This is a genomic window from Marinobacter sp. NSM, from assembly GCF_052380025.1.
Classification (GTDB): Bacteria; Pseudomonadota; Gammaproteobacteria; order Pseudomonadales; family Oleiphilaceae; genus Marinobacter.
Map to the genome: position 1 here is coordinate 1 of NZ_JBQTCK010000006.1, position 115,343 is coordinate 115,343.

Annotated in this window: 95 protein-coding genes and 3 pseudogenes (1 of these 98 running past the window's edge); 21 read left to right on the forward strand and 77 right to left on the reverse strand. The window is 52.4% G+C overall.

All coding sequences use genetic code 11. The features are described from left to right. Positions 1 to 187 precede the first annotated feature (187 nt). The 6 genes from ACTZWX_RS13420 to ACTZWX_RS13445 form a co-directional block, all read right to left on the reverse strand. On the reverse strand, positions 188 to 1,399 hold the full coding sequence (locus tag ACTZWX_RS13420) for an argininosuccinate synthase (protein ID WP_061333619.1): 1,212 nt from the start codon (positions 1,397 to 1,399) through the stop codon (positions 188 to 190). A 75-nt stretch (positions 1,400 to 1,474) separates the two neighbouring features. Then, positions 1,475 to 2,242: a substrate-binding periplasmic protein gene (locus ACTZWX_RS13425; RefSeq protein ID WP_444714352.1), complete on the reverse strand. Its 768-nt coding sequence runs from the start codon at positions 2,240 to 2,242 to the stop codon at positions 1,475 to 1,477. Between the two features lie 20 nt (positions 2,243 to 2,262). Next, positions 2,263 to 2,661 (reverse strand): flagellar export chaperone FliS, encoded by a 399-nt coding sequence (gene fliS, locus ACTZWX_RS13430; protein ID WP_444714353.1) that lies wholly within the window; start codon positions 2,659 to 2,661, stop codon positions 2,263 to 2,265. A gap of 66 nt (positions 2,662 to 2,727) precedes the next feature. Continuing rightward, on the reverse strand, positions 2,728 to 4,695 hold the full coding sequence (fliD, locus tag ACTZWX_RS13435) for a flagellar filament capping protein FliD (protein ID WP_444714354.1): 1,968 nt from the start codon (positions 4,693 to 4,695) through the stop codon (positions 2,728 to 2,730). 193 nt (positions 4,696 to 4,888) lie between these two features. Further along, complete coding sequence (locus tag ACTZWX_RS13440) at positions 4,889 to 5,323, reverse strand: flagellar protein FlaG (RefSeq protein ID WP_444714355.1); 435 nt, start codon at positions 5,321 to 5,323, stop codon at positions 4,889 to 4,891. Between the two features lie 71 nt (positions 5,324 to 5,394). Beyond that, entirely contained in the window at positions 5,395 to 6,807 is a 1,413-nt protein-coding gene (locus ACTZWX_RS13445; RefSeq protein ID WP_444714356.1) for a flagellin, read from the reverse strand. Between the two features lie 449 nt (positions 6,808 to 7,256). On the opposite strand from ACTZWX_RS13445, the gene ACTZWX_RS13450 reads away from it, so the two are divergent. From ACTZWX_RS13450 to ACTZWX_RS13460, 3 genes are all read left to right on the forward strand, one after another. Next, entirely contained in the window at positions 7,257 to 8,753 is a 1,497-nt protein-coding gene (locus tag ACTZWX_RS13450; RefSeq protein ID WP_444714357.1) for a flagellin, read from the forward strand. Positions 8,754 to 8,956: 203 nt separating this feature from the next. Further along, on the forward strand, positions 8,957 to 9,196 hold the full coding sequence (locus ACTZWX_RS13455; protein WP_444714358.1) for a type II toxin-antitoxin system Phd/YefM family antitoxin: 240 nt from the start codon (positions 8,957 to 8,959) through the stop codon (positions 9,194 to 9,196). Position 9,197: 1 nt separating this feature from the next. Next, entirely contained in the window at positions 9,198 to 9,584 is a 387-nt protein-coding gene (locus ACTZWX_RS13460; protein WP_444714359.1) for a type II toxin-antitoxin system VapC family toxin, read from the forward strand. 59 nt (positions 9,585 to 9,643) lie between these two features. Here the strand turns inward: ACTZWX_RS13460 and ACTZWX_RS13465 are convergent, their stop codons facing one another. Both ACTZWX_RS13465 and ACTZWX_RS13470 read right to left on the reverse strand, forming a co-directional pair. Then, entirely contained in the window at positions 9,644 to 10,090 is a 447-nt protein-coding gene (locus tag ACTZWX_RS13465; RefSeq protein WP_444714360.1) for a hypothetical protein, read from the reverse strand. After that, positions 10,044 to 10,679 carry a plasmid pRiA4b ORF-3 family protein gene (locus tag ACTZWX_RS13470; protein ID WP_444714361.1) on the reverse strand — a complete coding sequence of 212 codons (636 nt, stop codon included), beginning with the start codon at positions 10,677 to 10,679 and terminating at the stop codon, positions 10,044 to 10,046. Before ACTZWX_RS13470 ends, ACTZWX_RS13465 begins: the two co-directional genes overlap by 47 nt. A 184-nt stretch (positions 10,680 to 10,863) precedes the next feature. Here ACTZWX_RS13470 and ACTZWX_RS13475 point away from each other — a divergent pair, with 184 nt between their 5' ends. After that, positions 10,864 to 12,867, forward strand: coding sequence for a hypothetical protein (locus tag ACTZWX_RS13475; protein ID WP_444714362.1), 2,004 nt, complete (start codon positions 10,864 to 10,866; stop codon positions 12,865 to 12,867). 70 nt (positions 12,868 to 12,937) lie between these two features. Here the strand turns inward: ACTZWX_RS13475 and sbcB are convergent, their stop codons facing one another. Both sbcB and ACTZWX_RS13485 read right to left on the reverse strand, forming a co-directional pair. Next, the gene (sbcB, locus tag ACTZWX_RS13480) at positions 12,938 to 14,386 is read right to left on the reverse strand and encodes an exodeoxyribonuclease I (RefSeq protein ID WP_444714363.1); all 1,449 of its coding nucleotides are present in this window, start codon (positions 14,384 to 14,386) and stop codon (positions 12,938 to 12,940) included. Positions 14,387 to 14,432: 46 nt separating this feature from the next. Then, positions 14,433 to 15,326 (reverse strand): DUF6160 family protein, encoded by an 894-nt coding sequence (locus ACTZWX_RS13485; protein WP_444714364.1) that lies wholly within the window; start codon positions 15,324 to 15,326, stop codon positions 14,433 to 14,435. Positions 15,327 to 15,696: 370 nt separating this feature from the next. Between ACTZWX_RS13485 and ACTZWX_RS13490 the strand changes: the two genes are divergently transcribed. Both ACTZWX_RS13490 and ACTZWX_RS13495 read left to right on the forward strand, forming a co-directional pair. Then, positions 15,697 to 16,725: a response regulator gene (locus ACTZWX_RS13490; protein WP_444714365.1), complete on the forward strand. Its 1,029-nt coding sequence runs from the start codon at positions 15,697 to 15,699 to the stop codon at positions 16,723 to 16,725. Positions 16,726 to 16,727: 2 nt separating this feature from the next. Continuing rightward, complete coding sequence (locus ACTZWX_RS13495) at positions 16,728 to 17,687, forward strand: GGDEF domain-containing protein (RefSeq protein ID WP_444714366.1); 960 nt, start codon at positions 16,728 to 16,730, stop codon at positions 17,685 to 17,687. Between the two features lie 52 nt (positions 17,688 to 17,739). On the opposite strand, the gene ACTZWX_RS13500 is transcribed toward ACTZWX_RS13495, so the two are convergent. The 9 genes from ACTZWX_RS13500 to ACTZWX_RS13540 all read right to left on the reverse strand — a co-directional run bounded on the left by ACTZWX_RS13500 (position 17,740) and on the right by ACTZWX_RS13540 (position 28,419). Beyond that, a complete protein-coding gene (locus tag ACTZWX_RS13500; RefSeq protein ID WP_444714367.1) occupies positions 17,740 to 19,821 on the reverse strand; it encodes a metallophosphoesterase in 2,082 nt (693 codons plus the stop codon). Further along, positions 19,818 to 21,620 (reverse strand): alkaline phosphatase D family protein, encoded by a 1,803-nt coding sequence (locus ACTZWX_RS13505; RefSeq protein ID WP_444714368.1) that lies wholly within the window; start codon positions 21,618 to 21,620, stop codon positions 19,818 to 19,820. Before ACTZWX_RS13505 ends, ACTZWX_RS13500 begins: the two co-directional genes overlap by 4 nt. Before the next feature lie 115 nt (positions 21,621 to 21,735). Further along, positions 21,736 to 22,794: a protein-glutamate methylesterase/protein-glutamine glutaminase gene (locus ACTZWX_RS13510; RefSeq protein ID WP_444714369.1), complete on the reverse strand. Its 1,059-nt coding sequence runs from the start codon at positions 22,792 to 22,794 to the stop codon at positions 21,736 to 21,738. 19 nt (positions 22,795 to 22,813) lie between these two features. After that, complete coding sequence (locus ACTZWX_RS13515) at positions 22,814 to 23,617, reverse strand: CheR family methyltransferase (RefSeq protein WP_444714370.1); 804 nt, start codon at positions 23,615 to 23,617, stop codon at positions 22,814 to 22,816. A gap of 45 nt (positions 23,618 to 23,662) precedes the next feature. Further along, entirely contained in the window at positions 23,663 to 24,223 is a 561-nt protein-coding gene (locus ACTZWX_RS13520; RefSeq protein WP_444714371.1) for a chemotaxis protein CheW, read from the reverse strand. 26 nt (positions 24,224 to 24,249) lie between these two features. Then, positions 24,250 to 26,481, reverse strand: a complete 2,232-nt coding sequence (locus tag ACTZWX_RS13525; RefSeq protein WP_444714372.1) for a chemotaxis protein CheA — start codon at positions 26,479 to 26,481, stop codon at positions 24,250 to 24,252. Between the two features lie 42 nt (positions 26,482 to 26,523). Beyond that, positions 26,524 to 26,808, reverse strand: a complete 285-nt coding sequence (locus ACTZWX_RS13530; RefSeq protein ID WP_444714373.1) for an STAS domain-containing protein — start codon at positions 26,806 to 26,808, stop codon at positions 26,524 to 26,526. Between the two features lie 18 nt (positions 26,809 to 26,826). Beyond that, positions 26,827 to 27,195 (reverse strand): response regulator, encoded by a 369-nt coding sequence (locus tag ACTZWX_RS13535; protein ID WP_444714374.1) that lies wholly within the window; start codon positions 27,193 to 27,195, stop codon positions 26,827 to 26,829. Positions 27,196 to 27,216: 21 nt separating this feature from the next. Then, positions 27,217 to 28,419, reverse strand: a complete 1,203-nt coding sequence (locus ACTZWX_RS13540) for a methyl-accepting chemotaxis protein (RefSeq protein ID WP_444714375.1) — start codon at positions 28,417 to 28,419, stop codon at positions 27,217 to 27,219. Between the two features lie 929 nt (positions 28,420 to 29,348). Here ACTZWX_RS13540 and ACTZWX_RS13545 point away from each other — a divergent pair. From ACTZWX_RS13545 to ACTZWX_RS13555, 3 genes and pseudogenes are all read left to right on the forward strand, one after another. After that, positions 29,349 to 31,190, forward strand: a pseudogene (locus ACTZWX_RS13545) (hypothetical protein); the annotation flags it as partial. A 78-nt stretch (positions 31,191 to 31,268) separates the two neighbouring features. Then, entirely contained in the window at positions 31,269 to 32,519 is a 1,251-nt protein-coding gene (locus tag ACTZWX_RS13550; protein WP_444714554.1) for a methyl-accepting chemotaxis protein, read from the forward strand. A 164-nt stretch (positions 32,520 to 32,683) separates the two neighbouring features. Next, a complete protein-coding gene (locus tag ACTZWX_RS13555; protein WP_444714376.1) occupies positions 32,684 to 33,676 on the forward strand; it encodes a hypothetical protein in 993 nt (330 codons plus the stop codon). Here ACTZWX_RS13555 and ACTZWX_RS13560 read toward each other — a convergent pair. The 17 genes from ACTZWX_RS13560 to wecA all read right to left on the reverse strand — a co-directional run bounded on the left by ACTZWX_RS13560 (position 33,666) and on the right by wecA (position 52,542). Next, complete coding sequence (locus ACTZWX_RS13560; RefSeq protein ID WP_444714377.1) at positions 33,666 to 35,552, reverse strand: bifunctional diguanylate cyclase/phosphodiesterase; 1,887 nt, start codon at positions 35,550 to 35,552, stop codon at positions 33,666 to 33,668. The two genes, ACTZWX_RS13555 and ACTZWX_RS13560, sit on opposite strands and share 11 nt — an antisense overlap. 150 nt (positions 35,553 to 35,702) lie before the next feature. Then, positions 35,703 to 36,410 (reverse strand): hypothetical protein, encoded by a 708-nt coding sequence (locus ACTZWX_RS13565; RefSeq protein ID WP_444714378.1) that lies wholly within the window; start codon positions 36,408 to 36,410, stop codon positions 35,703 to 35,705. A gap of 4 nt (positions 36,411 to 36,414) precedes the next feature. Then, the gene (locus tag ACTZWX_RS13570; RefSeq protein WP_444714379.1) at positions 36,415 to 36,849 is read right to left on the reverse strand and encodes a DUF6316 family protein; all 435 of its coding nucleotides are present in this window, start codon (positions 36,847 to 36,849) and stop codon (positions 36,415 to 36,417) included. A gap of 245 nt (positions 36,850 to 37,094) precedes the next feature. Next, positions 37,095 to 37,463, reverse strand: a complete 369-nt coding sequence (locus ACTZWX_RS13575) for a histone-like nucleoid-structuring protein, MvaT/MvaU family (protein WP_444714380.1) — start codon at positions 37,461 to 37,463, stop codon at positions 37,095 to 37,097. Between the two features lie 209 nt (positions 37,464 to 37,672). Beyond that, a complete protein-coding gene (tviB, locus tag ACTZWX_RS13580) occupies positions 37,673 to 38,935 on the reverse strand; it encodes a Vi polysaccharide biosynthesis UDP-N-acetylglucosamine C-6 dehydrogenase TviB (protein WP_444714381.1) in 1,263 nt (420 codons plus the stop codon). Between the two features lie 69 nt (positions 38,936 to 39,004). Then, positions 39,005 to 40,288 carry a type II toxin-antitoxin system HipA family toxin gene (locus tag ACTZWX_RS13585; RefSeq protein ID WP_444714382.1) on the reverse strand — a complete coding sequence of 428 codons (1,284 nt, stop codon included), beginning with the start codon at positions 40,286 to 40,288 and terminating at the stop codon, positions 39,005 to 39,007. Beyond that, the gene (locus tag ACTZWX_RS13590; RefSeq protein ID WP_444714383.1) at positions 40,285 to 40,557 is read right to left on the reverse strand and encodes a transcriptional regulator; all 273 of its coding nucleotides are present in this window, start codon (positions 40,555 to 40,557) and stop codon (positions 40,285 to 40,287) included. The genes ACTZWX_RS13585 and ACTZWX_RS13590 overlap by 4 nt, the downstream gene beginning before the upstream one ends. Before the next feature lie 89 nt (positions 40,558 to 40,646). Next, positions 40,647 to 42,239 (reverse strand): MBL fold metallo-hydrolase RNA specificity domain-containing protein, encoded by a 1,593-nt coding sequence (locus tag ACTZWX_RS13595; RefSeq protein WP_444714384.1) that lies wholly within the window; start codon positions 42,237 to 42,239, stop codon positions 40,647 to 40,649. 22 nt (positions 42,240 to 42,261) lie between these two features. Continuing rightward, positions 42,262 to 44,196: a polysaccharide biosynthesis protein gene (locus tag ACTZWX_RS13600; RefSeq protein WP_444714385.1), complete on the reverse strand. Its 1,935-nt coding sequence runs from the start codon at positions 44,194 to 44,196 to the stop codon at positions 42,262 to 42,264. 82 nt (positions 44,197 to 44,278) lie between these two features. Further along, on the reverse strand, positions 44,279 to 45,436 hold the full coding sequence (locus ACTZWX_RS13605; protein WP_444714386.1) for a glycosyltransferase family 4 protein: 1,158 nt from the start codon (positions 45,434 to 45,436) through the stop codon (positions 44,279 to 44,281). After that, positions 45,433 to 46,527, reverse strand: coding sequence for a glycosyltransferase (locus ACTZWX_RS13610; protein ID WP_444714387.1), 1,095 nt, complete (start codon positions 46,525 to 46,527; stop codon positions 45,433 to 45,435). Before ACTZWX_RS13610 ends, ACTZWX_RS13605 begins: the two co-directional genes overlap by 4 nt. Then, positions 46,524 to 47,306: a glycosyltransferase family 2 protein gene (locus ACTZWX_RS13615; RefSeq protein ID WP_444714388.1), complete on the reverse strand. Its 783-nt coding sequence runs from the start codon at positions 47,304 to 47,306 to the stop codon at positions 46,524 to 46,526. The genes ACTZWX_RS13610 and ACTZWX_RS13615 overlap by 4 nt, the downstream gene beginning before the upstream one ends. After that, a complete protein-coding gene (locus ACTZWX_RS13620; protein WP_444714389.1) occupies positions 47,303 to 48,526 on the reverse strand; it encodes an oligosaccharide flippase family protein in 1,224 nt (407 codons plus the stop codon). The genes ACTZWX_RS13615 and ACTZWX_RS13620 overlap by 4 nt, the downstream gene beginning before the upstream one ends. Next, positions 48,523 to 49,836, reverse strand: a complete 1,314-nt coding sequence (locus ACTZWX_RS13625) for an O-antigen ligase family protein (RefSeq protein WP_444714390.1) — start codon at positions 49,834 to 49,836, stop codon at positions 48,523 to 48,525. Before ACTZWX_RS13625 ends, ACTZWX_RS13620 begins: the two co-directional genes overlap by 4 nt. Further along, complete coding sequence (locus ACTZWX_RS13630; protein WP_444714391.1) at positions 49,833 to 50,390, reverse strand: sugar transferase; 558 nt, start codon at positions 50,388 to 50,390, stop codon at positions 49,833 to 49,835. Before ACTZWX_RS13630 ends, ACTZWX_RS13625 begins: the two co-directional genes overlap by 4 nt. Next, complete coding sequence (locus ACTZWX_RS13635) at positions 50,387 to 51,334, reverse strand: UDP-glucose 4-epimerase family protein (protein WP_444714392.1); 948 nt, start codon at positions 51,332 to 51,334, stop codon at positions 50,387 to 50,389. The genes ACTZWX_RS13630 and ACTZWX_RS13635 overlap by 4 nt, the downstream gene beginning before the upstream one ends. Positions 51,335 to 51,480: 146 nt before the next feature. Then, positions 51,481 to 52,542 (reverse strand): UDP-N-acetylglucosamine--undecaprenyl-phosphate N-acetylglucosaminephosphotransferase, encoded by a 1,062-nt coding sequence (gene wecA / locus ACTZWX_RS13640; RefSeq protein ID WP_444714393.1) that lies wholly within the window; start codon positions 52,540 to 52,542, stop codon positions 51,481 to 51,483. A gap of 283 nt (positions 52,543 to 52,825) precedes the next feature. On the opposite strand from wecA, the gene ACTZWX_RS13645 reads away from it, so the two are divergent. Then, positions 52,826 to 53,770, forward strand: a complete 945-nt coding sequence (locus tag ACTZWX_RS13645; RefSeq protein ID WP_444714394.1) for an IS5 family transposase — start codon at positions 52,826 to 52,828, stop codon at positions 53,768 to 53,770. A 129-nt stretch (positions 53,771 to 53,899) separates the two neighbouring features. On the opposite strand, the gene ACTZWX_RS13650 is transcribed toward ACTZWX_RS13645, so the two are convergent. From ACTZWX_RS13650 to ACTZWX_RS13670, 5 genes are all read right to left on the reverse strand, one after another. Beyond that, positions 53,900 to 54,121 carry a type II toxin-antitoxin system RelB/DinJ family antitoxin gene (locus ACTZWX_RS13650; protein WP_444714395.1) on the reverse strand — a complete coding sequence of 74 codons (222 nt, stop codon included), beginning with the start codon at positions 54,119 to 54,121 and terminating at the stop codon, positions 53,900 to 53,902. Between the two features lie 108 nt (positions 54,122 to 54,229). Further along, entirely contained in the window at positions 54,230 to 55,321 is a 1,092-nt protein-coding gene (locus ACTZWX_RS13655; RefSeq protein WP_444714396.1) for a glycosyltransferase family 4 protein, read from the reverse strand. Next, on the reverse strand, positions 55,318 to 56,580 hold the full coding sequence (gene tviB, locus ACTZWX_RS13660; RefSeq protein ID WP_444714397.1) for a Vi polysaccharide biosynthesis UDP-N-acetylglucosamine C-6 dehydrogenase TviB: 1,263 nt from the start codon (positions 56,578 to 56,580) through the stop codon (positions 55,318 to 55,320). The genes ACTZWX_RS13655 and tviB (ACTZWX_RS13660) overlap by 4 nt, the downstream gene beginning before the upstream one ends. Before the next feature lie 101 nt (positions 56,581 to 56,681). Then, entirely contained in the window at positions 56,682 to 57,713 is a 1,032-nt protein-coding gene (locus ACTZWX_RS13665) for an NAD-dependent epimerase/dehydratase family protein (RefSeq protein WP_444714398.1), read from the reverse strand. A 68-nt stretch (positions 57,714 to 57,781) separates the two neighbouring features. Next, positions 57,782 to 58,531, reverse strand: coding sequence for a YdcF family protein (locus tag ACTZWX_RS13670; RefSeq protein ID WP_444714399.1), 750 nt, complete (start codon positions 58,529 to 58,531; stop codon positions 57,782 to 57,784). Between the two features lie 171 nt (positions 58,532 to 58,702). Between ACTZWX_RS13670 and ACTZWX_RS13675 the strand changes: the two are divergent. After that, a pseudogene (locus ACTZWX_RS13675) lies at positions 58,703 to 59,647 on the forward strand (IS5 family transposase). Between the two features lie 379 nt (positions 59,648 to 60,026). On the opposite strand, the gene ACTZWX_RS13680 reads toward ACTZWX_RS13675, so the two are convergent. The 8 genes and pseudogenes from ACTZWX_RS13680 to ACTZWX_RS13715 all read right to left on the reverse strand — a co-directional run bounded on the left by ACTZWX_RS13680 (position 60,027) and on the right by ACTZWX_RS13715 (position 69,315). Continuing rightward, positions 60,027 to 61,328: an IS1380 family transposase gene (locus tag ACTZWX_RS13680; RefSeq protein ID WP_444714400.1), complete on the reverse strand. Its 1,302-nt coding sequence runs from the start codon at positions 61,326 to 61,328 to the stop codon at positions 60,027 to 60,029. 162 nt (positions 61,329 to 61,490) lie between these two features. Further along, positions 61,491 to 62,543, reverse strand: coding sequence for an EpsG family protein (locus ACTZWX_RS13685; protein WP_444714401.1), 1,053 nt, complete (start codon positions 62,541 to 62,543; stop codon positions 61,491 to 61,493). 29 nt (positions 62,544 to 62,572) lie between these two features. Next, positions 62,573 to 63,658, reverse strand: coding sequence for a glycosyltransferase (locus tag ACTZWX_RS13690; RefSeq protein ID WP_444714402.1), 1,086 nt, complete (start codon positions 63,656 to 63,658; stop codon positions 62,573 to 62,575). 51 nt (positions 63,659 to 63,709) lie between these two features. Continuing rightward, a complete protein-coding gene (locus ACTZWX_RS13695; protein ID WP_444714403.1) occupies positions 63,710 to 64,903 on the reverse strand; it encodes a glycosyltransferase in 1,194 nt (397 codons plus the stop codon). 70 nt (positions 64,904 to 64,973) lie between these two features. Next, a pseudogene (locus tag ACTZWX_RS13700) lies at positions 64,974 to 65,896 on the reverse strand (IS5 family transposase). A 236-nt stretch (positions 65,897 to 66,132) separates the two neighbouring features. Continuing rightward, the gene (locus ACTZWX_RS13705; protein ID WP_444714400.1) at positions 66,133 to 67,434 is read right to left on the reverse strand and encodes an IS1380 family transposase; all 1,302 of its coding nucleotides are present in this window, start codon (positions 67,432 to 67,434) and stop codon (positions 66,133 to 66,135) included. Between the two features lie 149 nt (positions 67,435 to 67,583). Continuing rightward, positions 67,584 to 68,669, reverse strand: coding sequence for a glycosyltransferase (locus tag ACTZWX_RS13710; RefSeq protein ID WP_444714404.1), 1,086 nt, complete (start codon positions 68,667 to 68,669; stop codon positions 67,584 to 67,586). Between the two features lie 79 nt (positions 68,670 to 68,748). Beyond that, positions 68,749 to 69,315, reverse strand: coding sequence for an acyltransferase (locus ACTZWX_RS13715; RefSeq protein WP_444714405.1), 567 nt, complete (start codon positions 69,313 to 69,315; stop codon positions 68,749 to 68,751). Positions 69,316 to 69,402: 87 nt separating this feature from the next. Here ACTZWX_RS13715 and ACTZWX_RS13720 point away from each other — a divergent pair, with 87 nt between their 5' ends. Beyond that, on the forward strand, positions 69,403 to 70,347 hold the full coding sequence (locus ACTZWX_RS13720; RefSeq protein ID WP_444714406.1) for an IS5 family transposase: 945 nt from the start codon (positions 69,403 to 69,405) through the stop codon (positions 70,345 to 70,347). A 163-nt stretch (positions 70,348 to 70,510) separates the two neighbouring features. On the opposite strand, the gene ACTZWX_RS13725 is transcribed toward ACTZWX_RS13720, so the two are convergent. The 19 genes from ACTZWX_RS13725 to ACTZWX_RS13815 form a co-directional block, all read right to left on the reverse strand. Further along, on the reverse strand, positions 70,511 to 71,965 hold the full coding sequence (locus ACTZWX_RS13725; RefSeq protein WP_444714407.1) for a capsular polysaccharide export protein, LipB/KpsS family: 1,455 nt from the start codon (positions 71,963 to 71,965) through the stop codon (positions 70,511 to 70,513). Between the two features lie 15 nt (positions 71,966 to 71,980). Further along, positions 71,981 to 72,685, reverse strand: a complete 705-nt coding sequence (locus ACTZWX_RS13730) for an acylneuraminate cytidylyltransferase family protein (RefSeq protein ID WP_444714408.1) — start codon at positions 72,683 to 72,685, stop codon at positions 71,981 to 71,983. Beyond that, positions 72,678 to 73,733 (reverse strand): nucleotidyltransferase family protein, encoded by a 1,056-nt coding sequence (locus ACTZWX_RS13735; RefSeq protein ID WP_444714409.1) that lies wholly within the window; start codon positions 73,731 to 73,733, stop codon positions 72,678 to 72,680. Before ACTZWX_RS13735 ends, ACTZWX_RS13730 begins: the two co-directional genes overlap by 8 nt. A 15-nt stretch (positions 73,734 to 73,748) precedes the next feature. Further along, complete coding sequence (gene neuC / locus ACTZWX_RS13740; protein WP_444714410.1) at positions 73,749 to 74,924, reverse strand: UDP-N-acetylglucosamine 2-epimerase; 1,176 nt, start codon at positions 74,922 to 74,924, stop codon at positions 73,749 to 73,751. Continuing rightward, positions 74,921 to 75,925 carry an N-acetylneuraminate synthase gene (gene neuB / locus ACTZWX_RS13745; RefSeq protein WP_444714411.1) on the reverse strand — a complete coding sequence of 335 codons (1,005 nt, stop codon included), beginning with the start codon at positions 75,923 to 75,925 and terminating at the stop codon, positions 74,921 to 74,923. The genes neuC and neuB overlap by 4 nt, the downstream gene beginning before the upstream one ends. Continuing rightward, positions 75,922 to 76,566 (reverse strand): PglD-related sugar-binding protein, encoded by a 645-nt coding sequence (locus tag ACTZWX_RS13750; RefSeq protein WP_444714412.1) that lies wholly within the window; start codon positions 76,564 to 76,566, stop codon positions 75,922 to 75,924. Before ACTZWX_RS13750 ends, neuB begins: the two co-directional genes overlap by 4 nt. Continuing rightward, positions 76,563 to 77,729, reverse strand: coding sequence for a LegC family aminotransferase (locus tag ACTZWX_RS13755; RefSeq protein WP_444714413.1), 1,167 nt, complete (start codon positions 77,727 to 77,729; stop codon positions 76,563 to 76,565). The genes ACTZWX_RS13750 and ACTZWX_RS13755 overlap by 4 nt, the downstream gene beginning before the upstream one ends. Next, positions 77,713 to 78,903 (reverse strand): UDP-N-acetylglucosamine 4,6-dehydratase, encoded by a 1,191-nt coding sequence (locus ACTZWX_RS13760; protein ID WP_444714414.1) that lies wholly within the window; start codon positions 78,901 to 78,903, stop codon positions 77,713 to 77,715. The genes ACTZWX_RS13755 and ACTZWX_RS13760 overlap by 17 nt, the downstream gene beginning before the upstream one ends. A 53-nt stretch (positions 78,904 to 78,956) precedes the next feature. Then, entirely contained in the window at positions 78,957 to 80,762 is a 1,806-nt protein-coding gene (locus ACTZWX_RS13765) for an ABC transporter ATP-binding protein (protein WP_444714415.1), read from the reverse strand. Between the two features lie 195 nt (positions 80,763 to 80,957). After that, positions 80,958 to 81,107 (reverse strand): hypothetical protein, encoded by a 150-nt coding sequence (locus tag ACTZWX_RS13770; RefSeq protein ID WP_444714416.1) that lies wholly within the window; start codon positions 81,105 to 81,107, stop codon positions 80,958 to 80,960. An 89-nt stretch (positions 81,108 to 81,196) separates the two neighbouring features. Beyond that, entirely contained in the window at positions 81,197 to 81,694 is a 498-nt protein-coding gene (locus tag ACTZWX_RS13775) for a hypothetical protein (RefSeq protein ID WP_444714417.1), read from the reverse strand. A gap of 318 nt (positions 81,695 to 82,012) precedes the next feature. After that, entirely contained in the window at positions 82,013 to 84,211 is a 2,199-nt protein-coding gene (locus ACTZWX_RS13780) for a polysaccharide biosynthesis tyrosine autokinase (RefSeq protein WP_444714418.1), read from the reverse strand. Positions 84,212 to 84,226: 15 nt separating this feature from the next. Beyond that, positions 84,227 to 84,661: a low molecular weight protein-tyrosine-phosphatase gene (locus ACTZWX_RS13785; protein WP_444714419.1), complete on the reverse strand. Its 435-nt coding sequence runs from the start codon at positions 84,659 to 84,661 to the stop codon at positions 84,227 to 84,229. Positions 84,662 to 84,670: 9 nt separating this feature from the next. Next, positions 84,671 to 85,789, reverse strand: coding sequence for a polysaccharide export protein (locus tag ACTZWX_RS13790; RefSeq protein WP_444714420.1), 1,119 nt, complete (start codon positions 85,787 to 85,789; stop codon positions 84,671 to 84,673). 98 nt (positions 85,790 to 85,887) lie between these two features. Next, positions 85,888 to 87,228, reverse strand: a complete 1,341-nt coding sequence (locus ACTZWX_RS13795; RefSeq protein WP_444714421.1) for a capsule assembly Wzi family protein — start codon at positions 87,226 to 87,228, stop codon at positions 85,888 to 85,890. 510 nt (positions 87,229 to 87,738) lie between these two features. Beyond that, the gene (locus ACTZWX_RS13800; RefSeq protein ID WP_444714422.1) at positions 87,739 to 89,436 is read right to left on the reverse strand and encodes a S8 family peptidase; all 1,698 of its coding nucleotides are present in this window, start codon (positions 89,434 to 89,436) and stop codon (positions 87,739 to 87,741) included. Then, entirely contained in the window at positions 89,436 to 90,155 is a 720-nt protein-coding gene (locus ACTZWX_RS13805) for a hypothetical protein (RefSeq protein WP_444714423.1), read from the reverse strand. The genes ACTZWX_RS13800 and ACTZWX_RS13805 overlap by 1 nt, the downstream gene beginning before the upstream one ends. Before the next feature lie 95 nt (positions 90,156 to 90,250). Further along, positions 90,251 to 92,176, reverse strand: a complete 1,926-nt coding sequence (locus ACTZWX_RS13810) for a methyl-accepting chemotaxis protein (protein WP_444714424.1) — start codon at positions 92,174 to 92,176, stop codon at positions 90,251 to 90,253. Positions 92,177 to 92,240: 64 nt separating this feature from the next. Then, positions 92,241 to 94,010 carry a PAS domain S-box protein gene (locus ACTZWX_RS13815; protein ID WP_444714425.1) on the reverse strand — a complete coding sequence of 590 codons (1,770 nt, stop codon included), beginning with the start codon at positions 94,008 to 94,010 and terminating at the stop codon, positions 92,241 to 92,243. A gap of 561 nt (positions 94,011 to 94,571) precedes the next feature. On the opposite strand from ACTZWX_RS13815, the gene ACTZWX_RS13820 reads away from it, so the two are divergent. Together ACTZWX_RS13820 and ACTZWX_RS13825 are read left to right on the forward strand one after the other, a co-directional pair. Beyond that, on the forward strand, positions 94,572 to 94,694 hold the full coding sequence (locus tag ACTZWX_RS13820; RefSeq protein ID WP_444714426.1) for a hypothetical protein: 123 nt from the start codon (positions 94,572 to 94,574) through the stop codon (positions 94,692 to 94,694). Between the two features lie 14 nt (positions 94,695 to 94,708). Next, positions 94,709 to 96,691: an EAL domain-containing protein gene (locus tag ACTZWX_RS13825; protein ID WP_444714427.1), complete on the forward strand. Its 1,983-nt coding sequence runs from the start codon at positions 94,709 to 94,711 to the stop codon at positions 96,689 to 96,691. Here the strand turns inward: ACTZWX_RS13825 and ACTZWX_RS13830 are convergent, their stop codons facing one another. The 3 genes from ACTZWX_RS13830 to ACTZWX_RS13840 form a co-directional block, all read right to left on the reverse strand. Beyond that, positions 96,692 to 98,338, reverse strand: a complete 1,647-nt coding sequence (locus ACTZWX_RS13830) for an alpha/beta hydrolase family protein (RefSeq protein ID WP_444714428.1) — start codon at positions 98,336 to 98,338, stop codon at positions 96,692 to 96,694. It abuts the gene before it with no gap. A 276-nt stretch (positions 98,339 to 98,614) separates the two neighbouring features. After that, positions 98,615 to 99,961, reverse strand: a complete 1,347-nt coding sequence (locus ACTZWX_RS13835) for a S8 family serine peptidase (RefSeq protein ID WP_444714429.1) — start codon at positions 99,959 to 99,961, stop codon at positions 98,615 to 98,617. A gap of 120 nt (positions 99,962 to 100,081) precedes the next feature. Continuing rightward, complete coding sequence (locus ACTZWX_RS13840; protein ID WP_444714430.1) at positions 100,082 to 100,264, reverse strand: hypothetical protein; 183 nt, start codon at positions 100,262 to 100,264, stop codon at positions 100,082 to 100,084. Positions 100,265 to 100,681: 417 nt separating this feature from the next. Here ACTZWX_RS13840 and ACTZWX_RS13845 point away from each other — a divergent pair, with 417 nt between their 5' ends. Next, on the forward strand, positions 100,682 to 103,210 hold the full coding sequence (locus ACTZWX_RS13845; RefSeq protein WP_444714431.1) for a hypothetical protein: 2,529 nt from the start codon (positions 100,682 to 100,684) through the stop codon (positions 103,208 to 103,210). Then, entirely contained in the window at positions 103,210 to 104,304 is a 1,095-nt protein-coding gene (locus ACTZWX_RS13850) for a hypothetical protein (protein WP_444714432.1), read from the forward strand. The genes ACTZWX_RS13845 and ACTZWX_RS13850 overlap by 1 nt, the downstream gene beginning before the upstream one ends. Before the next feature lie 13 nt (positions 104,305 to 104,317). Here ACTZWX_RS13850 and ACTZWX_RS13855 read toward each other — a convergent pair whose 3' ends face one another. The 6 genes from ACTZWX_RS13855 to ACTZWX_RS13880 all read right to left on the reverse strand — a co-directional run bounded on the left by ACTZWX_RS13855 (position 104,318) and on the right by ACTZWX_RS13880 (position 111,841). After that, the gene (locus ACTZWX_RS13855) at positions 104,318 to 104,737 is read right to left on the reverse strand and encodes a hypothetical protein (protein WP_444714433.1); all 420 of its coding nucleotides are present in this window, start codon (positions 104,735 to 104,737) and stop codon (positions 104,318 to 104,320) included. An 84-nt stretch (positions 104,738 to 104,821) separates the two neighbouring features. Beyond that, on the reverse strand, positions 104,822 to 106,459 hold the full coding sequence (locus tag ACTZWX_RS13860; protein ID WP_444714434.1) for a S8 family peptidase: 1,638 nt from the start codon (positions 106,457 to 106,459) through the stop codon (positions 104,822 to 104,824). A 31-nt stretch (positions 106,460 to 106,490) separates the two neighbouring features. Continuing rightward, positions 106,491 to 107,420: a hypothetical protein gene (locus ACTZWX_RS13865; RefSeq protein WP_444714435.1), complete on the reverse strand. Its 930-nt coding sequence runs from the start codon at positions 107,418 to 107,420 to the stop codon at positions 106,491 to 106,493. A gap of 386 nt (positions 107,421 to 107,806) precedes the next feature. Next, positions 107,807 to 109,801, reverse strand: coding sequence for a CocE/NonD family hydrolase (locus tag ACTZWX_RS13870; RefSeq protein ID WP_444714436.1), 1,995 nt, complete (start codon positions 109,799 to 109,801; stop codon positions 107,807 to 107,809). Positions 109,802 to 109,934: 133 nt separating this feature from the next. Continuing rightward, positions 109,935 to 111,128: a peptidoglycan-binding domain-containing protein gene (locus ACTZWX_RS13875; RefSeq protein WP_444714437.1), complete on the reverse strand. Its 1,194-nt coding sequence runs from the start codon at positions 111,126 to 111,128 to the stop codon at positions 109,935 to 109,937. 8 nt (positions 111,129 to 111,136) lie between these two features. Beyond that, positions 111,137 to 111,841 carry a tetratricopeptide repeat protein gene (locus ACTZWX_RS13880; RefSeq protein WP_444714438.1) on the reverse strand — a complete coding sequence of 235 codons (705 nt, stop codon included), beginning with the start codon at positions 111,839 to 111,841 and terminating at the stop codon, positions 111,137 to 111,139. Positions 111,842 to 112,131: 290 nt separating this feature from the next. Here ACTZWX_RS13880 and ACTZWX_RS13885 point away from each other — a divergent pair, with 290 nt between their 5' ends. The 5 genes from ACTZWX_RS13885 to ACTZWX_RS13905 form a co-directional block, all read left to right on the forward strand. Then, positions 112,132 to 112,833: a hypothetical protein gene (locus tag ACTZWX_RS13885; RefSeq protein ID WP_444714439.1), complete on the forward strand. Its 702-nt coding sequence runs from the start codon at positions 112,132 to 112,134 to the stop codon at positions 112,831 to 112,833. 1 nt (position 112,834) lies between these two features. Continuing rightward, entirely contained in the window at positions 112,835 to 113,350 is a 516-nt protein-coding gene (locus tag ACTZWX_RS13890) for a hypothetical protein (RefSeq protein WP_444714440.1), read from the forward strand. Between the two features lie 28 nt (positions 113,351 to 113,378). Next, positions 113,379 to 114,110, forward strand: a complete 732-nt coding sequence (locus tag ACTZWX_RS13895) for a hypothetical protein (protein ID WP_444714441.1) — start codon at positions 113,379 to 113,381, stop codon at positions 114,108 to 114,110. A gap of 131 nt (positions 114,111 to 114,241) precedes the next feature. After that, complete coding sequence (locus tag ACTZWX_RS13900) at positions 114,242 to 115,120, forward strand: EAL domain-containing protein (RefSeq protein ID WP_444714442.1); 879 nt, start codon at positions 114,242 to 114,244, stop codon at positions 115,118 to 115,120. Between the two features lie 60 nt (positions 115,121 to 115,180). After that, positions 115,181 to 115,343 carry the start of a hypothetical protein gene (locus tag ACTZWX_RS13905; RefSeq protein WP_444714443.1) on the forward strand. 923 nt of this gene lie beyond the right edge of the window, so only the first 163 of its 1,086 coding nucleotides appear in the window; it begins with the start codon at positions 115,181 to 115,183; its stop codon lies off the right edge, out of view.

The following is a 115,343-nucleotide window of genomic DNA, read 5'->3' on the forward strand; positions in this document are numbered from 1 at the left end:
GGAACCAATGGGCTCTAGTTTCGGGGCAAGGACGGGCAAATGTGGGTCAGTCCCCTAAGGGTCTGTCCCCGCATGGGGACTGACCCATTTTGGAACCAATGGGCTCTAGTTTCGGGGCAAGGACGGGCAAATGTGGGTCAGTCCCCGTTCGGGGACAGACCCTGAGGACAGACCCTGAGGACAGACCCTACAGCTTCCGGCCTTTCCCAGCCGCAATCCGCAACCGCAGCGCGTTCAGCTTGATGAAACCTTCGGCGTCTTTCTGATCATACGCACCCTGGTCTTCTTCAAAGGTGGCGATCTTTTCGTCGAACAGGGAGTCGTCAGACTTCCGGCCGACTACGTCCACGTTGCCTTTGTACAGCTTCAGGCGAACCGTGCCGTTCACGTAGGTTTGGGTCTGGTCGATCAGTGCCTGCAGGGCTTCGCGCTCCGGAGACCACCAGTAGCCGTTGTAGATGACCTCGGCGTAGCGGGGCATCAGGCTGTCTTTCAGGTGCGCCACTTCGCGGTCCAGGGTGATGGACTCGATAGCACGGTGGGCGCGCAGCATGATGGTGCCGCCCGGGGTTTCGTAGCAGCCGCGGGACTTCATGCCCACGTAGCGGTTCTCTACGATGTCGAGGCGGCCTATACCGTTGGCACCAGCTACCTTGTTCAGGGTTTCCAGCACTTCGTGGGGCTTCATTTCTTGACCATCAACGGCAACAATATCGCCCTTCTTGTAGGTCAGCTCCACGTAAGTCGGCTTGTCTGGCGCGGCTTCCGGAGACACGCTCCAACGCCACATATCTTCCTCGGCTTCCGCCCAGGGGTCTTCCAGGTTCATGCCTTCGTAGGAAATGTGCAGCAGGTTGGCGTCCATGGAGTACGGGCTCTTGCCCTTCTTCATTTCTACCGGAATGTTGCGCTCTTCGCAGTATTTCAGCAGTTTTTCACGGGAGTTCAGGTCCCACTCACGCCAGGGGGCAATTACCTTCACCCCCGGCTTCAGCGCGTAGGCACCCAGCTCAAAACGCACCTGGTCGTTACCCTTACCGGTTGCACCGTGGGAAATCGCATCAGCGCCGGTTTCATTGGCAATGTCGATCAAACGCTTGGCAATCAGCGGGCGGGCGATGGAAGTGCCCAGCAGGTACTCGCCTTCGTAGATGGTATTGGCGCGGAACATCGGGAACACGTAGTCGCGCACAAACTCTTCGCGCAGGTCCTCAATGTAGATTTCCTTAACGCCCAACGCTTCCGCCTTGGCGCGCGCCGGCTCAACTTCCTCGCCCTGGCCGATGTCGGCGGTGAACGTCACCACCTCACAGTTATAGGTGTCCTGCAACCACCGAACAATAACGGAAGTATCGAGGCCACCGGAATAAGCCAGCACCACCTTTTTGATATCAGACATGCCCTTGCTCCAGACTGAACAGAATGGATGTATTGAAAAGAAGGTGCGTATTGTACGGGAGTGCGGGGGGAATGGCTATTGGGCGGAAGAAGTCTGGAAAATGCGCTGCAACTCGCCGTTGTCACGCATGTGTTGCAGCGCTTCTTTGAAAAGGCGTGCGTGTTCCGGGTTGCCGCTGATGGGGGACATATACAGCCTGGCCTTTTGGCCTTTCACATGCTCCTGCTCACGAAACTCTTCGGCGGGAAAGTCGTAGGCATCAATTGTCATTGCAATATTGTGGTCACTTGCCAGCACTGCCGAAATCCGACCCAGCAACAGCATATCGATGGCTTGCCGAATATTATAAACCGGGACTTTCAGCACCGCCTCATCCGATTTGAACGCCTCGCCGAGATAGGTACCCCGCACATAGCCGACCCGCTTGCCGGCCAGTTGCTCCAGGGTCAACGGAAAATCGGTGTTACGCATTGCCAACAGCAACAGATTGATCTGAAGTACGGTATCGACAGGAACAGTGTTCTCGTCCAGCTCTGGACTTTGGAACAGGAAGGCAAATTGCGCTCGGCCCCTGGTAACGTCGAGAATAACCCGCCTCAAGGGCAACAGCTGCGCCCGGATAGGCACACCGGAAAGTTCTGATAAACGATCGATCAACTCAATCAGACTACCCTGCATCTCTCCTTGGTCATCCTGAAATCCCCAGGGCCAGACATCAGGAATGGCAAAAAGGGCAGCGGTGTCAGCCGAGCTGCCCCGTACCGATGGAACCGCGTCGTCATCGGCCTTGGCATGGGCTGCCACAACCAACAGGGCCAGAATAAGGCCCCGTAAAATTACCATTAACTTAACCAACTCCGGGCTCAGACCGCCTGCTGTTGGCTAACCACCTCATCACGAATACCATCCCAGCCATCCTTCACAGAACGCAGCAGGTTCAGCACTTCATCCAGCTTGGCAACGTCATTCTTGGCGCTGGCTTCCAGCAAGGTGCGCTCCATGTAGTCGTACAGAGCCTCCAGCCGGGTGGCCAGTTCACCGCCCTTTTCGAAATCCAGGAACGCCCTCAGGCCACCGATAATCTCAATGGCTTTGTTGAGCAACTGCCCTTTGGCCGCATAATCCTTGGCCTGAATCCGGGATTTGGCCATGTTGATACGCTCGATGGCCCCGTTGTACAGCAGCTGAATCAGCTTGTGCGGGTCTGCATCGGTGATGCTGGTTTGGGTATTAACGCGCTGATACGCCTGTAAACCGTTCATAAATAACCTCGTTCCACCGTTATCCGGTATGCCATGGTTGGCGGGCCATACATCAGTATAGCCGAATTAATCGTTCTGCCTGTTCGGAGCCAGGGCCGCCAGCTGCTGGCTGACATAGTCCCGCGTGTTGTTGAGCTGGGAGATCAGGGAATCGGCGGCACTGAACTGCTTTACCAGCCGCTCCTGATAACTTTCAATCCTCAAATCCAGCTTGATCCGGTCTTCCTGGATGCGCTCTGAGTCCCGGTTCAGGGCATCAGTGCGGGAGCTCAACGCACCGTCTGCACCCAGAATGCTCGTAATGGCATCTACCGCGCGCTCACTCACGCCCTCGATAAACTTCACCGAGCCGCGATTGCCAACGTCACCGCCGGTAATGCGTACCTGCAGGCCGGCGGCATCGCCACCCGCACTGTTTGCCAGGAACAGCACCTGGCCGTCGCCTTGGGCAGTTTGGCCGTTGATAGTGCCCTGGACATCCTGGCCGGCGGTGCCGGTGGCGGTGTTTAGACCAGTCACATTATTCAGGCTAGTCAGGCTTACGTTTGAGTCACTGCCAAAGCGATTCGATGTGAAAGTCAGCCCTTCGGTAGCGTCATAGCCCACCTGGACCGATCGGCCCGCAGCACTCAATGCTGAATTATTACGCAGTGCGTCCTGAATGGCAGCCGCAAAGTCGGCACCGGAATAGTCACCGGCCGCGATTGAGACCGTAGCATTCGTTTCCCCGTCTAGCCGGAAGGTAAAGCTGTTGTCAGCCTGCACCTGAATTGCATCCGCAGTGTCGGGGATCGCATAATTCAGGGCACCGCGAGTCGCCATTTGAGTGACGTTAATATCGTAGTCACCGGGCCGGGTGTTAGAGCCACTGCGAACAAATTCCACCTGGGAGTCGCTGGCTCTGCCCTGCTCGGCGAACAGTGCCGTAACATCATCCGGGTTCTCCCGAAGCTGCTGTTGAAACCTCTGACTATTGAACTGCAGCTCGCCAGTACGAAAATCCGTGCTGATGCCCACATCCGCCAGGCTGCGCACACTGGCGTTTTCCAGACCGGGAATAATATCCGTCAACACCCGTTTCAGTTGGTTCTGGATGTTACGGACCGTGGAGTCACCGGTCAGAATGCTGCCCTGGCCGGTTTCGCTATCAAACGAAGACAGCTCACGGATGGTTCCCTGCAACTCGTTGAATTTGCCCACGAACGCCTGAACACGCTCGGCAACCGCCGCCGTATCCTGCTCCACTTTGATAGTGGACTTGCCCTCACCGGTAATGTTGAAGGTCAGGCCATCCACCACATTTTCAATGGTATTGGTGGCACGGCGTATTTCCACGCCGTTGATTTCCATTACCGCATCGCTCGCCGCAATGGTCTGACGCATGCCATCCACGTTATCGGGGTCTGCTGTGTCAAAAGCGAAACGGCTGAGGCCAGGGGCTGCACCATCTTCAGACACGGAGATATTGACCGCATTGGCCTCACCGGTTTCGTCCGCAGACAACACCAGCTGGAACCCATTGCCGGTATCGATCACACCGGCAGACACGCCCGCATTGGCCTCGTTAATGGCATTCGCCAGGCCCTGCAGGGTGTCGTTGGAGGAATCAATGGTGATGTTAGTGGTCTTGTCGCCCACCTGAAGCGTCATAGTCCCCCGGCCAACGCTGGTGGCATCCCGGTCGGCAAACACATCCCGGCTGGCCAGAGCCTGGGACTGCGCCAGACTTTTCACATCCAGGCTGTAAGAACCGCGGCTGGCCTTGCCGGCATCCACCGACACATCAATATTGCTACCCGAGGAAGTGGCCGAAAACGACTTCATCGCATCCGCAGAACCGAGCTGACGCATAGGCAGACGCAGCTCCGTTACGGCACTACGCAGCATGCCATAAGCGGAAATAAGCGACTCTGTACGCTGGGTTTTCTGATCCAGCCGAACCTCGGTGGGCCTGCGCTCCGCAGCCACCAATTGGTCGACAAGATCCGACGTCAAAACGCCGGAGCCGATACCTAATGATGAAATACTGGCCATAACTGTGCCTCCTCTGGAGGGCGAATCTCTGTACTGATCAGTGTATCGGCAGCAGGCGGCAAAACTTTGCCCTTTTTCGGAAAATTCCTATGCCAATTTGTAACAGTGCGTAAACGCAGAACACCGCCGGACCCTCTCAGGTGCGGCGGTGCTGAAATACCGTCGTTTTCATCCGCGCAAAAGCGGCAAGCTTTTACACCTTGATGTTAAACAACGTCAGCGGTTCATCCTGCTGCAATTTTTCTGCCAACCTCATTGCCACTTCGTCAGGGATCTGGCGAATCACTTCCTGGGTTTGCTGATCAACCACCCTCACGATGGTCTGGCCCATTTCATTATCCACTTCAAACTGAAGATCCCGCTGCACGGTTTGAACAAAGTCGTTCAACTGGCTAACCGCCTCATCCAGTTCCTTGCGCTGCTCTTCATTACGGGCCTGCAGCTTTTCAGCTTGCGAAGCCTGTTGAGCAACCTGGGGCACCTGAACCTGGCGGGTACCGGCAGCCGAAGCTGCAAGGTCAGGGGCGTTCTGGCCCTCGGCCTGAGATGACGACATTGCCTTGGCCGGAGCCTGGGCGCCAGAGCGCACCAGCTTCAGGTCCGGGCTGTTCAGGTTAACGTCATTCATAGCTTTACCTCGCTATCCTTCAACGGCGGAAGGCCGGAACCCGAGGGTTCCGGCCGTTACCGCTATGCCCCTTACTGCAGGAGGGACAGAACCTGCTGCGGACGGGCGTTCGCCTGAGCCAGGACGGAGATACCGGCCTGCTGCAGTACCTGGGATTTGGCCAGGTTGGCAGTTTCTGCCGCGAAGTCAGCGTCCAGGATACGGCTGTTGGAAGCGCTGAGGTTTTCGGATGTTGTCGCAATATTTGAAATTGTGCTCTCAAAGCGGTTCTGAATCGCACCAAGATCGGCACGGGCACTGTTGATAGAGTCCAATGCTGCGTCGACTGAAGTTAGGGCGGTATTTGCACCCGCTACAGTGCCGATGTCAATTGCATTAAGAGCAGTGCCCGAAGCAGCAATAGTCTGAGTTGTAAACGCAGCATCAAAACCGGTTGTAAACTCGAAGTCTCCAGTTACGCCGGCTGGCGCCTTATAAGTGATGTCGAGAGTTCCACCTGTCGTTGCATCTGCAGCCAGGCCGTAATCAGCGGCGGTCGCCGCATCGTCAGCAGTGAAAGCGGTCGTGATGTTCCGACCATCTGCAGCCAGAAGATCCACACCAGACCCGTTGTCTACGGCTCGAACACCGGTAACGGACGATTGGGCGTTAATCGCATCCAGCGCAGCCTGACGATTAGAAGCTGCATCACCAGTGTTCGTAAGATTAATGGTAGTTCCGTTGATTTCAATCGAGTCTGCATCATTCAATGCACCAGTGACGTTCGAGGCCTGTCCAGCAGTTACAGTCTCGTTAGCGCTAACAACGAGGCCTGAAATGCCAGCTGAGTTTAATGCATTAGCAATTGCTTTCGCGTCATCGGCAACACTACCCAACTCGAACAACTGACCACCAACCGTGACTTCCTTCGCAACGGCAGTGTCATTAGCCGTTCCAATGCCAAACGCAGTCTCAGAGAAACCTCGGAACTGGCCCAGGTCTGAAGATTTAGCACTGGCGATACTATCTATGGTGATGGTTTGGCCTGCATTCGCACCTACCTGAAAGGCCTGCGCGTTGAAGCTGCCGTCAACTATCTTAAGACCGTTAAACTCTGTCTGAGTTGCGACGCGATCGATCTCTGAAACCAACTGCTCGACTTCAGCTTGCAATGCTTCACGGTCAGACGTGGAATTCGTCGCGTTAGCAGACTGAACGGCCAGTTCTCGAATCCGCTGCAGGTTGTTAGTTATCTCGTTCAGAGCGCCTTCGGCAGTCTGAGCCAGAGAAATGCCGTCATTAGCGTTACGCTGGGCCACATTCAAGCCACGGATCTGGGTTGAAAAACGCTCTGAAATCGCAAGACCAGCCGCATCATCTTTCGCGGAGTTAATACGCAGACCAGAAGACAACCGTTGCAGAGCCTGGTCGTTCATGCCCTGAGACTTGCTCAGCTGGTTCTGGGCGTTCAGTGAAGCGACGTTAGTGTTAATACCGAGAGCCATAATGCTTCTCCTTCGACAGATGTCGTTATTTCATGGAAAAGGTCTGGCGCCCGTTTTTTAGTTTGGGAGCGCCGCCCTGTTACTCTACTTAACGGCACTCCACCCGGTTGCTTTAGAAAAAATTCCAACAATTTTGTAAAGGAATGTAAAACGTGGAAGTTGGGGTCAGACCCCAGGGCATTTGGCGGAGTGAAATGTACGAACGCAACTCCACAAAACCGGCAACCCTTTTCCCTTCCCCACGTCAACTTTCCGGCACCAGGCAATCCCCTGCTCAAAACCTGACCTAAAAACCATCAATTAAAACAGCAATATAACGCCGATTTCTTAAAACTGGCACACCCTTCGCTTGGCATCAGGCAAAACGGCAATTTAACGAATTTCCGCCGGCAAGGGTTCCCCTTTCAGTGGGCACCAGGCTACCGGCACCTCTGAGCAGGAGAATAGATATGCCTCAGGTCATCAACACCAACATTGCGTCGCTGAATGCTCAGCGCAATCTGAATGCTTCGCAGGGCGATGCCAACGTGGCACTGCAACGGTTGTCTTCTGGCCTGCGGATTAATTCTGCTAAAGACGATGCGGCAGGCCTGGCGATTTCCGAGCGGTTCCAGTCACAGATTGCCGGCCTTAACCAGGCCCAGCGGAACGCCAACGATGGCATCTCCCTGGCGCAAACGGCTGAGGGAGCGATGGATGAGATTACCAACAACCTGCAGCGCATTCGGGAGTTGGCGGTTCAGTCGGCTAATGCGACGAATTCTCAATCTGACCAAGAGGCCCTCAATCAGGAGGTGCAACAACGGATTGAGGAAATAAATCGGATAGCCAGCCAGACATCTTTTAACGGTTTAAAGATTCTTGACGGAACTTTCGACACCCAGACGTTCCAGGTAGGCGCCAACACTGGCGAGACCATCTCCGTAAGCGGGCTGGATTCTAGAGGTAGCCAGATCGGCTCTATCCTGAGTTACACGAACGGCATCGAAGACAATGTTCTTGATATCGATACGAGTGTGTTTACTACGGATGCGCTGGGCTTGACCTACACTGCCGGCGTGACCTTCACAACAGTTGAAATCGACGGTCAAGCACTCACTATTCCGGCTATAGCCGCAGATCCAGGCAACACAATTGGGGATGTGCAAACAAGCCTACAAAATGCGATAGACGCAGACTCCGAGCTCAGCCAGCTTGGAATTACGGTTGGGGTCGATGCAGATTCTCTCACCTTCACCAGCGAAAACGGCGAGGCTGTGCCTGTCAACCTATCGCTCACTGATGGCACCGCCACATACTCTCAAGAGTTCAATCTGGCAGCTGCGGAAATCACGTCCATTGGTTCAACGTTTGATGATAAGGAATCAATTGACTTTGTCGTGACGGTGAATGGTCAGGAAATCGACGTAACAGCATCATCGCTCAACGACATCATTGCAAAAGTCAACTCACAAAGCCCAGCGACAGGCGTCAAAGCGTTTCTCGACTCTGATAATGACGAGATCATTTTCTCGTCACAATTCGGTCAGCCATTTGAAGTACTTATTCAATCAGATACCGATGGAAACGGCGATTTCACCGATCCTTTTGACGTTAACCTCACCATCACAGGCGATGCATCAAACACCACTACGCTAAATGACATCGATATATCAACGCGAGACGGCGCGGAAGTTGCCATGATCGCCGTCGACTTCGCCATAGACACCATCAACGGCTTCCGAGCCGAGCTGGGCGCGGTCCAAAACCGCTTCGAATCCACCATCGCCAATCTGAGCACAACCTCAGAAAACCTCTCGGCCTCCAACAGCCGAATCCGCGATGCCGACTTCGCCGCAGAAACCGCCGAATTGGCTCGCACCCAGGTGCTCCAGCAGGCTGGTCTCTCCGTACTGGCCCAGGCTAATGCCAGGCCCCAGCAGGTGCTCCAGCTACTGCAGGGCTAACCTCCTGCAGCACAACCAAAACGGCCGGGCTATTCACCCGGCCGTTTTACTTTTGGGGTCAGACCCCAAGACATTTCACCCCATCAAATGTTCTGGGGTCTGACCCCAAATTCGTTTTCCTCGTTTCAGCCATGAATAGCCAACTATGCCTCCACACGCTAAACTAAGCCAGTTGAACTAAGCACCACCAAATGGAGGGCCACATGGAATCCGTCAACATGCACGAGGCAAAAACCCGCCTGTCACAACTGGTTGCCCGCGCCGCCAAGGGCGAAGCCTTTATCATCGCAAAGGCGGGTAAGCCGGTTGCCAGGGTAACCGCTTACGATTCTCCCGAATTAGGCCAACAGAAACGAATGGGTTTTTTGGCGGGCGAGTTCAAAGTGCCGGACGATTTTGATCGGATGGGGCAAGACGAGATAACCGAGCTGTTCGGAGGGTAACGTGAACCTTCTTCTGGATACTCACCTACTACTCTGGGCCGCAGCGGAGCCAGATAAGCTATCCCCGGAAGCAGCAGCTATGATCAGTAACGACAGTAACCGGCTGTACTTCAGCGCTGCCAGCATCTGGGAGGTAGTGATCAAGAACGGCTTGGGGCGGCCAGACTTTCATGTTGACCCACATCTCCTGCGGCGCGGGCTGGTTGATAATGGCTATACAGAATTGGCAATTTCATCACTGCACACCTTGGCCGTCAGCCACCTGCCGGAAATCCACAAAGACCCATTCGATAGAATCCTGATTGCTCAGGCAGAGACAGAGGGTTTTCTGTTGCTAACGGCCGATGACCTGGTTGCACGCTACCCCGGCCCTGTCCGCCGAATCTAATTTGGGGTCAGACCCCAAGACATTTCACCCCATCAAATGTCCGGGGGTCTGACCCCACCCTAACCCTTAGCAAACACCCCCTCAAACAAAGCCGTTCTCCGAAGCCGTTGCTCAGCCTCCTCGCGGAACAGCACTCGCTCCGGGTTCAACTCAATCAACCCCAACAGCCTAAACAGGCGGATTACTCTGGAATCCAGTGCCCAGCGGGTTTGTTGTTCTTCGCTGGCATACGGCCGCGGGAGCGCTGAAAGGGGCAATTGCGGGAAGGCCGCCAGCATGTCGTTAATGTAGCCATCAACCGGCAACCAGTCGCCGCCTTTCTCTGCCTGCAACCACAAGAAGAAGGGGCCGACGGTTTGTATATCTTCCAGCCCATCGTAGTGGTCCATCCAGGCCCAGTTGAATTCTGAGAACGCAGCGGCCAGCATGTCCTGGTACAGGGTTAGCCAGCCTTTGGTATCAAGGCGTTTGGCGGCGGCTTTCTTCAGCAGCAGGCGGCAGCGCATCAACGTCGCTCTCCGCAAACAGAGCATCCCGCTCTGGAAGCAGCTGATTGATCTCCTCCAGGTTCACAAACTCCGGATCAAACTCCCCACCCCACCACTCCTTCACATCCTCGTGTTCCAGGTGCGCGGGGTCATACATTGCATTCAAAAATTCGTGGTAACCGTGAACGCCGCCCACATCTTCCGGCGGGCACTGGCGGGCGGCTTTTATGCAGCGGGGCAATTGCCCTTCATCGCCTGCGGGCAGAATCTTCTCCAGCTTCACCTGGTGTTCCCAACTATCGCCAAAATCATACTCATATTTGATGGCCTGGCCTTCCCGCGTCAGAACACTGCCCACCCGCAAGCGGGTTTCATCCAGAAACCCCATCATGTCATCTTCATCCTCCGCCGGGTCGCCAATCAGCCGTCCATCCGCCGCCTGGAACAAATGCAGATGCGACGCCCGCCATCCCATGGCGACCTGGATAACCCGGTGTAAATCCTGAAACGTCGCCTCCGGCGAAATCAGTAAGCGCCGCCAGATGGGCGGCCTGATGCCAGAAAGCGTGACTTTAACCTGATAAACACCTTTACCCTGCGCACCCATAACCGATCCTATTTTTGGGGTCAGACCCCAAGACATTTCGAGGCTGCAAATGTATTGGGGTCTGACCCCAAATTCAAACACCAAACTGGCACACCTTTCGCAACACCTCATTCAAAGCACGGCAAACCGTCAAAAAACTGCAGACCTTTGCCGCATCGAATCATGGCTGGTAACGAGGTGTTCCATGCACGTACAACATCACAATGCTCATCTTCCCCGCTCGGTTCAGGCGCAGGCGGCGCGGTTGGTTTTGCAGGCAAATCTGGCGTATGGGGAGTCCAACAGCAACGGGCTTTCCTATATGGAGCGGCTGAAGGCACGGCGTGAATGCCGGGAGTACCTGGACCAGGCGCTGGCGTTGGAGGCGGAGAACGCGGCAGCCCTTGGGCTGTTGGGCCGGGTGGAGATGGACGACGGCCAGCTTGAGAAAGCCCATGCGCTGTTCAACGCCAGCCTGAACAGCCAGCCGGGGCAGGCACAGCAGTATTGCAACCTGGGTTACTGGGCAATGAAAAGTGAGCGCCCGGCCCTGGCGGAGGAATACTTCCTGCGGGCGCTGGAGTGCGACCGGCAATCCGCCGCCGCTTTCTGTGGTATCGCTCACGCCAAGCGCCTGCAAGGGCAATTCGATGTGGCCTACCTTCATTATCGCAAGCTTTTGCAAACCGGTTCCCACTGGGATTCGGTGTATTCCGGCATGCTAACCTGCGCGCTGCACCTGCAGATTCACAAGGCAGACACCGACCTGGCGCAGGATGCCATCGCCCTGCTACGCAAAGACGGCCTGCCGCACCAGGAAATCGGCCGGTTTGTCGGCGCCATCATCCAGCAGCAGTACGATCTGGATAACCCAAATGCCGAGGTATTCCTGGATGCTGCAGCCGAAGACGAACTGCTGATTCTGGCCCTGCAGAAAACCCTGATGCCCAACGCCGCCGTGGAAGAACTGGTGGTGATGCTGCGCCGCGCGATCATGGCGGAAGTGGCGCAAACCGCCAGCCTGCGGGACGAACTGCAGCCCCTGTGCCTCGCCATTGCCGAATACGCGGACCGCACCGGTTACGCACTGGCGGCCGAGGACGATGAAGAGCGCCTGGCGACCACGATCAACGACAGCATTGTGGCGCAATTGGCCGTACGCGAACCCCAGGAAGCCCTGATTGGCTCGCTGATGATCAGCGCTATGTATGGTGCCCTGTTCCATCAAAGCTTTGCCATGCAACTGGGGCAATGGAACCTGGTGGACTGGCCCCTGGCCATGCAGCCGATGATGGCCGCCAGCTATTACAGCCGCGCTGAAGAAGAAGCCATCAAACAGAATTTTGACGAGAAGGCGGAAGAGCTCTGCCTGGCCAAAACCGACGTGCCGCAAGCCTGGCCCGCGTGGAGCCAACTGGCCTACCGCACCGAAACCAGCCTGAAAGCCGTGATGGCCCAGGAGCTTGGCCTGAACACAGACAACCTGCCCTCCACCCTGCGCATTCTGGTGTGCGGCGCCCAGTCCGGCCAGCGCGCCATGGAGCTGGCGCAGTACCTGGATGACGTGGAAGTGATCGCGGTGGACGAGTCCCTGGCCAACATCGCCAAGGCCACGCGCATGGCACAAACCCTGAACATGGACAACATCGTGTTCTGGCCCTGGTCCATCGCCCAGCGTTTTGTGGCCGATGGCCATCAGGTGCATTGGGTAGAAGTGGGCCGCCTGCCCTCACCGGCCATGACTGAGCTTTCCCTGGCGGCACTCATCAACAGCGCATCTACCAGCGGCGCAGTCGTTCACATGCACACCAGCATGGGCGAGCAAACCGCCGGCGACAAGCAAATCCGCCGCCTGGTGCAGGAACACGGGCTGCAACCCACCCGCATCAGTCTGCGCCAGCTTCGCCGCATGGTGCTGGCCAACAAACAAGACTCGGTCTGGGCCAGCCTGTTGCAAGACGACGACTTCTACAGCCTCGGCGGCTGCCGCGACCGCTGGTTCCGCCCGCAGGACTCAGCCCAACTGAAAGAACTGCTGGCACTGGTCAGTAACGAAGTGGAATGGAAATTGATCAAAGCCCGGGACGAAGACGGCCACAGCCTGGCCACCGCCCCCGTGCAGCGTCAAATCCAGGCCGAAGCCCTGGGCAGTGAAGTGCAAAGCCTCATGGGCCAGAACCTCAGCGTCTACTTCCAACGCCGCAGATAAACGTTGGGGTCAGACCCCCGGACATTTGGCAGCATCAAATGTCTTGGGGTCTGACCCCAATTTTACAAATTTACATGTAGGGGATCAGGGATTCGCCGTAAAGGTGCAGGTCTTCCAGAATCTGCAGCTTCTGAGGGGGTAGTTCCGGGTCGGCGGCGAGTTTTTGTAGGATGCGGCCGTAGTCTTCCAGCGAGCGCCAGCCTTTCTTGGGGTGCATCAGGCGTTGGCTGCGGAATTCTTCCCAGCGTTCCATGTCTTCTCCGCTCAGGGTGCCGGGGTAATTACGGGCGCGGTAACGGAACAGCATGTCTGGCAGGCGGGCGTCTTCAAAGCTCACTTCCTGTTCGCCCAGGGTATCTGCCGGTTGGGTTAGCAGCCAGTTCAGTTTCTCGCGGTCGGTTTTGCTGATAAAGCCGCCGGCGTAGAGTTGTTCATCCGGGTCGGTCAGGTCGCTGCCAGCAAAATCCTGCTCGAAGGCCTCGGCGATGCGGGCCGGCAGGTCTGGTGCTTGCCGCAGTTTGGCGAGGTTGGCGCGCAATACATCGCCGTCCAGCTCCAGTTCCGCCAGCCTTTCAGGCGAGAGTGTTGATAGCATATTGGCCGGCGCCAGCACCGGGCACTTGTTCAACTGCACACCCTTCAACGGAAAACGGCTAACACCCTCACCCAGTTCTGCCTGTGACGTAAATACCCGCTCGCGAATCTGCTCTACCGTGGCGTTGATCAGTTCATTAGGGTCTTCCCGCAAGTCGTACACTATCACCTGGTTCTTGTTGCTCAGGCTTTCCGCCACTGGCGCCACCAATGCGCAGCACCCGCGGGTGGCCGGATACTTGGCGGAAATGTGGAACACGGGTTTCATGGCGGCGGTGTCGAACATTTGCCGGGCGGAGTGCTTGTCTTTGTTGTTCAGCACAAACTCGAACAGCTTGGGCTGCTTCTCTTTTATGAGTTTGGCCACGGCGATGGTGGCCAGTACATCAGACATGGCATCGTGGGCCGCTTCGTGGGCGATGCCGTTAGCCACCGTCAACTCCTCCAGTTTGAAACTGGGGCTGCCGTCTTCTTTTTTCGGCCAGTTGATGCCGTCCGGGCGCAGGGCGTAGGTCAGGCGCACCATGTCGATGATGTCCCAGCGGGAGTTGCCGTTCTGCCATTCCCGGGCGTAAGGATCACGCAGGTTTCGGTACAGGGTATGGCGGGTCACTTCATCATCAAAGCGCAGGCTGTTGTAGCCCACGGCGCAGGTGCCGGGCTGGCTGAAGGCTTCGTTGATCTGTGCGATAAACTCCGCTTCCGGAAAGCCGTCTTCCAGCGCTTTTTGCGGAGTAATACCGGTAATCAGGCAGGCTTCCGGGGAAGGCAGGTAATCGTCTGCCGGTTTGCAGTAGATCACCAAGGGATCTTCGATCACGTTCAGATCGGCATCGGTGCGTACTCCGGCGAACTGGGAGGGGCGGTCATGAACCGGGTCCACACCGAAAGTTTCGTAATCGTGCCAGTAGAAAGAACGGATCAAGGGAGCACTCCTGCCAAACGGATCAATGGCAGGAGTCTACCAAAATTCAAAACAACTTCGTCCCCATATCCACCTGATGAGTCCGCAACCGGTCTACACCCTCACCGGTCAACTGGCTCAAGTCCACCGTCATATTGGTGGGCAGGTTGATAAACACCCCCTTACCCACACTGATGGTATTGGCGCCATTCAGGCTTTGCCAGGCCACATTCTCATCACGCTGGAAACCGATGAAGAAGCCATCGGTAAAGGCAACCTCGCCCTCTGCCGCACCTTCGTCACCCACGATGATGGAACGCAGGTTGGTTAGCGGCGCGCAGTTCACGCCAGAAACACAGGACAAGGGCTCATCGCCATTGGGCACAATACCAATATGAGAGGCACGATAGTTGGTGGCGGTTTCGCCCTCACCGGCAAACAAGGCAGTGTCGTAAATGGAGCCCGACACTTCCTCCCGTACCTTAAGGCCGGGCAAGGCTCCACTAAAGCTGGTGGTATGAGAAGACACCGAACCCCGCGCCTGCTGGAACCCCAAACGGAAACCCGCCAGACCGCCGGCATCTTCGGCTAATTCGATATATGGCCGCTGGGCCTCAAAGGGAATAACCTCACCTTCGTTATAGGTTCGGCCATTGAATACTTCGCCGTCGGCACGGGCGATATGCCCAAGCGCCAGGTGGCTTGCGGAGAAGTCGGTGCCGCCATCAATCTGGCCCACCTGAATGTCGTCTACATTTACCCGCGTTTCTACGTCCATACCCAGGGTCATCCGGGTGAAGTCATGGTTTTCGCCGGCAATGATTTCTACCTGCATAAAAGCCTGCCCGGTCACCTCGCCCATTGCATCATCTGAAATGGGCTTAAGATCGGCCTGGGCAACGGGCGAAATACCCAGGCAGAACGTGGCAAGGGCAGCGTATCCATACGCTTGCGTCTTCATATTAGTGTCTCTGATTGTTTTTGTGAGTCAGTTTCCGACGCCGACTCATGCCGCCCGCTTATTTTGTTATTTCGGTGCTGGCATACGGCCACGTTATTCTTTGTAACGTTCTGTGTCTTTTTGACCGTCACCAGACTATAGCGGAGGCCCACGCGTACATAGAGTGACCAAAATCACATTCACCCATTACGTAGATGTCATTTCCCCGTTAAGCATGATCGCCATCACAGGATTACACTTATCCTCACCTGCCCAAAGCACGGAAGAAACAATAACCAGAGCACCGGAAATCAATGATGTAGCCTATAGATACATATCATCCGGCGCTGCTATACTTAATCACTTTACCCATGGCACTGATCAACCACCGATGTCTACCCAGATCCTGATTTGCGACGACTCAGCCCTCGCCCGCAAGCAAATGGCCCGGGCACTGCCTGCTGGCCTGGCGGACGACATCCTGTTTGCCACCAACGGCGAAGAGGCCCTGCAAATTCTTCGCGGCCACAAGGCCGAGCTTCTGTTTCTGGATCTCAACATGCCAGAAATGGACGGTTATCAGGTACTTGAACATATCCGCAAGGAAGACCTCCCCGTCTTGACCATCGTGGTCTCCGGCGACATTCAGCCCGAAGCCAGGGAGCGGGTGCGTAAACTCGGCGCCATCGACTTCATTAAAAAGCCCACAGATACAGAGCTCGTCGTAAGAATGCTGGAAGAATATGGCTTCTATCGCCCCGGCGAGCTGGAAAATGCGGCGCTGCAGGACACGACCCTCAGCAGCAAAAGCAGCAAACCAGCAGAAATCTCCGTTAGCCTGAACGACTACCTGCAGGAAATCGCCAACGTGGCCATGGGCCGCTCGTCTGATCTGCTCGCCCGCCTGCTACGAGTTTTTGTACAGCAGCCCATTCCAAAAGTGGCGTTTATTGCCAACTCAGAGCTGCATATGGCTATCTCCGCCGCTCAGAAAGGCGAAGCTTACTCCGCCGTTTGCCAGGGCTTCACCGGTGCCGGCATTGCGGGCGAAGCACTGTTGCTGTTCGAAGACGCCAGCTTTCAGGAAATGGCCGAACTGCTGCATTACGATGTGGTTGAAGGCGAAGCCGTTAACGTGGAAGTGCTGATGGACATGTCCAGTATCCTGTTCGGCGCCTTTCTGAACGGCATCGGCGACCAGCTGGACCTGAAACTTGGCCTGGGCCATCCTACCGTACTCGGCCAACATCGCCCCATCAACGAACTGCTGGAGCACCACAGCAAACGAGAAGAACAGTTGCTGTGCATTGAAATAAGCTACGCTATCGAAAACCGCGATATCCATTGCAACATGCTGACTCTCTTCACCGAAGACTCAGTTCCCTTCCTCGAAAAACGTCTTGAATACCTGGTGGATTGACCATGGCCTTTCAGAACCCGGAAGCAGACGCCTTTCACTGGCTGGTAGACATGCTCGAATCGGTCGAGGTGGGCCTTGTGGTGATGGACCTCGAGTTCCGTGTGCAGGCCTGGAATGGCTTTATGGAAAACCACAGCGGCATCACCGCAAGCCAAATCCGCGACCAAGTATTGTTCGATGCCTTTCCCGACATTCCCAGAGCCTGGCTCACCCGCAAAGTCGATGCCGTCGCCATGCTCAACACCCGGGCCTTTACCCCCTGGGAGCAACGCCCTTTCCTGTTCAAATTCCGGAACACACGGCCCATCACCGGCACCGAAGAATACATGTTCCAGAACCTCACCATCAGCCCCCTGACTAGCACTACCGGTGAAGTCGACAAAATCTGCCTGCTGATTTATGACGTGACCGAATTCGCCAGCAGCAAACGGGCCCTGGAACGAGCCAACGAGCAGCTCGCCAAACTGAGTATGACAGACCGCCTGACTGGCCTACTCAACCGTGGCACCTGGGAAAACCTGGTAGATGCCGAATACGAACGCTATCGCCGCTACGGTCAAGCTACCAGTCTGGTGATGTTCGATATCGACCACTTCAAACCGGTCAACGACAACTACGGCCACCTGGCCGGCGATGAAGTTATCCGCCATACCGCTAAGGTGACACGCAACAGCATCCGCCAGTCCGACAGCGCCGGCCGTTACGGTGGCGAAGAGTTCGGCATCATCCTGCCGGAAACCGATGCAGAGAACGCCCGCATGATCTGCGAGCGCATTCGCGAAAGCATCGAAAAAAGCACCGTGGAGACCAGCGCCGGCAACATCACCTACACCATCAGCATGGGCATCGCCCAACTCACCAACGAGCCTGACAACTATATGCAGTGGATGGAGCGGGCCGATGCAGCCCTTTACCGGGCAAAGAATGCTGGTCGAAACAAGGTAGTCGTAGATTCGGATTAATAGCGGGCCAGACCATGCGCTGACCCGCTATGAATAAACCTGGGATCATCAGTCAGAAAAGACGGCTGATGAGGTCTCTTATAGAACCCGTAATAGGTCCAAGCAAGCCGCCAAGCAAACTGTGAGCAGGCTCCAACACGTTACGATCTAGTTGCTCGGTCACTTCTCTTGTAACCGTTGCAAGACCATCCGACAACAGATTAGGCAGAATGACTGCGTTCTCGCCAATGTTATCCGGAGCCTGCTCCAGTAATAAAACTTCCAGGACAATTGAGTTCAACGCCGTATTAACTGCACCAACAAGCCCATCGGTTGCATTTGAGCTGTCAAGCAATGTCACCTGTTCCAGAGTGCCACCCACACCACGCAGCGTTGTTGCAAGAATACTCGTTACGCCCCGAAGCACTGGCACAGGTTCAGCCTGCCGATCAACCGCATCAAGAATGTTGTCAAGATTAATCACTAACTGGACAACGGGACCAACAATGAACGCTATGTCTTCAGACAAACCCTCACCCGAAGATTCACCTCCACTACCCCCAAAACCGATTGTGAAAGCTTCAAACGCATCTTCAAGGCGATCAAAGGGTGCCGGAAGTACCGAGGTATCTATAGCGTTCAAGCGCTCAGCGGCAGCCTGAACCGACAATGTAGCTTGGGCAAGGTCCTTGGCAGGCAATTGCTCTGTAAGTGCCGCACTCACTGAATCGATCGACATCAATAAGGTGTCAATACCGTTAATGAGCTGACCAACAACCTGTTGCGTTTCTTCATTGGGGTTGAGCGAATTGAGCTGGTTCAAACCACCTGTCAATTGTTGACGAAACGCCAGAATTGGTCCCACGAAATTCGGGTCAAAGCCCTCTCCTGTTGTCAGTGCGACCGGAATCGACAATGGCGTGCCTGTAAAATCACGCCCCCGGGCGATGTTAGCGGGGGGCGCCTTTTCAAGGCATTGCACATGCGCCGGCGTCAGATCACCGCTGGCATCCAACACTCCGAACCCCTCAATGTCAGGATCAACGGTGTAGGCTTCGAAGCACATTTGCGCAGGAACTCCCGTGCTCGGGTTACTCTCCGTAGCCTGCACCCAGAAAAATCCGTAGGTATCGCCCTGTTGGAACATGGCGCTATTTCGCTCAGGGTCAGTCAGAGAACGAAGCTTACCCGCAGCACCACTGACCACAAACCGGGTGCGACCGCAAGATTCAACCTCGTCGAGTAACTGCAGATCGTGATCATGGCCGGTCATGATAAAGTCCGTGTAATCACACACAGCCTCTTCAAGGAAATCTTTCCAACGCTGACCAGAGATGACAGGGAGAATAAAAGATGGAATAAAATCATAGTTGCCGGCATTGCCATGGAACCCGTTTGAAATGTACGGGTGATGAGCAATTGATATATTGAACAGCGCGTTCGAGGATATCAGCTCATCCTGAGCCCAGAACAACTGCTGCATACCATAGTTTTGCCAAGTGAATCTTGAGTCCGCATCCGCAACCAGCGAGGCAAGAGGATTCGAATCAAGCGACACAATTTTAACCAACGGATTGCCATCGCGAGTCAGGGGAGTATTGAGCGAAGGGATCTCCGTTGAATCAACCGAATAATATCGATCCGGCATGTTCCATCTGGGGCTGTTTCCCTCGTAATGGTAATCAACCTGAATGTCTCCGCGGCTGTTATTTGCACCGTCACCACCTACGTAACCGGTGTTATCGTGGTTACCTAACACCATGTAAAACGGGGTATCGCCCATCGGCTCGAAGGGCTTCTCAAACTTGTCAATAAACTGAGCATCCGCCACCGATGTTGCGCCGTCCTCGTAGATGTTGTCGCCAAATCCCAGCACAAATTCACAAGGTCCAGCCACTTCACCTTTGATCCGGCAGACATCAGCCATGGATTGACCCACTGCAAATTGCCCGGCACTGCCTGAACCGGAATCTCCCATGGCAATGAACTGCGTTGAGGCTACCGAACGTGAGCTACCCTCGTTCTCCGTCCCGCTGCCACCCGCGGTTTCATTGGGCTGCCCTTCGTTCTCCGCTGACTCACCGCCACCGCCACCACATGCGGTCAATAAGCCAACCAGCCCACCAACAACAAAAGGTTTGAAAATCTTGTTCATACTACCGACTCCTGGAAGCTGATCTGTTTTACAACGCCTGCAAGGCTCTGCTGATGTTTCCTCGTGGCCGGCGGTGCAAGCAGACTAACCTGCGCACTACGTGGTCTTGTGGGTTTCAAAATGTTCTGGTCAACAATTAAGCGGTAAGGCGCCCGATTCTGCTCAGACTTTGCATTCACCGCGACCAGCCGCCGCTTGCTGTCATCCAGCTCACCCTTTCGAGTCTCATCGGCTATGGTCGTCACATAATGAAACTCGGCTTGAGCTCGTTGCCGGGTCACATCCATTAAAATGAACCCTCGGGTTTGTAGCTCGCTGTACTTAACATGGGGGTTCACCACTGGAAGTGCAGCAGAGACAAGCTCTGCAAGGCCCGCGGGGAACCCAGGCGATGTGACCGACGGGCAGACAAATTCAACCGCTAATGCCTCACGGTTGAATAGGTCGCCCGGCAAGCTTGAAGGGTTACGGTAAATTTCGTTAGCCCAGGAGGTGTGGATATCCCCCGTGAAAATGACCACGTTCTCCACAGACCCATCGATCGCATCCAATATTCGCTCTCGACTGGCCGTGTAACCATCCCACTGGTCCATATTGATGCCCTGCTGAGTTGTTCCATAAGGCAGAAACGAAAGCAGTTCAGGCTGGGGCAACTCCGCCAGGTTTAACTGGCCAAACATGACCTGTTGACCGATCATCTTCCATACCGCACCAGACTCAGCCAGCCCGCTGGTCAACCAGTCCATCTGATTGTCACTGATCAACTTACGTTCTGGATCGGTTCTTTCCGAGCCGATCGGTAAAGACGCTTGAGCGTCACGACCCTCAATTCGCGTATCGAGCATCCAGAGATCGATCAAGTCACCGTAATAAAACCGGCGCCACAACCGCAGACTGTCCTCATCGAACGACCGAACCGGCATCCATTCGAAGTAAGCCTTCGCCGCTGCGAGCTTTCGTGTCTCCCAGTTGCCCTCACTTTCGGGCTGGTGATTCTCAGCTCCATCTTTGAAGGCGTCATTGGTGAATTCATGATCGTCCCAGATACAAATCATCGGATACTGCTGGTGTACCGCCTGCAAATCGGGGTCACGCTTGTATTGGCTGTGTCGCTCCCGGTAGTCCGAGAGCGACACAATCTCATTAGCTGGTGAATGAACGCGATTGGGCACACTGGCGGGGTCGTCGTAAGTTCCAGGCTCGTACTCGTATAAATAGTCGCCCAGATGCAAGACGAAATCGAGGTCTCGGTCTTCGACCCTGGCAAGTGCGTTGTATACCGAGAAATGCCCATAAGGGAAGTTAGAGCAAGAAACCGTCGCAAACCTTACACGGTTAACTCGTTGAGTCCTGCGCGGAAATGTTCTGGTACGGCCGACCGGTGAGGCCTCATTACCGGCCACAAAGCTGAAATAATACCAGGTGTCTGGCTTAAGACCCGCAGCATCGACCTTAACGCAAAAGTCATTCTTTTCATCCGCGGTTGCTGCAAATACCATCGGTTCTGCAAACTCAGGCGTCTCGCTGACGATGACCTGAACAGGGATTGAAGTTTGAGTCGAATCGTCCGGGGTGAATCTGGTCCACAAAATTACTCGGTCTTCCAGCGGATCACCAGACGCCACTCCGTGCTCGAATCTACCTGAAGAAACTTGCTGAAACTCATCAGAACGGTCCGAACCACCCCCGGAAGGTCCTGATTCACTCCCATCTGGCAACGACGAACCTGAGCCGCCACACCCCACCAATCCCGCCAAAGGAACACATGCGGTAGTCGCAAGGAAAGATCTGCGCTTCATAACTACACCCAAAGTCTAATTGAATCTTTGGAGTGTAAAGAAGGAATGTGACACTTATGTTTATATTATCGCATGACACACTGCATGCATAGCATGCAAAGTGTTATCAAACATATCATGTCATTAAAGGCGGCATACTCATTAAATCGACGATTTTACCGACTGCCCCAAGTTTGATCGCTTCGTTTGGCATCCCAAACACAACACACGATTTTTCGTCCTGAGCAAACGTCTCTGCACCTGCATTGCGCATCTGCAATAAGCCACGAGCACCATCATCACCCATGCCGGTCAGAATAAACCCCTTTGCATTGGAGCCCGCCGCTGTGGCAACCGATTGAAACAAAACGTTAACCGACGGTCTGTGCCGACAAACCGGAGGTCCATCTTTAAGGTGGGTATAATAAAAGCCACCACGCCTCTCAACCTGCAAATGTATGCCGCCTCGGGCAATGTAGACGTGCCCCGGCAAAACTCGCTGACCTTCACCCGCCTCCTGCACGTTAAGTTCACATAAAGAATCGAGACGTTGCGCAAAGGCAGATGTAAACTGAACAGGCATATGCTGGACAATGACAATCCCTGGAGTAGTCACCGGTAACGCACGCAGTAGAGCTTCCACCGCTACGGTACCACCCGTCGATGAGCCTATGGCTATGATGCGGTCGGTTGTAACAGACAACGGGCTTGCCTGAGCGGAACGGTCTGGCTTTCCTCCAGTTGCTGCCTCAAGCGGCATCGGTGTGCGCGTAGTCAACTTGACCGATGACTTAGCTGCCCCCTTAACGGCCCGTACCAGGTCTCTGGAGGCTTCCTCAAGATAACTTTTAAGGCCAGAAGTGGGTTTGGCAACGATGTCCACGGCGCCTGCTGCCAGCGCGTCGAGAGTAGTTTGAGCACCTTTAACCGTCAACGAGGAGCAAATAATCACAGGCAGCGGCCTTGTGGACATGATTTTTCTCAAAAATGTCAGGCCGTCCATCCTTGGCATCTCAATATCCAGGATGACGACATCGGGCCACTCCGACTCCATAAACTTCATTGCAAAGATCGGGTCACTCACCGCACTGATAACTCGAATATCGCCATCGGACTGAAGGATATGGGTCAGGGTTTGCCTGACAACCGCCGAATCATCCACAATCATCACCCGCACAGGGCCGTCTGCTGCCATAAAATCCCTCACAGGAACATCATTTAGCTTTTATGTAGACCGAGGGCTGAACCTGTTCCAGGCCATCTATCAGGCCCAGCACTGACTCAGCATGACCAACAACCAGCCTACCGCCAGTGACGAGACGCTCAGTCACCTTCTGAAGTATTCGCTTCTTCTTATTTGCATCGAAATATATCAAGACATTTCTCAAAAAAATCGCATCATAGACTTTGTTGCTATCAACATCTGACAAGAGATTCCGCTTGCAAAAGAAAACTCTTTTCTTGAGGCTCTCCTTAATCAGGAATTTATCCTGATAGACACCCTTACCCTTCAGGCAATATTGCTTAAGATACCGGTCTGGAATACGGTCAGAGGCTCGGAGCGGATAAAGCCCTTGCCTGGCAACTTCTAGCATAGACTCCGACAAATCGGATGCGTCTACTTCCCAAAAGTTGTTCCCCGAATACTGGTCCAACACCATTGCAATGCTGTACGGCTCTTCCCCGGAAGAGCATGCCGCACTCCACACCCTGAGAATCTTACCGGCATCGCGATACTCTTTGGCTAGCTTCGCTATCAGCTTGAAGTGATCTACCTCACGAAAAAAAGACGTCTCATTTGTCGTCAGAAGATCAACAACCAACCGCCTTTCTGATTCGTTACCCGGTAACTGAGTCCAGGCCAGATAATCTGCATAGTTCTTTTTTTTCGTAGCCCTAAGCCTGCTCTCAAGACGCTGAGCAACCAGGTACTGTTTGTTTGTTGAGAGGCTAATACCTGATTCCGTCTCAAAAAAACGCATAAACTCTTCAATCGCCGACTCATCCGATGCAGACATACCACTTTTTTTTGTTGTCACATTTAAATTCATCCAAAGATGATATCAAGCATTTGCAGAAACCTTACTGTTTTGACTGACGAAACCATTAATATCAGCCAGTTCCTCAACAGATAGAACCTTGTCTACACACAAGATAATAACAAAGCTCCCATTGAGCTTTCCCATTCCCTGAATAAAATCAGCCCTTATTTTTGCGCCGAAGCTCGGCGGCGGCTCGATATTATCGCTACTAATCGAAAGCACTTCCGAAACCGTGTCGACAACAATACCTATTTCCTGATGGCCATTGTCTGTGGGGACTTCCACAATGACAAAACAAGTGCGTTTGGTGGGAATATTTTTATCACCCCCAAACCGCACCTTTAAATCAACTACAGGTACTACAGAGCCCCGGAGATTTATGACACCTCTTATGAAGGGAGGCATTAAAGGAACACTAGTCAAAGCACTATATTCCAGTATTTCTTTGACTTTCATTATTTCAATCGCAAAAAGCTCTTCATCAACGGAAAAGGTCAAAAAATCAGAAACAGAGCTGTCTTTTTCCTGTTGCTTCTCACTCCCCTGAAACTGATCCAAGGTTTCTTTTTGTTGAGCGGCCATTATAAACCCCCGTAATATTTAAAGTATCAGCTTGCTTCAGCAGGTTCTTTATTGGCAAACCTTCGTATTAGATTGGCAAGATCGATAATCAATGCCACGTTGCCGTTGCCCATAATGGTAGACCCGCTAAGCCCCTCAAGATTCATAAAAATCGGACCTAAAGGTTTTATCACGGTCTGAAATTCGCCATGTAATTGATCTACCACCAGCCCGGCTTTTTTCGCGCCAGATCGGACAACTACAATATTCTCACGAGATTCAGGCTGCCCCGGAACCTGGAAAACATCTCTAAGCCTTAGAAAGGGCAAAACCTCTCCCCGAAGATTCATATAGTTCTGGTCTCGCCCGTTCTCACTTTTATTCAGATTGAGCTCGACACACTCAAGCACCGACTCAAGCGGCATAACAAAGAAGTCGTTCCCAACGCTCACCAGGAAGCCATCAATGATTGCCAGGGTAAGCGGGAGAGTAATCCGTATAGTCGTACCCTGATCAAGCACACTGGAGATATTAATCCTGCCTCCGATATCAACTACATTGCGCCGCACAACATCCATGCCAACCCCTCTTCCAGACAAATCGGTTACGGCATCTGCAGTGGAAAACCCCGGCTCAAAAATAAGCTGGAACAGTTCCTCTTCGCTTAAAACCTGGTCCTCAGAAATCAGCTGTTTTTCCAAAGATTTTTTGCGAATTTTCTCTGGATTAAGGCCCCGTCCGTCATCTGAAACTTCAATTACGATAGAGCCTGAATCATGAAAGGCATTAAGTTTCAGAACGCCGCCTTCCGGTTTACCTTTCGCAACTCGTTCCGCCGAAGATTCAATCCCATGATCAATCGCATTCCGGATCAGGTGCATCAAAGGGTCGCCAATCTTCTCGACAACCGTCTTGTCCAGTTCCGTTTCAGCCCCGCTTATTTCCAGCTGAATGTTCTTACCAAGCTCTCCTGAGAGATCCCTCACAACCCTTCTGTAGCGGTTGAAGGTGTTGCCTATCTGAACCATGCGCAATTGCAGCGCCGCGTCACGCACTTCCTCAATAAGCTCCGTCAGATTACCCATGGACTCCGCAATGGCGTTGTCACCCGATTCCCTCGCTAACAGCGAAACCCCAGCCCCGGATGTAACCAATTCTCCAATCAGATTAACCAGCTCATCCAACCTCGCCGCATCCACGCGTATTGATTTACCCTCTGCCTTGACAACTGCTTCTCCTTTCGCCGAGTCAGCCATGGCACCAGGCGCTTCTCGATCCGTCAGCGGAGGCGTCGTTCCCGCGTCAAGAGTCGCGCCTTTTTGCAAACTCTCAGCCTGATCAAACGATAAACTTTGGCACCGCACCCACAAGTCCAAAAGGTAATCATCGGGCTCCTGCAACGTGTCGAGTAGTTCGTGAAATGACGCCAAGGGTTGATCCGGCGCCAGTATGTGAATATCGCTACCCTCACGTACAAATTCAAAAACACTTTCAATTTGGTCTCGGGATACATCTGCTTTGAAACACAATTCGAACCCAAAGTAACAAGATTCAGGATTAAAGCTGTCTGGCGTGGGTAACCTTTTCTCAACCAGACAAATACCCACTATTTGCCCTAAACCAGCGAGATAGCGCAAAAATGAAAGCGGATCCATTCCGTCCCGAAAGGTATCCTCTCCGAAACGTAAGGAGATATGCCAGGTCTCTCTGGTTACGTTCTGAACAGTGGATTTTAACGGGGTTTGCTGCAATTCTGTTTCCGAATCAAAGTGGCTTCGAAGGTAAGCATCGAGCGGGTTATCAGTGCTGGTACTGTCCGCAGTACTTTTAGAGGAGGACGGTTCCGATGTGCGTTCAACTGCCCCGGCTTGATCTTGAAGCCCCGGATGCACTTGCCTCAATTTTTCAAGAAGACTTTGACTACGCTGCTCCGCAGAAGCGCTCGCACGCTGCATTCCGTCCGCCACTTCGTCGATCAGTGTTCGTAAGTGATCATTGCAGTGTAGAAGAACACTTATAATATCACCGGTCAGCGTCACCGTTCCCTCACGCAGATCATCCAGCCCAGTCTCCAACTCATGAGTAAACCGAACAACATCCTCCAAACCAAACAACCCTGCGGAGCCCTTTATCGTGTGTGCAGCTCTAAAGACCGAATTCAAATGCTCCGCGGTATTAGTGTCAGCGGAACTCTCCAGAGCCAATAAGGCATTTTCCATCTCTTCCAGCAACTCTCTGCTCTCATCTACATAAGTTTGCAGAGCATCTTGCATGTCCATAGACGGGTCCCCCGATCAGTAACCATTAGTCAAACCGATTTGTTATTGTTCTGTGCCCACAGTTTCAAAAAGTTGCTGCATCAAGTCGGGGACATTGGTAAGCAGGAGCTCCCCGCCATTGGCCTTGACGTGATTGCGGTATACCAGCAATATCTGAAGACCTGCTCCATCAATTTCTTTAATTCCAGCGCAATCAACTGAAAGCCTGTCATGAGCCAAATCAAAAATAGGCCTAAGACTTTTTTTCAAAGCCTCCGCGTTGTATATCGTCAACTCACCGCTGAGCTCGTACGCTCTTTCGTCAGTTTTGCTCAGGAACTCCTGCATGGGGCTCTCTCCCGTGGATCACATCAGTAAAAGCTTCTTGACCGCGTCCAACATCTGTTGAGGCTGAAATGGCTTCACAACCCACGCTTTAGCACCAGACGCCTTCCCCTCCGATTTCCGGGTCTCACTGGACTCCGTTGTCAACATGATCACGGGGGTGAATTTATATTCCGGCATTTTTTTAACCTCTTTAAGAAACGTCAGGCCATCCATAACCGGCATATTCACGTCGCTAATGATCAGATTCGCCCGCTTGGCTTTGAGCACCTCAAGTGCTTTCTTGCCATTTTCAGCTTCCATGGTTTCGTAGCCCGCGCTCTTAAGCGCCATCACGACCACTTGACGTAAAGAAGCAGAGTCATCTACAACCATCACCGTTTTAGTCATTTTTCTCTCCGTCTCAAAAACCTAAAAGAACGTAATTTCCTGACCACCGATACCCGGCGCTTGAGCACCCCTGTGATTTGCACGCTGTTCCGCCATGGCGTAGCTCCCTTCCATTTTGCTCAGCCATGTCTCCGGGTCGAGCGAGATTGAGAGCTTGTCCGGGTCTTCAACAGATTCCTCAAGGGTAGTCACCAGCTCACACATGCTCGAAACCACCTGCTGATTCATCTGGTTAACACGGTCCTGAAACTGAAGATCAACGAGAACATTCTGAAGATCTGTTTCGATGCTTTGAGATGTATCCTCCATGTTCCTGGAACTTCCTTTCAGCTCGATCAGAATCTGACCCATCGTATTGAGCACGTTCCGAATACTGGACTCAGACTCATCAAGGTGTGACTTTTCTCTTGCACTCGATGTATTGACCAGCGAGACACTTTTATTGATGGCCTCGTTTGCAGAGGCCACGGTTTGTGTCATGGCGTCTGCCGCTTGCCTGCTCCTGCGGGAAAGATTTCTCACTTCCTCAGCCACTACAGCAAAACCGCGACCATGCTCACCAGCCCTGGCCGCCTCGATAGAAGCATTTAAAGCAAGGAGGTTGGTCTGATCTGAAATTTCCACAACCTCTGTCGACATTTTAAGCAGTGACTGAGTAAAACCCGCCATGGCCTTTATTTCATCAACCAAACTCGCCCTGCTATCCTGAATCTGCCGAAGCCCTTTTATCGTCTGCTCAAGAGCCAACTCGCTCTGGCGAAACGCAGCATTCACCGACTCGCTCTCCGTCACTTGCCTTGAAGTCTCAATAGCATCCTCAAGAGCACTTCGAAGGTTCTCGAATTTAGCAACTAACCCATTGATGGAATCTAGGGTAAGCGCGTCAGCGCTATCGACCTGCCGACTCCAAATAGGAACTACTGACGTCACGAGTGGAACAAGTGGGTGCTGCTGAAAGCCTTGGTCAGCATGTTCATGCTTAGCATTCGCTTCTTTTTTAAAACGCGCATTATGTTCTCGCGCCTTAATATTGACCCAAAACAGGGCACCAATAAAAGACAATAGAAAAAATATGGTTATTAGAATAAACCAAGCAGGAAATAACCACACAAGTATTATGGAAAATGCACCAAAAAAGGTCAGCGCGGAAAGAATACTTTTACATCCGGCCAGATCAATGCTTGAACTCTCAGATGCGGCCACCTGCTCAAAGCCCTGTTTCATACCCGAACACCCATTCTTAGCATTGGTTAGATCTGATTATGGACTAGAAATCCAGTTTCGCAACTTCACCAACTTTTTTTAACAAACTGATATTTTTAGAAAAATGACAAATCCACAATCCCTAAAACATTTTTTTTTGTAAAAAATTGAAAAAAAGCCTCGAAAATCTGAAGTTCTGCTATTTATATAAGATACCAAGCAGACGTAATTGAAATTATGTTGCGAGCTAACAATCACATGATGTAGCCGCGCAATTTTCAGTTGTGGTCAGCAGCAATTATTTATTTGCGATAAGAAACAGGCGACCAAGACCTTACCCAGGTGACGAGGGCAATAAGATGCTTGATATGTTCAAACACAACAAGGGTTCTCAACAAACTCTTCTAGCAGCCACGGGGCGTTGGCTAAACTCAAAACTGGACGATACTCAGGCTGACCTGGAACAGCCTGATTTTTCCAAATTACCAGAAGAGCTCAGGCAGGCGCTGCTAAAAGTAGAGGCATTCAAAGCCAAATCTGAAGAGAATGCTCGCCTGGCGGAGCAAAGACTAAGCGAGTCCCGCAGAATCCGTTCAGCGATGGAATGCATGTCGTCGAACGTCATGATCGCTGACGAAGAGCACAATATTGTTTATACCAACCCCGCTGTCGTTAAATTTCTGACGGATGCAGAGGCCGACATAAAAGCCTCACTACCCAACTTCAAAGCCTCAGACCTCCTTACCAGCAGCATCGACCGCTATCACAAAGACCCCTCAGTGCAGCGAAAAATGCTGGCAGCGCTTGAGTCCACCTACACCGCCAATATTAAGCTCGGCGACAGGCATTTCCGTTTAATGGTGAATCCGGTCAAAGGCGAAGGAGGCCGAAAGCTCGGCCACGTTGTCGAATGGCTGGACAGAACCGCAGAGGAGTTTGCGATAACGCAAATGCAGGACGTTGTTCAAGCCGTGCAGGAGGGCGATCTCACGCGGCGCATTACAACAACGGCAAACTCAGACGGCCTGACACGTATCGTGGGTGAAAATTTCAACCAGGTACTGGAACTAATACTGGACCCGCTCACCGTCGCATCCACCTATGTTAAGCGCATCGCTGCGGGAGACATTCCTGAGCCGATCACCGATGAATACAAAGGTGATTTTAACGAGATCAAAAACAACCTGAATACCTGTATCAGCGCCGTCAATAAGATGATTGCTGATGCAGACCTCCTCTCACAAGCCGCCGTCCGAGGGGAGCTCGATACGCGAGCAGACGCCAGCAAACACGAGGGCGATTTCCGGCGCATTGTACAGGGCGTGAACGATACGCTGGATGCCGTTATCGGGCCGCTAAACGTGGCTGCGAACTATGTTGACCGTATCTCCAAAGGAGACATACCAGAACCGATCACCGACGAATACAACGGCGACTTCAACACCATCAAAAACAACCTGAACCGCGCCATTGACGCCGTTAATAAGATGATCGAAGACGCTAACCTGCTGGCCAAAGCCGCCGTCGAGGGGGCGCTCGACACCCGGGCCGATGCCAGCAAACACGAAGGCGACTTCCGGCGCATCGTCCAGGGCGTAAATGACACACTGGATGCCGTCATCGGGCCGCTGAACGTGGCCGCCGATTACGTAGACCGCATCTCCCGGGGTGAAATCCCCGAGCCCATCACCGACGAATACAACGGCGATTTCAACACCATCAAGAACAACCTGAACCGCGCCATCGATGCCGTGAATAAAATGATTGAAGACGCCAACCTGCTGGCCAAGGCCGCCGTCGAGGGGGCGCTCGACACCCGGGCCGATGCCAGCAAACACGAAGGCGACTTCCGGCGCATCGTCCAGGGCGTAAATGACACACTGGATGCCGTCATCGGGCCGCTGAACGTGGCCGCCGATTACGTAGACCGCATCTCCCGGGGTGAAATCCCCGAGCCCATCACCGACGAATACAACGGCGATTTCAACACCATCAAGAACAACCTGAACCGCGCCATCGATGCCGTGAATAAAATGATTGAAGACGCCAACCTGCTGGCCAAGGCCGCCGTCGAGGGGGCGCTCGACACCCGGGCCGATGCCAGCAAACACGAAGGCGACTTCCGGCGCATCGTCCAGGGCGTAAATGACACACTGGATGCCGTCATCGGGCCGCTGAACGTGGCCGCCGATTACGTAGACCGCATCTCCCGGGGTGAAATCCCCGAGCCCATCACCGACGAATACAACGGCGATTTCAACACCATCAAGAACAACCTGAACCGCGCCATCGATGCCGTGAATAAAATGATTGAAGACGCCAACCTGCTGGCCAAGGCCGCCGTCGAGGGGGCGCTCGACACCCGGGCCGATGCCAGCAAACACGAAGGCGACTTCCGGCGCATCGTCCAGGGCGTAAATGACACACTGGATGCCGTCATCGGGCCGCTGAACGTGGCCGCCGATTACGTAGACCGCATCTCCCGGGGTGAAATCCCCGAGCCCATCACCGACGAATACAACGGCGATTTCAACACCATCAAGAACAACCTGAACCGCGCCATCGATGCCGTGAATAAAATGATTGAAGACGCCAACCTGCTGGCCAAGGCCGCCGTCGAGGGGGCGCTCGACACCCGGGCCGATGCCAGCAAACACGAAGGCGACTTCCGGCGCATCGTCCAGGGCGTAAATGACACACTGGATGCCGTCATCGGGCCGCTGAACGTGGCCGCCGATTACGTGGACCGCATCTCCCGGGGAGACATACCAGAGCCCATTACCGATGAATACAACGGCGACTTCAACACCATCAAAAACAACCTGAACCGCGCTATCGGCGCCGTCAACAAGATGATTGAAGACGCCAACATGCTGTCGCAGGCAGCTGTCGAGGGGGCACTCGACACACGAGCCGATGCCACCAAGCACGAGGGTGACTTCCGGCGCATCGTTCAAGGCGTTAACGAAACTCTGGACGCCGTCATCGGCCCCATCAATGAAATCATGCGGGTTATGCAAGTAGTAGAAAGCGGCAAGCTCTCAGAGCGCATACAGACACCCTTCCGCGGCGATCTTCAGCGCCTGTCAGAATCCATCAACAACACATTGACTTCAGTGGTCGAACCCATCAATGATCTGATCGAAACAATGAGCGGTGTGGAAACAGGCGATTTAACCAGGCTCATTTCTGTCACCTGTAAAGGTGACATGGTTCAGCTCAAAGATGCCGTAAACAACACCATCAACAAGCTCGAGCAAATGGCGATCGATATGAGAGTGTCCGCCGATTCGCTCAACTCCGCCACGAAGCAGGTGAGTTCCACCGCTCATTCACTCAGCCAAGGCGCAAGTGAGCAAGCCTCGAACGTTGTTCAGACAACATCCTCCATTGAGCAGATGACCGCCTCTATCGCCCAGAACGCCGAAAACGCAAAAGTCACAGATGGCATTTCTCAGAAAGCGGCAAAAGAGGCGACGGAAGGCGGCGAGGCCGTTCAAAGAACTGTCAGCGCAATGAAAAGCATCGCAGAGAAAATCGGCATCATTGACGACATTGCCTACCAAACCAACTTGTTGGCATTGAATGCCGCAATTGAAGCGGCCAGGGCCGGTGACCATGGCAAAGGATTTGCTGTGGTCGCTGCAGAAGTTCGCAAATTGGCGGAGAGAAGCCAGGTTGCGGCGCAGGAAATCGGAGATCTTGCTTCAGGCTCGGTGGATCAGGCCGAGAAGGCGGGCCAACTGCTCGACGAAATGGTGCCATCCATCCAGAAAACCTCCGACCTGGTTCAAGAGATCAGCGCGGCGTCTGATGAACAGAGCATTGGTGCAAATCAAATTAACAGGGCGATGGACCAGCTAAACCAGATAACCCAGCAAAGCGCATCGTCCGCCGAAGAACTGGCGTCGACTGCGGAAGAAATGAACGCACAGGCAGAACAACTGAAGCGGCAAATTGCCTTCTTCAAGGTTAACAACAAGGCCTCTGCGGAGACTATTAGCTTAACCACTAGATCATCGGCACCAAGAGCGCCGAGAGAGTTAGATATGCCACCTCCGCAGGCTCTGAATGGAAAAAACGGGCACGCACATGATGAGTCTGAATTCGGAGAGTTCTGACCATCATTGACACCTCCACCCAAAGCTTCCCGCCTTATTTGAGAGCGGGAATGCTTTGGGGGCTTCTCCTCAGGTCGTGATTTAGCAGCTCTACGTTGTCGTTTAGGCCAATGGCCATTAACTGCGGCAGTGTTGTGATAAAGCAACACAGAGGAGCCAAACTCATGTCACACCGCATCTGCATTTTAATTTTCTTTGTGATCTCAGCCCTATCTACACCCACAATGGCTGGAGACGAATGGCAGCCGTACCCCGTCGATCTCGTCCAATACCATTATGAAGCCGATACTTTGCATCTTCACTGGCAGAAGCTCACCAATGATTTGAGGGGCCCACTGCCCACGGTTGAATCACTACGTGCCGATGTTCAACGTTGGCCTGCCCTCTATGACCACACAAAAAATCACCTTGCGCAATCTGTACACAACCACCCGTTAGTGGCGCGCCTCAGCGCGGAGACGCTCGACGATCAGCATCAGGAGTATGCACACCTTCTCAGACAAGCCTGGGCTCACCTATTCAACGGCGAGTTCAAACAAGCCAGAGATCTGGGCCTGGCACTCGGCCCGGCCGGCTACTTTCCCGGCCTTTATGCCCAAGCACTTTACGCCACACTGATCGAAACCGACCCAGAGCATCGTAAGTCGCTGCTGGAGGATGTCATCACTAAAACGGATGAAATACTACCAATGGCACCCGACCATCCAATGATTCGATTCGGAAATGTCTATGGCAAAGCCCGGATTCTCGAAAATCTATCCGCGACCGAAGCAATGGCAACCGGATACACCTCAGAAATCACTGAAGTGTTACAAAAACTACTGGAAGAGAACCCTGACAACATCTACGCAATAGTCCTGTACGCGGGCGTTCAAGCCGGCATCATCGAAAAAGCTGGCAGTTTCATCGGCAGGGTCACCTACGGCGCACGCAAATCGAATGTAGAGGGGCTGTTCCTACGGGCATATGACATCGCACCGGATTATCCTGGGCTATACTACGAGCACGCAAGATCAGTCCTAAAGCTGGATGAAAAATCTGGTATTCAGCAAGCACTGGAATACCTCAAAACCATAGCCACTCTGGGGGCGGTCTCGGCAGAGGATGAGCTTGTCAAACACCGGGCAGCCCTGCTCGCGGGTAAACTCACCCGCTGAGAGATTGCGCCACCACGGCATCTGCAATTAATTCACTTGCCTGAGGGCGGCCGAAGAAGTAACCCTGAAAAGCCGGGCATCCCAAGCTAAGCAGAATATCGAGCTCTTCTCGAGTCTCGACGCCTTCGGCCAATGCATTGAGCCCGGTGCTTCTTGCTAGTGCGAGCATCATCGAAGCAATGGCCTCGTCGGTCCGTTCTTTGGTAATTCCACGAACGAAAGACTGATCAATTTTTAATTCGTCAAAAGGCAAATCCTTTACATACCGCAAAGACGAATAACCAGTCCCAAAATCATCTAGCGAAAACCGGACACCAAGCTCCTTTAACCGGCGCATCTTATCCGCAACCTGAACCAGGTCCTGGGCCAGTGCGCTTTCGGTGACCTCAAGCTTCAGCCGATTGGCAGGAGCACCAGACTCAGCCAACGCCGTATTTATCTCATCAACGAAAGATGCTTGTTTAAATTGTTCCGAACTCACGTTAACCGCAATCACAAGGTCTGCCACGCTACGGTGACCAGCACTCCATACAGCAAGTTGCCGGCATGCCTCGTGAAGAACCCACCGACCTATGTCTAGAATCAGCCCGTTTGCCTCGGCGAAGGGTATGAAGACTCCTGGCGATATCATGCCAACCCCCGGCCTGTGCCAGCGTATCAATGCTTCAACGCCAATCGGAGTGCCTTTGTGATCAACTTGCAGCTGATAATTCAACTTGAACTGTTGCTCACTGATGGCCAGTTTGAGTGCTGAATCGAGATCTACACGCTCGTTTATGGCCCGCTGTAACTCTGTTGAAAAAAAGCAGCTTCGGTTTTTGCCATCATCTTTTGCCTTGTACATCGACAATTCTGAGTGTCGCAGCACTTCCTCAAACGTCGAAGCATAATTGTAAAACAGGGCTACGCCGATGCTCGCCGTTAGAGTCATATCCTGATTTTCAACCGAAAATGGCCGGCTGAGCATCTGATGAACCCGCTCTACCAGAACCTCCGCAGATTCCCTCGCACCCTGTTCGGTATTACTGAGCTGGGGTGTGGCAAACGCAAAAACATCGCCCTCAATCCGCGACAGTGCCCCACCAGGCGGAACGACATATTCGAGGCGGGACGCAACACCGGCCAGAAGCTTATCCCCCGTGGCATGGCCTTCTGCATCGTTAATAAGACGAAAATTATCCAGATCAATCAGAAAAAAACCACCGAAACACTCTCTCTCGCTACTGAACTCTATAAACCGACCGACAATATCCCGGAAGGAATGGCGAACCATTAACCCCGTCAACTCGTCAACAGCGTTGTCATCCCCTTTAATAATGTTGGTAGCTAATGCCAGTTCAGGTGTCGTGTCACCCTGAATACTTTCCGAGCCGTTATGGGCTCTTCGGTTAATGTCGTCCAGAGCGCACCCAAGCAACCCACCAACGGTTCTCAAATACTCCAGTTCAACATCGAGAGATTGGCCCGCGTCTACCTCTAATGCGAGAATTCCAGCCAAGCAGCCGCTTCGCCCCTGCAAAGGCGACAACAAAAGGTCACACCGTTGATTAGCAATACCACTGTTTAGACGGGTTACGTCCATATAATCCAGGACTGGAGACAGGCGCCTGAGCTCGGGCCAGCAATCGACCAAAGACATGTCAGAATGGTTGGGCTCTCCACGACTCCAAGAGGCCCTTACGGTCAGCCCTTCACGATCACCGGAGCCACACAACAACGCACATCGAGACGCGAGAAAAAGTTTTCCCAGCTCCGCACAAATAGATTGCAGCTCAGGCACGGCTCCTGTGTGCCAAAAATATGTGATGGACCTGGTTATGGCAAGGAATTCGATCGCGCCCCCATCAACGGGAGCGCCATTGTTGTTATCAATCATCCCGTCAGCCCTTTCGCCTACCCCAACCACCTCCCTGCGGCAGATGTGGACCTTAATAGATGAGAAAAACACTATTCCTTAGTAAAGAGTAGACGAAAAACGGTGATCAGCCATCACACAGCACCAAAAATACGACAGGTAACGCAAAGCTCACGGGGCTGTTCGTGCAACGGAGATCAATAGTTCCCTTTGCTCAGCCTCAAGGCGGTCACACATTCGTTGCGCAAAGCGCTGCTGAGCAATATCTGTTGCAGCGTCTCTCAAACTGAAATATTTGTCCTGTAGCTCCAGATTGTACTGCATGGAAAGTTGAAGGCCGTCGGCGTTTCCACTCAAGCCCTTAGACCAAGACATACTGACGGACTTTTCGCGAAACAACGAACGAGCAGGCTCCCGGCCGTTTTTTATGGCCATTACAATTTCTGTAAGCTCGACAATGGTCGTTATGTCCTCCGCCAGATAGTCTGCAATCAAAAGCTTAAGGCGCTTATCTGCAAAGGGGGCCGGCAGATCAGGGGGCACACCGTCCCACATCGCAGTTTTATAGGTATCGCTCCCGTAGCGATCACCAACCGCTTTCATGGCAGGCCCAACAACGTTAAACCAGGTGTCATCATCCATACACTCTGCAGGGTTAACACCCTTCAATATCAAAAACAGAATAGATACCGGCTGGTGATTTATAACTTCTCTGCCGCTGAGCAAAGCCGCACGGGCCTCATTGTCATCCGAGGAAACTTTGATAAGCCTGCGAGAGTCGTTTTTCTCGTATATCAGGTGAATGAAATTTTCCAAATCGACTTCGTATCGATCCAAGTATGGAGCGTGAGAGAAATATTCTCGTTCTGAATGGGCCATTTGTCTAATCCCCCAAAACAAAGTCAATTTGGTCTAACAGTTCGCTCCAGTTGTCCTCAGCGAGAACGCCAGCCTCAATACAAAAAGCACAATGACGCTTCCTACACGTTTCCGTATCGTGAATCAGAACGCCACTCTCCAGTCTTGGCGAAAACTCTCTGGTGTCTCGCTGAGGTACGGATTGCAGATACTCATTCAGCGCCGTTTCAGCCAACAACTCGGTTGCAAATGGCCCTAAGTCCTCCTCCTCTCTCGTCAGCGCAAACCAGCCGACAGATGTACTCACCAGGCGCGAACTGTGTGACCTGACGAATCTGGAGCGTTCAGGAAACTCTGAGGTTTCTGCGGCACTACTATTGACGTCCCTCCCGGAACGCTCTGGGGGCGGAGCTTGGTCTTTCGAAGAGTCTTTGCTTCGCCTCGAGAATAACTTCGCCATGTATCACCAAGGTAGGTTCATGAAAATGATGGAAAACCCAAATATCATTGCATAATACCCAATATGCCAAATATTTTACGAATAGAAAATAGTAATAGCCTTGCTTTGACGCTTTAGATAACACCAGGGCGGTGAGCTGAAAAGGAGAAAGCCCCCCACGTTCAAAAAAGGGGGGGGACGAATCGCTGCCAAGCAGTTGTTTCGACTACCTTTCTTTAGCCCGACAAACTTGCCTTAGAGTGAGTTCAGTCTTGCTGCCAACTTTGCACGGCATCCTTACCGTACTTTTCGCGCCACTCATTCAACGTTTTGTGATTGCCACCACGGGTTTTCACCACTTCACCGGTATGTGGGTTTGTGTAGGTCTTCATCGGGCGTTTGGCGCGGGTCCCAGAGGCTACGTCTGCTTTTACTCCGGCAATAGAAGGGTCAATTGCCACCAAAATCTGCAGTACATCCTTGGGCGATTTATTATATTCCTTCATTAAACCACGAACCTTATCTTCGAACTCAAGCTCACTTTTCAGCGCTTGGTCTTTCTCGAGCTTTTCAAGCTCAGCAGCCAGCTTTTCCATCAACTGTTTTTTCTGATAGTAGTCATTAATTTTTGCCATTTCGAAAAAACCTTATTCGTTTGGGTTTAATACAACATTGAATATGACGAGAAGTCCCGACAAATCATAATAAACAATTCACAAATTGGCAAAATAAAACGCTTACAGCCAATTAATAAAAAAGCCCGACAACAATGCCGAGCTTTCTATTCGGGGTCAGACCCCGATACATTTCATGCCATCAAATGTCTTGGGGTCTGACCCCAACCTTATAGACGCAAGTCTGCGTACCCTAATGGCAACACACCTTTCAAATCAAACAACACACCGCTGCCATTGGTATAACTACGTAATTCATCCGCATTCAAAGCCGCGTATTCCCTGTGCGGAACGGCCAGAAAGACAGCGTCATAGCTTCCTTTCGCCGGCTCTGGTACCAATGAAATACCATACTCATGCTCTGCTTCAGCATTATCTGCCCAGCAGTCGGTAACATCCACCTGGCAGCCATAATCCTGAAGTTCGCGCACCACATCAATCACACGGGTATTGCGCAAATCCGGGCAATTTTCTTTAAAGGTAAAGCCCATAATCAAAATACGGGAATCGGCAATGGTGTGGCCTTTTTTAATCATTGCCTTCACCAGGGCCGAGGCAGCATAAGGCCCCATATTGTCATTCACCCGGCGGCCAGCCAGGATAATCTCCGGGTTATAGCCAATGGCCTGGGCTTTATGGGTCAGATAATACGGGTCTACCCCAATACAATGCCCGCCCACCAGGCCAGGTTTAAACGGCAAGAAATTCCATTTGGTTCCGGCCGCGGCCAATACTTCATTGGTGTCGATCTTCAAACGAGCAAAAATCATGGACAACTCATTCATCAAGGCAATGTTCAAATCCCGCTGGGTGTTTTCAATCACCTTGGCGGCTTCCGCCACCTTAATGGAACTGGCCTTGTGGGTACCGGCGGTGATGATATCGGCGTATAAGGCATCCACTTCCTCGGCAATCTCCGGCGTAGAGCCGGACGTCACCTTCATAATCGTCGTCACCCGGTGCTCTTTATCGCCCGGGTTGATCCGCTCCGGGCTGTATCCGGCGAAGAAATCCTGGTTGAAGCTCAGGCCAGAGAACCTCTCCAGCACCGGCACACAAACCTCTTCGGTGGCACCCGGGAACACCGTGGATTCATAAATAACAATATCGCCCTTCTTCAAAACTTTACCCACACTCTCACTGGCCTTCACCAGCGGCGTCAGGTCCGGGCTTTTGTATTCATCAATGGGCGTAGGCACCGTCACAATGTAGAGCTGGCACTCCGCAATGCCCTCCAGCGAATCCGTGAAGGACAGGTGCTTCGCTGCCGCCAACTCATCCGCAGACACCTCACGGGTAAAATCCACCCCATCCTTAAGCTCAGCAATACGCTTGCTGTTGATATCAAAACCAACCACTTCGCGCTTCTCACCGAAGGCTGCCGCCAATGGCAAACCCACATAGCCCAAGCCAATAACACCAATCCTTTTCATAAAATCTCCCATTTTGGGGTCAGACCCCAAGACATTTTGATCGGTCAAATGTTCTGGGGTCTGACCCCATTATTTGATGTTCTGCTGATAGGTTTGATCTAGTTGCTGCTGGATAAGCCGAGTAGTCTCGGCGCTCACGCCCAGCGCCTTCGCCACGGCGGAAAAGCCGGCCAAGGCATCCAGGACACGCTCTATTCCCTGCCTCGCCTGTTCCCAGCTGGCAAAGCCTGCTTCGGCCGCCAACTTTTGCATGGCCTTCAATGGCGGTTTCTTACCAAACCCGGCGTAAGCCGTGCTGTGTTCGCCAAACCGGCCGGGGCTGAAGGTCACGTCATAGAACGGTGCAGGCTGCCAATCACCATCATCGCTTTGCAGAAACGCCCAGTTCTTGCTGTGATCATCCTGGTTTACTGCGAACAAATTAAACACTGCGCGCAAGAACTGCAGCTGCGCGGCGTTAACGCCACGGCATAGCTGAGCGCTGGCCTTTATCAAATCCTCATAATCCAAGCTGGGCGCGCGAAAATCCGCATCCAGCAAACCACAGGCACTGTGCAAATGAACACAACCGGGCACATCCTCTGCCCGCCATACCCGGTCAAACCGCTCAACCGCTAACCAGGCCTTGGCACCCGATGCCTCGGGAGCCGGCAGCAACTGCCAGCGGGGAGTCTGCAATCCCGCGCGTTCTGCCAAGGATAAATAAACTGCCTCACATAACCCTTCTTCATGGCCTAGGGGCAGATTGGCAGAAGTAAACTTAACCAGCCAGGCTTCATCACCAGCGATAGGCCGAGTACGACACACGCCGTACTCCCCTTCAGCAAAATACAGCTGCGCCTTGGGCCGGGCACCTGCGGAGCTTCCGGCGGCAACCAGTTCGGCCAACACATCCGTCGTTTGCCCGTCGAAAACGGCCTGAGCCTGAAGCCCAAGCTCCGCTGTTTCAATCAGCTTGCCATCGGCGACCGGAGCAAATTCCGCCACGGGCGTATAACTCAGTGCACCGGTACCCGTGGCACCCACAAACGCCAACCTGTCCATCGGCGTTATCTGGGCTGGCAGAATACCCTGCTGACGAAACACACGGTCCATCAACAGCAAACCCCAACCATCAGGCAGAGAATCCGCAAATACCCCCGGCAGCCCGCCATGGGGATCGCGGGGAGCCCGCTGCACAGTCGCATCCCACTTCAGCGCAAAGGGCGACAAAGGGCTAAACCTGGCCAGGTAATCTGCATCGTACTGAAAAAATACGCCTTGCCGGTTCTGCGCCAGGCCACCAACCCGGGCCCGCTGGCCATCGCTGAACGTGCGCCAAACCGCTAACTGGCGAACCGAGGCAAAGCTCACTGGGCAAGCACCTCATCCAGTGATCGCGGCATAGGCTTTTGCTCCGCGCTCGTCAAATCCTGCAATCGATGAAGATCGTCCACGCACTGCCACAACAGTAAGAACTGCCGCAAAGAAATCTGCCCCGTGGTTTCAAACTTTTTGATGGTAGGTGCCGGCACAGTACTGCGCTCCGCAAGCACCGCCCGCGACCACTTCAAGGCCTTCCGCCGCTCCTGCACATACGCTGCCAAGGCAACCTGTACATCCCGCCCTGAAATCAGATTCACCAAGACACTCCTATATCCAAAACCTAAGAAATCATACCAAAGCAGATACAGTAATATCCATTTTAAATTGGTGTCTGACCTCAAATCTATTAATCCGGTATCACCACGTCAGCGACGGGCACTAACTTTCGCAGCTTTGCCTGCAGCGCCCGCTTCGCCCCCTCATCCCCATGCACAATCCGAATCTCGCTTGGCGATTGTGGAATGCCCTCCACAAACCGCAGCAAATCCTCCTGCCCGGCGTGGGCGGAATAGCCGCCTACGGTGTGAACCTGGGCGCGAATATCGTAGCGCTCGCCGTCCAGCTCTACCCAACCGCCGCGAGGGCCATAGTTGAGAATATCTCGGCCCGGCGTTCCGGCTGCCTGATAACCTACAAACAATACATCGTTTCGGGCATCGCCCAGCATCGCTTTCAGATAATTTACCACCCTGCCGCCAGCGCACATACCGGAACCTGCGATGACCACGCAGGGGCGGTGAGATTTGGCCAGGTATTCGACGGCGTTTAGGTGGTCTTCGTGGGAATTGATGACGGTAAGCTGTTCGAAAGAGAGCGGGTGGCGGCCCGCCGCCACCAGGGCACGGGCTTCTTCATCCCAGAAGGGTTTGAGATCTCGGTATATTTTGGTGAACTCGGCGGCCAGGGGGGAATCGACAACGATTTCCAGATTGCTCCAGGTCAGGGACTCGCTACGGGGGCTGCTACCAGGGCTGCTGCGGGGTCTGTCCCCCTGGGGACTGACCCCAAGCGCACCAGCTTTCGAGTTAGCCGCTGGCAGAAGGGTGGGGTCTGACCCCAAGGGGTCAGACCCCTTTGAAGCCCGCAGAATCTCACTATCACCAAACTCCGCAATCAGCCCTTCAATCTCATACAAAAGCTCCTGAGTACGCCCAATACTGAACGCCGGTATCAACACCGTACCGCCATCTTCCAGCGCATGCTCCAGAACCGCTTTTAACCGATAGCGCCTGGTTTCCCGGTCTTCGTGGTTCTTATCGCCGTATGTACTCTCTATCACCAGGCGGTCAGCACGTTCCGGGGGCTTGGGCTCCGGCAGCAAGGGAGAATGAGGCGCGCCGAGATCCCCGCTAAACACAATACGCTCTGCCGCTGGGCCAGACACCGCATCGCATTCCACATAAGCCGACCCCAAAATGTGCCCTGCCCGCTGCAGGCGCACCTTCAAACTCCCAACCTCATCCTCAAACACCGAATGCCAGCGGCCATAAGGCAGCGGGACGATCCTCGCGCGTATCAGGTCCAAAACACGATTAATCAAAGCGCGATTCCGGGTAAAACCAATCTTCAGGGCATCTTCCAGGATTTCCGGGAGCATGATGGCGGAGGGTTCAGAACAGATGATGGGGCCGTCAAAGCCGGCGGCAAGCAGGTAGGGAATACGGCCCACGTGGTCGATATGAACGTGGGTGACCACCAGGGCGCGGATGTGGTCGATGGGGAAATCGATGGCCAGGTCGGCGGCGGAGGAGCCTCGGGCTTCTTCCTGGCCCTGGAACAGGCCGCAGTCTATGAGGATGCCAGGATGGGTGTTTGACGCTGGCAGAAGGGTGGGGTCTGACCCCGAGGGGTCAGACCCCTTTGTAGCCTGCAATAATCTAAGCTCGTGGCAAGAGCCAGTTACGCCGTTGACGGCGCCGTGGTGAAGTATTTTGATCATGCAACAATCCTTGTTGTAGCACTTATCCTAACTGAATAACCCTTCCCTCACTGGACTTAAGGGGCTCTCTTTGCCCGGCATTACACCAAACCAGGTCCGCCATATTTCCATTTGGCGCGTAGCCCGTCTGAGATTTGCAAAGAATCTCTACAACAGACTGGCAGTCAAAGCTCTGGCTAGCCCTAGTGAGCTTCAGAAGAGCCTCCTCGACGTCGCTCCAGGATAGTGAAACTTCTCGGGCCATCATAATTCTTGGATGTGCCGTGCCTTGGGGGTTATCTCCAATCAATAGTTCCTCGTAAAGCTTCTCTCCTGGGCGCAGGCCGGAGTATACGATTTCAATATCGCCTCCCGGATTATCTTCAGTTCGCTCTTCGAGGCCCATTAAATGAATCATTTTCTTCGCAAGGTCTGCGATCTTTACTGGCTCCCCCATGTCCAAAACGAAGACTTCACCGCCCTGCCCCATACTTCCGGCCTGGAGAACCAATTGGCTGGCCTCCGGGATCGTCATGAAGTAACGAATAATATCCGGATGTGTCACCGTAATCGGCCCACCGTCACGAATCTGATCACGGAAGAGTGGCACCACAGACCCAGAGGATCCGAGAACATTTCCAAACCGGACCATAGAGAAAATCGTCTCGGACTGACGCTGCGCAAGCCCCTGCAAAACGAGCTCTGCCATTCGCTTGGTAGCGCCCATAATATTTGTTGGCCGTACGGCTTTGTCCGTGGAAATAAGAACAAACTGCTCAACACCGCAGGCAATCGCAGCCTCCGCCATATGCCAAGTGCCAAGTATATTGTTCTGAACACCTTCTAAAACATTGTGTTCAACTAGTGGTACATGCTTGTAAGCCGCCGCGTGGTATACGCACTGAATATTGAAGGCCCGCATTACAGACTCACATCGGCGCCTGTGTGTCACGCTTCCAAGCAGTGGGCGGATCTCAACGCTCAGGCCTTCAATGGTGTTTATCGCCTTCAGTTCTTTTTCTATGCTGTAGAGCGAAAATTCCGATTGTTCAAACAGAACAAGACACTTAGGTCGATGTTGGATGATCTGACGGCACAATTCAGAGCCAATAGAACCACCAGCTCCTGAGACCAATACTGATTTACCAAACAAGCTGGCCGATACCTGCGCGTTATCTGGGCGGACAGGTTCCCGCCCCAGAAGATCCTCAATTTCAAGGTCGCGAATATCGTTAATGCGCTTTTGGCCGGCAATAAGCTCTGCCATGCTCGGCACAGTTTGTACAGGAATAGCCAACGGCTCTAACTGCTTTAGCAGCTTTTTTCGGTTGACGCCGGAATCCGGATCCAAAGCCAAAAGCAAACGCTTCACGCCATGAGTCCGAATCGTCCTTTCGATATATTTAACGTCATAGACCGGAACACCATTGATCAACGCCTTATGATTCGATGCCAAGAAACTAATAAACGCGACCGGTTGGTATTCGGTCCCTTGATCCAATGCCTGGCATAACTGCAAACCCGTCTCCCCGGCGCCAATAATTGCAACACGCTCTTTGCTAAGTCGAACAGGCCTAGACACCAGCATACGAATACTCATTCGGCTACCGGAGATGAAAATAAACGCCAACGCAGCATAGATAATGGGTACCGAGCGAGGCACCAATACCTCGAGCCAATAGCCAAGCAGAATCAACATTACCGCCGATGCCGCAACACCAGCGACGACCGTAATAAAAGCCCGATCATTGAGGTAACGCACTACGGCTCGATATAACCCCAGTTTCACGAAAACAGCGATGGTAAATACAACGGTCAACCCGCCGATCACGAGCTGCTCTTGGTTGGGAAGCCAGAACTTCTGCTCAAATCTGAGAGAGAAGGACGCCCAAAGGCTAAAAAACAGCGCCACTATGTCAGCAGACACCGATATCAAACGCTTGTAAAAACGAGGGAGACTAAGAAACTTCTGGAACATGACAATAATCCCTTGTGGAGAATACCAAGCACCTGCAGTGTCTTTGGCTTGCCCAGTATCAAATCACTTTCGTTTAAACCAACTACATCGGGTCCCTCAACGCGTCAATACTCTGAGTGCCCTCCAAAAAAGCAATCAGCGAAGCATTTACCAACCGTACATCATAACGTTCCTCGGCAATACGCCGCCCCTTTTTACCCATTGAAATCACTAGATCAGGATGTCTAATGAAATGAGCCATCGCATCAGCCAACGCCTGAGAATCACCAACGGGTACCAATAAACCGTTATCATTGGTTTCAACCGTCTCCCTACAGCCGGGCACGTCTGTTGTTATTACCGCGCGCCCCATCGCCATTGCCTCCTGCGTACTTCTCGGCAGACCCTCGCGATAGGACGGTAGTACAAACACACTGGCTTGCTTGATCCAATCAGGAACATCATCAACAAAGCCGGGGTACTCTACGATGTTTCGCTCCACTAACAACATGAGCTCTTTTTTGGACAACCCTCCGGGATTCTCCTCATCTAGCCCACCCAGAACCAAAAACCGCGTTTCCGGAAATCGCTCCTTGGTTAACCTTGCTGCCTCAACATACTCATGAATACCTTTCTCTTTTAGCAGCCGACCAACGAATAAAAAAGTCAAAGGATTAGTTTCAGGTACGGAATAATTAAAACGCTCCAAATCAAGCCCTATTCCGCCAAGAATAGTCGACTCTTTCACCTTGAGCCCATAATGCTCAACCAAGTCCTTTGGATCGTCTCTGTTCAAGAAAATCAATCGCTCTAACAAGGGCAAACTAATGCGATACAGAGCTACCTGAACATGGCGAAGGAGCCTATCCTTCAGACTTGTCCCGGCTGGATCATCAGTAAATACATACCCAAGCCCTTCAAGCATCCCAACCACACGCTTAACTCCTGCCAGCCTCGCGGCAACCGTTCCGAAAATAACCGGCTTCGCAAAATAGGTAAGCACAACATCTGGACGCAAGCGCTTTAATTGATGTTTTAGCCTGAAAGTGTTCAGGAAATCGCCAATCGGGTTCAATCCGGCCCGGCTAAAAGTATAGCCTACTGGCACAGCACCAAGCTCCGAAACCCTGACAGAGGAGGATTGGTCATAGTCCAGTGCAAAGGCATAAACCTCGTGTCCCCTTGCCACTAGCTCCCTGATCAATTCGCCACGAAAACCAATCACACAGGCAGCCGTTGTTCCCAACAGGACAATTCTCATCTCTCCGGTATAACTCCCGCAGAATAAATTTCATTCCAGCGGGACAGAATAACGTCTAAGCTGAACGTGGACCGAATATGGTCCCTTGCCGCACGCCCCAGACGCACTGCCTCATTGGGGGACATAGCTAAAGCTTTCTGAATTCCCTCTGCCAGCGCTTTGTGATCAGACGGAGGAACAAGAAATCCGTTACCACCCAGAACCTCTGCAACTCCTCCACAGTCTGTAGCAACGACCCGTTTTTCGCATGCCATGGCTTCTGCGACAACCAGACCAAAGCCCTCCCAGGCCGAGGACAACACAAACAAATCTGCGCGATTTAATAATTCCGGCACGTCAGACCGTATCCCAAGAAAGTGCACCCGGGATTCGATCTTGAGCTCTCTCGCCAAAGCTTCCAGTTTATTTCGCTCTGGTCCCTCGCCAACGATATCAAGCCGAAGCTCCCGATCGCCATGCTTGCGAGGCAAGAGGCAGAATGCACGCAAAAGATTTGGATAGTCTTTTTGGGGATGAAGTCGCCCAACAGCTAAAAGCACAAATTCATCACCGGTATCTACTTGCCGTTCAGTGACTTCGCCATGAAAGCGAGACAAATCAATGCCATTGTAAACAACGACCATACGTCCTTTTGGTACCGCGCCATTTTCGACGAACGCCTCTACAGCCTCGTCACTGACATTCGTAGAGAGATCAGCCAGGGTATCTGTAACCCGATAAAAGAAGGAGCACAACCGCCCCCCTTCAGACGTATTGTGCGCAGTAGAAATCAACCTTGGCATTGAGCAGGTCAACCGGGCAAACCTGACAAAAATGTTCGCATGGTACATGTGGCTGTGCACAACATCCGGCCGGAACGACTCGATATGTCGCTTAAGCGTCCTGACAGCCCCCCAGAAACTCAAAGGATTTTTTCCCATGCCCAACCCATCGACGGCCACCGCTGGCGACGCGGGCCGCACAACAGCGGCGCCAGTTAAATACAGCAACCTCACTTCATGCCCCAGACTATTTAGCCCATCGGCAAGATCGCAAACCTGCCGCTCAGCTCCACCAACACCAAGCCCTGTAATAACCAATAGAATCTTCACTGGGAGTTCCTCCAAGCGAACCATCTGCACTGGAGGTACCTAATCAGACACTTGGCTTTCATTACAAATTGTTTTTCTCGGCCGATCTGCGACAGGTAATGAATCCCAAACCCCCTGGGATTTTTCCTCAAATTACGCTTGAAGTTCCGCGAATACCCGTCCTCAAGATACTCGCAAATATAAATCGCCGTGTTCGGAAAATAGATAATCTCACCCTCATCGGAGATTTTGTTCCAGATGAATAACTCAGGGACGAAATTCTCGCCAGGAATAATCGGAAACGGATGAGCAACCATTGCTGACCGACGGAAAATATAGGCAAGGTCGCCCCGAAAGAGATGGGGAGCCTCCGCAGGGGTTGAGCGTACGCTGGTATTACCCGCCCAAACTACACCATTCATTTGCCCGGATGGGAACATCGTTCTAAAGCAAAGGCCAACTGGGGAATCGCTACCATACTCTTTTACGGCAGCAACCACTTTTTGCAACGCCTCTTCTACCAACATATCGTCGCTATCTACGATAAATACCCAATCACCAGCCGCAGCCTTTACCCCTTCGTTCAAGGCAGTGTGCTTCCCACCGTTCTTCTTGACCAAGCACCGCACCGGAAAAGGCGCAGCCTCACGAAAACCATTTATCAGCTCCGTCGTTCCATCGGAGCTGCCATCATCAATCACAAGCCACTCAAACCCAGAAATAGATTGTTTCATCAAACTGTCAAACAGTTTTGGCAAGGTGTGAGCACGGTTAAATGTAGGGGTTAGCACTGTGATCATGGAAAGCTCAACTTAAGTCTTGTGGCTGAGAACGTAAGAAGACATAGCAGCAGGAGCTCGCCACACAATAGGCCCCACACCATTCCAATAGCGCCGAAAACCGATGCAAAGTAATAGCCAACACACATTGCTACCAACGCAGAAAACATCAGACTATAACCTGCAGACCTGTCCCGCCCCTGTGGTATCAACACTGACAAACCGAGTGATTGGTTAAATACGCGCAGTGGAATCATCGCGGCGAACCAAGTGATCAAATGAGCAGACTCCGTAAAGTCATCGCCCGCTAAAACCACGATGAGCCATGGAGCTAATAATACCAGTAATGCAGCACCAACTGCGGCTACAAGAGTCATAATAACGACCAGCAGCCAGCCCTTTGGGGGTTCACCATCCGCGTGACGCTTGGCAAAGTAAGGAAAAAAAGCGGTTAAAACTGGCATAGCCATTCCTGCCGCAGCTTTCACTAGCTTTTCCGCAGGTACGAATATCCCCGTCTGGTATTTGCTGGACGCCAAGCCAAGAACCGCAGGTGACGCGCTCATCAACACATCGTTGGCACTCCGGTACATGAATGTGTGCCAACCGTTCTGGATCTGACCAAACGCACCGGCCAAGCTAAATTCGGGACGGCCAACTTCCCTGACCACCCACGCAGATGTCAGCCCTGTATTCAAAAAGCCAGCACCAGCGAGAATATACAACGCTAAAGCCGCATCGCCCGGTTCCCTGATGAATAGCCAGAGGCCAAACAAAGCAAACACTCGAAGCGCCAGATTCAATAGCACCGGGCCAATCATTCGCTCGGTACCCTGAAAGTACCAAAACGGACTGAAGCCAAACGCCAAAAAAAATAAACAAGCGGGTAGTAGAAGATCAACCGATAGCGCCTTCGGGGCTCCCAGAGTAACTGCAAGGAGAAGCAACACCGATGAGACTGCCACTGAGATGATCAATTTTGCGAGGAACACCTCCCCGACTATTTGAGCGAGACGCTGCGGGCTCCCTACCGACACTGCCACCTCGCGAGAAGCACTCAGATTAAAACCGTACTCCACAACCAGAGAGAGGGCCAAAGCCAGAGAGAGCGCGAAAAGAACACCGCCATAAACCTCCGGGCCCAACGCCCGCGTGAGGATCGGCAGTTCTAGCAGAGGAATAACAAAACCGGATAAATGCGCAGCTGTAAGCCACGCGCTATTAGACAACACTCGCTTCACGAGAGGCGCTCGCCCTCAAAGCGGTCTGTCACTTTGAACAACATTGCCAGTGCGGGCAGCACAATAGCCCATTCAGATATCTCATTGCTGACAGGGTGAAACAATCCACTGAACAGATAAATCCCCACAATTCCCAGTGGCAGAACATTCTGGTCAAACAGCTCCCAACGGGCATTTGATCTCAACAAAGTTGAGAAGAAATACCACAGAGGAACAACAAAAATCCCTACATAGCCCACAAAGCCAATCAACCCGGTATCTGCCCAAACCTGCAAATAGGTCATATGAACCACCATCGGAGCTTCGAGTCCTTCTGTTTGGGCAACTGTCGTTCCAAAACCACTACCCAGAAGGAAATGCTCCTGCACACCTCTAACCCCCTCGATCAGCATGGCAGTGCGAATATTGTCCCCCCCAAACTCCCGGCCGGCTTGAACAGAACCCGGCATGTGAGCGGACACCAACTCTCCAAGGGTGGCATAGACATGAATTATTGGGTTCCAGGGAGAGGGATTAAGCCCACCGACTAAAATCACCATCCACACAGCAACAATAATAATTCGCTTGAGAAACAAACGACTAGACCCATAGCGCAACCAACCCAAAGAAACACAAACCAGCCAAGTTATTGGAGCCAACAGTGCCGCCGTTCTGGACCCATCTAGCCCCACGAGAACACACGCAACAAAAAAGCTCCCCCAATGAAATATTGAAGAAGAGCGCTGATTCACCAAAAGCCAGCATAACGGCGGCAACAAAAAAATCCCGGCCTTCCAGAAAACACCCGGTGGCAAAAACTCCCAACCAAACCGCTTGGGTGGCAAAACCAGCCACTCGCTGAATCCAACAGCCCAGATTACTGCAAGGCCCAAAATACCCGCTAAAGCCAGCAGGTAAAGTCCGCGCACAACCTCACCGTTAGTTGGCACATACACAACGAGCAGCCAGAGAACTCCCACAAGGACCAAGTATTTTGGAATTGTGTACATACCAACCCAACCGTTGGCAGCACCAGCCACTAAAATACCGAAACAGAAACACAACCATGCACCCCAGAAAAATAGCAAACCGGGCTTCAGCGAGGAGAACTCTGTGAATTCACGAAGATTACTTCTAACGAACGGCTCTTTACGAAGGGAAACCCATGCGGCCAACGCAGCCAACACCAACAACCAATGAAGCGGTGCACCAATAACCAGCTTCAGACCCGCCATGCCTGAAACAGCTATGAAAACCGCAAAAGCCAACGACGAAGCTCGCTCCACTTTGACGGGAAATAAGGATAAATCAGCCGATAACATCCGGATCATTCTTTCCCCGGCACTCTGTCACCCGCGCCTTTCCCGTAAACCGTCATAAGAATGTACTTAAAGTACGCACCCACCGTTAAGTTCTTGAGCATCCTCTCATCTGTATCTGCCAGCAGAACCGGTGTAGACATATCAATGTCACTTACCTGAGCCAACCCGGTTATGCCGGGCCGAGCGGATAATACGCCTCGGCTCTCACGCTGTGCAATCAGCTCATCTTGGCTAAACAAACAGGGCCGAGGACCGACCAAACTCATGTCACCCTTGAGCACATTCCACAGTTGGGGGAGCTCATCCAGTTTGGTTCGGCGTAAAAATCGGCCAAACCGAGTGATGGCGTCTGCACTGGCCAAATGGCTTGCTACAGATGCGGTATCTCTCTTCATCGTGCGAAATTTAACCAGAATAAATGGGCGTTTATTCCGCCCTACTCTCTCCTGCCTGAAAATGGGTGCACCTGTGTCAAAGAACCCAATTATCACCAGCACCAGCAAAAGCGGAAAAGCCACCAATAACCCCAAAGCAGAAAATACAAGATCAAAAACGCGAATCAAAACCCATTCTCCGAGGTAAAACAACGGCGAAGCCCATCCTGCATTGAAACCGCTGGTTTCCAACCCAGTAGAGCCTCGGTATCAGAAATATCTACCTGTAACGAGCCCAGCAACCTATGGGCCACATCCCTTTTACCCAGCAGGGATGCCCCAAACATCAGCAATCCTGCGGGAATCGGCACCAAGCGCGCGGGCATACCCATAGCCTTGCCCAACTCACGCAGCAACTCGGAAGTTGAAATGTCGTGGCCATCGCTAATCATAAATACCTGATTTGCCGCAGCCGGATGATCGATACACGTCACAATAAAGTCAACCAGGTTATCCACCGCTACCAGTGATCGCTTATTATGAATGGAGCCTAATGGCAACGGCACTCCCTTGCGCACGAGTTTAACCATGCGGGCTAAGTTGCCTTTAACGCCAGGGCCATAAACCAAGGGAGGACGAACAATGACCACTTCCATTCCCGATTGCTTCGCAATAGCCTTCAACCCTTGCTCAGCCTCCCACTTTGAGATGCCGTAAGCATCTTCTGGAGCCGGAGAATCTTTGGGCGAGAACGGGGCCCGCTCGTTGGAAAGTTCACCGTTAACTTTCACTGAGCTCACAAATATAAAACGTTTAACACCCGCCTCGGCAGCCTGCCGGGCTAAGCTTAGCGTGCCGGCCACATTGACTCTTCGATACTCAAGCAGTGGATCAACCACGTGATCATTCATAACGTGCGCGCGCGCAGCGGAATGAATGACCACACTGACATTTTCAAGAGCACTTTTGAAATCAGTATTGGCACCAAGCTCTCCAGTAACAATGGCACGCCCTGCGGCACAGGGGCCAGGCTTCCGCATTGAGCAATACAGCTCAAAACGTTCTAGTTTCGCCAAGCTGGTGGATAACCGAATACCCAAAAACCCCGTAGCGCCCGTTAGCAAAATTCTCACGCACTTAAAACCTTAATCTGATTGAGCTGATGGTCAGCGAGCCCACCCTGGTCGCTTGAGAAGATGTGTTGTAACGACAATCTCAGATAAGTGTACAGCACACGCTCTTTCCATGAGTAGCTGCACACCCACTTTGTAGGTAAAAATTACTGCAGCCCAACCCTACTCCGAACCAAAACCAACAACCGCCAAACATGGCTCAAAGACCAATCGTAAAGCGCGAATAGCCCCACAAAGGCGGTGAACATCAACCATTCTGGCACATCAAAAAGTTCGCCTGCCAAGCCAATGCCGGCGAATATCAGGGCAACAATGGTGATCATCAGCAACGCTTCGCGATCTGAAAAACCGGCGCGCATGAAAATATGGTGCAGGTGGTCTCTGTCTGGCTTCATTAGCGACTGCCCTTTGCGGGCGCGGCGCACCATAATCGCTACCATGTCCATCAACGGAATGGCGATAATCCACAGCGCCGTTACGGGCCGCATGGCCATCTCCCCTGACTGGGTGGCGTTCACCAGCAGCCAAACCACCGCAAACCCGATAAACATGGAGCCCGCATCACCCATAAAAATCCGGTAACGGAACGGCGGAATTCGCAGATTCGCCATCATATAGGGTACTAACGCACACGCTATCGCGATGGCCAGCACAAGTTCTGCATTAAAACGGGCGTCTGCCATAAATACAAATGCCAGCGACACCAACGCCACCATCGACAAGCTACCAGCCAGGCCGTCGATGCCATCTACCATATTGAATGCGTTGGTAGCGCCAATCACCGCCGCGATGGTTACCCAGGGCCCCAGATAACCAAGGGGAATCTCGCCAAAGCCGAACAAGTCTCCGAACGTGGTCAACGAAATGCCAGAACCGAAGGTGAGCGCAGCACCCAACACCACCTGCACAGCCAGCCGAAACTTGGCCGGCAAATCACGGGCATCATCCACTGCACCCACCAGCACCAGCAAGGCGGCGCATAACAAAAAAAGGCTGTGGGCACTCGCCACTGGCATCCAAATCAGCCAGGCAGCACCAAAGCCCACAAACGCACTCAAACCGCCAATCAGCGGTACAGCGCCAGTGTGCAGTTTTCGATGGTCTGGCTGATCAAGAAGATTCACCCTCAGCGCAACCGGGCGCAGGGCGATCATAGAGAAGAGTGCAAAAATAGCCGCCAAGAGGCCGGCGGAGCTAGCCGCTTCCATGTGAAGTCCTGATAAAAACGTCAAGGTTATCGTAGATTCTGTGGTCTCAAGTGTCAAAAGGACAAATCATACTGTACACCAATTTGTTGACCTACACTTCGAAAAATGAGCACAGATTTTGTAACTTATCCAACACTATACCAACAGAATGACAGTCGAACTGCAATTATCCAAATGGGCGAATCCGCTGTCATAGCGGACAACATAACTAAGGAGACTCTGAATAAGTCTCCAAAATCAGCGATAATACGGCCATCGTCAACCGCATAGGATCGTTGCCACCATGGATCAGATCACCTTCTCCGAAGCCGAGTACCAGACCAAGAAGCGCAAAACCCGCCGCGAGATCTTTCTGGAACGGATGGACAAGCTGATTCCGTGGAAGCAGTTGGAAAAAAAGTTAGCCCGTTATTACCCCAAGGGCCAGAACGGACGGCCTCCCTATCCTTTATCTGCCATGCTGCGCGTTCACTGCATGCAGTTGTTCTACAACCTCAGTGATCCTGCTATGGAAGACGCCCTGTACGAGATCGAATCCATGCGCCAGTTCGCCGGGCTGAAGCTGGAACGTCTGCCGGACGAAACCACGATTCTCAAGTTCCGTCATTTCCTGGAGCAACATGGCCTTGGCAAGGTGCTGTTCAAAGAAGTGAACAAGCACTTGGAGAAAAACGGCCTGATGCTGCGTGAAGGCAGCATCGTTGATGCCACGATTATCTCTGCTCCCAGTTCTACCAAGAACCAAACTGGCAAGCGTGATCCCGAGATGCACCAGACCAGAAAGGGCAACGAATGGCACTTTGGAATGAAGATGCACATTGGTGTCGACGACACGCTGGGCCTGATCCACAGCATCGATACCATCGCAGCCAACGTTCATGACATTGTGCCCTCCGACAAATTACTGCATGGCGAAGAGCGTCGAGTCTTTGGTGATGCCGGCTACCTCGGCATACAAAAGCGAGGGGAGCACAAGCACCGTAAAAATGTGTCTTGGTTCATCGCCAAACGCCCGGGTTCACGGAAAACCCTTGATGCTGCCAAGCTGAAAGCCGAGAAAATCAAAGCCAGCATTCGATCAAAAGTGGAACATCCGTTCCGCTACATCAAACAGGTGTTCGGCTACAACAAGGTTCGCTACCGCGGCCTGGCGAAAAACAGCAACCGGCTGCACTTGTTGGCCGCGTTCAGTAACCTGCTGATTGGTGAAAAATACCTGCTGGCGTAGGGCCAGTGTGCCTGTTTTCCGCCAAAATGGCGGGAAGCGGGCAAAAAACATGCAATCGACGGGAGTATAGTGTCTGAATTCTCGGTTTTTTGCCGGCTTATGCCGATGCCAGTGAAAATTGGAGGTTATTCAGACCTTCCCTAGTTCCAGCATGGCAGCAATGCTTGTTTCGTTCGGCTGAGGCGCCCTGACCTCAAAAGGGATGCCGCTGTAATTAATAACTGCCCGGGCAAACAATTTGATGGCCTGTGACGGGCTAAGGCCACCCTCGTCACAAATATGCGAGAACGCAACTTTAGTGTCGTGGTCTATACGGGTGCTGAGCATCTCGGTTTTCGTGATGCGCTCCATTTGTCTTACGTTGTCAGACAATGTAACGCAACTGGCGAATAAATGTACTAACCACCCCTTATCCTTTAACTCTTTAGTGTCCTTTCGTGGATTTCGTGGCAAAAAAAATCACAAACACCCCAAATAAGCCCCAACCACCAAATCCTCACTAAACTCCCGCTCCATCCGCCCCCGCGCGGCATCCCCCGCCTGCTGCAGTTCAGCAGCCCCCATCGCCATCACCCGCCGCATCTGCCCCGCCAGGGACTCACCACTGCGCACCTCGCACAGCCACCCGGTTACCTCCGGCTCTATGGCATGGCGGCAGCCGGGCACGTCCGTGACAATCGCCGGGCGGCCCATGGCGGCGGCTTCCAGAACGGTGCGGGGCATGCCTTCTCGGTACGAGGGCAACACCAGCACATGGGCCTGTTCAATCAGTGGGCGAACGTCGTCTGTGGCACCCGGGTAGTCCACAATACCCTCAGCCTGCCACTGGCGAACCTCCTGTTCCGAAATCGCCGTGCGGTTACTCACCCCCAGCGGCCCCACCAACAAACAGCGCACATACAGCCCCTCGGCTTTCAACTGCCGGCAGGCTTCGGCATATTCCCGAACGCCCTTATCTCCCAGCAAACGGGCAATCATAATAAAGGTGAACGGCCCGCCCTCCGGCAAGGGCGAAGCCTGAAACCGCTGCAAATTCACACCGGAGCCGGGCAGCAGGGTATACGGCGTATCGCCCAGCAACCCCTTATCCCGAAAAACGGACAAATCTTCCTCATTCTGGAAGAACAGGTGCCGGGCCCGGCGGTTCACCAGCCCATACACCTGCCGCACCCGCCGGAACAGCCAGGAATCGTGAATAAACGCTGTACCCAGGCCGGAAATGTTGTTGGCGAACGGAATCTTCTGCAGCGCACACACCAGGCCGCAATAAATGTTCATCTTTACGGTAAAGTTGAACACAAAATCCGGCCGGTACCGGCGCATCGTCTTCCAGATAAAGCGCAGGCTGCGCAACTCCTGCACCGCGCCCGTGCTCTTGCCATCCAGCGGCAAGGCGATATGCTCCGCCCCCAGCTCATCCACCAGCCGCTGGCTGAAATCATCCGCTGGAGACAGGCAAATCACCCGATTGCCCTGCTCACGCAACGCCTGAATGGTGCTGCGGCGGAAGTTGTACAAATACCAGGAAGTATTAGAGGTAAGAAAAATCAAAGCCGCAAATCCGCCTCACCCAAAGGCAAAATCCCCTTCAGATCAAACCACACCCCACCGACCTTCAGATAGCCCCGCAAATCCCCCGCACTCATGGCGGCATATTCGTTGTGGGGCACGGCGACAATCACACCGTCGTACTCGCCTTGCCCGGGCTGCTCGGTCAGGCTGATGCCGTATTCATGCTCCGCCTCAGCGCTGTCGGCCCAGCAGTCGGTTACGTGCACCTGGCAGCCGAAGTCCTGCAGTTCTTTCACCACGTCAATCACCCGGGTGTTGCGCAAGTCCGGGCAGTTTTCTTTGAAGGTGAAGCCCATCACCAGCACTTTGGCGTTGGCGATGGTGTGGCCGGCTTTGATCATGGCTTTTACCAGTTCCGACGCCACATAGGGCCCCATGCCGTCATTGGTGCGGCGGCCGGCCAGGATGATTTCCGGGTGGTAGCCAATGGCCTGGGCTTTGTGGGTGAGGTAGTACGGGTCTACCCCAATGCAGTGGCCGCCCACCAGGCCGGGCTTGAACGGCAGGAAGTTCCACTTGGTACCGGCGGCGGCCAGCACTTCGTGGGTATCAATGCCCAGCTTGGCGAAGATCATCGCCAACTCGTTCATCAGCGCAATGTTGAGATCCCGCTGGGTGTTTTCGATCACCTTGGCCGCTTCCGCCACTTTGATGGAACTGGCCCTGTGGGTACCGGCGGTGATGATATCCGCGTACAAGGCATCCACTTCCTCGGCAATGGCCGGGGTAGAGCCGGAGGTGACCTTTATAATGGTGGTTACCCGGTGCTCCTTATCCCCCGGGTTAATCCGCTCCGGGCTGTAACCGGCGTAGAAATCCTCGTTAAACTTAAGGCCAGACACCCGCTCCAGCATCGGCACACACACCTCTTCCGTGGCGCCCGGGTACACGGTGGATTCGTAAATCACGATATCGCCTGATTTCAGCACCTTGCCCACGCTCTCACTGGCCTTCACCAGCGGCGTGAGATCCGGCGTTTTGAAGTCATCAATGGGCGTGGGCACGGTAACGATGAACACCGTGCAGTCTGCGATGTCATCCAGGCTATCAGTAAACGACAACCCACCAGCCCCCGCCAGCTCCTGCGCAGACACTTCCCGGGTGAAGTCCTCACCCTGCTTCAGCTCCGCAATGCGCTTGGCGTTGATATCAAAACCCACCACCGGGCGCTTTTCACCGAACGCCACGGCGAGGGGAAGCCCAACATAACCCAGGCCGATAACAGCAATCTTCTTCATAAGTTAATCCGTAACAAATCCAGCAGTCTACAAAGAGGTCTGACCCCACGGGTCAGACTCCCTACACAAGCCAGCGCCATTCACCAAACAGGCGAAACCACTCAGTTCCCAAAATACCAGGGCATAGCCTTAGCAATCCCCTCCCGAATCCTAAACTCCGGCGCATACCCCAGCTTACTGGCCGCCTTACCAATATCCGCCTGGGAATGCCGAACATCCCCCGGCCGGAAATCCCGATACACCGGCGCTTTCTCATACACCACACCATTCTCCGCCATCGCACTCTTCAGCGCCGCGAACAAGTCATTCAACGTGCTGCGATCACCCACCGCCACGTTGTATACCTCATTCTTGGCCGAATCCTCCGCCGTGGCCGCCAGTAAATTGGCCTGCACCGCGTTCTCGATAAAGCAGAAATCCCGGCTGGTGTCGCCATCGCCGTTAATGAACACATCCTCTCCACGCACCATGGCTGCGGTCCATTTCGGAATCACCGCCGCATAGGCCGCGTTCGGGTCTTGCCGATTGCCGAACACATTGAAATAGCGCAAACCGATGGTGTTAAAGCCATAACTACGGGCAAACACATCAGCGTACAGCTCATTCACATACTTGGTGACCGCATAGGGCGACAGCGGCTTACCGATGTTCTCTTCCACCTTGGGCAACGCCGGGTGATCGCCATAGGTAGAGCTGGGCGCGGCATAGGTGAAGCTCTTCACCCCCGCATCCCGCGCGGCCACCAGCATGTTCAGAAAACCGGTGATGTTGGCCGCGTTGGTGGTGATGGGGTCGTTCAGGGAACGGGGTACGGAGCCCAGAGCGGCCTGGTGCAGCACGTAATCAACGCCCTCACAGACCCGGGCACAGTCCTCCAGGTTGCGGATATCGCCTTCAATGAAGGCAAACCGCGCCCATTGTTCCGGGGTGACCAGAGACTGCACCTCATCCAGATTGCGCTGGTGGCCTGTGGCAAAGTTGTCCAGGCCTATTACGCGCTGGTTGAGTTTCAGCAGGTGTTCGAGGAGGTTGGAGCCTATAAAACCTGCTACTCCGGTGATTAGCCAGGTTTTGGGTTGTCTGGGGAGTTGGTCGAGAAGTTGCGGGTAGCGGAGATTATCAGCAGAGAGCATCAAAGAACCTTTAAAAATTTATTGGCCACTAAAGCCACGAAAAAACACGAGAAATAAAGAATGGATTTTTAGCGCCCCACCAGCCGGCCGACAATTTCCCTGATCGCCCGACTGCTACCATCCAGCGCAGAAGTCTCAGGAAGCAGGTTTCGCCACAGGGGCCGAGACAGCACCTCGTGATCAGTTGCGACCGGAATAACCTCCAGGCCCTGGGCCTCGAACAATCCCTTCGCCCTTGGCGGGTGATAAGCAGAAGTGACCAGCAGAATCCGGTTATCGCCCGCCCCTGCCAGTATCTCCGCCGAGTACGCCGCATTCTGGCTGGTATTCCGGCTACGCTGCTCCAGAACAATGGACCGATCGGAAACGCCGCGCTCAATCATAAACTGCCGCATGGCCTCCGCCTCCGAGGTCGCACCATGGTCAGGATCATTGCCACCGGTCAGCCGCACCCGCGGTGCTTTCGAGGCATGGAACAACCGGGCCGCATGCCAAACCCGATCCGTACCGGATTCCAGGTTCGAATACGGCTCACCATGGCCCGCAGGCGCTACTCCACCACCCAACACCACAATGGCTTCTGCCTGGGGCACGGCTTGAACCATCATCAGTGGATGTTGATCCTCCAAATAGCCACGCAGCCAGTTGCTGGCTGCAGGTAAAGACCAGAACCACAACCAAAGCAATGCCAACACACCGAACCAGAAGGCCAATCGCCTGCGATCAACAATGCTAAGAAGTAACGCCAGCAACCCGCCGAGTAACGAAGCGCCAAGCGGTGAGGTCACGGCCATGGCTAATTTGGCAAATACGAACATAGTGTTTTCATCAGGACAAACATTATCTATCAAATGTTGTGTTCATCGAAAAATAATACGGAAACCATATTCGAAACTACATATAGGAGAGATCAATTAGGGAGACTCTGAATAAGTCTCCAAAATCAGCGATAATACGGCCATCGTCAACCGCATAGGATCGTTGCCACCATGGATCAGATCACCTTCTCCGAAGCCGAGTACCAGACCAAGAAGCGCAAAACCCGCCGCGAGATCTTTCTGGAACGGATGGACAAGCTGATTCCGTGGAAGCAGTTGGAAAAAAAGTTAGCCCGTTATTACCCCAAGGGCCAGAACGGACGGCCTCCCTATCCTTTATCTGCCATGCTGCGCGTTCACTGCATGCAGTTGTTCTACAACCTCAGTGATCCTGCCATGGAAGACGCCCTGTACGAGACCGAATCCATGCGCCAGTTTGCTGGTCTAAAGCTGGACCGTCTGCCGGATGAAACCACGATTTTAAAGTTCCGCCATTTTCTGGAGCAGCACGGCCTTGGCAAGGTGCTGTTCAAAGAAGTGAACAAGCACCTGGAGAAAAATGGTCTTATGCTTCGTGAAGGCAGCATTGTTAATGCCTCCATAATCTCTGCTCCGACCTCCGCGAAGAATAGCTCTGGCAAGCGCGACCCAGAGTTGCACTAGACCAGAAAGGGCAATGAATGGCACTTTGGAATGAAGATGCACATTGGTGTCGACGACACGCTGGGCCTGATCCACAGCATCGATACCATCGCAGCCAACGTTCATGACATTGTGCCCTCCGACAAATTACTGCATGGCGAAGAGCGTCGAGTCTTTGGTGATGCCGGTTACCTCGGCATTCAAAAACGGGCCGATCACAAGCACCGCGAAAACGTCTCTTGGTTTATCGCCAAGCGCCCTGGTGCACGGAAATCCCTGGATGCCGACAAGCTGAAAGCCGAGAAAATCAAAGCCAGCATCCGCTCAAAAGTGGAACATCCGTTCCGGTACATCAAGCAGGTGTTCGGCTACAACAAGGTTCGCTATCGCGGCCTGGCGAAAAACACCAATCGGCTGCATTTGCTAGCCGCGTTTAGCAATCTTCTGATTGGTGAAAAATACCTGCTGGCGTAGGGCCAGTGTGCCTGTTTTCCGCCAAACCGGCGGTAAACGGGCAAAAAACATACAAATAACGGGAGGAAGAGCGTCTGAATTCTCGGATTTTTGCCGGCTCATACCGATGGTGGTGAAAATTGTCGGTTATTCAGACCTTCCTTAGAAATATAAAAAGCCACAAGACACTATAAACGTATAAAGCCCAACCACCCAAAAACTTGGTCAGACACACCTAACCCGGAATTCTCATAGGTCCCCAGCAAGTCTCGCAGACTGTGCGGGTTATCGCCATGACCACTCATTTGCGGCCGTGATTGATTAATAATCGATCAATTCCTTTTGTCCGGACACACAGCCCCCTTTCCCCCATTGAGTCGGGCCGGGGGAGCCCGGGCCTCTATCCCGGAACCAGTCGACGCACCAGGCCAGAGAGTTCGTCTTTGTAAGGGTAGCTCTCACTCATCAGCACCAGGATTCGACGGGTATTGCGTATGATCACCGCGCCAACCTTGATCAGCTTCAGCCGCAGGTTACTGGCGCTCATTCTCTCGAAGGGCGTCTTTTTCAGGTGGGCCCGTAATCGCTCGAACAACGTGTAGGCAAAGCCCGACAGGAGCAACCGCCACTGATTGGTCCACCACAGCGTGCTGGAGGTACGATCTGCGAACAGACACAACTGCTGATCCTTGATCCGGTTTTCCATGTCACCCCGGGCACAGTATTGCTCGTAGTAGAGTTTAACGCCGTCGTCGTAACGGGAACTGATGATGAACCTAGGGTTGGCACCCAGTTCGCCTTCTTCCAGCCGGGCGACCACCCAGCGGGGGTGTTTCCAGGTGCGGGCCTGGTATTGGAACCGGTAGGTGGCGGAGACTTTTTCACCCAGTTCGTTGTGAGCCTTGCGAACAAGCATTGAAGGCGCGTCTACCTCCTTGAGCAGTCGGCTGTTCTTACTGATACCGACCAGATAATCCACCTGATTCCGGTCGCACCAGCTCAACAATCGAGGACGATAAAAGCCGCTGTCACCCCGGAACACGATGCGGGTATCCGGCCAGAACTGTCGGATGAACCTCACCAGCAGAGCCAAGATGGCCCAGCTGTGGCGGCTGTCGCTTCGGTTGCTGGTGCGCAGGTAGCTCACCAGCAGATGGCGACCGCAGAACACGTACAGCGGGAAGTAACAATGGTGATCGTAGTAGGCGTTAAAGAACTTGCCGGGCTGGTCGCCATGCACTGGAATGTCAGTGCCATCGAAGTCCAGCACAATTTCCTTGGGTGGAGTCTCGTGCTGTTCAATGAAGTGATGCCACAGCAGTTCGTGGGCTTTGACCACCGCCTGCCGGTCCACGCGCTGTTCCATGCGGCACGAGGTCGATTTGCCCGCCAGAATGGCATCTTCGCCAGTCGCGGTCTGAAGTGCCTGGTCAGCGCGTAGCGTTTCGTGATCGTTCAGATCTTCGTATCCGGCGGCCACGCCAAAGACCCGCTGCCGGATCATGGTCTGAAGCTTGTGGCGAACCAGTACCGGATTACGGGCATCGTTCAGAACCGTAGCCAGGCGCTGAGTGAGCTGGTGTTGTTTGTCGACTTCGCGAAGTAGGAGCAATCCGGCATCGGAGGTGATGTGGCCACCGGAGAAGTCGGCTTCAATTTGACGGCGAGAGAGTGGCGAGAAGGTCAGTTTTTCAGGTACCATTTTGAATAGCGGCTGTTGGTTCTATGGTGATGGTGTAAGGCCCTGGAACTATAGCACTTTCAGCCGCTTTCTTTTATCCCGTCATGAAAAATCCGGGCTAACATCGAAAAGCGCACACTTTAAATCGAAAAAAAGCCGACTTGAAAGCCTTTCGATAATACTCTAATCCCCACTCAGAGAAAATAATACTGATCGATAGGGCAGCCACGCATAAGCGTTACTAGCAAACAAAAGCCATACAGCCTGTACAAGTGCGTAATATCCAACCACTGAAATAACAATTAAACCTCGTTGCCTTGGATCGGCAACAACAAACGGAAGCCTGGAAAACACAAAAATTTGCAATGGTATAAGATACAAAGCGACTCTATCTGTAGCTGTCGAAGATATTAAAACCAAAGGTATACAAACCAATGCAAAAATTGCAATCCAGCGCCAAAGTTTCCACTCACTTTCTGCTAATATCATATGCCGACCAAACGCAAAAAGAATTAAGGCTGGAACGGCATTCATAAGCACGCGTATTAGTCCCCCTTCTGAGTGATAGCCGGACTCAACATAGTTTTCCCATAGCTTTTCCACAGAATCAAACAAGAAGAAAAAACCACCGATTATGGTTATCACTGCGATCCAAAAAAAGCTCCATAAACGATTATTTGTAGATGCAAGAGCCGCTATCGGAAGCATCAAAACTGCGGACTTGTGAAATGCAGCTCCGAGCAATACCCAAACAACAAACGCTCTTACTTTCGCCTCCTTGAGTGATACCAACCCAATCAACAGGAACCCCAGAGCTACGGATTGCCGAGTATAACCCATAGCCACAACAATCACGAGATACGGAATTGCCACTAAAAGTGCCAACCAGGGAAGTGGCTGATATTTACAAAACCTAACCAAGCCTGCGGAAAAAATTCCTGCACAGAGCAAATTTATTAAGTGTACAGACCCCTCTATTTTTGCCACTAACCAATTAATCAAATAATAAAGAATATCACTACCAGAAAGAATCTCAAAAAAAGACTTGGTACCATATACTTGAAAGTGCCGAACATAATTATACCAGTCGCCGCCGACCTGATGACGGAGACCAATAATTAAGGTTAAAAAAAACCAGACAACTATCCAAGCGGAACGCTGGCTTTCTAAATTAAGTCGTCGTCCAGACAAGACCACAAACAACGGGATCAAGAAAAAAATCCAATAAAATACCATTTAACGAACCCAAAAAATCATACGAAAGGTTATCTTCCGTATAGCTCCAACCATCTACTAGCAGCAGACTCAATGGAGAAGTTATCCTGAACTCTTCGACGCGCCTCAACCCCAATCCGCCGTCTAGTATCCATCGGGAGTAATAGCGATTCCTTGAGGGCTGAGGCCAACTCTGTAGGGTTTTTAGCTGGAACCAGCCTTCCCGTGTCACCTACAAACTCTTGAACCCCTCCACAATCGGTAGCGACCACGAAAGTCTGACAAGCCATCGCCTCACCCACCACCATCGGAAAGCCCTCCCATGCTGACGACAAAACAAAGATATCGGACGCAGACAACAGCATATTAACGTCACGTCGAATTCCTAAAAAAAAGACAGTATCATCCAAGCCCAATTGGTTAGCCATTTTTTCCATATCATTCCGAAGAGGACCATCTCCAGCAATGACAACCTTGACTCGGTCCATGCTCGTTATCAAACAAGCAATTGCAGTTAAAAGGTTCGGATAGTCCTTTTGATCACAGAAACTTCCAACAGCACAGATCAACCTCGTTTCTTCTGAAAAACCAAACTCGTTCAACACATTGACTCTAGCTGAATCAATATACTTAGAATCCTCACAATTAATACCATTATGAACAGCTATCAACTGCCTTGAATCAGCTACTTTATGACTAACGTAGGAAGCAACAGCTTCCTCACTAACATTTGTAAAGCAATCAGAAATATGATTTGTTAAGCGGTATAAAAGAGCCCTAAATGCACTACTAACTTTTGTATTATGCGCCGTTGTAATCAATCGTGGAATGCCAATAGATAGCCGAACCAGGCGCGCGAGAAAATTCGCGTGATCTAAATGACTGTGAACCACATCAGGACGAAATTTCTTGATCTCCGCCCTCAACTTAAAATAAACAATCGGCAATCGAAAAATTGAATTTAAACCTAATCCCTTCAACATAATCATTTTACTTTTTGGAAGGGTAAGAACTGGCTCTTTCAAATATATAATTAATACGTCATGACCACGATTTGACAATTCATCCGCCAGGCTACAAACTACCTTTTCCGCACCACCGACGCCTAATGCGGTTATCACAAATGCTATTTTCATCAAAAAAACCCTAATTAACGGTGCAAAACTTCTTGGACCATTAAAGCGAAGTCAAGAAACGAGTATTCTTTCCATTTTCTTCAAAGAAGCATCATAAGAAAAATTAGAATTATAAATAACCCTGAGCTCATCACTATCGAAAACTCTTGATCTATCTAGAATCATAGAAATTGCACTTTCAAATTCTTCTGGATTATTACAAACAAAACCTGCACTTTCTTTAACGCCCTCATATCCTACAAAAGCTTCAGATGTAGCTATAATGGGACGCCCGTACATCAAAGACTCAGCTACCTTAGTTTTCATTCCTGAGCCATCAAATATCGGGGCAATAGCAAAACTGGACCGATAGTACCAATCCTCCAGCGATTCTACCTCTCCGACAATTATGAGATTTTCATGACGAGAAAATTCTTCAATATATTTCTCAAACCCTCTACCCACCACATATATCGGACAAGAGCTTCTTGCCAAATTATTCTTAGCCAGCCAACGAACTGCCTCAACGTTTGCATAAAAAGCTCCCCCAACAAATAATCCAAATTGCTGTCCCGAACTCGGAAGCGAATCAGGCTGCTGCACCGAAACCTCAACTGGCTTGACAACAGAAATCGGGACAACATGATCGCCCTCCTTCCCATAAAGGCGACCAAGAAATTCTTTGTCTCTTTCTGTCAGGCATATAACTTCGTCACTATATTTAACAGCTTTGCGCTCTGCAAAAAAATTGGCAATCAATACTCCAAGGGCTTTCATACTTAGATTCTGACACAGCGCTCCCCAAAAAAAACGAGATTCAACATTGTGAAAAAAACAGACGACTCGACATGAAGGACAGTTACGCTTTATCAGCTTTGCCAAATGACCGTAATTTGATCCTTCAATGTAAACTAAGTTACATTTTTCTTCTCGGATAGTATTAATGCACTTACGTACAAGAGCCGGATTTAAACCATCTAGCCAGCCGAGCAATTGGACTAATTTTTTGACCAAACCCTTCTCGCCGGCAGAGCGAGCAGTAATCTCAATTAGTCTACCTCCAAAAATCTCTCTAATCATCTTGGAGTTATTTTCGGCTAACAATTCTCGACCGGCCACCTTTCCATCCAAGCGCACATAGCTAAACTTCAAAACTCTTTGATCATACATTTCGTTACACACACTAGGGAGGGTCTGATTAACGCCCGATTTTTCGTGGATTGCGTTCCGGATTGAAAAAAAACTGTTCAAACGCAATTTGGGCATGATTACCTCCTCTGTTTGTTCGTTTTTTACCCGTTTTCCGCCGTTTTAGCGGAAAACAGACACACCGGCCCTACGCCAGCAGGTATTTTTCACCGATCAGCAGGTTGCTGAACGCAGACAACAAGTGCAGTCGAGTGGTGTTTTTAGCGAGACCGCGATAGCGGACCTTGCTGTATCCGAAGACCTGTCTAATGTACCGGAATGGATGCTCCACCTTGGCGCGCACACTAGCTTTGATTTCTTTGGCTTTCAGCTTGTCGGCATCCAGTTTCTTCCGGGTGCCAGACCGTTTGGCAATGAACCAGGAGACGTTTTTGCGATCCTTATGTTCATCCCGTTTCTGAACGCCAAGATAACCAGCATCACCGAACACACGTTGCTCGTCACCGTGCAACAACTTACTGGCGGGCACGATGTCGTGAATGTTGGCCGCTGTGGTGTCGATGCTGTGAATCAGTCCGAGGGTGCCATCAACGCCGATGTGCATCTTCATACCGAAGTGCCACTGATTCCCTTTCTTCGTCTGGTGCATTTCCGGATCGCGCTGGCCACTTTCCATTTTGGTGGAACTTGGCGCAGAAATAATCGTAGCGTCAACAATTCTGCCCCCCCCGAAGCATGAGGCCATTTTTCTCCAGGTGCTTGTTCACTTCTTTGAACAGTACCTTGCAAAGGCCAGGGCTCTCCAGGAAATGGCGGAACTTGAGGATGGTGGTTTCGTCCGGCAAACTGACGCATGGATTCAATCTCGTACAGAGCATCTTCCATGGCAGGGTTGCTGAGGTTATAGAACAACTGCATGCAGTGAACGCGGAGCATGGTGGACAGCGGATAAGGCGGCCTTCCAGTCTGGCCTTTGGGATAGCGGCGGGCTACCTTTTTCTCCAGCTGCTTCCAGGGAATCAGCTTCTCCATCCGGTCCAAAAAGATCTCGCGGCGAGTCTTACGCCTCTTAGTCTGGCACTTGGCTTCGGAGAAGGTGATCTGATCCATGGCGGCACTGAATCCTATGCGGTTGACGAAGGCCGTATTATCGCTGATTTTGGGACTTATTCAGAGTCTCCCTAGCCCGGAATTCTCATAGGTCCCCAGCAAGTCTCGCAGACTGTGCGGGTTATCGCCATGACCACTCATTTGCGGCCGTGATTGATTAATAATCGATCAATTCCTTTTGTCCGGACACACAGCCCCCTTTCCCCCATTGAGTCGGGCCGGGGGAGCCCGGGCCTCTATCCCGGAACCAGTCGACGCACCAGGCCAGAGAGTTCGTCTTTGTAAGGGTAGCTCTCACTCATCAGCACCAGGATTCGACGGGTATTGCGTATGATCACCGCGCCAACCTTGATCAGCTTCAGCCGCAGGTTACTGGCGCTCATTCTCTCGAAGGGCGTCTTTTTCAGGTGGGCCCGTAATCGCTCGAACAACGTGTAGGCAAAGCCCGACAGGAGCAACCGCCACTGATTGGTCCACCACAGCGTGCTGGAGGTACGATCTGCGAACAGACACAACTGCTGATCCTTGATCCGGTTTTCCATGTCACCCCGGGCACAGTATTGCTCGTAGTAGAGTTTAACGCCGTCGTCGTAACGGGAACTGATGATGAACCTAGGGTTGGCACCCAGTTCGCCTTCTTCCAGCCGGGCGACCACCCAGCGGGGGTGTTTCCAGGTGCGGGCCTGGTATTGGAACCGGTAGGTGGCGGAGACTTTTTCACCCAGTTCGTTGTGAGCCTTGCGAACAAGCATTGAAGGCGCGTCTACCTCCTTGAGCAGTCGGCTGTTCTTACTGATACCGACCAGATAATCCACCTGATTCCGGTCGCACCAGCTCAACAATCGAGGACGATAAAAGCCGCTGTCACCCCGGAACACGATGCGGGTATCCGGCCAGAACTGTCGGATGAACCTCACCAGCAGAGCCAAGATGGCCCAGCTGTGGCGGCTGTCGCTTCGGTTGCTGGTGCGCAGGTAGCTCACCAGCAGATGGCGACCGCAGAACACGTACAGCGGGAAGTAACAATGGTGATCGTAGTAGGCGTTAAAGAACTTGCCGGGCTGGTCGCCATGCACTGGAATGTCAGTGCCATCGAAGTCCAGCACAATTTCCTTGGGTGGAGTCTCGTGCTGTTCAATGAAGTGATGCCACAGCAGTTCGTGGGCTTTGACCACCGCCTGCCGGTCCACGCGCTGTTCCATGCGGCACGAGGTCGATTTGCCCGCCAGAATGGCATCTTCGCCAGTCGCGGTCTGAAGTGCCTGGTCAGCGCGTAGCGTTTCGTGATCGTTCAGATCTTCGTATCCGGCGGCCACGCCAAAGACCCGCTGCCGGATCATGGTCTGAAGCTTGTGGCGAACCAGTACCGGATTACGGGCATCGTTCAGAACCGTAGCCAGGCGCTGAGTGAGCTGGTGTTGTTTGTCGACTTCGCGAAGTAGGAGCAATCCGGCATCGGAGGTGATGTGGCCACCGGAGAAGTCGGCTTCAATTTGACGGCGAGAGAGTGGCGAGAAGGTCAGTTTTTCAGGTACCATTTTGAATAGCGGCTGTTGGTTCTATGGTGATGGTGTAAGGCCCTGGAACTATAGCACTTTCAGCCGCTTTCTTTTATCCCGTCATGAGAAATCCGGGCTAGCTTGGAAGCGCAAAATTCAGTTCAAAATAAAAAATTGGACGCAATTGATTAGTTCACGAGCTCGATAAATTCTTTCACAATTTTCCCAGGGTCAAAATCAGCTGCACGCTGTTTCAACATCGCCATGGGAATTGGATTATTGTGTAATTTTCGTATGCCATTAGCGGTAGAAACAGGGTCCTGGAGTGGAACAAGCACTCCCCATTGACTATCGCCCAGTATCTCTCGAGGGCCGAAATCACAATCCGCTGCCACAACTTGTACACCTGCGGTGAGAGCCTCAGCCAAGTTTAAAGGTAACGCCTCACTCAAAGAAGCCGAAACCAATATATCTGCATGCTCTAAAAATAAACTTGGATTTGGAACAAAGCCTACGAATTTCACACGGCCCTTAATCCCCAATCTTGCTGATAACTCTTCCAAGGCATGCCTTGAGGGCCCCTCTCCGGCAATCAAAACCTTTGGGTCTAAATCCTTTATTGATGTAATCGCATGAAGAACTGTGGGAATATCTTTCAGAGGATCAATTCGGCCTAAAACTAAAATCCTCAAACCACTTTCATGCCACCAACTTATCTCTTGATTGAAATCATCAATTTCATCAGCAGCAACAACAATCGGATTATAAATGACCCGAACATTAACCTTTTCTCGTCGAAGCAGATTTGAAATACCATCGCGTGCCTGAGTTGTTAGCGATATGACTTCAACACTTTTGGTAAAAAAAAACGGCACTAAATATTTAAGGATGAGTTTTTTTCTTAACGGGAAAGCTCGATCATCGAGATTGCGAAAAATATTAATATGATTTACCACTGCAATTTTTGTCTGAGAAAGGCTTAAAATCCTAGCCACCTGAACCAACATTCCTGGCATAATATTTGAGACGATCATCAAATCCGGCTTTTCCGTCATTAGGAACCGCAATACAGAAAAAATTATACCGAATGCCCGCCGCTTCCCAATAACATGACACTTTGCACTAGCATGGATCTGATTCTTACGGGGACCATCTAAACTGATCATCACCAGGTTCACTTCATGACCTTGTTTGATAAATTCGTTTGCAAGATCCAGGTTTGCTTTTCCGATACCACCAAATTGAGGGCCATCAAACATCAAGGCAATTTTCACAGCTTTACCCTTTAGGTATTTATTTAAACTCAAATTATATTAAACACTAACGAAGGCAATCATTACTTCTTAAAAACACTTATCTAACAAAATAAATACTATTTTTGTTTTTTTCACCAATCCAAGTTCGATCAACTCTTGACAGGTCTTTATTTTCTCTAAATTTCAAAAGACGCGCAGGGTTTCCACCATAAACTCCATAATCTTGAGTGCTTTTTGTAACTACTGAACCCGCGCCGATGACACAATACTTACCGACAGATACCCCTGGCAAAATAATTGAATTATTTCCTATCCAACAAAACTCTGAAAGAACTGTCTTCTTGCTTACATTTTTGCTACTAAAGGGCAAAACGTCCTGCCCAGGTGAATCGTACTCATGACTTGAACTCATTATTTGAACACCTTCACCAATCACAGCACCCTGTCGGATCTCTATTGAACCATACGAAAATATCTTCGTTCCGGGCCCTACATATACGTCATCATATATCGTTAAAAATTCTGGATTAAAAATCTTCACCCCATCATGGAGAAAAACCCTTTCTCCGCACGATGCAAAATCGCTCCTGTAATAGACCAGGTTAGAAATCGCCAAGCGGATGATGTTTATTGCTCGTTTAACCTTCAATATAAATAATTTCATAATAAGCCTAACCTAAGGAGACTCTGAATAAGTCTCCGAAATCAGCGATAATACGGCCATCGTCAACCGCATAGGATCGTTGCCACCATGGATCAGATCACCTTCTCCGAAGCCGAGTACCAGACCAAGAAGCGCAAAACCCGCCGCGAGATCTTTCTGGAACGGATGGACAAGCTGATTCCGTGGAAGCAGCTGGAGAAGAAGGTGGCCCGCTATTATCCCAAGGGTCAGAACGGACGGCCTCCGTATCCGCTGTCTGCCATGCTCCGTGTTCACTGTATGCAGTTATTCTATAACCTCAGTGATCCCGCCATGGAAGACGCCCTGTACGAGATCGAATCCATGCGCCAGTTCGCCGGGCTGAAATTGGACCGTCTTCCGGATGAAACCACGATTTTGAAGTTCCGTCATTTCCTAGAACAACATGGCCTTGGCAAGGTGCTGTTCAAAGAAGTGAACAAGCACCTTGAGAAAAACGGCCTGATGCTGCGTGAAGGCAGCATCGTTGATGCGACCATTATTTCTGCTCCCAGCTCGACCAAGAACAGTACCGGCAAGCGCGATCCAGAAATGCACCAAACCAGAAAGGGCAACGAGTGGCACTTTGGCATGAAGATGCATATTGGCGTTGACGACACACTGGGCCTCATCCATGACATCGACACCACCGCTGCCAATGTCCATGACATTGTGCCCTCCGGCAAACTGCTGCACGGCGAGGAGCAGCGGGTCTTCGGTGACGCCGGTTACCTCGGCATTCAAAAACGGGCCGATCACAAGCACCGCGAAAACGTCTCTTGGTTTATCGCCAAGCGCCCTGGTGCACGGAAATCCCTGGATGCCGACAAGCTGAAAGCCGAGAAAATCAAAGCCAGCATCCGCTCAAAAGTGGAACATCCGTTCCGGTACATCAAGCAGGTGTTCGGCTACAACAAGGTTCGCTATCGCGGCCTGGCGAAAAACACCAATCGGCTGCATTTGCTAGCCGCGTTTAGCAATCTTCTGATTGGTGAAAAATACCTGCTGGCGTAGGGCCAGTGTGCCTGTTTTCCGCCAAAATGGCGGAAAACGGGCAAAAAACATACAAACAACGGGAGGATAGTGTCTGAATTCTCGGATTTTTGCCGGCTTATGCCGATGCCGGTGAAAATTGGCGGTTATTCAGACCTTCCCTAAAACTACGACAAATAAAATTTCACGGGAGTCTGAGCAATTTGTCAAAAAATCGAGGGATATAATAACCAATCGAGGACCGCTTATTGTTCAAAAAGCTGTGTCCATCCACATAAAATAACTGTTTATCTTTATCCCACGTAAGTGTGCCCTCTACTCCATCGCCAATCATATAATACGATGCCACACGCAGTGCATCCGCCTGAGGCTTAGCCTTGATAGATTTTTTTAGAAGCTCAGAGACCTCTTCTGGAGTTTCTACGTGATAAGCAATGTCTAAAAATTCCCACACCGCTCTGCCTACAAGTATCGATGGCTTTTTCGCGTACGTCGCCTCGATACCAACAGAAGATCCAAAAGTTAGGACTACGGAAGCTTTATCAATCAGTTCATAGGTTGACTGCTGGTCCCTAGGGCCGATCACTTCAACTAGGCTAACCTCTCTAAGTTGCTTTTCTAAATACTTAGCCGCTCCAGTATAGTCACCAGCTTGGTTAGGGTGCATTCTAACGACGATTCTGTAATCATCCTTTATAAGTTCATTTAATGCTCTGATAAAAATATGTGGATTTTTGCTAGCCTCTGTGAACCACTGGTCCCCTAAAAATTCAAACTCATCAGTGCTACTCATGAATACAGCAAGGATAGGCTTTTCTGTTTCTTTAATCATGCCTTCCTTTTGATGATTGACGAACGATATGGTGTCGGTTCTTTGCCCTGCGCGCCTCGACTCAAAAAATCGTACTCCTTGGTCTTCCTGGCTTAGTCCTGAGCTAATAAACTCTCTGAGCGCGCTTTGACGATAATTCAAGTCGTGTATGCTATTATTCTTTACCGTTAATATAGACCGCGTTATACCTGCCACTTCAATTATTGAAAAATCTAACCCAAAATCTACGGCTGACTGTAACAATGCATAATTGGGAACAATTCGTCCATTAAAAAACTCTAGCCTAGATATCTTTCTATTTCTTAATACGCTCTGCGATTCAGCGTAGATCGTTTTTGAATATTCAAATAAATTGCGTTCCAACCGAGAAATCAAGAGTCTTCTAATATCATATTTATTAAAGCTTATTTTTTTTCTTCGATAAAAAGTTAGTACAGTAGAGTCCACACCGGCCTTAATATTTTTTAAAAGCTTCTCAGAAAAGCCATTTTCGAGGCTATAATTTTCAGAATTTTTATTATTAACAGATATGCGTTCGCACGAAAGGCCCAAATGCTCTATCGCAGAGTCCCGCACCTTCTTACAATGGTTACATGTTGATTTTATGTTGAATGGGTTCGCAACACAGCCTTTTACTTCACCATCACACTGAATAATCTCTACGTTCTCGTTGACTTTATGTAAATCGGCAACTCTAGCCAACACGATTTCAAATGACTCGGTCAGGGCGCTAGGTAGGAAAACACCAATTTTAGTCGGTTTGAAATGAGAACATTGTTTTTGCGGGCTTTCTGAATTTTCTTTCATATTAGCACTTAATTTTTAGTCGCTGTAGTGTTTAAGCGAATATTCCGAATATTTAAAATCATTAACATCATCAATATCAGTGGAACGAGACTTAGGCATCAATGACGCTCTAATTTGCGGCGTCAAAACCGCATTTGCTTTAAACAAAGTACTGATGGAGGCAACATAAACCGCCCCATTCAACCGATACTCCTTCCGATAATCCTGAGAGCGCTTCCCAGAGGGCGCTATCCCCTCTAGCAGTCCACCCTCACTTATCGTCCCAACCCAGGCTGTCGGATGATCAACCTCACAAACCGTCACAACCGTATCTTCACACCCACCTTCACGATAAATACTCAAAGCAGCCCGAATATCATCAGCATTACGAAGGGGCGAAGTCGGCTGCAATAAAACCAATGTTTTCGGATCATGCCCTGCCCCCTGCTCCGCTTGTACCGCATCAATCAGTACATCAGCGGAAGAAGCAGTATCGGTAGCCAACTCGCCCGGCCGCTTGTAGGCAATCACACCCTGACTTTCATATTGCCGGGCAATCGCCAGAATCTCCTCATCGTCGCTGGTCACCATAATCCGCGCGTTCAGCTTCGCTTCCAGCGCCGCTTCAATCGTCCAGCAAATCAGGGGCTTCCCGCCGAGGGGCAGTACATTCTTGCGAGGGAGCCGCTTACTCCCGCCCCGAGCGGGGATTACAACGAGAATTTCGCCTGTATCAGCCATTCAATCGGTCCTGCACTTCCGTTTGCGCCTTATGAAAATCATCCATCCGCCCGATATCCAGCCAATACTCATGAATCGGGAACATGTTCACGGCTTTACCGCCGTCAATCTGCCGTTCCAGCAACGTTGGCATATCAACCCGGGTGCCAGGCTCCACACTTTTCACCAGCGCCGGATCCAGCAGGTAGATACCCGCGTTTACAAAGAATCGGTGAACCGGCTTCTCAACCATGGAATTAATCTGAGTGCCCTCACCGGTAATCACGCCATAGGGCACTTGGTGCTCGTATTCCCGCACACACATGGTGGCCACACCGCTATGGGTCTCGTGGAATTCCAGGAAGCTGTGCAGGTTCAAAGAGGTCAGCAGGTCTCCATTCATCATAAACAGCGGTTGGTCAATCTCATCGTGCGGAAGCAAGCCCAGCGCGCCGCCGGTGCCCAGAGGCTCTTCTTCGTGAACGTACTGTATGCTCACGCCCCACTTCTCACCGTTGCCAAAGTAATCACGAATCACTTCCGGCATGTAGTGGGTTGAGATATAGAAGCGATGGAAACCGGCCTCGACAAAGTTCAGCAGGATTTGCTCAAGGATCGGCTTATCCCCCACTTTGAGCATTGGCTTCGGGCAGTTTTTGGTCAGTGGCCTCAATCGCGTGCCGAACCCACCCGCCATCAAGAACACGGGGTTGTCGTGGCGGTGCTTGTTCAGGATGTCATGTAAGTTGGCCAGTCCGACAAGTTGCCCCTCGCTATCGACAAGAGGAAGCTGCAGCAGCTCATGCTGCTCCATAACCGCCAGAATGCGGTTCTCCGTCCAGGATTGCTCGGCCGTCTTGGGCTGGGGATTCATCACCTGAGTAACAGGCGTTTCCAACGGCAAGTGTTTAAGCAGCGCTCTACGCACGTCACCGTCAGTCAGGGTTCCCAATAATTTGCCGTTTGCATCCACAACCAATGCGATACGCAGGGCTGCCCTGTCCAGAACTTCAATGGCCTGTTCCAGGGTAACGTCACTGTTTACAAGGGCTTTGCGCCAGGGCTTCATGGATTGCTCCGCGGGTTACGAGAAGTCATTAACTGACAGGTTATAAAACTGTTTCTTGCGAATGTTTTCCAGAGGGAACTCTGCCAGCACGTTGACGATGGCTTCACTAGCTCCGCCGTTCCCGTACGGATTTGAGACAGACGTAAGGCCAGATTGAAATGCCTTTGAATAAAGGGTTTGCAACGCAGCCTGAATGGACTCACGGTTCGGCTCGCAGTCAATCACACTGTTCGCTTTTAGCCGACCTTTCTGGCGATCGCCGATATTCACCGTGCCGATGTTGAAGGATGGCGCTTCGGCCAGGCCACTGGAGGAGTTTCCGACTACCCCATCTATCTGCGCCAGGCAGGAGAAGTAGCGGAGTTGGCCGAGTGACGTATACACCTTCGCATTCGGGTGCGCTTGGACGAACTCCCGCACCAGGGCACTGAGTTCCCGCCAGCCAGTATCGGCGTTCGGCATGGTAAAAATCAGGGTGGTATCTTTCAGCTCATCCAGCGCTGCCAACAACTCACGCATCTGGCCCGCGGAACTGTCGTCCCCCTCAAGCGTCACCGGGTGGAAGGTAACCAGCAGGTTTCTTTCACCGAGGGTAAGCTCAAGGGACTTTTCCAACTCTTCACGGCTGAGCAGTTTGATGCGCTTGATCGCATCGATCCCCATGCCACCAACGTTGAACACCCGGTCCGGATGCTCCCCCAGTTGAATCACCCGCTGGCGATATTCATCTGCCGCTACAAAGTGAAGGTGGGACATTTTGGTAATGGAGTGGCGAATGGCTTCGTCAAACGCACCTTCGGTGGTCTCGCCACCATGCAGGTGGGCAACGGGAAGGCCTGCAATCATAGCGGCCGAGGTAGCCGCGAAAATCTCGAAACGGTCACCCAGCACCACCACAATATCCGGTGCCAGGCGCTCATAGGCATCGGCAAAACCGATCACACCCAGCCCCATGGATTTAGTCACCGCGGTGTTGGTGTCTGAGCTCAGGAGCATTTCCACCCTTGCATCAATCTCAAAGCCAGCCTCTTCGATTTCGCGGTAGGTGGAACCGAACTCGGGAGACAGGTGCATACCCGTCGCAACCACTTGGAGCTCGAGTTCCGGGTGGTTTTGAATTTCGCCCATCAGCCAACGCAACAAGCCGAACTCCGCCCTTGTACCAGTGACAACACAGATCTTGCGAGTCATAACTCGATCAACTCGTCTTCACTGAAATCACGAGGCGCCGTTCGACCGATGACTGCATCCCACTGCATGGGTGAAATGCCGGTGCCCGGGCGTTTCACCATCAGGTTATCTTCGCTAAACGCTTCACCCGCCTTGATGGGCCGAGCTGCCACCAGGGATTTGCGGGCAATGGGTTTGTTCTTGAGCTCACTGGGGCTTGGGCGCTTTATACCATCTCCCAATGCCCTCTCAATATCCCGGATGCCTTGCACCATGGCTTTCAGCTCATCGGGCTCCAGGCTGGCGCGATGGTCCGGCCCTGGCAGAGTGCGATCCAGCGTAAAGTGCTTTTCGATCACTGTCGCACCCAAGGCTACCGCTGCAATTGGTACTTCTATACCCGTCGTGTGGTCCGAGTAACCCACGGATACACCAAACGCTTTGCCAATGTTGACCATGGCGCGCAGGTTTACATCTTCCATAGGCGTTGGGTATTCGGTGGTGCAATGCAGAACGGTGATGTTGTCTCTCGGTGTGCCGCCCTGTTCCAACACATCTATTGCCGTTTCAATCTCGCCCAAGTTCGCCATGCCGGTTGAGAGCAGCACGTGCTTCCCGTGGCGGGTTAGATAGCGCAGGTAGGGGAGGTTTGTGAGTTCGCCTGAGGGCACCTTAACAATCTTCGTGCCGCCCAACTCCTCGAGCAAATCAACGCTGTCTTTGTCAAAGGCTGTAGAGAAAAAACCGATACCTTGTTTTTCGCATTCCGCAATCAGCTCAAGATGGTTTTCGCGGGTTAACTCCAGTTTGCGCACCATGTCCTGCTGAGACTCTTCCGGATCTGTGGCACCTATCTGGTACTCAGCCTTGGGCGCGCTTCGGGAGATGATATTGGCAGCGATAAATGTTTGAAACTTTACGAGATCCGCTCCGGCTTCTGCAGCAGCCGCAATCAGTTTTTTTGCCAGCGCCATATCACCGTTATGATTAACACCTGCTTCCGCAATAATAAGCGTTCTCATTTGACCCTCTTTGCAGGTACACCCGCATACACCGCATTTGCTTCGCAATCTCGAGTAACAACCGCGCCCGAACCCACCACGGTGTTTTCGCCAACCACGCGCTTCACGGTATTGTTGCCCTGATTAATAACAGCGCCTGCGCCTACCCAGCTTCCTCTGTGTAAATGAACATTGCCTGAGAGGTTTGCACCCGGCGCCACGTGAACATAACCATCCACAATGCAATCGTGGGCGATGGTCACGTTCTGATTGAAAATGCAGAAATCACCTGCGGCTATGCCGCTGGTGAAACGCGCGCCAGCGGCAACAATGGTACCTTTACAGCGATCAAGCACTTCCCGCTGTCCAAAGCCAAAGGTCGCGCTGGGGTGTATCAGGTTGGTGAACCCAAGCGTGTCTTTAAAACGTTCTGCAATGGCTTTGCGGATGTTATTTTCACCGACGCCAATCACAAAGGGCATATTGGCATAATGCCCGACATCCTGTTCCAGAATAGCCTGCGCTGAAAAGCTCCACGCACGTAATTCAGCCTCATCCCGAGCTACATAAAAAGGCTCAAGGCCGAGAGCCCATGCAATATCGCCAGCCTCCCGGGCCATGCCGGACGTTCCAAAAATCCCGATCCGGGTCATCGACGTCATTTCGTTACAACACTACTGGGTAAATTAACCACCCGAGCTTCCAGCCACTCCGAATTACTGAGATCACCACGGCGACAGCTCTGATACATGGCAAGGTGGTTCATCAATGCCCAGATGGGCCGGGTCATTACCCCTTGCTGGTTGGTGGTTTCAAGTAACTCGTCTCTGTGTGCTTTGTCCTCACAGATAACGGCGTTCAGCCAGTAATTCGAGCGGCAGTCTGCGGGTTCTTTTACGAACGCCAGGTTTGTGTCTGCGAAAAACGCTTCGTAGGCCTTGGCTAGCGCCCGTTTCGCCACAATTAAGGTTTCGAGCTGTTCCAGCTGGGCGCATCCCAGTGCCGCGTTCAGGTTCGGTAAACGGTAGTTGTAACCCAACTCGTCGTGAATGTACTCAAAGGGGTGAGGCTTCTTGGCGGTGGTGGTCAGATGCTTGGCGCGAGCGGCCAGCTCTTCACCGGCGAGAATCATACCTCCGCCACCGGTGGTCATGATTTTGTTGCCGTTGAAGCTGAGCGTGCCCACTGTGCCGAAAGTCCCGGTGTGCAGCCCTTTGTAAAAGCTACCCAGAGATTCCGCTGCATCCTCTACTAGCGCGATATTCCAGCGGCGGGTTACCGCTGACAGGCCATCGAGATCTGCGGGGTGACCGAAGGTGTGCATGGGTACGCAGGCCCGGATAACCTTGTCGTCTACGCGAGCACGGCACACGCCCGCAGCATCCAACATTGCATTCTCGTCCAGCCAGGCTTCAAGTGCCTTGGTAGACAACCCCAGGGTATCGCGGTCTACGTCGATAAAAACGGGTTCGGCGTTGCAGTAGGCAATGGCGTTACAGGTGGCAACGAACGTAAGCGGTTGTGTGACAACCAAGTCACCTGCCTCTACTCCGGCAAGCTTCAGCGCAATGTGTAGTGCCGCAGTGCCGTTTACCGTGGCCACGGCCTTTGGGGACCCGGTGTAACCAGCCATATCCTGCTCAAACCGGTCCACATAGGCGCCCACGCTGGAAACAAAGGTGGACTCGATGGTGTCTGCCACATATTCCTTTTCACGGCCAAGAAACACCGGGGCGTGGAGCGGAATAAACTCGCTGGTTCCGAAATAGTCTCGGACAAATCGGATCAGTTGGTCGCTCAAAGCTGCCTCACATTTTGCTGTCAAGATATTTGCCGGTTTCTTTATGCCCGAAATCGGGAATCATGCGGTAGAAAATATCAACCAGCTCTTGTTTGCCCCAACTCAGGTCTCGCTTCATCGAAGTGATACGCTCTTCAAATTCGACCAGCAAATGCTCGTCAAAGTCTGCCTCGTTTTTGATGATCCCGAGGCTCTCGAAACGAGCCATGTCCAGAGTTTCCTGATCGGTGAAAAATTCTTCAAAATCTTTTTCACCCGTCGTGTCGCTGCCAGTAAACAGGCACGGCCATTTTCCTTGCTCCGGAAGCGTTTTTGCCAGCTCCCGCGCTTCGTCCTCTGTATTGCACAACACCGGCTCATAGCCCTTCGCTGCAAGGTATTTCACAGCAATGTCGGCAAACGAGATCAAGTGAAGTTCTTCGCTGAGTTTCGGGAAGAAAATGTCTCGATTGTCTCCGAAGATACAGGACATCAGGCACAGCTCACCGGATTCCTTTGGCGTGACAAAGTAACGACGAACATCATTCGGCGCCACAATTGGCTGACGTTTTTCCAGGCGCTGGTTAAAACCATGCAGCAGAGAGCCATCAGAAAACGCCACATTGGCGAAGCGCGCGGTGGAGATGTCCATTTGCAGGCTTCTGCGCATCAGGAACATTTCCATGATGCGCTTGGACGCGCCCATCATGTTGACGGGGTTGGCAGCCTTATCGGTAGAGACACAGAAATACTTCTTTACCCCCGCATCTATAGCCTGGCGCAGGGTTTTGTCAGTATTGAAAACGTTAACATCCACCATCCGCATGAGGGTGTATGGATCTTTCTCGCTGCGCACGTGTTTGAGGGCGGAGAGGTTCAGGATGTAATCGTAACCACCGTCTGCCTTGAAGAAGGCATCGTACTCAACTGAGCCGATATCCAGCGCAAAGGTACGGAAATCTCCGGGGATATAGCCGAAGCTGCTTCGGATATCACGCACAAGTTCGACCAGGTTGTTTTCGCTGATGTCCACCACGTGGAGCTTGGCCGGATTGCGTTTGAAAATTTCTTTGGTGACAGCCTGGCCTATGGAGCCGGCACCGCCCAGGACCAGGAAGCGGGAGTTGCTGACGATTTCAGATAGCGGGTTTTCTTGGGCTTTGATGTCGGCGGAGAAGAGTTCTTTTTCTCGGCCGATTAAGCTTAAAGTTGAGTCCATTGTGTTCCCTTAAAACGCTTTATATATTGTCCAGCTTTATATATTGTCCAGCTTTATAAAGCATGCTCGGCCATACGTTGGAATATCGCGTTTCTTAAAGCAAGTTCATCGTAGGTGCCTTGATCGGTTACTTCACCTTTTTCCAGTAAGTATATGGAGTCGCACTGACGAACAGTGGCAAGACGGTGGGCGATCATGATGATAGTTTTCTTGCCTGAGAAATCGTGGATAGCGTCCATTATGAGCTTTTCCGTGATGCCATCCAGGGCACTGGTGGCTTCGTCCAGAATAAGCACATCTGCATCATGATAAAGAGCGCGAGCGATACCAATACGCTGCCGTTGCCCCCCTGAAAGCTGCACTCCCCGCTCCCCGACCCGGGTATTCAATCCGTCAGGGAGCTCCGCCAGTAGCTCATCGAGGTGAGCCATAGTGGCGGCCCGCTGAACCTTCTCGTCATCAACCAGTTCCGATGGCAGGCCGAAGGCAATGTTCTCGCGGATGCTGCTGTCTGCAAGAAAGATGGATTGGGGTACAAAGCCCAAGGAGTTCTGCCAAGCACGCAGTTGCTGCTTCGTAATCGGGTTACCATCTATCAGTAGCTCACCTTTTTCCGGCTGAATCAGGCCCAGTAGGAGATCAATCGCCGTGGATTTACCAGAGCCGGAGGCGCCGACCAGACCGATTACTTGGTTGGCGCCAATGGTCATCGTTAAATACCGGAGCGCTGGTTCTGTCTTACCGGGATAGGTGAACTGTACATTCTTGAGCTCTATGGACCTAGTAGGCGTTAAATGTTCGGTCGTATTGTCAGCCGGCGTTAGCAGCCGTGTTGCGGTTGAACTGGCACTCAAGTCGTCCCGGAGCCCTTCGAATGCCGGTAAATTGCCCCGTATGACGGATATGCTACTGTAGATCTGCTGGAACGCCGGCAGTAGTTTGAACCCTGCCAAGGCGTAGACTGACAGCAGGGGCAGAATGGTCCCTAGGTTGCCGTCGTGAGCCGCCAGCAGATAAAGAATCAGGAAGATTACGCTGCCAAAGGCCACCAACTCCATAACGAAGCGTGGCACCTGGCTTATTACCTGGTTTTTGCCTTGGGCATCAGCAAATCGTGTGCTGGCCTGGCCAAACCTGTCAGTAAATGCCTGTTGTCGACCGAGCAGAAGCGCATCTTTGATGCCACCGAAGCCTTCACCCATGAGTTTGAACCGCAGGCGCTGGGCTGCGGTAATGGTTCCGCCGTTTCTGATCAGCCGATGGCGTAAGATTCGGTACATGGCCATGTAGGCCACAGCGAAAATGACTAATCCTGTTATCGCTACAGCCGGGTTGAAAATAAAGATGGCAATCGCCATCAGTGCAGCCATCACGACACGGGCATTCATCTGCATTAAAGGGTGGATGATTCCGCCGGTAATTCGCCCACATTCCTGTGCGATCTGGTTGGTGAGCTGGCTGCTACTGCCGCTGGCGTGGAACAGCCAGGGTTGGTGCATGTAGTGCTTGTAAAGCCGACTGCTCAGTTCCGCGCCCACCCGTGCGCCGTACATAGACAGGCGCCAGATGGTGAACATGGAGATGAGTGCGGCGATGGTCAGCGCTACCAACACGCCGATGCCTGTCCAGAACAGGAAGATTCTGGGGTCTTCAAGGCCGCTTAAGCGGTACAGGTCGCCGACTATGCCGTCGCTCTGCAGTTGGCTCATGTCACCCACCAGGGCCATGAAAGGGCCGATGGAGAGTACGCTGCCCAGCTCTGCGAAGGCCATGAGGACTACCAGGAACTGGAGCCTGCGGAGCTTTTTGCGCTGGTCTTCGGTTAGGAGGGAGTAGAGTTCTTTTAGCTGACTGAACATTAGTGGTGCTTTTTTTGGTGATTGGCGCTGGCTTTGGGTGGGGTCTGACCTCGTAGGGTCAGACCCCTTTATAGATTGCTGGTTGTGGGGGTTCTGGTCTTTGTCCGTGAGCGACTGTGAGCGTCCGTGGCCGAAAAGCGTTTCTTTACGTGTTTTTCCGTGGTTTTCGTGGCAAAAAACGCATTTAGTCCAGATTCACTGCTGAGCGGAGTCTTTGCCTACTACATTAAAAATCGAGACGTCGATGTTGCCGTTTTTCAGAGTTTCTCTCCCGCTCATGGCGACTCGGCTTTCGTTGACAAATGCGACCATCACTTCATCAAAGATCTCTGCGAAAACGAACATACGTGGTCTTTGTGATCGGAGGTCTGGCGAAGAGTGAACCTGAAGTTGTCGCGGTCCATTTCCGATGCCAGGCCTTCCAAGGTGGTGATTTATTCTTCTTTTATTCTCACGGCCTGAAGCACTCGTTTTACGCGCTTGGATGTTTCTCTGCCAACCCGATAGGTTTCATCAACTTTCTCTAAAATGGTTCCGCTCACCTTAAACTCTGTAACAATGCCGGACAACAGTGGCACCAGTTTTTTCAGCGCTTCCAGAAGCTCAATTTCGAGTGTTTCGAGCTCGGAATCGGTATCGTCAGTGCCTGACGCACGGCGAATAGCAAATTCTAGGGCACTGCCAATTTGAGGCATTTCCGCATCTGCGTCGTCTTGTAGTAGGCACTCCTGCAAGTCTTCAGGAAGACTGAACGCCACTTCGAGCTTGTTGTAGGCAAAATGTTGTATGGGCAGATCGTAGAAACGCAATGCCGATTGCAGGTGAGGCCAAAGCATTCGCCCTTTCTCTGGCAATACGGATTCGGGTAAGCCACTCAGGGTTGATCGCCAGGCCTGTTGAGGGACCGGCGCATGATTAGCCTGAACACTCATACTATGAGTTGGTCTACCGCTCTTCGGACGCTGACTGTGCCCTTCTCAAGCTGGCTGACAATTTTATCGCTGGTCGGTGCCACCAAATATCGGGCATGCTAATCATCTTCGTCTACTAGCATCACCAGCGATCTATACGGACCGGTTTCAGCAGTGAACAGTCTTGGGCCGTCAACGTCTATCGAAACATCCGGAATTTCAACTATTTGAAGATTACCGGGGTCACAAGTAAGAACTTTGATTTGTCAGTCCGTTGTTAAACCTTGCAGCTATTAGTGAAGGCGACGAGGCCCTTGTAGATTATTCAGATTGGAGCTTTTACTCGGATTTATAGGAGTAGTTGTAGTAACCGTAGTAGCCGTAGCTTGTTGCGGCTTTCTTTTCCATGGCGTTGAGAATCGTACCTTTTAAGGTAACGCCACCAGTCGCCAGGCGGTTTTCGGCTATCTGAATTTCTTTTGCCGTATTTTGCCCGAACCTCACCACCATGAGCGTGGTACTGCATTGTTTGCCGATAATGGCCGCGTCAGTTACCGCAAGGATCGGCGGGGTATCGATAATAACGAGATCAAAGTTCTCGCTTAAATAAAACAGAAACGCAGTGAACCTTGCGTTCATGAGTAGCTCTGAGGGATTAGGTGGTGCACTGCCGCGGCTTACCCAGCTAAGACCTTCAACGTCCGATTGGCGAACGGCTTGATCGAACTCAAGCTTGCCAGCTAGCACATCAGACAGGCCATTCTGAGAATCCTGCTTAAACGTGTCGTGCACATGGCCTTTACGCATATCGGCATCCACAACAACAACTGTTTGTCCCGCCTGCGCGCAGACGGCTGCCAAATTAGCAGAGATGAAGCTTTTACCGATGCCTGGACTGGGGCCAGTGACAACCAAAAGATTATCGCTACCATCCATCATCGCAAAGTGCAGCGATGTACGTAGTCCGCGAATAGCTTCTATAGAGAGATCTGCGGGATTACGAGCAGCCAAAAGGCCTTGCGTTGCCTTCCGTTTACCCCTTTTAGAGTTGCGAAGACTCTCTTCCTCAGAAAGGGGAACAGTGGCATACACGGGCAGATCTATTTCCTCCAATTGTTCTGGCGACACGATACCGCGGTTAAACGCCGAGCGCAGCAGCACAATAACCATAGCCAGCAAAAGGCCGCTCATGCCAGCTACAGCGACAACCAAGTTACGTTTTGGCGCCACCTGGCCTTGTACCACAGCATCATCCAGTATTCGAACATTGCCGACAGTACCAGCCCGAGCCAGGCGTAGCTCCTGCATACGGTTGAGCAATTGTACATAGATTTCCTGAGTGACCTGGACATCTCGGCTCAGGCGGAGAATTTGTTGTTGCGTTTCCGGAAGGTTCTCGGTGCGCTCCTCAAGTCTCGCTTTTTCTCTCAGCAGTTGTTCTTTCTTCTCCAACAAGGAACGATACACCGGGTGATTAGGGGTGAATCGCCTAGCCAGTTCCGCTTCCTGGAGCTGAAGCTCATTCAGGCTTGCTTCGATACTGACCAAACCATTCAATGCATTCTGAGTTTCAAAGCTTAGGTCAATACTGTCGCTTTGGAGCCGGTATTCGTTCAGGCGGTTTTCTGCTTCATTGAGCTGAGCCCTTACCTGCGGCGCCTGCTCTTCCAAGAACTCGAGACTTTTGTCGGCCTCCGCTGCCTGTCGAGCAATGTTTTGGGTTAAGAAAACATTGGTGGTGGCGTTCAGGCTTTGCACCAATTCGCTTTGATCTGGCCCACTAATGTTGAGCTGGAGTATGCCGGTGTCTCTTCCTCGGGGCTGAATGGTTAATCTGCTTTGTAAATTGCGAATTGCTGCAAGTTGGCTTCGCTTTATAACGGTGAAGGTGGCACCGGCCGGCGCATTAAGTTCACTGACCACCAATTCGAACCAAGGACTCTCCAAAGCAAGCTTTTGGTTAATCAGGCCCCTGCCCAGCTCATTACCCTCGGCGTCCGATAACGTATACCTGCCTGCGCCCTCGGAACGAATAGTCAGTTCCAGAGTATTGCTATTGTGGCTCGTTACAAGTTCGCGAATTTTGAGAGTTTCACCGGACCATACCGTGGGGCTACCCTCTGCAAATCCGGGGCGCTGGATTCCGCGGCGCAAAAGCCAATCGCCAATTACCGGCCAAGTATGGGGTACGATCTGTAGATCCAAGTCTGTCTGACTAACAACTTGGCCCAGGATAAGGCGAGACTGGAGTATCTCCACCTCAGTGTTAGTGCTCGGCTCCCTATTTCCCAACACTTGTGCCATATCAGCGCCGGGAATGGTGCCGGATTTCTGCTCTACCTGCACTAACGCATCGGCCCTATATATCGGAGTAGAGAGAGCCGCATAGGCTAAACCAGCCACTGCAAAGATGACAGTCAGGGCGACAATAAAATATTTGTGGTCCCAAAGACTGCCCAGCAAAAAGCCGATGTCGATTTCGTCGTTATCTTGGGCCGGATCGCGACGGTCTGCTGGTGTCTTACGTGCTTGAGTCATTCGGAGCTCTTAAAACTATTTCAAGCGGGGAAGCCAAGCATTTACAGCGTCATCGAGTAATTGATGAACGTGCGCAAACGCTTCGCGACTTTTTTTGTAGGGGTCTGGAATATCAGGCCGGCCAGGGAGCCAGTGACCAATCAGCATCGTTTTACCGGAGGCCGCTGGGTCCTGCTCAGCTACCCGAGTTCTCTGCCCTTCGCTCATTACCAGAATTAGGTCCGCATCCCTGAACATGGATATCGTCGCCTGCCGAGCGCTATGCCGGCTTACGTCCAAACCTGATTGCAGAGCCAGCTCGGCCGCGATAGGGTCTGCCGGGTGGTCCACTAGCGCGCCCAATCCAGCCGACTCTATTTTTTTACTTGGCAGACCCGCCCTTAGCATGGCCTCAGCCACTGGGCTGCGGCAAATGTTACCGGTGCAGAGTACAAGTATGCGATTAAACATGCTGATGCCCTACTCAAACAAGTTGACGGCGCGATCGCCGAGAAATAGGGCCGTGAAAGAAGGCACGAGCAGAGAGACCACTCGGTTCCAGCGGGCCAGAGGTGCGGCTGTCACGTACACAAGATCACGATTTTCCAGAGTAAAGCTATCCGCCACAACCATAGCAGTCGCGTCTTTCAAATTAAGCTGAAACAGATCAATAAGGTGATCACTGTCGAGATTTGCCTCCGGAGAGCGCCTTATGACAAAGACTCCGGTCGCGCTCGACTGCCGCTCGTTCAACCCGCCAACATTTGATATTGCCTCAGCCAGCGTGAGGCCGTTGCGCCCCATCGGCAGCGTCCGGGTTCTATTGACTTCGCCCAACACGAAGACCTTTCGATCATCGCCGAGCGGAACGTTGACCACATCCCCGCTTTTTAACAACACGTTATGAGAAACGTCGCCCCGTTCAAGCACATCTTTAAGGGAGAGCCTATAATCTTTACCCTTGCGGGTAAGGATGACATTTCTCCAATCACCGTTCGGCTCTACACCGCCTGCTTGGCTGATTGCATCCACAAGACGCGTTGGCACGTTCGTTAACGGATATACCCCAGGAGTTTCCACAGCGCCGCTTACATAGATACGCTGACTACGAAAAGCCGCGATGGAGACATCGACCTGAGGATTTTCAAGGAACCTGCTAAGGCGATTGGAAACTTCTTCTCGCACTTCTTGCGCTGTTCTGCCTTCAACGTCTACATAACCGATGTACGGATAATAGATACTGCCGTTTTCGTTAACGACGTTTCCAGATTCCTGACTGCTGCGTTCACCACCGGCTGGAATAGTCAGTTCAGGGTGATCCCAAACGGTAATCTGCAGCACATCACCAATACCAATACGGTATTGGTACTGGCTGTCGTCAAGGAGAATTTCCTCTGGAGGGGGGGCAACGCTTGCTGCGACTGCGTTTTTCAGATGCTTTGGCCCAATCCTCTCGACCCTGACCAAACCAGTTAGAGACTCGGATTCTGGCACCTGGTATTCCGGATTCCAGCCCGACGTGTTTATGTGAGAACCCGGAGCGTAGGCGCACCCCTGCAAAACAAACAAAGCGAAAACCGGGAGAAACGATAACTTCATGGGACAAGCGGACGGTTGGCTGATTTTTTGATGGGGCTGATGGTAACCCGTTTTCTTACAAAACACACGTAAACGGGAACCGATCCGAGAACTAAGCGTCAAAATTGGTACTGCCAGGTTGCGGAAGCTGCGACTCGATCCAATTTTCCACCAACCAGTTCGATGCGATCATCCGCAACCTGTACATTTAAAGACAGCTGGCCTGCCGGCAATGGAGTTTTCACGCCAAAGTCTAACAAGAACAGCTCTTGCCCGAGTGCTGGAATCACATAATTCACTTGAGGTTTTGGCCGAACGGCTCGTGAAACTCCGTCTCGGTTTAGTTCAGCGTATGTTAGCGATGCAGAAAATGTCATGCCTTGGGGGAGGAAATGATAGACACCTAGCGTTGTGGCAATCGCGTCGCCGTCAACGCTGGCGGCCATGTTTCGGCCGTAGTATCGGTACCCCGTTCTGTAATTGAAGTGCTCGTATGAAATATTCGGCAGAGAATCTCCGAGAAAATCGTCTGCCAATGTGTTCACATACTCAACAAACCACTGCTGATTGGCACCGAACACAGAGGTTGTCCAATCCAGACCAAACAGCCATGATTTCTTGCCAGGAAACGAACCCGCTTCGTCCTCACCCATCATTTGAGTATACAAGCCTGCGGATTGATCTCCGAGTGCGAACCCATAGCGAAGGTCAATACTGCCAAGCTGATTACCCGGGTCGTTATCGCCACCATCTTGGCTATTATCTCGCCCAATCAGCGCATCCCAAAGCGCTGAACGATCGTTTGGCCTGCCTTCACCGGCAAACATGATGGTCCTTGACAGGCCGATGTCCAGCCCATCAACCGGCCGCATAGTAAACCGCATTCCAATCAGAGCTGGTTCGGAAACCGCTCTTTCTTTCTCGAGCTGCCCCACAAACGCTGTGAAATTCCACGGCCCAATCCACCTCAACCAAGACGTCTCAGGCTCTGCATCTGTTTTTCGATTTACCCAGACGGAAGGCACTGGGCGAGCGTTGTTCGACAAAATCAAACTGCTTTGCCAACCAGGGCCCCACCAGCGATCTATAGCACCTACACCGACAACTAAGTTCCCTAAAGTGCCGGCAAGATAGGAACCGTCGAGGCGGAAAGATTCATCGTCTTCTGGGTCTGCGACGCCGGTGACATTCACACCAAGTGCCCAATGGCCCTGCTGTATCTCATAGCCAAGCGTGAGCTCTCCATCATTTTGAACCGCTGGTTCGAAACCCTGCACTAACTTTGGTGCGCTAGCACCGGACAAGCGCACAACGCCGCGGCTTCCGTTTGCAAAGTCGCTTGCTTTCAGTCTGGAGAGTCGCCCTCCAACCAGTGCACTAGAACCAGAAAGATCAGCAATAGCCACTTTTGAGGAGGCATTAATCGCGGGCCACATGATCGGCCAGGTAGAAGTGGTCAAGGAGGCATCTCCCCGATCAACACGCTTTTGAAGTTCGTGCCTTGCCTGCGCATCTCCCGGTTTGACCCAGGGCGCAGACAAGACAGATTGAGATCCCAAGCACGCTACCGCCCCACCGACCAGAGCCCAGTGTTTTAAGGACAACATAAATAATGTCTCGCAATTGTTGCGAATGAAATTAGGGGGGAACGGGGAAGCACAGCGTGATTTTGACCGTTCCTTGTCAAGCAAACCGCTTAAAAAGCATACAGCGGTGTTTCAAAAACGTGACGATTGTAACAATCGTAGCATTACAAGCAAGTTACAAACCCGCCCTCGGTGCTTGATACGCAACAACACACCCGCACCAAAAAATCCGCGAAACCGCGGGTTAAAATAAGGTCGCAATAAGGATGCACGTTTGCGGAGGGGTTAAGGCCAGCACTCCTCCAAGCCCCCGTTTCGCACTGCATAAGCATTGTCATACGATAAGCCAGATATGTCCACCTCCAATACTCGTTTGTTGCCAGGTTATTCCGGGTTGAGAGTTAGACTTTGGTCGAACCGGCAATTTTGGGCGTTGGCATCGCACACATCAAACCACAGCGTGTCTTGGGATGGCACAACGCCGGGCACGAGGAATCTAGATTCTGTACTTTCAGCAATGAGGCGTTTGTTGCCTTGAGCGTCGCTTTTAAGTACCACGTAACGTTGGTCGCCCGTTAGCGGCTCGTCGTCGACGGTTAGCTCAAATAACGCATTGAAGTCCACATCGCCAGGCTGATTGTTAATGTAGGGCAAACGGTTGCAACGCAGGGGGCAATCCCAAATCGGCCGCAACCGCACATTGGGCGCCAGCTGCTCAAATATTACCCGGTCCAGGGCCAGGCCGGCGTCTGCTACCCGGCGGGTGCCCGTGAGTAATGAAAGATCGATGCCAAGCAAAGAATCGCTGGCTGGCCGGGCGGTTACGGTTAGGTGCTCGGCAAGCGCTGCTGGTTCCAATGCCGCGTTTTGTTGTTTCAGCAACGCAGCAATGCCAGCCACAAGCGGTGAAGCGAATGAGGTGCCACTCACGGCGATGAGCCGGCCACGCTGGTCCAGAGAGGTTACCCGAACCCCCAGGGCAGCCAGGTCTACGTTATCGCCGGTGTTGGAGAACTCCGCAAGCTGGCCGTCTGCCTGGACTGCCGCAACGGTGAGCACGTTAGCGCAGTTGGCGGGGGTAAAGGTTGATGCATCTGTACTACTGTTACCGGCGGCCACGACCACCAAGACACCCCGGCTATGGGCGTAGTCTATGGCCTCTTGCAGGAAGAAGGGGCACTCGGGCACACCCTCGCTGCCAAGAGAGGCGTTGATGATATCGACCGGCGCGGGGAGCGCCGGCACGCCATCAATAGAGGGATCCCCTGCCAGCCAGCGTATGCCCAACGCGGTGTCTGCCAACGAGCCGGCTACCTGCCCTTGGTCGTTGCAGCTGAGTACGCGGGCGGCCACCACATTGGGGGCGACGATCCCGGTGATGCCCGTATTATTATTGGCTATGGCCGCCATGACGGCGGTTACCGCGGTGCCGTGAGCGCCGTCACACACCGGATTGATCTCCGGTTCCAAGAACATAGAAGAAAGGCCCTCCGGGGAGGCCAGGTTGAACCCCGTTTGGTAATTCAAATCCCGGATGTTGTAGAAACCGGAATCCAGCACACCGATGCTGGGTTGTTGGCTAATGAAGACGCGCAAGTACGCATCCAGGATGTTCTGCACGCCCGCCGTCAGTGCGCCAGGTGCCTGCCAGGACGTTTGCCGGCTAAACCCCGGATCGGTTGGTTCGGCATTGGTAGCTTGTGGCGTGACGCCAACGCTGGCGCCTGCGCTGTCGTCAGGAGCCAGTAGTTGGGGCGGCTCTGGCTGCGGCGGTGTGGTTACTACATGATCCTGCGCAATCTTTAGTACGCCCGGTAAGCGGCGTAGCTGAGCCATCATGGCAGCCTCGTTACCCGGTGCTACACGGGTTAGCCCAAGGGCGCCATGGCGCTCGAAACCCGGAGGCAGCTGCACTCCCTCTTCAAATTTTACCAAGATGCGCCCAGTAGGCTGACCGGGGATAAAGGTGAGCCGTTTGGCGATATCAGGGAGGTTTCCCGGCAACTGGGGTTGCTGGGCCAAGGCATGGGTCGCGGGCACTAACGCCAAACAGAGCCCGATAAAGATTTGACGAAGGCCCATTACAACACCTCACACAACAGGTTTTGGGTGGCTCTAACCCGCACAAGGCCGTTTAGTGCCAAAAACGCCTCTTTGAGGAGGAACTCGCCGTCTTGCCATTCACCAAACCGTGAATCGATCACAAAAAATGAGTAATAGCCGCCCTCCGGGCTGTAGGCCATCGGCCCCAGAGTCGCGACCAGTTCAGCCGGCAACCCTAGTGTGGTAAGCAAGTCTTGCTGGGTTTGCAGCAGGCGTTTGGCGTAGTCTCCATGGTTTTCGATGGCTTGTTCGGCATTATCGAGGGCTTGCTGTAACAGCGGCAAAGTGAGTTGGCCAATGCGATACAACCTAAGGTTGGTATCCAAATTCACCAATGCCAGGTCGAGAACAGGGTGTGTTGGCTGATTTTCCGGAGTAAATTGCGCGAGCTGCTGCTCTTTCTCGTTAAAGGTCTGCAGGCCGGTGAGGTAGGCGTAGTCTTCCAGAAATCGATACAAAGCCAGCGGTTGCTGTAACTCGAGCAAGATATCTCTCTCGGCCAGAGTCCGCTCAGCCTGGGTGACCACAGCGCTTGCGATGCTATCAGGCTCGTCTGGGCCTGGCGCTGGGTCGTTACCGGGCGGGGGCGATGCTGTGCGGTCGCCGCCGGTTGTTACGTCTGGCTCAGGAGGCGCGTCACCGCCACCCCCTCCTCCTCCACAGCCGGCGAGTGCGAAAAGTAAGATAATCAGAGTCAATCGTTTAATAAGTCACCTGCCAGCATCGCATATCACCATCTATCTCAGCTATAACCCACTCGCTCCTTCAGGCCAACTATAACGTCTGTTTTCGCTCAGGCTTTGTATTGCCCCAACTGCTTTTGAAGCCGCTCTGCCAGATCTTGCAAGGCCTCGGCCGCCTGGTTGGTGGCGCTCGCGTTTTGCTCGCTGGTCAGGGCAATTTGGCGTATGTGATCTAAACGCTGGTTGATGTCTTCGGCCACCATGCTTTGCTCTTCAGCGGCACTGGCCATTTCCACATTGGCGCCACGAATGCTCTGCACGGCCTCTCGAAGGGATTCAATGGCAACGCCGGCTTCCTCAATTAAACCACTGGTTTTCTGGGCCAGTTGGCTGCCGGTGTCGATCACACCGACCACTTCAGCAACGCCGCCTTGCAGCTGCTCAATTTGGGTATGGATTTCCTGCACAGATTCCTGGGTTCGGCCAGCCAGGCGGCGCACTTCGTCTGCCACCACGGCAAACCCCCGGCCATGCTCTCCTGCTCTGGCGGCCTCAATGGCGGCATTCAGAGCCAGAAGGTTGGTTTGTTCGGCAATGCCTTCGATCACCGACAAAATACTGCCGATGCTGGAAGAGGCTTCTTTTAACATGGCGCCTGCCTGGGCGGCGCTTTGGTTGTTGTCCAGCTGGTTTGATATCGCCTGGGTTGTCTGGTCTATGAGTGTGCGGCCGCTCTCTGCCAGTGAATCTGCCTGGGTAGCGATGTTTTCAGCACGGCTGGCGCTTTCGGCCACGGTTTGGGCGGTCGCTGTCATTTCGTTCATGGCGGTCGCTACTTGCTCGGTTTCCTCGCTCTGATCGCTGATTACGGAGGAAGACTGGCCGGCAATGGTTTCCAGCTGTGTGGCGGAGTCCAGCAACTGGTGAGACGACGCCTTGGATTCTGCAATGGTGGTTTGCAGCCGGTCCAGAAGCCGGTCAAAGCCTTTGGCCATCAAGCCCAGTTCGTCGGACTTTTGAGCGTTAAAACGAATGGTCATATCGCCCTCGCCATCCGCAATGTCTTCAATGGCGGCAATCATGGTTTGGAGCGGGCGACCCACAACCCACTGCACCAACAAGGCCAGAATGACGATTAACACGACTCCGGCCACCACAATCCAGAGCACAGAGCGCAACACCTGGCTTACGACCATGCCAGACACTTCCTCTTTGGAATAGCCGGTGATGATCTGGTATCGCCAGGGCTCGAAGGGCACCACCCTCAGTTGCCATTGATCTGGCCGGTTCTCCAGTATCGACGCCAGCTGCTCTGTTTGAATGTTTTGTGAATGGGTTCGTACCCTGCCCCGGTCGTCGACAACAGCAACAAAGCCGTTTTGCAGGAGACGGGCCGCCGATACGACTTCCTCCAGTTTAGCGAGGTCTGCGGTGTATCCAACGTACCATATGCCCACTACCGTGCCGGCTGCATCTTTCAGAGGAACATAGGCGGTAATGTATGGGTTACCAAGAATGTCTACCTGGCCAAAATAAGCCTCGCCACGGCTGATGGCCTGACCGGCAGCACCGTTCATGTTCAGCTTGGTGCCGATGGCCCGGGTACCATCTGATTTTTTTACGTTGGTCGATACCCGGATGAAGTCGTTGCCCTGGCGGACAAACACAGTGGCTGTGCCGCCCATTACGCGGGTGACGCCATCCACCAGCGTGAAGTTATTGTTGATAAGTTGGTTGCCGAGATACAACCCAGGAGCGTTGGTGCCCCCCACCGCAGAGGTGCCGAGAACGCTAGCCGGGCCCAGTGCCTCTCCTCTTTCAATCAAAAGATTAAGCGAACTACGCACTTGCGCTGACATTAAACTGTTGGTGATGTCCAACAACTTGTGGACTTCGTCCGTTAATAAATTACTGGTTTCGGCGACATCTTCCGATATGTCCGAGCGGGTATCGACGGCCGAGACGACGCTCACCACAACGGCAAACGTAGCCAGCAAGCCGCATACCGCAGCTATAAAGACGTTACGAATAGACATCGTGTGTTCCCTCAGTTTCTTATGAGTCTTTGAGTCGGTATTGCTCTGGCGTCACCGCTTACCGTTAATCCTGTGATCGCTGAGATACATCGTTCAAGGCTCTGAGCGATCCGGCCAGGCTTTCGATACGGCTGTTGGTTTCGGTGACCAGTCTATTTATTTCATCGGCCGACTGGCTGGATTTTTGAGCCAATTGGCGAACTTCATCTGCGACCACTGCAAAACCCCGGCCTGCTTCACCCGCCCTGGCTGCTTCAATGGCCGCATTCAGAGCGAGCAGATTGGTTTGCTCGGCAATCTGGTTAATGGTGTTAACGATGTGTGAAATGGAGTCTGAAGACTTGAGTACCGATTCCATTTCCCGGTCGGTGACTTCGACGGCCTGCATCTTGGAGTGCACATCGATACCGTAGGCCACGAAGTATTTGATACTGCCTGAGAAATCCGCGATGGGGCATACTGTCAACTCAAACCAATGATCCTGGCCATGCCCATTAGGCATCGCGTAGAAGCCTTTCAACTGCTCCCCACCAAGAAGTTTGTTGAAATCGTCTTGGCCAACGATGGATTTCAGGTTTTGAATACGGGCTTTGGTGGCCGCCTCGGAGGGGTCGCCCAGGCTGGCGAGCATGTATTGGTTGGCACTGGTGAGGGAGCCGTCTAACTGCCATTCGGTCACGCCGTTGCTGTCGCTAATGGCCTCAAACCGGCGGGTAAACTCCAACGATTTTTCTTTGGTGTCTGTTACATTGGCCTGAATGGAAATGTAGTGCGTGAGCTGGCCTTGGTCGTCAAACACCGGGTTAATGGCCAGCGATACCCAATACGGTTGATTGTTGCGGTCGTAATTCAGTATTTCGTTATAAAACGGCTGATTGTCACGAAGTTTTGTGCGTATTTCGTCAACGGTCGCCGGGTCTGTATGGGGCCCTTGTAACAGGTCTCCGGGGCTTTTGCCCACCACTTCATCAAGCGTGTAGCCTGTCAGCTGGGTAAAGCCTCTATTAACGTAGGCAATGGTGCGGTCGGGCTTGGTGATGATCACGGCATTATCGGTTTCGTTGGCCACCATAGACAGCATTTTGAATTCGTCGCGCCGTTCCACTTCTTCCGTAACGTCTTTCAGAAAAGCCGTGTACAGGATTTTGTTGTCCAGCCGGATTTTAGACAACGCCAGAGAAGCCCAGCGGCGGGTGCCATCTTTTCTGAACACCGGCACTTCGCGGGTAGTGCCAACGATTTTATCGACGCCGGTGTGGCGATTGGCATCTACCAGGCTGTCGTGACGGTCGCGAATATCATGGGGCACCAACATTTTGACGTTCTCGCCCAGCATCTCTTCGCGCTGGTAACCCCAGAGCTTCTCAGCGGCAGAGTTCGCAAAAATAATGCAGTTGTGTTCGTCTATGGTGACTACCGCATCGAGGGCCTGCTCCAGGGTTTGGTTGATCATTTCCCGTGAAGCGCGCTCAGCCGTGATATCGCGGATAAATGCGGTGTAAGTGATGGAACGGCCGGAGACGACTTTGTTCAGCGCCAGGCTGACCCACACCTGGCTGCCGTCTTTACGTGTCATGCATACATCGCGGCTGGTGCCGACGATCTTGTCGGCCCCGCCCTTGCGGTTGCGATTGATGTGCTCATCGTGATGCTGCTGTATGTCTGACGGCACCAGCATTTTTACGTTGTTGCCCAGGACTTCTTGTCTGGAATAGCCCCATAGCCTCTCGGCGGCCGCATTGAAAAAAGTCACCTTGTTGTTTTCGTCAATACTGACGACGGCGTCTAAGCACTGCTCCAGTACGCTTTGAAGGGAGTTGGACCTGCGAAACATGTGGTTATCAACCTTTGCGAAATCTAACAAAGTAATAATGACTGATTTGCCTAAAATTTCCATGAGTGTAAAGCGTCAAAAATGTAACAACCAGTAAAGAAAACGTGAAAAACTGTCGGCTTTTTCTACAAAAACCGCAAATTTCGTTTGGATCTTACCGAATTTGGTGATTACAATTTTGTTAGGTAATTTGGAAACTTTGGCGGAATGACGATGACCACTCACGCTCGAATGTTATGCTGTTTCGTATTTTGCATGGCTTTAATCCACCCGCAAGCTCTAGCAGACACGCTTACTTTTTCTGCGAACGGCCAATCTAGTTTGCTCACAAGGCTCACTCTAGAGCAGTTGCCCCAGACCACAGTGCGAACCAGCAGCCCGTACTTTGAGGGCGAGCAAACCTTCACCGGGCCATCCATGGAAGTTCTATTCACAAGCCAGGGGGTCGGTAAAAGCGGCGCCGTAACTTTAAGAGCCTTGAACGATTATAGAATCACGACCAGCATTGAGGAACTGGTTCGCCTGGAGGCCGTTGTTGCCACGCGCAGAGAGAATGACGTTATGAGTATTCGCGATCGTGGGCCCTTCTGGGTTATGTTGCCGTTGTCTACGCGCCCCGAGCTCGATGAAGAGCTGTATCACCGGTTGATGGTGTGGCAGCTGTCCGAAATCATTTTGGAATAGCGGTTATTTAACGCATGACGCTGTCCAGCAAACTCCTATCCAAACCCGTGGTCGCGGTGTTGTTTCTATTGATCACCGTGCTGCTGGCCATGAGCTTGGCCACGTATGTTAAGGATCGCTCGCTGCAGTCAAACACGTTTTCCTCCCTTCGCATTGCGTCTTGGAGCCTGGCACAAATGGGACGTGAAGCCAGCGCCCTGAACCTGGAAGTCGCGCTGGCTGCTAATGGCGCGGGCTCTCAGGAAAGACTGCAGAAGCGCTACGACATTTTGTGGAGCCGCTTGGATTACATCCTTAACAGCCCGGAGGCAAGCGTTGTCCGATCCCATGCGGACAACAAACAGGCCGTCGATGACATCTTTCGTTCTTACCGTGCATTGGAGCCTATGATTTCAGCGCTCATCGGCACTGATGAGGCGAGCACTGATCAAACCGTTAAACGCTGGCAGGACTTACATGGAACACTCCAGCGCCTGATTACCGATAACTTTGTGGGTGACGAAACCGCTTTTCTGGCGGTTGAGCTTGAGCGGTCCAGAGACCGACTGGCCAATTTAAGATTTTTTACCCTGAGCTTGTTGTTGGTGACTTTTGCTTTTCTGGCAGCCGCTGTTTTCATCGTAAGAAAGCAGAACCGGCTGAACTCGGTTACTGGGTTACCAAACCGGGAAACACTGCGTAATGTCAAAAAAGCAGGGGCTGAATATGCCGTGATCTGTCTCGAGATCGCCGATTTTGATCTTGTTCTCAGTGATTTCGGCACCGAGGCAGGTGACGCATTGCAAAGAGATATTGCCGCAAAGCTTCGCGGTTTGGTGGACAGTCAGGATGAGATTATTCACAAGACCCCGGAAAGCTTCGTAGTATTAACCTTGTGCAGATCTAGAAGCATTCTTGAGGACAGGCTGAGAAGCCTGCGCGAGGTACTATCGTTCGATTGGCGCTGGGGGTCTGCCGTGACCGCGATCAGGCCCTTCATGGGTGTAGACCCTTCAAATGAGGGACTGTGCCCTGATTGGACCATCCGTTACCAGCGCGCTCACCGGGCTTTGGTGCAGGCTAAACTTGAAAATGAGCGGGTGGTTGTGAGTCAGGAAGACTTGCGTAAAAAAATCGACCAGGAGCGCCGGCTTCACGCGGAATTGCTAAGGGCTTTTAATCGTGAACCTTCTACCCTCACGCTCAGTCTCGTTTACCAGCCCATCGTACCAACCAACAGAACCCGGTTCGTTACCGGCTCAGAAGTTCTTTTGCGATGCTATGACCGTAACTATGGTTTTATTCCACCGAACGAGCTGGTTGCAATCTGCGAAAAATTTGGCTTGGGCGAGGCACTTGGTCAATGGATTTTCAGCAGAGTCGTCGAGGAGAATGCTGATCTTTACGTCAATCAACAGCTCGGCATGAGTCTTTCGATCAACGTGAGCCCGTCTATGCTCTCGCCCCGACTCGTGGGTGATGTGCGCTCCATTTTGCTGGCGTCCGGTATTCCCGGTGATTGCCTGTATCTTGAGATTACTGAGGACAATGCAGCTCTGGAATTTGAACGCATCAATAAAATCATTCTGGAGCTTAAAGATGCCGGCGTTCGTTTTGCGCTGGATGACTTCGGCACCGGGCACTCGTCTTTGGAGTATGTTCGCGAGTTGAAAATTGACCGCATTAAAATAGACAGGTGCTTTGTGGATGGCATCGACACTAATCCCAGCCGGGAACGTTTTTTGAATTCGATTATTTCGATGGCAGACACCGCCCGTTTGAACTGTGTTGTCGAGGGCGTAGAGACGCTCGCACAGCTGGAAATAATATCGAACGCCGGCGATTGCTTCGTTCAGGGGTATTTCATAAACAGGCCAATGACATCAGCAGCTTACAGGCAGCTACTCTTGGCGCCTGACACTGAAGTTCCAGATATTAATGGTTGCCTAATGGCCAGCGCGTGCGATTCACAACAGGCCAAGCCTGAAACTTCCCAGTTGACCGGATATAACTCATGATCACTCTGTACATCCGGCGCGGATACTCTCACATTCTTGCAGACCACCAAAACGATCCGGATATGATCTTGCGGAGTGGTAGTGAAAGCTCATTCTGTCAGCACTGCCCGGGCGAGCGTCGTCAATTAGCCTGATGTCCGCGTCCTCATAACCTTGTTCTCCGGGTTGTTTCAGCCATCGATCAAACCAGGCCACGGTATAGTAAGTAATCGAGGGTCTGCCCCAACCGCCCGCACAAGACCCACTATTGACGTCTGGGCACCATGATGATGCCGGAAACAATGGCAGCAATGAAAAGTCGAAATGCGTCGTGCCCTGAAAACCAACGGTATAAGCAGGAATTCCCGCTGCACGCCAGGCATTGAACGCAACTTTGCCACCCTGTGAATCTGGTGGTGCCAGGTATGGTAAGGGAGCAAAACCGTAGTCAGCAAAGATCGACATGGCAGGGACCCTTGGGGCAAAGTCCGGCAATGTTCCTTGGGTTACGGCCAGTAGCAAAACATCGTATAAAGGTGCGGGAAGCTGCAGGTTGCTTGCTGTTGTTAAACCCTCGCCCTCGGGAGTAATGAGACTATCCCATGCTACGGCCACATCCACCGGGTTTTCGTCGTCCAGAAGCCCTGGCCATGGGGCTGCTCCAGGAGCACCATAACCTTGCACCACCGATACCCCAATGGCCCCAAGTGAATGCCCGGCTATTCCCAATCGTGAGTGGTCCAGGCGCGACCATTGCGGGTTGTAATCAAACGTTCGGGTAGGTTGTTTGTCTGCACATGATGCGGCATGCGGGTATGGGATGTCCGGCGTTGACCGGAAAAAATCAATAGCATCAACTTGCCCCTCCCAGAAGACTTTAGGGTTGAGGTTACTCCCCTGTTCAAGCAGGGGTGTGAACAGGTCTGACTGGCCCTGACCACGGGGGTCGAAAGTAAACACTGCATACCCGGCTCTGACCAGCTCCTGGGCCGTCCATGTATAGGCAGTTTGTGGCGCCTGCACAGAACCATTAGTGATAACAATGGTAGGAACGGGACGGGTGTTACTTGCCGACTTTGGCACCCACACCTTTCCTGCGAGGCGTGCGCACTCTCTATCATAAAAAACGACGTCTGTTACATCCGCTTCTCTCTCGAAAAACATGGTACCGTCTGGCCCCATGGCTTGTGGGTACCGGTATGGGTCACCCGTGCAGGGCAAGCCATAAGTTGCGCACAATGGGGTAAGCGGCGTGTTGAGTGTGAGAGAAAGCGGGGGCAGAACGGTATCTAGGGAGATGGACAGTAACCAGGAGGGATCAAGCAGTGAGCGTTCTACCAGCTCCCCAATGTTGAAAAAAGTTTGTTCTGAAAGCCGGCGAACGAATGGAATGGACAACTGTTCGGTAGGTGCATCGAGCGTTCTGGCAAAGTTCGCGGACTCACAATCAGCCCAGGTTGCGCTCAGGCTATCCGCGTTGTCACAACGCCTATCTAAATTCACGGGAGTGGTAGGGATTAATCTAAGTTCGAGTTCCGACTCGGTTTCAGGCAACGCACCTGGAAGGGCCGCTTCTGTAGAGCCAACGTTATCTTTGCGGCCATCGCTTTCCGAGCCGCCGCAACCAACGAGTGACAAAGCTAACATAACCATTACACGGTATTTCACAAACAACCACCACTTGTTCGCAATTTTGAAAAACGTAGCGCCCAAAAAAAGCCCGCAACAGAGGGGGCTGTGCGGGCAAGTATAGAACAAGCGACTCTAGTCCCAGAACACGGTGACTACCGAATGTCACATTCCGAGGAGACTAGGTGTACTGGCGAACCGCCATGAAGGTAACGGTTGAGGCCGGAACACCACACCAGTACACATAATTTATACTATACTATATTTTTTCAATATCAAGTTTCACTGATGACATCTTCGTGTCAATAAAGGCCATCAAGGATTAACGTTGAGCAACAGGTTTGGAGACCCGTTCAAGTTGGTCAGCTGATTGCGGCTGGCCTGCGCGTCCAATTGCTGAGCAACCTGCTGAGGCGTGAGACTTGGATTCTGCGCAAGCAACAAAGCCACGGCACCCGCTACATGGGGAGATGCCATGGATGTGCCGCTGATGGTGTTGAAGTCTGTATCGCCAGTATGCCAGGCTGCAGTGATGTTGCTGCCTGGCGCCATAATGTCTACGCACTGACCATGGTTGGAGAAGCTGCTACGGCGATCCCGGTTATCGGTACTGCCCACGGTAATGGCCTCCGCTACGCGGTTAGGGGAGCCGTTACAGGCATTGGCATTGCTGTTACCCGCAGCAACCACAACCGGAATGCCTGTCGCCACTACTTCACGTACGGCATTGTCCAATGCAGCGGAACTGCCACCACCGAGCGACATATTGGCTACAGCCGGCCGTTCCGCGTTGTCGACCATCCAATCCAAGGCCTCGATAATGGCGCTGGTAGCCCCAGACCCATTGCATCCGAGAACGCGCAAGCCAATAACCTGACTCTCCTTGGCGACACCAAACAACGTACCGGCGGCACTGGAAGCCACGTGAGTGCCGTGACCGTTGCAGTCCTCCGCAGAGTAAGCAGATATGGTGTCTTCGTTACCGAAAGGCACCAGGCCACCGAACAGCAATCCAAGCAGGTCGCCAATCAACGGAAGGCCACCACCGCCACCGCCACCGCCGCCAAGACCGCCATCGTCATGAAAGTTAACACCGCTCGCTCTGCCCTGAAAATCGGCATGGGTGGTTCGAATGCCGGTGTCTAATACATAAACGTTTACGCCCTGTCCTGCCGTGACGGGGTAGGTAAACTGGTTATCGAGCGGCAAGGTAGTTTGATCAACCCTGTCCAGGCCCCAGGTGGCATCTGTCTGGGTCTGGGTGGCGGCAGTGCTCATCCAGCTGTCTGGTTCTACCGCTTTTACACCGGGCAATGATTCCAGCAAACGGGCCTGGCGCTCTGTTACCTGTACGGTCGCGCCTTGCATCACGTTTTGATAGACGAACAGAATATTACCGCCACCCACAGCGGAGAGGAGTTGCTCGATACCACCTACCAAGCCACCGGAAACGCCAAGAATGGAAGACAGTGAGGGATCGACTGTCACAATATAACGTTGCGCTATGGTGTTGTCTGGGGCTTCGGAAACCTCTTCCTGAACTGGCTGACTGGGCTTGCTGAACAGTTTTGAAAACAGACCCGCCTGCGCACTCAGGGGTGCTGCAGCCAATACAAGGGCAACGGCTGACGCCGCAGTTGTCCTGGCAGTTACATGTGACATATTCGCTCCTTGGTTTCTTGGTTTTTATCGAATAATTAAATTTATACAAACTATATGCAATTTCAATCTTTTTTGTTTGTGGGCGTCAGTCTTAAGGGGCCAGTCTCTTGGCCCCGGCACTCAGAACAGAGTGCCCTGGCTTACCTCCAGCGTTGTCATGATACGATTACCACGAGAAACAACCTCGACTATTCCATTGAACGCCGAATCACCCAGAACCAGTTCAAACCGAGCGGGCATAATGAAGCCGTTCGGGCGCCCCAGACGAGCGCCCATCGGCTCGCCATCAATTCGGAAATCCATTCTTAACGCATTGAAGTTTTGAGCAACTGCATAGAAACGCCTGGCCAGCCAATGGGAACCAGATCCTGCCAACCCACGGATCTTGGTGGCGCATACACGGCATTTTGAGCTACCAGCGGAATGACTGAAATGGCTATCAGACCAAGGGCAAACCGGCGACAAAACCAGCGCTGGAGCTCTGACAGGTATGTAGCTTTTGAAGGCTTAGCAATAGGGCCGATAAAACGACGGAGGCTCAAAAGCTAACAGCGATGCGTGACAGAAAAGTTACGATAAATTGCTATATACGATTTTTTATCCCCTTCAACATGATCATGGCACGATCACTTCACATAGAATATGCTATACGATTATCAAAGCTAGACGCTCATTAAGGCCATTTAAAAATCCGCATTGACTCTTAAAAGGACGAACAAAATGAATACAAGCATGTTTCGTAAAGCTGCCTTGGCAACGGCTATCGCTGCCTCGCTTTCAATGTACGGATGTGGCGGTGGGTCTGGTGGATCTGGAGGTGGCAACAATGACCAACCTCAGGCTCAGCAATCTGTCAGTGGCAGCGCGGTTAAAGGGGTTTTGAAAAACGCGCAAGTAACAGCATTTGAGCTTGATAGCAGTGGCAACAGGCTTACACCTAACGTGGGAACCGCTCGCACAGACAATGCCGGGGAATACACGCTAACCTTGGGACCGAACTATCAAGGCGGGCTGATTGAGATTGTGGTGAGTGCAGACAGCGCCACCCGTATGGTTTGCGATGCCACAGAGGACTGCAATGGGGTTGCGAGCGGGCAAGAAATCTCCAGCGGCCTTGATGGGCTGACCCTGGCGAGCCTGGCTCAACCCACCCCCGGCCAAACCAATATCAGTGCCCCGGTGAGCGCTTGGACCACCCTGGCGGCTAATCGGGCCAAAAGCCTCGCGGGCGATGAAACACTTGCTACCGCCATTACTAAGGCTAACCGGGTAGTTTCCGAAATTGTCGGCTACGACATTAGCAAGGTGCAGGCCAAAGGGTTGTCTCAGTTGAACGCCAACAGCTCACCAGAAGAGGCGCAGTCTGCTGCGCTGAATGCTGCAGTTGCCGAAATAATATTTGGCAACGGCGGCAACTTTGTCAGCGCCCTGGCCGGTTTTTCCGAGGAACTGGATGATGGGAAAATTGAACTGGAGGGCATCTCGAACGCTCTCGATAAAGTGATTGCTGGCTCAGGGAACGCCATCGCCACCAATGTGCTGGACTCGCTTGCGCAGCGATCGCAAGAACTCAAGCTAATAAACGAACTTAATGCCGAGGATATCGAAAGCTCCGTCACAGCGCCCGATGCTCCGCTCGCGGATAAAGTCCAAAAATTTAAAACTTTCCTCACACAGGTTCGACAACTTGGTGACGGCTTGGGAGCCTTCGGCGACAGCAATGCTCTTGATACCGCCCTGGGTGCTGACGAAGCCACGCTCACCGCAATTTTCGATGCGGATACGGTCAACACACTGCTGCTGAGCTTCAATGTCATCGGGCAGGCTCTGAATGCTGTGATTGATGATCCGCAGAATCAGACAATAAATCTAAACGACCCTGCCGACGGCACTAATATTGGATCCGCTACGATTACACTCGATGATGAGGACAACTCATTTACCCTCGAGCTCATAGGCATGGCCACCGGCTCAACCGGCCAGTCCTTCCTGCCCTTCGATCTAAGCGTTACCGTGCCGGTTGCGCTAGCGGTGCTGACCGACGACAACACAGACCTGACCAGCTTGGGAGAAACGGCCACGCTGCAGGTTGACGGAACGGTTGGTGACCAAAATACCAATGTTTTGATCGAGCTAACGGATCTCAAGGCAACCCTCACTTTGGAAGAGGCACTGGCAGGCGATAACGGCGCAGCGCTGGATGGTGAGACTGTGCTGGCGGCTGCGCTTGACGGCGAGCTTTCTGGCGCATTGAACATTACGGCCACAGATAACTCAGACACTTATACTTTCAGCGGTGACATTCTGGGCCGCTTAGTCACCTTTGATGACGATGCGCGGATTTTTGACAAAGAGCTGCCGGTGTCGCTGGAGGAAATCAGTTTGTCTGGCGAATTCAGCGGTTCTGATAACGATTCCTTCGCCGCCAGCGCTTCGTTGAAGGTTCGGAATGCCCGCCAGTTCGATGTGTTTGGATGGCTGGATTTGAGTTCGCAATCCGTCACTGAAGGCGGTTTCTTTGACGAATTGCCATCAACCATCAAAGCCACGATCGAGAATCTCGCGAATGGCCGGGATTACTCAGGTGACATATTTTTCGACTCTGACAGCATTTTCTTCAACGACATACGTCTTATCGATAGTAACAACAATGTTCAGTTTGTCAGCGCTGCTTTCGGAGATGCAGAGCTACAAGAGGCTCTGGGGCTCGTGAACGATGCCTTTGAACAAACCTATAACCTCGAAGGCCTGGAACTCGACGTCTTACACGCGGAAATGGGATTTAACAAAGGCCAGGGTGGCGGCATTACGGCCGTGGCAGATGTCGAGGGACTGGATAATGCAGACAGCTTCCTAAACGCAACGATTTCGCTGACAACCGACATCAACTATGCAGGTTTCAGCGGTAAGGCAGTTGCAACGGTCAGTCGCAACTCGCTCATCGGCGGTAACCTGAACGTCAATTTCATAGCACAGGGTGTGCCCAATGCCACCGCCCAGAATCTGCGCTTGCAGGTCAGCAGCACCGATCTTGAGGGTGCGGGCAGTGCGGATATTACGTTCTCCAGCCCTGCGGGCTTCCGCCTGGCGGCAACGGTTACCTTCGATGATGATCAGGAAATTACCGCGCTGACCGGGGACGCCTTTGTGGGTGACGACGACATTGGTGACATAGAACTACGCAACGGAGTGCCCTTTATTGTTTACGCAGAGAACAATGGCGAGACTAATTTTGAGTCGCTGTTTTGATGGTGAGTTTTAACGTCAAACCTCAAGGGCGGCGCTTATGCGCCGCCCTTCTGTTTTTAACCGCCAGCCCAAGTGCTGCTCTGGCCAACAATATCGAGATTTTCGGACAGCTGACCATTCGGGCTGTTGACGAACTTGAGCCCATCAAAACCAGCATTGACGACTGGGGAAGCCAGTTTAATGAGGGAGAGCGCCAGTGGATCCGAGCCCGGGCAGAATTAGGGTTCAGAGTAAACCAATGGGAACTGTCGTTTTTTAACCGGGCGCTAGCGGATTTGAGGATGAACGAGGAAGCCGTCGCTTTTTACGGCAAAATCGCCCGGGGCGAATCGTTTGAATCTGGCCAGCAGATACCGGTGAGTGTTCAGGCAGAATCCTTTACCGCAGAGGGTCTCAGACTGGGTTATCGCTTTACCTCAGACACACTGGTTGTGCGCACCGGTTTATCCGTGTTTCGCTCCGATTATCTGTACTCTGGTTCGCTGGATGGCACCTTCTCCACCACAGAGGGTGATACGTTTGATTTGCAAGCAGAGGTCGATTACCTCTACCATCGCGATATTCTGTTACGGCGCCCGAACGTAGAACCTGCCACCGGCACCGGATTCTCTCTGGATGTTCATGCCACCTGGCAAGCCATGCCGGGGCTGCGTATTGAGCTGGGCGCGGAAGACCTGGCTGCCAGAATTCGCTGGCGCAACGCTCCGTTCACCAGAGCGACCGCGAACACGGAAAGGCGCTCAACCGGAGACGCCGGGTTTTCAGGGCTCCAGCCCACAATAGAAGGCGTGGAGGGGTATCGACCGCGTTACACACAACGGCTCTCTCCGAAGTTTGATGGCGCCCTTGAATTGGGCGAAGGAACCTTTCGCCCGAGAATTGAACTCGTTCATCAGTTTGATGACACCTACGCAGGTATTGGTGGTGTTCTAGCTTCCACCAATGCCCATCGGTTTGGGCTGATGCTGTACCCCAAATACAATTCTGTTGGGTTTCTGCTGAAATTCAGCCAGTTTTCCGCAGAACTTTCCGCCGACGATGTTGATGAGCGGAAAATCGGCGCGGTCTCACTGTCTTTATCTTTTGGCTACTGAATCGCACGCGCTGCTAAAGCTCCTTGAGTAAAGTTTGCGCTCGTTCGAACAGGTCCGCAACGGGCAGATTAGCGCTGTGGATATGAATAACCGGCGAGTTGTTCTCTGCGTAGTTGGCCGTGCTGATGCCCACCGGGATCATCAAAAACACAAATATCATGGCGCGTTGTACTGCCCTGCTCTTGGACGACATACACAGCGTGATTGTTATCCAGAAAAACACCGATAGTAACCAGAGGGTACCGAGCATAACCCATAAGTCGACTATCCAACTGAGATCTACAAACGGGATATTGGGAACAGGGTATGAAAACGTAAAACTCCTATCCAAAAAGCTGTTTACAAAATTATTTTGTTTTGAAATGACGTTATCGACTAACCAAACCATTGCTGCAAAGACACTGAAACCAGCAACTACCGAGTGGCGCGTCATGGCATGCTCTCCATCAAAGGTATTCCTGGCGTCCGTTTGGGATGTTCGCCAGGCACCCTTGCCTGGCGTGGTTGGATTGCAAAACTACAACAGTGGCTGAGACCGATTAAAACGGCAGTTCTGGGCCCGGCTATCGCAGATATCGATCCACAGTGGGTCAGCGTTTGGATTTACGTTCCTCAGCAGGAAAACAGGTTCACGGCTCTGGGCAATGGCCACTTTGCTACCCGTGCGGGTTGTCTGGAAAACGATAAATCTGTCCGCACTGGATAATGAACCCGCTCCTCTCACCGTCACCTCGAAAACGTTGTCTAACGGCGTATTCAACGGGTTGTTTTGTAAGAATGCTTCCGCCGGGCGGCGCTGCGGGCTGCTCAGAAACGGCTCTATACTGGCGAACTCGTTACCGCTCTGTTTTTGTATACGGTCCATCGCCGATCTAGCATCAACAACAGGTATACGACTTCCGTTTGACTGAGCAACAAGCCGTGAAGTAGACACCAACAACTCGGTTAGGGCATCAGCCGCCAATGGTTCTACCGAAGATTGTTTCAATAGGCCCGCTATTCCGGCAACAATCGGAGCCGAGAAGGAGGTGCCGTCCCAAAAGGTCAGACGGCCGAGACGATCCAGCGAAAGTACTTCTGAGCCAATGGCTGAAACGTTTACGTTCGAGCCGGTATTGGAGAAACCGGTCACGTCTCCGGATGAACGCACGGCACCGACTGTAATTACCCTTTGGCAATTAGCCGGGGCTGTATTGGCAGCATCTTGCCCGGCATTGCCCGCCGCAACCACGGTCAGAATTCCCCGGCGCCAGGCGTAATCGATGGCCTCCTGCAAATACATCGGGCAGCTGCTTACCTGCGCGCCTAACGAGGCATTGATCACATCGACTGGCTTTTGAAGCCTGGGTGCTTGTGATACCGAAGGGTCTCCGGCCAACCAACGAATCGCCAGGGCCGTATCCGTAAGTGCTCCTCTCACTCTACCGCTGTCATCACAAGTCAAAGCCCGAGCCGCAACGATATCAGCTGTCGCGATACCCGCAATTCCAGTGCCATTATTGGTGATGGCTCCAAGTACACCGCTTACACCAGTGCCGTGGGCATTCAGGCAAGTTGGTGCTACTTCGTTCTCAAGAAAACGCGGCCCGTAGCCATCGTCTGAGGCGAAATTGAAACCTTGAACATAGTTAAGATCATCTAATCGGTAGAAGCCGGAGTCCACAACACCGATTCGAACTCGTTGATCGGTATTTGACCGCAAGTATGCCGAGAGGATGTCTTGCACACCTTGCTGGCGAGACGTTGGCGACTGCCACGCAATCTGCGAGTTGAAACCCGGGTCTGATGGCGTTGCATTGGCGCTGAACGTACCTTCAAAAGATTGTGCTGAAATCGCCACAGTGCCTGATTCCGCTAATCGCGGGGCAATGGGCATGGTTGGGTTACTTACCCAGACATCTTTCTCTACTGCCGCCACATCAGGCAGGCTTTCTAGCTGAGCCTTGATGGCTTCTATGTTTTCGTCACCAACCTCAATGATTTCAGAGTTCGCCATAACTTCCCCGACAGACAGCGCTGACACGGTGTTGCGATAGGTCACCACCAAACGACCCGGACCCTCCGCAGATTCCTCGGCAACCAGCTGATTCGGTGCCGCTGCCGTTGCAGCAAATGCAGACAGAATCATCAGTGAATACAATCTGTTTTTCGTCATCGTGTTGTCTCTCTCACTGGCAGGATCGTTATTAATTGAACTGCACGAGCGTTTCTAAAGCGCGGTACTCCGGGCGTAGCTGTAAGCTGCCTCGGCTTGCAACCACGTAGCGATCGGAACTCATAATCCTGGAATAGGCACCTGCGCTGGACACATATTCCAGAGTGCCCGTGCTCAATCCACCTGGAGCGATAGCCTCAACAAAAGGAGCAATCTCAATGAGCTTGTCTCGGCCGAAGGTGCCGTGGTTAGCGATCATTCGCTCAGCAAACTGGAGTTCGCGGTTCAAAATCTGTTCGGAGACCAACCCCTGGCGGTAGCTGTCTTTTACTTGAGTGAGGTTGTCCAGAGCAAAGTTGACATCGAAAGACCACGGGCTGTTCGCCGGGTTAAACCTCTGCAGCCGGGTTTGAAGGCTCTGATGGGTGACATCGCCCCTCAGATAGGCCATTTGCAGAAAAAAATTGTAGAGCAATGCGTCTTCTGCGAGAGACACCAAGGCACTGCGACTATTGATCGTGTTAGCTACCTGGTTCTCGAGACCCATAGCAGAGGTATTCTGGATGGAAATGTTTACCTGTACCCTGTCAATTTGGTCCTGGTAGCGAAAGTTTAGAGTGACCGGCTCATTGACAGGCCGGTCGACTTCGCCAAGCGTCAGCGTCAGGCGGTTACTGACGACAGACGAAACAGAAACCAAACCACTTGCGCTCGTAACCGACACATTTTCTGGCTGGTCAAACTGACCGGTGATCGTCAAAGGCTGTGATTCAGGCCCGGTGTAAAAGGCATTCGGGAGTTTCACAAGTCCTTTGTCTGACTCCACGCCCCGAGCGCCGCTGTCGGAACCTGTTGAACTGGAATTGCCGGAGCCTCCACCTGAACCACCGCCGCAAGCGGAGAGCCCCAGAGCTACTGCCATTATTACAAGCCAATTTCTCTTCCAATCTGCTTTTTTCACGATGGTGTCCTCGTCACTGGGTCAGGTCGCCAAAATTCGGGCGCAGTTCAGCGCCTGTTAAAAACCATAAAGCGCCATTCATTTGACGAAGAAAACTACGGTATTCCGTCAAAAAAAGATGTCGGCCAGTTCACATCGAAAACTTGATGACGGGGAAAACCCTGCGAGATAAAGCGAGCAAGCTGAAAAATCGGAAAAACAAGAAGGGTAATTTGATTATTTAAATCAATGATCTATGAAAGCTGCGGCACACGCGGAGTATAGATAGGTTCAGCAACGGGGGTATGATTGGATGATTGTAAAGTAATGTCTGAAATCGTCAGCTTTATTTACACATTTAATTACATGCGTAAAAAAAGCTGACACAGGCTACGCTGAATACAACGTCAGTTTCCCAGCACCTCAACCGGAACTACCGGAAGAACCAGGCTGGACGGTGTATCTGGCCCAGTGTGGAGCGTCATCACGCCCAAAAGGGATGGCAGGAGGGTTGTGAGAACCGGTGCAATACCTTGAGCGACGTTCGAGGTGTTAATAGAAGCTCTCAATGCACTACCTGGCGGCACAAATGCACTGCTGGAAAAAATTTCCACGGAAACTTTTCGCACCTCATGGCGCTCCAGCATTGAGCGGTCCTCTACCCTGAAGGTATGCCAGGGCTGAATCATTTCACCGTTTACAAATCGGGAACGGCTTTCATCGAGCGAATTCATACTGGCAGTCATCAAGCCGTTGGTGATTGGGCTGGTGGTCCCGTTCGGATGGACGAGATCAAGCCGTACTGAAAGCTGAACATCCCTTGCGGTTGAAGAAACCCATAAATCAGCCTGCATGGGCCCATTCAGGTACAGCCCCTCCTCCCCGGCTGGTAACTCAAATTTGATCGCGCCGAGCTCAGAAAAACGGTTATCTTCCAGACACGGTAATGGGATCAGCCCGGTAAGCCCGGCAGTCCACTGCGTGGTGCTGAACGAGCACAGGCCATTCAGGGGCTGCTGAAGCACCTCAATTGTCTCTGTGGCTAAAGGCTGAGCAGAGGTTATAGCGCCTTCGGGGCCAAGATAGTAACGCCGAGCCTGCATTTGTGGGTGAGGCCAATGGCTCGCAGTTTCATACTTTTCCAGGCCCAAAACATACTGCGTTACATTAGGCTGGGCTTCTGCGCCAGCGTCTAGCCCCATTACATACTGATCAAACCACTGAAGGCGAAGAACGTCCAAAGGCGGCACTCCATCTCTAGGTAAACCGTCACTGGGAACACCAGCCGCCTCTATGTGGGTCCACGGGCCGATCAGAAGTTTGACAGGGACACGACCACTCAAACGCTCGTACCAAAGCGGCTCACTTCTCTGGAACAGGTCGAACAAACCACCCACCACGAACGTAGGCACGTTTATCTTATCTACGCCCTCCATGGGCGAACGAATTTCCCAGAACTCCTCGTCAAATGCAGTTTCTTGCTCGCCCAATAGCGCTTTGAGGATGGTAGGCACCTGAAAATCCAGCAGGGTACCAGTCAGCCGCTCTGGCACTGCAGTCAGAAATGCGCCCGGATCAGTTGGCAACAACTCGAGGGGCAACAAACCCAACCCTGTGACCAATGCCATCCATGAGGGAATGAAGGTGGCATTAACATTGCCACCGGTGAAGACAATATCGCGGTAGCCGTCACCAATCGGCACGATGGGAAAAGACGCTTTCACAGCGGGATGGTTCTGTTGCGAGGTGAGAACCGCGGTAATCCCCAGGTAAGAGATACCCTCAAGCCCGATAGCAGGGAGGGCCCAGGGTTGATCAACCACCCAATTAACAACTTCCGCGTAGTCTGCCTGCTCTCGTTCGCCGAACGCTTCCCAATTACCACCTGAATTGCCGGTACCGCGAACATCGACCACCACATGGGCATACCCGCGCGTAACCAGGTATTCATTGGCGCCGCCCACCTGCGGCACGAACTGCCCTACCGACGTGTTATAGGACGTTTGGGTTAATACAACGGGGAAACGCCCGTTCGCGGGAGTATCCCGGTTAAAACCCGGCAATGTCACTTTTACAAATAGCTTGGTGCCATCCGACATTTCAATGGTTTGATCCGGCAGCGAGACCGCATGCGTGTGTGTGGGCGCTCGCTCATAAGTACTCCATTCTGTAGAACCTTCCAGCACGACCGGCACGAATGTTGACTCAGTGCTACGGCTGCCAAGAGCCATCATTTCACGCACCGCTTTCGGCTGCTCGGAGTGAATCTCGGGGGGCTCAGAATTCGGCGAAGCAGGCGCGGAGCTGGACGGCTGAGAGTTCTGGTCTGATGAACCGCCACATCCAACCAGCAGGAGGGCAGCGCTGATCATTGCTAAGTAGAGCGAGGCTGTTTTTTTCATTGTTTATCCCAAATAAGACTGCATCAGGATAAAGGTTGCTCTACGATAAAGCTTGAGGCATTGGCCAGAGAGACAAACACCTGCGGGCCATTTCACCATGTTGTCATGGCCCGCAAGACGGCTTAGCGACGGATCACTCGCTCAAACCCAGACGCTTCATTGTTTCAATCGTGATGGCGCCGGAGGCGAGGCCGTTTTCGATCTGGTATTGAGACAGCGCATCTATTGTGCGCGGGCCGGGCAAACCATCCTGTTCTCCCGGGTTGTATCCGAGCTGGCTAAGACGTGACTGGAGTTTCCGAACCATGTCTCTTGTCAAATCTCTATCACACACGGCCTGGCGCGCAACAATCTGGGGGCGACCCTCAAACCTCCGAACATTTACCTCCATGGTTTCAGCGGGCACTTCCCTTTCGATGGTTTGGGCGGGTTCAATCAGTTCCGCAATTTCAAACGATTCAATCTCGTCATCCAGCTCTACCGGAACCACTTCAGCGGGCTGATCAACCACTTTACGAATAACGGTTTTGAACTCTGCAGGAATCACTTCAGTTCGGGTAGTTTCAGGTTTAACCAACCGGGTGACAGTGACCGTTTTTGTTTTTGCGGGGATCTCTTTAGCGCAGAAACCGAAAACGGCTGACGACGCTCCATAGGCCGCAGCGCCTGAGGTACGGCAAGGTTCCAGTTCTGTACGTGCTTGCTCCAGAACCACTTCTTCTTCGACGTCCCGATACTCTGCCGGCTCAACAACCAAACGAGTTGTTTCTGGCTTCACCAGCACACGCTCTTCAATCTCTTTGTAAGTTGCCGGCTGAACACGGAAGGTTTTCGTGCCTTCTTTGGTGACTACTTGTTTGAAACCACGACGAAATTCGGCTGCTGTCACTTCTAACCTTGTCTCGGAGTCGCGGACCTTCACGGTCACGCTATCATCGACAGGACGCGGCTGAACCTGAGCGTACACCCAACATTGCCCTGGTCGTATATCAAGTTCTCCATTGCCTGACTGACTGGTGAGCAAATCCGCCGTGCCGATAGATTGCCCTACTCTCGGATCCCTGACGGGAACCGGAGAATCCCCTTCAACGGACGAGGCTTGAGGCTGTGACTGTTCAGGAAGCCGGGCGCTTTGCAGCGGTTCTGCTGCCCGAGTCACCGTCGTTGCTTTCTGCTCGACCGAGGGTGATTCGTTCATCCCGAGCTCGTAGGTGTACAAGCCACTCACTCTTGGTGCCGGTTGCGGCTCATGCAGCGCGCAACCTGTTACCGAGAGGCTCAGCAAGGAAAACCCAATGAAGTGCTTCACAGAAATTGGTCTGCTCATGGGGCCCCTCATGATTGAGCTGTGAATTGTCGCGAGAACTCGATGCCAGCGTCGATCGCCTGATCACTCAGGCCTGTTTCACGCTGAAGCTGTTCAACCATTTGATCGCCACCGCGAAGGTAGTATGCCGCCACCATGCTACGGGCAACACTCTGCTGCCTGCCGGAAAGCTCATAGGCCGTTCTTAACTCGAAAGCCGCCTGACCAAACAATCCGCCGCGCATCAGCGCAATACCGAAGTCATTTCGTATTGAGGCTGAGGCGGGATCCTGGTTTTTCGCTTGCTGTAGCGAACCCAGGCCTTCCTGAACCCGGTTCGTCTTGAGATAGACGACACCCAGGCCGTGATAGGCGGCAGCGCTACCACATGCCTGGGCAATTTGTTCGAAGGCATCCTCAGCCTGTGCAGACTGCTCTACTTTAGCCATTAACTCAGCCCAACGAAGCCAATGTTGCTGAGTCGAGAAAGACAAGGTTTCGAGGCGAGCAAGGGCGGCGTAATTCTCTGATCTGGCCATCAAATCATCGATTGCATCCAGCTCAACTTGTTGTTCTGGCGTCACATTGTTGGAACAGACGATAGGAAGACTGTCATTGGAAGAGGCAGTGTCGGCATGACCATCCTCTTCGGCTTGCATAGCGGCACAACCGGCCAAAAACGTGGTCAAAGTAACGGCCAGAACCGGACGGGCGATCGCGTTCCAGTACTTCATTCAAATCTCCTTCATGAACAGGTGCGGTCAGCATATGACGCCAGTATACCCGAACCAGTGCCCGGTGCGAGCGAGACGGCTAACACAAAGCGATGAAAAAGTTGAGATGCTCTATTGCGACCGCCCCAGACCATTCAAGCAATGTTTTTGTGGTCTTCGGGTAGCGCTCGCGTAGACGACGAACGTGTTGATTTATTATGATATAGACCACATTATACTAATTGTTGCATATCGTTTTATCGTGGTAGCGATTCGGCTCTCTCAGCACGCTACTGATCGGGACCTTAATTATGTTGAAATCTGAAGCTCATACTTCACATGCAGGTGTTTCCGAGACTGCTCGTTCGGCTTTGCACTCGAGGGATGCCAAAGAAACTTCGATGCCGTCCCGCGCCCTCACCGGCAACGCTCTCACGCTGGTCAGGCCATCAGACAGGCTGCGAATGCTGATAAAAAACCGTCAGGCGTTTGGCCTCGACCCGGTTTTTAACCACAACGATATAAGACACTGGTTCAAGGATATGAGCGATACCGCTCTGAGGGTTATGGTGAATCGGCACTGCGCCAAAGGGGACGTCATCAGTGCTGTGTGCCATGGGGTATATCAAGCGATAGACCTGGCATGGAGTTCGAGGCAAATTCTCGTGGCCGCCGCACTTAAACTCCGAGGCGAAGATAGCACCTATCTGACCATGCACAGTGCCCTGACCGAGTTCAAAAATAGCCAGAATTTGCTCGTTTTCATTACAACTGGCAGAAATTTTATACTCAAATCTGAGCCACACGGTGTTGTTGCCATCAAACACACTCAGGTGCCATTGACAAAGTTACGCAAGTCGTTGATCTGGGATACGGAGTTATCTTGCTATAAAGCAATTGATCAACAGGCTGTCTTTGACTACCAACGCCACCACCTTGGGTTGAAATCTCTCATGAGGGAGGCAGGGGTTGGTGAGGAGCTACCCGATATCTCTCAACTGGGTGTCTGCTAGTATGAATACAAAACATCCCCAACCAGATGTACCTCTTATCGTCCGTGCCGCAGATCACTACGCATTGTTGTTTGCTGAAAAGCCAGAATGGCTTGCGGAAATCGGGATACCGAATTTTGAAGTGTACCTTGAGAGGCTCGATCCTTCTGTCGCAAGCCCGTTAGATGCTTTTCAGGGTCCAAATGGCGATCGCGTTTTTCGAGCGAATATGAGTGGTGAGCAAATCCCAGAAAACCGGTATGCTCTTATTATGCACATGCCGGTTCCAACCAATCTGATCGACAGACTCCTGGCCAACCGCATGTTTCTCCATCAGATGATGCGCGCATGTAGGCTGTATGAGATAGAGGCCGTGCCAGTACTGCATGAAAATGCCTCTGTTGCTCGTCCTGATCGCCTGGAAGCAGCCAATCAACTCAAGCAGATTCCAAGCAGTAAAGGAAGTGGTGCGCGAGCATCCAACAGCTATCTTGATCAGGCCCTGGCTCAATATCAGCGGCAGGCCCGCCGTCAGTAAAACTCATTTTCATGCGGGGCGATGAAAAATGGCCATCGACTTTTATGACTTCGGGGATCTGCAAAGTGGCTTTGCCGGCTGGAGGGTTGGAGGCACGATCCGTGGTAAACGCTACCAGAAATACTTTTCACTGAAGAACCCCTACGCCTCCATTGATGATGATATTTGGCGGGAATATCAAAAGTTGAGGGCCAGGTACTATGAAGCAAAAATGCTGGCAAGGTCAGCCGCCTGTCAGTATCGGGACTTCATCAGCACAAACCATAAACGCACACTCCCCTTGCGCGGCCTGGGGTTTCAGGGTATGACGCTCGCCATTCTGCAGAGCCCGGGAGCGAACTTTTACCGCTGCCAGTTTATTGTCAACAATCGAGGAAAAACCCGTAGATTTGCGATAACCGAGAACACTGACTTTGATGATGCGTGGGATGACGCCGTAACAGCCTGGGGAGAAATTTTTGGCATACGGCAAAAAGATATACAGATGATTCGCGACACCAGAAAACCTTCACCGTCAGCATTCAAAGAGCTCAGACGCTACATGAACGCGTGCGAGGGGCAGTCAATACCGGTAGACGCATTACATCACGTATTCGCGAAACAACGAAAACAGTTGTCTCAGAGCAAATGTTTCGCAAACGTCAAGTGCCGTGCACAAACAAAAAGCTCATATGATGAGTTAACACAACAGTTGTCGTCGATGTTCGCCACCGAAATCCAACAACTTCAGGCATCGGAAAGACAACGAGATCAACAGTAAATTGCGCGCCTCAGCCCAATTGACTTAAAAAGCCTGGCGACTCGTCGTTAAGGTCATTTGTATACTTTTGTAACAAGGTGTATTTTTAGTATAAATTAGTCAATACGACACAGCTCCAAAGGAGTTACATCATGCAACCAGCTCAACACGAAATCAGCATTTCTGAGAGGGTCTCAAGACTTCAATCGGTGATAGAATCTCAGAGTTTTGAGCTGGCCTTTCAACCAAAATTCCGGCCCTCAGGTGCTATCGGCGGTGTTGAGGTATTAGCACGCTGGCCGAACGCAGTGGCGGCTTGGCAACAACCGGATGAGTTTGTCAAGTTGGCAGAACGAGAGAGCCTCTCTGTTGAGCTTGATCTTCAGATCCTTGCCCAGGCAATGAAGCTTCTGAACTCTCTGCCTGACGTGATACGTGATCAACTCACCCCGATATCAGTTAACGTTTCAGCTACAAGCATTCTTAGCCCGTTATTTTTGCGCTCCCTGGCGCGTTCGCTTTCGTCTGAACAGGCGCCCAAACTAACGCTCGAATTAACCGAGACTGCACCCTTGCAATGTCTTAAAAGAGCCAAGCGAGTTTTTGACCGTTTAGGACGACTTGGGGCGTCCCTTTCGATCGACGACTTTCTACATGGTCACAACGATATTGATGTTTTAACAGCCTTGCCCGCAAACGAGTTAAAAATTGATAGAAAAGACGTCGCTTTGATTCACGAACGTGCAAGCTTCCAACGCGTGGCCGCAATCATTACCCTCGCAAAACAGCGCAATCTGGCCGTTACCGCAGAGGGTATTGAAAATGAAGGACAATGGACCTTGCTCAAGTCGATGGGATGTGACTTTTATCAGGGGTTCTGGCTCGCGCCGCCGATGAACATCATAGATCTTGAGGCGTTTGCTTCACGAAGAGCTCATCACTCGAATATTGCCCCTACACATCAGCGGGGCAGTATCTGTGGTAAACATTACAAAGACTTAAGCCTCAAGCCCGGGCTTGCGCCGCATTGATTTATAAAGCATCATAAGTGCAATACTATTGTCTAATAACAAATAAAATAGGATTACATTATGCCACTTTCAGAAGTGCTTAATTCCCTAAAAAACCTCAAAAACAGCGTCGTTTCAGCCACTTCGAGACGCGTATTGATAAGCACCCTGGTTGCGACTGGCCTTGCAGGCTGCTCAGCAAACCCTGTGTACACGACCACGGGAATTGTACTTTCCAATTATG

Bases quoted from the DNA above. Each gene is read 5' to 3' on its own strand.
- ACTZWX_RS13420 (WP_061333619.1), bottom strand. From the start codon at position 1,399: ATGTCTGATATCAAAAAGGTGGTGCTGGCTTATTCCGGTGGCCTCGAT.
- ACTZWX_RS13425 (WP_444714352.1), bottom strand. From the start codon at position 2,242: ATGGTAATTTTACGGGGCCTTATTCTGGCCCTGTTGGTTGTGGCAGCC.
- fliS (WP_444714353.1), bottom strand. From the start codon at position 2,661: ATGAACGGTTTACAGGCGTATCAGCGCGTTAATACCCAAACCAGCATC.
- fliD (WP_444714354.1), bottom strand. From the start codon at position 4,695: ATGGCCAGTATTTCATCATTAGGTATCGGCTCCGGCGTTTTGACGTCG.
- ACTZWX_RS13440 (WP_444714355.1), bottom strand. From the start codon at position 5,323: ATGAATGACGTTAACCTGAACAGCCCGGACCTGAAGCTGGTGCGCTCT.
- ACTZWX_RS13445 (WP_444714356.1), bottom strand. From the start codon at position 6,807: ATGGCTCTCGGTATTAACACTAACGTCGCTTCACTGAACGCCCAGAAC.
- ACTZWX_RS13450 (WP_444714357.1), top strand. From the start codon at position 7,257: ATGCCTCAGGTCATCAACACCAACATTGCGTCGCTGAATGCTCAGCGC.
- ACTZWX_RS13455 (WP_444714358.1), top strand. From the start codon at position 8,957: ATGGAATCCGTCAACATGCACGAGGCAAAAACCCGCCTGTCACAACTG.
- ACTZWX_RS13465 (WP_444714360.1), bottom strand. From the start codon at position 10,090: ATGCGCTGCCGCCTGCTGCTGAAGAAAGCCGCCGCCAAACGCCTTGAT.
- ACTZWX_RS13470 (WP_444714361.1), bottom strand. From the start codon at position 10,679: ATGGGTGCGCAGGGTAAAGGTGTTTATCAGGTTAAAGTCACGCTTTCT.
- ACTZWX_RS13475 (WP_444714362.1), top strand. From the start codon at position 10,864: ATGCACGTACAACATCACAATGCTCATCTTCCCCGCTCGGTTCAGGCG.
- ACTZWX_RS13485 (WP_444714364.1), bottom strand. From the start codon at position 15,326: ATGAAGACGCAAGCGTATGGATACGCTGCCCTTGCCACGTTCTGCCTG.
- ACTZWX_RS13490 (WP_444714365.1), top strand. From the start codon at position 15,697: ATGTCTACCCAGATCCTGATTTGCGACGACTCAGCCCTCGCCCGCAAG.
- ACTZWX_RS13495 (WP_444714366.1), top strand. From the start codon at position 16,728: ATGGCCTTTCAGAACCCGGAAGCAGACGCCTTTCACTGGCTGGTAGAC.
- ACTZWX_RS13500 (WP_444714367.1), bottom strand. From the start codon at position 19,821: ATGAACAAGATTTTCAAACCTTTTGTTGTTGGTGGGCTGGTTGGCTTA.
- ACTZWX_RS13505 (WP_444714368.1), bottom strand. From the start codon at position 21,620: ATGAAGCGCAGATCTTTCCTTGCGACTACCGCATGTGTTCCTTTGGCG.
- ACTZWX_RS13510 (WP_444714369.1), bottom strand. From the start codon at position 22,794: ATGGCAGCAGACGGCCCTGTGCGGGTGATGATTGTGGATGATTCGGCG.
- ACTZWX_RS13515 (WP_444714370.1), bottom strand. From the start codon at position 23,617: ATGTCTGCATCGGATGAGTCGGCGATTGAAGAGTTTATGCGTTTTTTT.
- ACTZWX_RS13520 (WP_444714371.1), bottom strand. From the start codon at position 24,223: ATGGCCGCTCAACAAAAAGAAACCTTGGATCAGTTTCAGGGGAGTGAG.
- ACTZWX_RS13525 (WP_444714372.1), bottom strand. From the start codon at position 26,481: ATGGACATGCAAGATGCTCTGCAAACTTATGTAGATGAGAGCAGAGAG.
- ACTZWX_RS13530 (WP_444714373.1), bottom strand. From the start codon at position 26,808: ATGCAGGAGTTCCTGAGCAAAACTGACGAAAGAGCGTACGAGCTCAGC.
- ACTZWX_RS13535 (WP_444714374.1), bottom strand. From the start codon at position 27,195: ATGACTAAAACGGTGATGGTTGTAGATGACTCTGCTTCTTTACGTCAA.
- ACTZWX_RS13540 (WP_444714375.1), bottom strand. From the start codon at position 28,419: ATGAAACAGGGCTTTGAGCAGGTGGCCGCATCTGAGAGTTCAAGCATT.
- ACTZWX_RS13550 (WP_444714554.1), top strand. From the start codon at position 31,269: ATGCTGTCGCAGGCAGCTGTCGAGGGGGCACTCGACACACGAGCCGAT.
- ACTZWX_RS13555 (WP_444714376.1), top strand. From the start codon at position 32,684: ATGTCACACCGCATCTGCATTTTAATTTTCTTTGTGATCTCAGCCCTA.
- ACTZWX_RS13560 (WP_444714377.1), bottom strand. From the start codon at position 35,552: ATGATTGATAACAACAATGGCGCTCCCGTTGATGGGGGCGCGATCGAA.
- ACTZWX_RS13565 (WP_444714378.1), bottom strand. From the start codon at position 36,410: ATGGCCCATTCAGAACGAGAATATTTCTCTCACGCTCCATACTTGGAT.
- ACTZWX_RS13570 (WP_444714379.1), bottom strand. From the start codon at position 36,849: ATGGCGAAGTTATTCTCGAGGCGAAGCAAAGACTCTTCGAAAGACCAA.
- ACTZWX_RS13575 (WP_444714380.1), bottom strand. From the start codon at position 37,463: ATGGCAAAAATTAATGACTACTATCAGAAAAAACAGTTGATGGAAAAG.
- tviB (WP_444714381.1), bottom strand. From the start codon at position 38,935: ATGAAAAGGATTGGTGTTATTGGCTTGGGCTATGTGGGTTTGCCATTG.
- ACTZWX_RS13595 (WP_444714384.1), bottom strand. From the start codon at position 42,239: ATGATCAAAATACTTCACCACGGCGCCGTCAACGGCGTAACTGGCTCT.
- ACTZWX_RS13600 (WP_444714385.1), bottom strand. From the start codon at position 44,196: ATGTTCCAGAAGTTTCTTAGTCTCCCTCGTTTTTACAAGCGTTTGATA.
- ACTZWX_RS13605 (WP_444714386.1), bottom strand. From the start codon at position 45,436: ATGAGAATTGTCCTGTTGGGAACAACGGCTGCCTGTGTGATTGGTTTT.
- ACTZWX_RS13615 (WP_444714388.1), bottom strand. From the start codon at position 47,306: ATGATCACAGTGCTAACCCCTACATTTAACCGTGCTCACACCTTGCCA.
- ACTZWX_RS13625 (WP_444714390.1), bottom strand. From the start codon at position 49,836: ATGATCCGGATGTTATCGGCTGATTTATCCTTATTTCCCGTCAAAGTG.
- wecA (WP_444714393.1), bottom strand. From the start codon at position 52,542: ATGGAAGCGGCTAGCTCCGCCGGCCTCTTGGCGGCTATTTTTGCACTC.
- ACTZWX_RS13645 (WP_444714394.1), top strand. From the start codon at position 52,826: ATGGATCAGATCACCTTCTCCGAAGCCGAGTACCAGACCAAGAAGCGC.
- ACTZWX_RS13650 (WP_444714395.1), bottom strand. From the start codon at position 54,121: ATGGAGCGCATCACGAAAACCGAGATGCTCAGCACCCGTATAGACCAC.
- tviB (WP_444714397.1), bottom strand. From the start codon at position 56,580: ATGAAGAAGATTGCTGTTATCGGCCTGGGTTATGTTGGGCTTCCCCTC.
- ACTZWX_RS13665 (WP_444714398.1), bottom strand. From the start codon at position 57,713: ATGCTCTCTGCTGATAATCTCCGCTACCCGCAACTTCTCGACCAACTC.
- ACTZWX_RS13670 (WP_444714399.1), bottom strand. From the start codon at position 58,531: ATGTTCGTATTTGCCAAATTAGCCATGGCCGTGACCTCACCGCTTGGC.
- ACTZWX_RS13680 (WP_444714400.1), bottom strand. From the start codon at position 61,328: ATGGTACCTGAAAAACTGACCTTCTCGCCACTCTCTCGCCGTCAAATT.
- ACTZWX_RS13685 (WP_444714401.1), bottom strand. From the start codon at position 62,543: ATGGTATTTTATTGGATTTTTTTCTTGATCCCGTTGTTTGTGGTCTTG.
- ACTZWX_RS13690 (WP_444714402.1), bottom strand. From the start codon at position 63,658: ATGAAAATAGCATTTGTGATAACCGCATTAGGCGTCGGTGGTGCGGAA.
- ACTZWX_RS13695 (WP_444714403.1), bottom strand. From the start codon at position 64,903: ATGCCCAAATTGCGTTTGAACAGTTTTTTTTCAATCCGGAACGCAATC.
- ACTZWX_RS13705 (WP_444714400.1), bottom strand. From the start codon at position 67,434: ATGGTACCTGAAAAACTGACCTTCTCGCCACTCTCTCGCCGTCAAATT.
- ACTZWX_RS13715 (WP_444714405.1), bottom strand. From the start codon at position 69,315: ATGAAATTATTTATATTGAAGGTTAAACGAGCAATAAACATCATCCGC.
- ACTZWX_RS13720 (WP_444714406.1), top strand. From the start codon at position 69,403: ATGGATCAGATCACCTTCTCCGAAGCCGAGTACCAGACCAAGAAGCGC.
- ACTZWX_RS13725 (WP_444714407.1), bottom strand. From the start codon at position 71,965: ATGAAAGAAAATTCAGAAAGCCCGCAAAAACAATGTTCTCATTTCAAA.
- ACTZWX_RS13730 (WP_444714408.1), bottom strand. From the start codon at position 72,685: ATGGCTGATACAGGCGAAATTCTCGTTGTAATCCCCGCTCGGGGCGGG.
- ACTZWX_RS13735 (WP_444714409.1), bottom strand. From the start codon at position 73,733: ATGAAGCCCTGGCGCAAAGCCCTTGTAAACAGTGACGTTACCCTGGAA.
- neuC (WP_444714410.1), bottom strand. From the start codon at position 74,924: ATGACTCGCAAGATCTGTGTTGTCACTGGTACAAGGGCGGAGTTCGGC.
- neuB (WP_444714411.1), bottom strand. From the start codon at position 75,925: ATGAGAACGCTTATTATTGCGGAAGCAGGTGTTAATCATAACGGTGAT.
- ACTZWX_RS13750 (WP_444714412.1), bottom strand. From the start codon at position 76,566: ATGACGTCGATGACCCGGATCGGGATTTTTGGAACGTCCGGCATGGCC.
- ACTZWX_RS13760 (WP_444714414.1), bottom strand. From the start codon at position 78,903: ATGGACTCAACTTTAAGCTTAATCGGCCGAGAAAAAGAACTCTTCTCC.
- ACTZWX_RS13765 (WP_444714415.1), bottom strand. From the start codon at position 80,762: ATGTTCAGTCAGCTAAAAGAACTCTACTCCCTCCTAACCGAAGACCAG.
- ACTZWX_RS13770 (WP_444714416.1), bottom strand. From the start codon at position 81,107: ATGTTCGTTTTCGCAGAGATCTTTGATGAAGTGATGGTCGCATTTGTC.
- ACTZWX_RS13775 (WP_444714417.1), bottom strand. From the start codon at position 81,694: ATGAGTGTTCAGGCTAATCATGCGCCGGTCCCTCAACAGGCCTGGCGA.
- ACTZWX_RS13780 (WP_444714418.1), bottom strand. From the start codon at position 84,211: ATGACTCAAGCACGTAAGACACCAGCAGACCGTCGCGATCCGGCCCAA.
- ACTZWX_RS13785 (WP_444714419.1), bottom strand. From the start codon at position 84,661: ATGTTTAATCGCATACTTGTACTCTGCACCGGTAACATTTGCCGCAGC.
- ACTZWX_RS13790 (WP_444714420.1), bottom strand. From the start codon at position 85,789: ATGAAGTTATCGTTTCTCCCGGTTTTCGCTTTGTTTGTTTTGCAGGGG.
- ACTZWX_RS13800 (WP_444714422.1), bottom strand. From the start codon at position 89,436: ATGGGCCTTCGTCAAATCTTTATCGGGCTCTGTTTGGCGTTAGTGCCC.
- ACTZWX_RS13810 (WP_444714424.1), bottom strand. From the start codon at position 92,176: ATGTCTATTCGTAACGTCTTTATAGCTGCGGTATGCGGCTTGCTGGCT.
- ACTZWX_RS13815 (WP_444714425.1), bottom strand. From the start codon at position 94,010: ATGTTTCGCAGGTCCAACTCCCTTCAAAGCGTACTGGAGCAGTGCTTA.
- ACTZWX_RS13820 (WP_444714426.1), top strand. From the start codon at position 94,572: ATGAGTATTCGCGATCGTGGGCCCTTCTGGGTTATGTTGCCGTTGTCT.
- ACTZWX_RS13825 (WP_444714427.1), top strand. From the start codon at position 94,709: ATGACGCTGTCCAGCAAACTCCTATCCAAACCCGTGGTCGCGGTGTTG.
- ACTZWX_RS13835 (WP_444714429.1), bottom strand. From the start codon at position 99,961: ATGTCACATGTAACTGCCAGGACAACTGCGGCGTCAGCCGTTGCCCTT.
- ACTZWX_RS13840 (WP_444714430.1), bottom strand. From the start codon at position 100,264: ATGGATTTCCGAATTGATGGCGAGCCGATGGGCGCTCGTCTGGGGCGC.
- ACTZWX_RS13845 (WP_444714431.1), top strand. From the start codon at position 100,682: ATGAATACAAGCATGTTTCGTAAAGCTGCCTTGGCAACGGCTATCGCT.
- ACTZWX_RS13850 (WP_444714432.1), top strand. From the start codon at position 103,210: ATGGTGAGTTTTAACGTCAAACCTCAAGGGCGGCGCTTATGCGCCGCC.
- ACTZWX_RS13855 (WP_444714433.1), bottom strand. From the start codon at position 104,737: ATGACGCGCCACTCGGTAGTTGCTGGTTTCAGTGTCTTTGCAGCAATG.
- ACTZWX_RS13860 (WP_444714434.1), bottom strand. From the start codon at position 106,459: ATGACGAAAAACAGATTGTATTCACTGATGATTCTGTCTGCATTTGCT.
- ACTZWX_RS13870 (WP_444714436.1), bottom strand. From the start codon at position 109,801: ATGAAAAAAACAGCCTCGCTCTACTTAGCAATGATCAGCGCTGCCCTC.
- ACTZWX_RS13875 (WP_444714437.1), bottom strand. From the start codon at position 111,128: ATGAGCAGACCAATTTCTGTGAAGCACTTCATTGGGTTTTCCTTGCTG.
- ACTZWX_RS13880 (WP_444714438.1), bottom strand. From the start codon at position 111,841: ATGAAGTACTGGAACGCGATCGCCCGTCCGGTTCTGGCCGTTACTTTG.
- ACTZWX_RS13885 (WP_444714439.1), top strand. From the start codon at position 112,132: ATGTTGAAATCTGAAGCTCATACTTCACATGCAGGTGTTTCCGAGACT.
- ACTZWX_RS13890 (WP_444714440.1), top strand. From the start codon at position 112,835: ATGAATACAAAACATCCCCAACCAGATGTACCTCTTATCGTCCGTGCC.
- ACTZWX_RS13895 (WP_444714441.1), top strand. From the start codon at position 113,379: ATGGCCATCGACTTTTATGACTTCGGGGATCTGCAAAGTGGCTTTGCC.
- ACTZWX_RS13900 (WP_444714442.1), top strand. From the start codon at position 114,242: ATGCAACCAGCTCAACACGAAATCAGCATTTCTGAGAGGGTCTCAAGA.